Genomic DNA, 115343 nt, shown 5'->3' on the forward strand with positions numbered 1-115343 from the left:
GTGTTGGTATCTACAACATCGCCTGCTATAACAATACTGGCCGTAATATCGCCATCTAAATCATCGGTGGCCGTGGCACCTTGTTCGGTGTAAATAGCGCCGACATTTAAATCGATAGTCGAAGCTCCGTTTATGGTAATTACTGGTGCTGTGGTGTCATCTTCAACAGTTGTTAGATTAACGTCATCAATAGCAACATCTGCCCTCCAAGTATCTCCGGTTAACCTATTAAATCTTAATTGCACACTCTGTCCAACATAACTATTCAAATCAATATTAACTAATAACCATAAATCTCCTTGATTCACAGTTTGGCTCCAAAGACTTACCCATGAAGCTCCATCATCAACACTTATTTCTAAATCAATACTTCCCATATCAGCAACCCCAAACATGTGGTATTGAAAACTGAAACTAGCTGCACTAGCACTTGATAGATCAAAGCAAGGTGAATTTATAATCGCTCTCTTACTCGGGTATCCTGTATTATTCCCTGACGCTTCAACATAGATGTAACTGCTTCCCTCATTTGCGGCAGATGGCCCTGTATTGTTAGAAGGAGTATTATTTGAGATTACCAACCAATCTAAATCATCACCTGAAGCCTGTGACCATAATCCAATTGAACCTTCAAATCCTTCGGCATAAGGAAATGTATCAATCCCACCTGAACATCCGCTCGAAGGCACCACAACATTTACTGTTCTTGTAACCTCTGTGGCTGAATTACCTGCTGCATCATTTACGTTATAAGTCACCACATAGCTTCCAATAACATTGGTGTCAACGGTATCTCCTCCTACAATAATGTTTGCAGAAATATCACCATCAACATTATCCAAGGCTGTTGCCCCCAAATCAGTATAAGTAGCGCCTTGATTCACATCAACATTGGTTCCTCCATTCAAAGTAATAACAGGTGCTGTTGTATCAGGACCCGCAGCTTCGATTACAACTGTATAATCTTCAACCTCACCGTACTGAAAAGTTTGACAAGACGTTGGGATTGCATTGTATTGCATAGATACTCTCATTCTAGTAGAATTCTCTACTGCTGAAGTTGGCACTGTAAAATTTCCAGTAACTGATGTTGCATTTGTAGGAGCTTGTGAAAACACTTGTTCACCTGAATCATCAAAATCTCCATCTTTGTTAAAGTCAATCCAAACGGAATAAGCCTCAGTATATACTGAACCTGTCCAGGTTGGCGTAATAGTTATTGCATATTGTGAGCTTTTAGTTAAGGTCGTTTGAATTCCTGTGAAATCTGAATAAAACTGACCTGCAGAACTATTATCAATGGTGTTAAGTTGTACTCTACTTATATACTCATCATTAACATTAGTACTTGCTGAACTACAATAATTTACTTGAACATCTAGGGTTGTAAAATTAATTGAAGCTGAATAAGCAGAACTACTTGTTCCACAATTTGATCGTACTTGAACTTCATAATCGGTTAGCGTTGCAAGCCCTGTAAGAGTTGATGTTGGTGCTGTTAACCCTAAAACATCTGTCCAGTTTGTATCACCAATAATACGGTATCTTAAATCGTAAGTTGCAGAAGGAATATTATCCCAAGAAATAGTCGCTTCTGTAGTGGATATATTGCTGCTATTTACATTTACAGGTACTGATAATGCACAAGGTGTTTGAATACTAATAACTTTAAAGTCATCAAAAGTGAATCCATCAAAAGTTGTGGTTAAATCATCTTCTCTGTTAGAAGCATCCGTTTTTAATCTAAATCGGAACTGCACATTACTTTGCCCAAATAGGAAACTGTTTTCAGAAGGATTAATATAAATTTCTTCCATCACCCATTTATCCATGGTGTCACCATCATAAACAATGTCACCATTAGTTGATTGATGTGTTCTAAACGCTGTTGTATTTTTATTTAAATGATAATTGGTAGTAGAGGTAGAAGTTGGCTTATTGTAATTTCCACATAATGCATCCCAAGTACTTCCGCCGTTAGTACTAGCTTCTAACTGCACGAGATCATAATTTCTCTCTAAATCCCACTTCGCATAAAATTGAATCAAAGCTTGCGATGTACCCGAAAAATCTAATGCTGTATTTAATGTAATCGTACTACTTAAATTGTTGCTATATGCTCCCGATGGCGAATCTGTTATAGCGCTAGAACCAGAATAAGCATCGGTTGTGACACCCCAACTACCTGAAGTGGCCCAATTTGATGTTCCAGTAACATCAGGATTGTCCTCAAAAAGTAAACTCGATTGATAGTATTTAATATAGTTTGCTTGATAAAGCACAAAATCATTATTACTTAAAGTCACTTGAAATTCAATTTCATCATTTGGTTGAATTCCCGCATCTAAGGTGTATGGAATACTCAAGTTTCTTTGTTCAAGTTTAGTCCAACCCGATTGTACGGTTGGTGATGTTATTGAAGTGATGTTTGAAGAAACCGGCGTAACAGTTAAGGTGATATCATCATAGGTTTTGCCTAAATATTCCACCCCAAAAGAAAGATTTCCAGAAGTTGATGTGATGGCACTCGAATTTAAATCATGAAGTTTAGCGAATTTTCCAGAGTATAAAACTGAAAGGAAATTCATTCTCATAGCTCTTACTGCAATTGGAGTAATTAAGGAAGGAGTAGGCCAAAAATCATCTCCATTTTCAGGGGCAAACGCTAAAACATCTTTACCAGAACCAGCATTTGTTTGGCCTCCAGAGGAAACTGATGGTCCACCAAGCATCCAGTCATTAGCATCACCATTTGCCTCATAAAGTGTATTAGGGGCAGAACCGTATATATAACGATTGTACTGGGTTAAATCATGACAAATTTTAGCATATTCGTCTTCTCTTCCAGAATCTGTGGCAGAAACACTACCGTTATACGAAGAGGTAACTATGGAGTTTAATCCACCATGATGGTTAACAGCCACTTTAATATCGTGATTCAACACAAAATCTTGAAGAATTTGAGTTTCTGGCTCCGAACCTGCAGAGGGTCCTCTGTATGTGTTACTGCTAGTTGTTGGAGACGATCCAGAATTATCCCATCCCCAATAATAATTGAAGTTTCTATTTAAATCAACACCTCTTACGTTGTTGGAGGTAGCAGTAGTTCCATTATCAGCAACGCCGGGTCTCAAGTTTTTACGTTGTAAACCTCCACCTCCTGGTGCGATGACTTCGTTCCAAAGTAAACCGTCAGGATTCACAATTGGTATAAAATAAAGTTCTTGATTATCTACAACATTCTTTATAAACGGATCGCTATTATAATTTTCTAAAATATACCACATAAAGTACATCACATTCATAAGACTATTTACTTCTCTGGCATGGGTCATACCTGTAATTAAGGTTTCAGGCTCCGAGCTTTCATCAATATCAGGATTATCTGAAATCCTAACATAATAAACTGTTTGTCCAGACCAAGTGGTTCCTCCCGTTGAGTTACCATGAGTTGTTTGTCCGGTTGGAGAAGCGTCAGATTTTACAGATATTAAATTTGGATATAAGCTGCGCATCAAATCTAACTGTGCCAAAGTTTCGCTGACTGTTAAACAGCCTCCCATACTTCCCAATTGAAAATTTGAAGGTACAGGCCAATTAATTTCACTACATTCATCGTGCTGCGTCGGATTACCAACTAACACGTTCTGTAAACTTAAACTCTTTTGATAATTGCCTGTCTTTCCTTTTTGTTTTGTTTGGGTTTTAAGACTGCTTAAAGTCGATTTTGCTTTAGGCAACTCTATAGCATTTCTTTGGCTGTAATAGGTCGTTAAATCATCAATTAATACTGTGTATTGAACACCACTTTTTCGCAATTCCTGTAATTCAACAGAACCTAGTTCTAGCTCTAAATTATTCTCGATAAATCTCGGTCCACAGGTTAAATCTATACCTGCTTGTTTAATTTTTTTGATAACTGTTTGAGAAGGGTTTGAAATTGAGATTCTTTTTGGTGATAAATTTTGTTGTGAAAATACAAACGTAAAACTTAACAATACAAGGAGAGTGAAAATGTTCTTTTTCATGAAAACAGGTTGGTTAAATATTAAATATGAGTGTTGAATTTAATTGAAAATATTTTAATAGTTAAATAATTTTTTATTGATTCTTAGATAGTTATACATTTTACGGGTTTGCCATAATAGACTTGAAGAAAACGCTTACACTTAGTATTAGTCTTACATGAAAAAGCACGTTTCTATTTAGTATATTTGAACCTCTAAATTAACCTGTTATAAAGAATGAATTCAATTTTAAAAGTCAATAATCTCAACATAGCTTTTGGAATTAATGAAGTCATTCATAATATCTCTTATCACTTAAATAAAAACGAAATTTTAGGAATAGTTGGAGAGTCTGGTTCTGGGAAATCGGTTTCATCTTTAGCCATTTTGGGTTTATTACCCAAAAAGATTTCTAAAATAACGAATGGCTCTATTCTTTATAACGGAGACGATTTAACACAATTAAATTCAAAAGCATTTCAAAAAATTAGAGGTCTTAAAATTGCCATGATTTTTCAGGAGCCTATGAGTTCACTCAATCCGTCGATGGCTTGTGGGGATCAAGTTGAAGAAATATTGTTGCAACATTCAAATTTATCAAAAAAACAAGTTAAGGAAGAAACATTAACGCTATTCGAAAAAGTAAAACTACCACAACCAGAACGTGTTTTTAATGCCTATCCTCATGAAATTTCAGGTGGACAAAAACAACGGGTTATGATTGCCATGGCCATTGCTTGTAAACCAGATATTTTAATTGCAGATGAACCCACCACGGCTTTAGATGTTACTGTGCAAAAAGATATTATAACCCTTCTAAAAGACCTGCAAGCCCAAACAAAAATGAGTATTATTTTCATAACACACGATTTGGCCCTAATTTCAGAAATTGCACATCGTGTTCTTGTTATGTATAAAGGCGAAATTGTAGAACAAGGTGAAGTAGAAACGATTTTTAAGAACCCAGAGCACAACTATACTAAGGCTTTAATAAATTCTCGACCAACATTAAAAACACGATTAAAAATTTTACCAACCATTCAAGATTTTTTAAATGATAGTATTTCAGATGAAATTATAACTCCTGCAGAACGTCAAAAACATCATAAAAAACTGTACAGCAAACCGCCTTTGTTGGAAGTTATTAATGTTGAAAAAGAATACCTTACAAAGTCAGGTTGGTTTACAAAACCTCAACATTTTAAAGCTGTAAATAATGTGAGTTTTAAATTGTACGAAGGCGAAACATTAGGTTTAGTTGGAGAATCCGGTTGCGGGAAATCGACCCTAGGAAATGCGATTTTACAATTAGATAAAGCCACTACAGGTTCTATTTTATATAAAGGTACAGATATAACTAAACTTTCAAAAAAAGAAACGAGAGTGCTTAGAAAGGAGATTCAGATTATTTTTCAAGACCCTTATTCGTCACTAAATCCTAGAATACCTGTTGGTGAAGCGATTTTGGAACCCATGAAAGTTCATAACCTTTTCAATTCTGATGTTGAAAGAAAAGCTCAAGTTATTGAAATATTGAATAAGGTAGGATTATCTGAAGACTATTATAACCGATACCCGCATGAGTTTTCTGGAGGACAGCGTCAACGTATAGGCATTGCAAGAACTATTGCGTTGCAACCTAAATTGATAGTTTGTGATGAATCGGTTTCTGCTCTAGATATTTCAGTTCAAGCTCAAGTATTAAACTTGCTTAATACACTGAAAATTGATTTTGGATTTACCTATATCTTCATTTCACACGACTTGGCAGTAGTAAAATATATGTCTGACCAATTACTTGTTATGAATCAAGGTAAAATAGAAGAATTAGGAGACGCCGATATTATTTATAGCGATCCGGAAAAAGAGTATACAAAAAAATTAATTCATGCTATTCCCAAAGGATTATAGCATGAATAACTTCTTTGTAAGATAAACCAAGCTCTTCAAGAATTTTAAATTTTCTTTTAAAGTTTCTTTGAATTTGCTTTCGTTATCAGTAGGTAGTTCAGGTAGATTTGTTGCAATATTCATAGGTTGTTAAGATTAAGGTAGATTTGGGGCAATCTATAATTATTTGGTTTCTTTGGGGACTGCTAATATAACACACATTTTCAATTTGTTCGTTTAAAAACATATAAAATCGACAAAATGCATAATTATTTAACATTTTGTAGATTTTTCTTTCGATAAATGTGCTTTTTGAACTTAAACTTGCATCTCTGGAATATCTCCTTCAACAATTAAATTTCCTGCCGTAGCCTTTTTTATTTCATCCACAGAAACACCTGGTGCGCGTTCCAAAAGTTTGAAACCATTGTTTGTAACTTCAACAACTGCTAAATTGGTGACTATGCGTTTTACACAGCCTACACCAGTTAATGGCAGTGTGCACTTTTTAAGTAATTTAGATTCACCGCGCTTATTGGTGTGCATCATTGCTACTATTATATTTTCGGCACTGGCCACCAAATCCATAGCACCACCCATACCTTTAACCATTTTACCAGGTATTTTCCAATTCGCTATATCTCCGTTTTCTGCAACTTCCATAGCACCTAAAATAGTGAGGTCAACATGCTTTCCACGTATCATAGAAAAACTCATTGCCGAATCAAAAAAACTGGCTCCAGGTAAAGTCGTTATCGTCTGTTTACCAGCATTAATAACATCAGCATCTTCTTCCCCTTCAAAAGGAAATGGGCCCATACCTAATACGCCGTTTTCACTTTGAAATTCAACCTCAATATCTTCTCTAACATAATTAGCTACCAATGTAGGGATGCCAATGCCTAGATTTACATAATACCCATCTTGTACTTCTTTTGCTATTCGTTTAGCTATACCGTTTTTGTCTAACATTTTTATTGATATAAAGTTGAACTTTTAACTTATTTTTGGTCTCACAGTTCGTTGCTCAATGCGCTTTTCATATACTTCACCCTGAAAAATACGTTGAACAAATATTCCTGGAATATGAATTTGATTAGGGTCCAAAGTACCTAGTGGAACCAATTCTTCAACCTCAGCTACCGTTATTTTTGCAGCCCCACACATATTAGGATTGAAATTTCTTGCCGTTCCTTTAAAAATTAGATTACCTGCCGCATCACCTTTCCAAGCTTTTACAAATGCGAAATCTGCTTTAAACGCATGTTCTAAAACATACATTTTCCCATCAAACTCTCGTGTTTCTTTACCTTCAGCTACTTCAGTGCCATACCCGGCAGGTGTATATATTGCTGGAAACCCAGATTGGGCAGCCCTACAGCGTTCTGCCAAGGTGCCTTGTGGTATTAACTCGACATCCAATTCACCTGAAAGCATTTGGCGTTCAAACTCTTCATTTTCCCCAACGTAAGATGAAATCATTTTTTTGATTTGCTTTTTTTGAAGCAATAGTCCCAATCCGAAATCGTCTACCCCAGCGTTGTTAGAGATACAAGTTAAACCGCTTACCCCTAATTTTACTAATTCAGCTATTGCATTTTCAGGAATTCCGCTAAGGCCGAAACCCCCAAACATAAAAGTCATGTTGTTGGAAACTCCATTTAAAGCTTCTTGAACGTTGGCTACTTTCTTATTAATCATTATTATTCAGTTTTTACTGTATAAATTTACGAATAATTGAATGATAAGTCTAAATTTCTGATAAATAAAAAACCGCTCTTTTCAGAACGGTTTTAATCAATTTAATGAATTCTTAAATATTTTATCCGAAGTCTAAATCTTCAGGTGTTTCTTCATCTGAATCTTCTTCAGTTGTATCTGAATTATGGTTCGCACAATCTACATTTATCGTTAAATTTTCTGGTGCTTGAAATTCTTCTTTGGAGATATTTAAATCCTCATCAGCATAACAATTTTTCATATAAATACCCCATATAGGTAACGCCATCGCAGCTCCTTGACCATAAGTAATGGTTTTAAAATGTGCTGCTCGATCTTCAGCTCCTACCCAAACTCCTGTAACTAAATTGGGTACCATGCCCATAAACCAACCATCACTTTGGTTTTGTGTAGTTCCTGTTTTTCCTGCTATAGGATTTGTAAGTTCGTATGGATATCCTGTGATCACCTCTTTATATTCGGTTACATTTTTAGCCCAACTGTGTCTTAATCTAGCTCCAGAACCAACCTGCGTTACGCCTTCCATTAGCTTAACCGCCACATAGGCAGTTTCTTCACTCAAAACATCACGCGTTTCAGGTTTGAATTGATATAAAATGGTTCCGTTTTTATCTTCAATGCTAGTTACCATAACAGGTTTTGTATAAACTCCTTGATTTGCAAATGCTGAATAAGCACCTACCATTTCGTATACGCTAATATCTGGCGTTCCAAGTGCAATTGATGGCACCGGAAGCATTTCAGATTCTATACCCAATTTATTAGCTAAATTAACAACGGTTTGAGGGCCTACTTTATCAATTAATTGCGCTGTTACCGTGTTTACAGAATTTGCCAAGGCATTTTTTAAAGTTCTGGTTCCACCGTAATTGTGTCCAGAATTTTTAGGACACCACTCTTCTGGGTTTCCATATTTATTGGCTTCGATACAATACGGTACATCTGGAAATTCATCGCATGGCGAATAGTGCAATTGATCTATTGCAGCTGTATATACAAATGGTTTAAATGTTGAACCAATTTGCCGCTTACCTTGTTTCACCATATCATATTGAAAATGCCTATAATTTATACCGCCAACCCAAGCTTTTACATGACCGGTTTGTGGATTCATAGACATCATCCCTGTTCTTAAAAATGACTTATAATAACGCATAGAATCAATTGGTTTCATAAGCGTATCTACCTCTGAAGCTTTACCATCTTTCCAAGTAAAAACACTCATTTTTGTTGGCTTTTGAAAAGATTCTATGATTTCCTTATTCGATTTTTTTAAATCGTATTTCATTTTTCTCCAACGTTCAGATTGTTTCATTCCTCTATTAAGCAATGCATCAATTTCTTCTAGCTCTAAATCTAAAAAAGGAGCTGTTGGGTTTCTTTTTGGTGTGTTTTGAACAAAGAATTCTGCTTGTAACCTTGGCATATGTTGTTGAACCGCATCTTCAGCATGCTTTTGCATTCGGGAATCTATCGTGGTATAAATTTTTAAACCATCGTTATATAAATTCCATTTGGTTCCGTCAGGTTTTGGGTTATTCTTAATCCAATCTTTCATGAATCCATCTAAATAACCTCTAAAATAAGTTGCAATACCTTCGCGGTGCGATTCTGGTGAATAATCTAAATCTAACTCCGTTTGTTGCAACGAATCTTTAACTTTTTCTGAAATGTATCCGTATTTTTCCAGCTGATATAATACTACATTTCGTCTATTTTTTACACCAACAGGGTTTCTTCTAGGGTTATATAAAGATGAGTTTTTAAACATCCCTACTAACATTGCAGATTCTTTTAAATCTAACTGTTTAGGTTCTTTATTGAAATAGATTCTGGATGCACTACGAATACCATCGGCATTATTACCAAAATCATAAATGTTGAAATACTGCGCTATAATTTCTTCTTTGGTGTATTGACGTTCTAGACGAATAGCGATAATCCACTCCTTAGCTTTTTGAAGTACACGTTTTACAATGTTTGTTGACCCTTCACCATGAAATAACTGTTTAGCCAATTGCTGAGAGATCGTACTGGCTCCACCACCGCTTCCTAAAGTTATAAATGCTCTTAAAGTCCCTCTGCCATCGATTCCCGAATGCTCATGAAAACGTGCATCTTCAGTAGCTATTAATGCATCAATTAGGTTTTGAGGTAATTCGCTATAGCTTACCGGTGTTCTGTTATCATTAAAATAAAATTTACCTAAAGTTTGACCGTCTGAAGAAATAATTTCAGTAGCTAAATTAGTTCTAGGGTTCTCTAATTGCGTATGGTCTGGCATTTCACCAAACGCGCCCCAAGAAGCTAATAAAAATATTAATAGAACAGCTAATATGCCCCCTATAAATACCATCCAAAACCAACGGATGTATTTTGAAAAATCTTGTACTCCTTTTGTCTCTTTTTTTGTTTTTGCCATGTCGTTCTAATTAAAAAACACTTCGATTTCTCTCGGTGTGACAAGTTTTATTTTGTGATAGGATTTTCAATTCTAAAGCCAACATCTGTTACTCCTTCTAGCTCTACTACCCCATTTACCTTACCGTTTTCTCTCATGGCATGCTGTATGTTAACAATATATTCTCCTGCTTCTGAAAAAACAACCTTTTCCTTGTACCACAGTTTATTTTCTTTAATATCCATGTAACCTTCGCCTAAAAGCTTGCCACTAGGTTCTGCCATTTTATATTCTAAAGTGTCTTTTATTGTTTTTCCGTGCGGAAATACCATTTCAACAATTAAAAATAAGTTGTTGTATTTATAGGCATTGGTATTTCTAAGATTAACAAAAAGATTATACGCCTTAGTTGAGTCTGGTGGATTTATTTTGAAACTTACTATAGAATCTTTATGCCACGCATTAGGAACAGATTTATAATTATCATAAACACTGTTAGAATCGCATGACACCACGATAAAAGAAAACATTAATAAAAATAACAAGAATCTATTTTGCAGCATTTTTACTGTTTTGTGGTTTTCTTTTATTGTTTTTTCTAGGTTTTTGTTGGTTAGGCTTATTATTGGATGGCGCCTGGTCTTTTGGACCTGTTTTCTTTCTCCCTTGATTACCTTTCCTTCTATTATTTCTACGTTTTTTATTGCCTTTTGGACCATCAAAACGTGTTAAACTATCTTGACCTACAACGTTTTCAAATTCGGTTTTAGTGTCTTCCACCACATCTGACGCGTATTCTTCGAGGCTAGCTACTTTTTTCTTTTGTTTATTTAATTCAATAATTTCATTGGCCTGCTCGGTAGTAATTTTGTGCCAATTCATCCATTCACCTTCATAGGCATACCACATATGTCCTTTAAAAATATCTGTTTTTTGGCAAACCGCAGTTCCTTTTTCTGTGTAAAGTTTGGTGTCTGTTTTTGGAAAGTCTTTCAGGGCATCTAAATACGTGTCTAACTCGTAATTTAAACAACATTTTAGTTTACCACATTGTCCTGCTAGTTTTTGAGGATTTAGTGATAATTGCTGATAACGAGCAGCCGATGTGCTTACCGACCTAAAATCTGTTAACCATGTAGAACAACATAATTCTCGACCACAAGAACCAATACCACCAAGTCTTGCAGCTTCTTGACGAAACCCAACTTGTTTCATTTCAATACGTGTTCTAAATTCTCGAGCAAAAACTTTAATTAATTCACGAAAGTCTACGCGCTCTTCGGCCGTATAATAAAACGTAGCTTTACTAGCATCACCTTGAAATTCGATATCAGAAATTTTCATTTGAAGTTTCAAATCGATTGCAAACTGACGTGCTCGAACCTTCATAGGCTCTTCTTTATCGCGTGCTGCTGACCAAATATCGATATCTTTCTGACTTGCTTTTCGGTAAATTTTTAAGGCTTCTTCAACATTTTCTGGAATGTTTTTACGCTTCATTTGTACGCGCACCAATTCCCCAGTAAGGGTTACCATTCCAATATCATGACCCGCTTTAGCTTGTGTTGCCACAATATCGCCAATACTTAAAGTTAAATTCTCTGTGTTGTGGTAGTACTCTTTTCTACCGTTTTTATAACGAACCTCAACCCAATTAAATGGTTTTTCGCCATTTGGAAGAGACATGTTTGCTAACCAATCAAAAACGGTTAACTTATTGCAACTATCTGTACCACAAGTACCATTATTTTTGCAGCCTTTAGGTGAGCCGTCTTTAGTTGAGCAACTTGCGCAAGCCATATTTTTATATATTGATTCCGATTAGAATTAAAAATCTATCGGAAGATGGTTCATAATTATTTTGAATCTTGCCTTTACCGTAAAGACTTGATAATGAAAATTTAAGAAATGATTTTTGAAATGAATTTTCTTAAAAATCTGGTTCTTGGACGTAAATATAAGATTATTCTAAGAGACTATAAAGCAAAGCATTTTTTAATTAAACTCAACTTCATAATTAAGCTTATTTGAGGTTGTTTTTAGCTGCTTTTTAGACTTAAAGATATTAGAAAACAGGAGTTTACTCCATCCTATTTTTTTGCTAAATTCGTTAAAACTCTCTTCTTTCCAATTAAAGCCTTCTTTCCAGAAACTTGTTGGCGACACATAGCAAAATGTGTAATCGAATATAAAACTGGCTTCGTTATTGTTACTTAATTTAGATATTGAATTTGGTGCTAACAACGTAATATTATTAGTTTTACAATTAGCTGTAATTACTTTTATGATTCTAGTATAATCTTCTTCTAAACTAGAAATATCAAAATCATTATACTCCGTATTACCAATTTTTTGAATAGGACGTATTTGGAGGATATCGAAGCTTTTGCCATCAAAATGATTAAAAAATTCTTCTAATTCGTGAAAATTATCTTTATTGAATGTATAGTTAATTCGAACTTTAAAATTATAAAATTGTTTTAGCTTTTTGAATGCATTGAAAGCGGCATGAAACTTTTCGTAATCTGCTTTTCCCATGAAATTCTCGTAACTTTCTTTGGTTACTCCATGAAGCGAAATGGTAAACTCATTTAAACCTGCTTTTAAAAGGGCTTCTATTTTTTCTTCGGTTAGTAAATTTGCATTTGTAGTCAGGGAGATATATGGCACATTATACTTTTTACCTAATGCAATTAATTCTGGTAGTTTTTTATAAAGGGTTGGCTCTGTACCACAACCGACTTGAAGTTTTAATGCGCGGTTAAAAATGGTTTTAGCTACGCGATCAATTTCTTCTTCGTTAAACTGACCTTTTAATTTTTTTACATACTCTTCATCTGTAAAATAACACATTTTACAACGCAGATTACAAGCCAAAACTGGGTCTAAATTAACCGCTAAATAACGCCTGTTTAATATGTGCAAAAGATATAACCCTAGAAATTTAATCCTGTGGTTTTTTATCTTTCGATTGAGTTGTAAAAGTTTGTATATGTTCATAAATGATTTTACTAAGGTATCAAAATAATTGGCAAAAATATAGCATTGCGCAATGACTAGGTTACCTGTCTTTTGTTTTAGTTTTAAACATCTTTTACCGAAATAATTTTAACAGGACAAGCTTTTGCTGCATTATCGCAAGCTTCAAAAATTAAATGATCGTTAGATTTTAATGTGTAAAAACCTTTTTTTTCTGAGGCATGCAACAATACAGTTTTACCGTCTTTTTTAGACATTTGAAACTGACTTGGTGCCAACTCCACGCAGTAGTTACAGCCAATACACTTATTTCGTTGCAATGTAATAACTACCATTAAGCTTCTACTTTATTTTCAACGATTTTATAGAGTTTATCGGACTGACGAATTCTAAAAGGTAGTTTTATGGTTACTAAATCGCCTTTTAAGCCTTCAGTTAGTTTTTTATCGTTCACTAAAAATTCTTCTATAACAAATTCTTTTGCTCCTGTAGTTGGCCCTGTAATAAGAACGGTATCTCCAACATTAATATTATAGGCTTCAATTTTAAATTCACCTACATGAGCTTTAGGAAAATAGTGTGTGCCTTTACCTATATACACTTTCTTTTGTGTGGCATGAGATCCTGAGCCTTTACTCCACTCTCCTAGTTTCTGTCCTAAATAATAACCACTCCAAAACCCCCGATTGTAAACCGTTTCTAAGGTTTGCATCCAAGTAACAACCTCTTCTTTGCTATAGGTACCTTTCTCTAAACTATCAATAGCTTCACGATAGCATTTTATAACCTTAGCCACATATTCAGGAGCTCTTCCGCGACCTTCAATTTTTAATACTTTTATTCCTGCATCTACAACTTCATCTAAAAAATCGATAGTACATAAATCTTTTGGAGACATGATATACTCATTATCTAGCTCCATTTCAAAACCAGTTTCTTGATCGATAACCGTGTATTTTTTTCTGCAATTTTGCTTACAAGCACCTCTGTTTGCTGAAGAATTTTGGGAATGTAAACTCATATAACACTTGCCAGAAACTGCCATACAAAGGGCGCCATGACCGAATATTTCAATTTCAACCAAACGTCCTGAAGGACCTTTTATTTGTTCCTTTTCTATTTGTTCGGTTATCTTTTTTACTTGACGCAAACTAAGTTCACGGCTTAGTACCATCGTGTCTGCAAACATGGCATAAAACTTAACCGTTTCAATGTTGGTAACGTTTATTTGCGTTGAAATATGGACTTCCATACCAACCTCTCTGGCCGATGCGATTACAGCCTGATCCATGGCTATAACCGCTGTAATATTAGCCTCTTTGGCCTTATTTATTAAGGTTTTTACTATTGATAAATCATGATCGTAGATAATGGTATTTAAGGTTAAATACGTTCGGACATTTTTTGCTTTACATCGGTTCGAAATCTCTTGTAAGTCATCTAACGTAAAATTTATTGATGCTCTCGCGCGCATGTTTAATTGTTCAACACCAAAATAAACGGAATCGGCACCATTATCTAAAGCGGCTTGAAGTGATTCAAAATTTCCTGCAGGCGCCATTAACTCTATCTTCTGCATAACCTTTACTTATTTTTTGTCGACTTTCAAGTTTTCAAAAATATTCCTCAAGTCTTTTTTATAAGGTAAATAGTCTGCACGCCCTTTTTTAAAGATGTCGTTACTATTGGATTGCCCTTTTCTTAAGGCTTTCTGCTCCTCAAATGGTAAAGCGTGTATTTCTTTACAGTTTGTTGAACAGCAATTATTCATTTTTTCTTTACATGCATCACATTGAATAAATAACAAATGACAAGCATCATTAGCACAATTGGTATGCACATCAAAAGGTTCGCCACATTGATGACATTGTGCAATAACATCATCGCTAATTTTTTCGGCTCTACGTTCATCAAAAACGAAATTCTTCCCTATAAATTTATTGTCTAGATTGTTTTCATTTACCTGTCTTGTGTATTCAATAATTCCGCCTTCTAGCTGAAACACATTTTTAAATCCTTTATGCTTAAAATAAGCGCTCGCTTTTTCGCAACGAATACCGCCAGTGCAATACATTACTAGATTTTTATCTTCTTTATGGTCTTTTAAATCTTCTTCAATAATATCAAGAGATTCTCTAAACGTATCAACATCGGGGGTTACCGCATTCTTAAAATGCCCGATTTCACTTTCGTAATGGTTACGCATATCAACCAATACCGTTTTTTCATCTTCAATAAGTTCATTAAACTTATCCGCATCTACATGAATACCTTTATTAGTCACATCAAAAGTATCATCGTTTAATCCATCGGCAACAATCTTGTGTCGCACTTTAACTTTCAATTTTAAAAACGACATGTTATCCTGCTCTACGGCAATGTTTAATCGAATGCCTTTTAAAAAGCTAATGGTATCAAGGTGTGCTTTAAACTCGTTAAATCGGTCTGCAGGAAGTGATAACTGCCCATTTATACCCTCTTTGGCCACATAAATACGCCCTAAAACATCTAGTTTATCCCAAACTATAAAAAGTTGATCTCTAAATTCTTGTGGATTGGTAATTTTGGCGTACTGGTAAAAAGAAAGAGTTAATCGATCTTTGCCAGCTTTCTCGATTAATTCTGCTCTTTCTTTTGCACTTAATTTATTGTACAGTTGCATGCTATACTAATTTTAAGATTAAAGAATATTTTATAAGGTGCAAAAATACACTTTTAAGAAGATAGGACAATAAAATCCACAAAAAAAGCACTTTAGCTTTACTAAAGTGCTAATAATTAGTTCGAGTTAGTCGAATTTCAAACCATTTAGGATAAATTTCATAGCAAATTTTTTCCTCTTTTTTATATAGATGCAAAATGTTGATAAAGGTTGCGCGATAATATTGTATTGTGAAAAAAGTTATAGTATTTTAGCATACAATTTTTTAGAAAAATATAGAAATGAGCAACGAAAAAGAAGCCAAATTAAAAGCACTAAAACTAACATTAGACAAACTTGATAAAGCCTACGGAAAAGGAACCGTAATGAAAATGAGCGACTCTGCTATTGTAGATGTTGATGCTATTCCGTCGGGTTCTTTAGGTTTAGATATTGCTTTAGGCGTGGGTGGTTACCCTCGAGGACGAGTTATAGAAATTTATGGTCCAGAATCTTCTGGTAAAACCACCTTAACTTTACATGCTATTGCCGAGGCTCAAAAAGCTGGTGGTATTGCTGCATTTATTGATGCAGAACATGCTTTTGATCGTTTTTATGCCGAAAAACTAGGTGTTGATATTGATAATTTGATTATTTCTCAACCAGATAATGGTGAGCAAGCCTTAGAAATTACCGATAATTTAATTCGTTCTGGTGCTATTGATATTGTGGTTATCGATTCTGTTGCAGCATTAACACCTAAAAGTGAAATTGAAGGTGAAATGGGCGACTCTAAAATGGGACTTCACGCACGTTTAATGTCTCAAGCCTTAAGAAAACTTACCGCCTCTATAAGTAAAACCAATTGTACCGTAATATTTATTAACCAATTACGAGAAAAAATTGGGGTAATGTTTGGTAATCCAGAAACGACAACAGGTGGTAATGCGTTAAAATTTTATGCTTCTGTTCGATTAGATATTCGTCGTTCAACTCAAATTAAAGAAACCGACGGTAACGTTGCTGGAAATAAAACCAGAGTGAAAGTGGTGAAAAACAAAGTTGCACCACCTTTTAAAATGGCTGAATTTGATATTATGTATGGCGAAGGCGTATCAAAAGTTGGTGAAATATTAGACTTAGCTGTAGAACATGAAATTGTAAAGAAAAGTGGCTCATGGTTTAGTTACGACGAAACCAAACTGGGTCAAGGTAGAGATGCCGTAAAAGCTTTAATAAAGGACAATCCAGAACTTATGGACGAGCTCGAAGCCAAGGTTAGACAAGCTGTCTCAGAAAAATAATTTAAAATCCCGTTAATTCGGGATTTTTTTATTTCTAGATTCTTGGTCATGCTGTTTACCCTCTCCTTTCTAGTCTATAATTAATTGGAAACAGTTTTTCAATCGCAAATATCTTCTTATTTTTTTATAATGTCGCGCAACCTTTTCATATCAATTGCATCTAAATAGTGCAAACATGTATGAAACCCCAATTTATTATTTGTTATGAAAAAATTATTAGTTCTTTGTTTAACTGTTATTTTTAGTGCATCTTGTGATTTAAACGATGACGACGGTACAAGTTATAGTTTTGAAATTTTACCTGTTGAAAGTGTAGACATTCCTGAAGAATTCGAATTAGGCGAAATCTACCCCATTACGGTATCTTATTTCAGGCCTTCAACATGCCATGCCTTTAAAGAATTTTATTATTTAAAAGAAAATAATGAAAGAACAGTTGCTCCAATAACTTATGTTTTTGATAGTAATGACTGTGAAAACCTTGAAGAGAGCTTAGTTGAATCGACTTTTAACTTTCATGTTACAAGTAATGGCTCTTACATTTTTAAGTTTTGGCAGGGTGAAGATGACAACGGAGAAACACAATATTTAACCATTGAAGTTCCCGTAGTTGAGTAAAAATTAATTAATACATGTTTAAAAATTGAGTTTAAAGCAACTCATAGAAAATTGTAAAATTAATGATACTAAAGCACAAGGTGAATTATATAAACTCTTTTCGAGTAAATTATTCGCTATTTGCTTAAAGTATTCGCGAAACTATGCCGAAGCCGAAGATAATTTGCAAGACGCATTTTTAACGATTTTCGATAAAATTGAACAGTATAAAAGTAAAGGTTCTTTTGAAGGTTGGATTAAACGCATTACAGTAAATACCGTTTTACAGCGTTACCGAAACGAAAAAGTTTTTGATATAATTAATGAAAATACAGCTGAGAATGTTGAGTTAGATGTTGAAGAAGATACCGTTTCTATCGACTATCTATTAAAAATTATTCAAGAATTACCAGACAGATACCGATTGGTTTTTAACCTTTATGTACTTGATGGTTATTCGCATAAAGACATAGCAGAAATGCTAGAAATAAATATAGGAACCTCAAAATCTAATTTAGCCAGAGCGCGATTAATTTTGAAACAAACTATAGAAGATTATAAAACAACACAACGTTCGCAGACATTATAAATGAGTGATAAAAAACATATAGACAGAATTTTTCAAGAAGGCTTTAAAGACTTTGAAGCTGTACCTAGCGATGCTGTATGGAAAAATATTGAAGCTAAACTTAATGAAAAAAAGAAAAAGCGACGCGTTGTACCTATTTGGTGGCAATATGCTGGTATTGCAGCTGCATTGCTTATTTTATTAACCATTGGTGGGATTTATTTTAATAATACTGAAGAAGGCTCAACCAATCCTATAGTTGAAACAGAAAATACAATTCCTGAAAACACGATTTTGGGTAATGAAAATATAAACGATACTTCTGAAACCAATCAAGTGGTTTTAGAAAACTCGAAAGAAGAAGAATCAAATAAGACTTCAAACCTAAATGCCGAAGCACCTTTAATAACAGATCAAATTGATGCTTCAAATGAAACTATTGTTGCAGAAACAAATACTTCAACAATAAAAAATCAAAGTAAATCCAAATTGGTTTCTTCTGATAAAACAAGGCTTAAAAACAATCTGAATAATCAGAATACTGATCCTGTAGCAAACGCTTCCGAAGACAAAATTGAGCAAATCAGTCTTCCAAATAAAGGTGATGAGAAGACTTCCGTAGCGAATTTATCAGAAACTGTAAAAGTTGAAAATGTAACAGAAACACTTTTGGTTGACAAAGAAAAAGCTGAAGCTATACTTAATGATGCTTTAAAAGACGATACAAAAATTGTTGATGCTAGTTCTGAAATTGAAAATAACGTAACAGTCGATGAAAATTCAGAAAACAACAAAGTATCTATCGAAGAAGCTATAAATAATACTAAAGATATTATTGACGAAGAAAGTAATAATCAAAAAAACAAATGGACTGTTTCACCAAACGCAGCGCCTGTTTATTTTAATACGCTTGGAGAAGGCTCATCTATAGACCCACAGTTTAATAACAATTCTAAATCTGGTGAGATTAATATGAGTTATGGAATAGCGGCAAGTTATGCTTTAAATAAAAAACTAAAAATACGCTCTGGTATTAATAGAGTGAACTTAGGCTATAATACTAATGATGTGATTGTATTTCAATCTACCGGTTCAAGATCAAGTAGTAGTGCATTGCAAAATGTTTCTGGAGCTAATAGAAATAGTGACGACGTTTCTTTTATAAGTTCTGAAACATTAAGTAGTTCAAATGCCACCGAATCTATTGCTTCGAGTAATGCGTCAATTAATCAAGCGTTAGGATACATTGAAATTCCTTTAGAAATTCAATACACACTCTCTGATAAGAAGTTTGGTGTAAACGTAATTGGTGGTTTTAGTTCGTTGTTTTTAAATGACAATGAAATTTATTCGCAAGAAGAAAACGGTACTAGAACTTACCTTGGTGAGGCTAGTAACATTAATAAAACAAGTTATAGTGCGAATTTCGGGTTAGGTCTAAACTATAAAGTTTCTAAACGATTCGATTTGAATTTAGAACCTATTTTCAAATATCAATTTAATACGTTTAATAATACTTCTGGTAATTTTTCACCATACTTTATTGGTGTTTATACCGGATTTGCTATAAAGTTCTAGGTTTTTGGTTAGATCTAGATATGAGTTTTATTTAAGCTCGAAACTCATATCAAAAAAGAAGCTGCTCGTCCCCTCGAGCAGTTTTTTTTATGGGTTAAATTGTTGAAGCTGATTTAAAATAATAGTTCTAGCATTTTCATTCAGCGTTTTTGTATTTTCAATAGTTAAGCCTTCAGTAGATAAAAATTTATGAACTTTAACGCGCATTTTTCCCGGACCACCGCTAAAAAACGTGTACGAAAAACGTTTTTTGTTATCTGCAAAAGTTATTGGTACAATAGGAATTTGATGATTTATAGCCAATCTAAAAGCACCATCTTTAAATTCATCGAGTATGATATGTTCTTCTGGTACACCACCTTCAGGAAAAATGCAAATACTTAGTCCAGATTTTAAGCGTCGTTGTGCTCTTAAAAAAACCGCTTGCCTACTTTTAGCAGAGTTTCTGTCCACCAAAATACAAGTACGTTTATAGAAAAACCCGAATAGCGGTATTTTTGCTAATTCTGCCTTACCAACAAACACAAATGGGTTTTTTACAGAAACCAGCATTAACATAATATCTACCATAGATGTATGGTTCGCAATAAACATATAGCTTTTATCTTGCTCTGGTATTTGCTCTCGTTTAATACTATAAACAAAACCCATCCCAATTAAAATAAACTTTGCCCAAAATCTAGCCAATTTAAAAAAGAAAGGATACCACGATTCTTTTGAAATAGAAATTAAAAGAATTGGAAAAAGCACTAGAATCGGTAAGGTTACAAGAATATAAAACCAAATACGAAAAAGTAACCAAAAAATGTATTTAAATAAAATCATGAGCCTCAAAAATACATAATTGTATTGAGCTATTTTATTAAATCGTTTACCTTTGCTTTTTTCGTTTAACTTTTAAAGAGATACCTGTTTTTACGGGTAAAATTATGGCAAGAATACTAACAGGGATACAAAGTACAGGCACACCTCACTTAGGAAACATTTTAGGGGCTATTATGCCAGCTATTAAAATGGCCGAAAAATCTGAAAACGATTCGTATTTATTTATAGCAAATTTGCATACGTTAACTCAAATAAAGGACGCAAAAACCTTACGCGAAAACACCTATTCTACGGCAGCAACTTGGTTAGCTTTTGGCTTAGACATAGAAAAAACGGTGTTTTACAGACAGAGTGATATCCCTCAAGTGACCGAGCTTTCTTGGTATTTAAGCTGTTTCTTCCCGTATCAGCGATTAACCTTAGCGCATAGTTTTAAAGATAAAGCAGATAGATTAGAAGATGTTAACTCTGGGTTATTCACTTATCCGATGCTTATGGCAGCCGATATTTTATTGTATGATGCAGAAATAATTCCTGTTGGAAAAGACCAAGAGCAACATATAGAAATGACCCGCGATGTGGCTTCGCGTTTTCACGCTAAAGTAGGCGAGACTTTTGTTTTGCCTAAAGCTGAGGTTCAAAAAAACACCAAACTTATTCCTGGAACCGATGGTCAAAAAATGAGTAAGAGTAGAGATAACATCATCAATATTTTTTTAGATGATAAAAAACTACGCAAACAAATCATGTCTATTGAAACCGATAGCACGCCTCTTGAGGCTCCAAAAGAATGGTCAACATGCAATTGCTTTGCGATTTACAGCTTATTGGCTAATGCATCTCAAATTGCTGAAATGAAAGCCAATTATGAAAATGGCGGATATGGTTACGGACATGCCAAACAAGCGTTATTTGAATTAATTGTTGAAACTTTTGCTGAATCTAGAGAACGCTACAATTACTACATGAACAACTTAAGTGAAATTGACAAAGCACTCGCTGTTGGTGCTGAAAAAGCAAAATTAGTTGCTGAAAGTGTTTTAAAAAGAGTTCGTGAGAAAGTTGGATACTAATTTCACAAAAAATATTTTTTTAGTTGTTGTACTCGCATTTCTCTCAAACGGTTTTGCGCAAACAAACTTTGCTCCTAATACTAAAATTTATATTAAAGGTAATTCGGCACTAATTGGAAATAATATTCTAAGTACACACGTTAAATATCCGTTTAATGAAAACGCTATAAACGATTTTATTGAATTACAATATATCGATGTTGATGATGATTCAAATACCTTTTCATCCAGTCAAGCTAATTTGAATATTATTGAAAACGATGCAGAAATCGAATACGCAGCATTATACTGGAGCGCTATTTACAAGTACGATAAAGGCTGGAAGGATGTTGTAAATTTTAAAAGGAAAGGGAAACTCTATAAAAAATATGTTTACGAAGGCAGCGAAAATCGCTCTATGAATGTAAACAATATTTTGTTCAAAACCCCTAATGGTGCCTATCATCCTATTGATGGTAAAATAATTTTTGACGATTTTAATAACGAGGAATCTTTTCCAGATACCAAACCCTATGTTTGTTATGCCGATGTAACTTCGATTTTAAAAAATAATACTCAGGTTAATGGGACTTACACGGTTGCCAATATAAAAGCAACTGAAGGTTTTGTGGCAGGCGGTGCCGCAGGTGGTTGGTTACTATATGTAGTATATAAAACAGATGCTTCAACCCCAAAGTATTTTACTTCCTATAATGGTTTTGTTGACGTCTTTAAAAAACCTGTTGATATTCGGTTCTACGATTTTAAATCGCCAGAAGAAGGGAACATAGAAACATCATTATTAATTGGTGCTTTGGAAGGCGACCAAAAATTTAAATCGGATCATTGTTCGTTTTACAATTACCAAAACAATACTTATATCCCTTTGTTTAACAGTCTAAGACCAAAATTCAATTTCTTCAATAGTACAATTTCACTGGATGATACCATTTTTAAAGAACGAAATCCGAATAGCACAAACACATTCGGATTTGATGCTTTAAAATTTAAATTACCAAATGAGAATAATTCTTTAATTTCTCATAATGTATCAGAAGCTACCATACGCTTTAATAGTAAAGCAGACCAATTTTACCTGTTTTTTGTTGCCTTTGAAACTGAAATATCTCCAATTTACATGGATGTTACAGAAAACAAAAATTCTATTTTAATTTTAAATAATAGTAACAACGAAATGGTTGATGAAGATCTTGAGAAAATTAAAAATTTACAATCTATTTCAATTCCATCTGTGGAAAAAGGTTATTATTTAGTGACCAACATTTTTTCAAAAGAGCAAAATGCTAATAATTGGACAGCTTTTTTAAAAAATAAAGGTTACACACCAGAATCTTTTGTGAACCCAGAAAATACCTGGACTTACATTTATCTAAAAACAGACCCTGACCCGTATATTATTTATGAGAAACAGAAAGAACTCTTAAAGCTCAACGATTTTAAAGATATCTGGGTTTTAAAAATTAATATTTAAGTTTTTAAATCACCTCAAACAATTTCCCAGGAAGCGGTCTTATTACGCCTTTCAATTCCATATTTAAAAGTGTTCCTGAAACCTTAAAAATGGGCATCTTGCAGTGTAAAGCAATAATATCGAGCTGTTGTTTTTCGTTATCTTTTAAATAATTATAAATAATTTTCTCGGTAGCATCCAACTCAACAAATAATTGCTTTTGTATTACAGGTTGTTTATTATCTTCCAACTCCCAATTCAACATATAAGGTACGTCTAATGGTGTTGTAAGCATATGTGCTTTCTGGTGTTTTATTAAATTGTTACAACCCATGCTTTGGCTATCTGTAATTCTTCCGGGTACTGCAAACACATCTCTGTTATAGGAATTGGCAATATCTGCGGTAACCAAGCTTCCGCCTTTTTCGGCAGATTCTATAACTATAGTCGCTTCACTTACACCAGCAATAATTCTATTTCGTTTTAAAAAGTTCTGTTTATCAAATTTATCGGTGCTCCAAAAATCAGAGAAAAATCCACCGTTTTTATCCATATCTACCATGTATTTTTTATGCACTTTTGGATAAATTTGGTTTAATCCGTGCGCTAAACAAGCTATCGTTTGTAAATTATGTTTCATGGCCGCTTTATGTGCCGTAATATCTGTTCCGTAAGCAAACCCAGAAACTATTATCGGGTTGTATGGTGTTAATTGCTCAATTAAATCTTCACAAAATGCAATACCATTAGTTGTAATTTTTCTAGTACCTACAATGCTTATGATGTGTTGGTTATTTAAATCAATTTGCCCAGTTTCAAACAATAATATCGGGCTATCAATACAGTGTTTTAATTTTTCAGGATAATCGTTGTCTTTAAAATAAGAAACCTTTATGTTGTTGTCCTTTATGAAAACCATTTCCTTTTCGGCCTCTTTTAAATGATGGGTTTTAAACAAGTCGCTTATAGTAACGCTACCAATGCCATCAATTTTTAATAGATTATTTTTAGTTTCCTTTAAAACCGCTTCGGCAGAACCACAATGTGAAATGAGTCGTTTTGCAGTAATGTCGCCAATATTATGTACATGTTGCAGCGCTAAAGTGTAAAGCAAATCGTTTTCTGTCATGCTATTCAATTGATTTTGAAGCTGCAATAAAAGAATTTTTGCATTGTTAATAAATAGTTAAGCCCAAATTTTATTAGAAAGCACAATTTTTTAACTTTGTTTTCATGCAATTAGAAACCTACATAAGCGATTTACTGTATAGATATGAGTGTGTTACCATTCCTGAGTTTGGATCATTTTTAACGCAACGCGTATCTGCAACTATTGATGATACCTCAAATACTTTTAATGCACCAAAAAAAGTCATCTCTTTTAATGAGCAAATTCAAAAGAATGACGGGTTACTGGCTAACTATATTGCCGATGTAGAAAAAATTCCTTTCGAAATTGCCAACAAAAAAATAGCGAAACGTGTAAAGATTTTAAAATCTTACCTAACACAAGGTGAAACGCTTACTTTTAAAAATATTGGTGAGATTGTTTTTAATAATGAAGGCAAAATTTTATTTGAGCCTACATATCATCTCAATTACCTAACCGATTCTTTTGGTTTATCTCAATTTGTATCGCCAGATGTTAAACGCGAAGTGTACAAAGAAGAAGTAGAAGCCATCGAAAAAGTGGTTCCTATTGCTATTACGCCAGAAAAACGCAAGTCTAAATCATACTTAAAATACGCAGCAGTGGCATTAATTGCATTGACATTGGGTGGTTTTGGTGCTTCAAAATATTATGTCAATCAAATAGAAACTCATAATCAACTAGCACAAGAACAAGCCACACAAGAGTTGGATACTAAAATTCAACAGGCTACTTTTAATTTAAATCCGTTTCCGGCAGTTACCTTAAATGTAACCAAACAAACAGGAAACTACCATATTGTTGCTGGTGCATTTAGGATTGAAGAAAACTGCAATAAACGTGTTAAACAACTAAAAGCAGACGGCTTTAGTGCCAGAAAAATTGGTGCTAACAAATACGGTTTACATCAAGTGGTTTATGCAAGCTACGAGGGCAGACTAGACGCTTTAAAAGCACTACGAGAAATCAAAAAAACACACAACCGCGATGCTTGGTTGTTGGTTAAAAAGTTAGACTAGTTTAATACGCTTTACCCTTTAAATTATTGCATTAATACGTAACTTTGCCGCATCATAAAAATACATTATGAAGGCAAAAACACCCGAACAATCAAAAACAACACTTACAGACTTAGTTTTACCCAGTGAAACCAATCCGTTAAATAACTTATTTGGTGGCGAGCTCTTAGCACGTATGGATCGTGCAGCAAGTATTGCGGCCAGACGCCATTCCAGACGCATTGTTGTTACCGCATCGGTAAACCATGTAGCATTTAATAGAGCTGTGCCTTTAGGAAGTGTTGTAACTGTTGAAGCTAAGGTATCTCGCGCCTTTAATACCTCCATGGAAATTTTTATTGATGTTTGGATTGAAGATCGCGAATCTGGCGAAAAAACCAAGGCCAACGAAGCCATTTATACCTTTGTAGCTGTAGACGAAACTGGACGGCCAGTACAAGTGCCAGAAGTAACTCCCGAAACCAAAATAGAAATTCAACGATTCAATGCTGCTTTACGTCGCAAGCAACTAAGTTTATTGCTCGCTGGCAAAATAAAACCTAACGATGCTACCGAGTTAAAAGCGTTGTTTGATTAAACCTTTTTTAAAATACAAAGTCTTATAGTAAAACCCAAAATCATATTGCTATGAGAACTTTATTTATTTCATTATCAGTTATTTGTATGATATCATTCACATCATGTGCTACGCGAGTTGTTGCAAACCCTAGTTCAGTAACCGTTGTAAAAACAGCACCAAAACATTATAAAACAGTTATAGTAAAAGGTAAACGTTACTATTTTTGGAATGGAAAACATTACAGAAAAACACGAAGAGGTTGTGTTTTTGTAAAAGTATAATTTCATAAGATTCCTGCTAAAGCAGGAATTTTTTATTCAATGAGATCCTGAAACAAGCTCAGGATTAAACTTCGTGTCACATTTTATAAATCCAGCTTGCAGGATTTTCGGTGGTAGTACCTTTTGACAATGTAAAACTTAATATGGTTTCGCCGTTTGTTGGGTTTGTAAATACCTCGCCAATAACCTGTTTGGTTTTTACTTTATCACCCTTTTTCACGTAAACTTCAGATAAATTTCTATACAACGTTAAATAATTTCCGTGCCTAATCATAATAATGGGGTTAACGTTTCTCATCTTCAAAATCTCACTTACCTCACCATCAAAAACCGCTCTGGCTTTGGCTCCTTTTTCGGTAGCAATACGTACACCGTTACTTTTTATAGTCAACGATCTATCAATAGGGTGTGGTTGTGTGCCATAACCTAAGCGCACAAAACCTTTTTCTACCGGCCACGGTAACTTACCTTTATTTGAAATAAAATTTGAAGCCAATACCTTTTCTTCTGCGGTTAAAGCAAACGATTTTGAGCTTGCGCTATTACCTGCTTTGGTATTCGATTTAGCTATGGCCGCTTTTATAATTCTATCTATTTCTCTATCAATTCTATCGGCCTCTCGTTGCTTTTCTTTTATTTGAGCTGCATATCTTGACAAATTCTTTTGAATAGAATTCATTACCGATTGGTGTTGCTGGCGCTCTGACTCTAAGGATTTTTGAACGACTCTATTTTCAGCAATTAACTTCTTTTTTTCTTCCTGTTGCTTTAACAAACTGGTATTTGTGTCTTGTAGCTCTTGCGTTTTAGCCTTTATAATTTCACCTTGCTGCTTTTGGTGGTCTGAGTATTGCTTGATGTATTGCAAACGCTTGTAAGCTTGTTTAAAGTTTTCAGAAGAGAGCAAAAACATGATTCTGCTTTGCTGGTTTTTACTTTTATAAGACTTCACTATCATTGCAGCATAATCTTCCTTAAGCTGCTTTAATTCGTCTCTTAAACTCGTTATTTTGTCTTGATTAGAAGCTATCTCTCGTGTTAACAAATTAGCTTGCTGGTTAGTGACCTTAATTAAGTTTGAAAGCACACTAATTTTATAGTTAAAATCTTCAATTAAAGATAATTCAGATTTTGCCTTCGATTTATTTGCATCACGCAATTCATTAATCTTCTGGATTTCTCTGCGAAGTTCTTGTCGGCGTGTTTCTAGCTCCTTCTGCTTATCATTTTGAGCAAATGATAAACTGGTAGCAAATAAAAATCCGAGTATAAAAACGAGTTTGTATGTAAGCTTCATCACTTTCATTTATAACTCAATTTCTTTAAAACCTGAAGGTATTTTAAACGGGAATCTTAAATTTTCATTTAAAGATACATTTTTCATTTCTAACTCTACAATCATTTCTTCTTGCTCTTCAACCGCAATTACTTTTATAAGTTCTGGTATTATTTGTGCTTCAACATCCTGGTATTTTAAATAATCAATCTGTAAATGTCTAAACTCCTTTGGTTGCGAAATTTGTTGTGATTTCACTTTAAAATTCGACGGACTCAACAAAAAGAAAATTTCGAATAATTCTAACTGTTTTTTGGGTTGTACAACATAGTTTTCAGTATCAGCAGAAGCTTTATATTCGCCATCTTTCAAGTTATAAATGGTTTCACCTATCAATAAATTTTGGACCTTGCCAAAATCTAATTCTGTTCCTAATAAATTGCTTAAATATTTATAATCACCATCAAAGTAGGTGTTGTCTAGCTTATTATAAAAGCTTACTTTTTCTGGAGTAACCATAGCTCTAATTACAGAGAATGGTGCGTTAATCCATAAAGCTTCGTCTTTTTTAGCTCTAAAATTTACGGAATGTGTTTGAGACTTCCCTTTCTGAGTGTACGTAATTTTTAGTTTTGCTTGAAGCGTGCTAAAAGTAGCAGCTTGTTTTGTGTTTGCTTTTATTAATTGTTTGGTAGATAAATTAAAATTAGCCTCACCATTAGTAATGGTTTTTGCAGATTTACAATTTATCAACAACATGGCTAACAAGCCTATAAAAAGTTTTTGGTATGTATGCATTAATTTGGGGATTGTAACTGTTTTGCCTTATCACTAAACGTTTTTGCTTTATCGGTATTGTTTAGCAAAGTATATGCTTTACTTAATTGGTTATAAAAATCGGCTTCCATTTTAGTGTCGTCAATAAGGTAATCTAAACCTGTTTCTAAAACTTCTAAGGCATCTTTAGGTTGGTTTAATTCGTTTAAGGATACACCATTTATCAAGTAAAGTAAGGGTTGAGATGGGTAACTTTCGAGAGCCTTATTACTCTCTACCTTTGCCAAATCAAACTTTTTTAAATCAATATATAACAGTAAGGTGTTTTTTAAAACTTCAAAATTATTAGGCTCTAGTTTTAAGGCTTCTTCAAACTGTTCTAAGGCCTTTTCTTTGTTATTCCTACTTAAATAATATTGCCCTAACTCGATAATGGTTTTACTATTATTGGTATCGCTTACCAAACTTGTAGCTTCAATCAAATCTGCTTCATACTCCGGATTTGCTTTTACAAATTTTACAAAATCTGTAAGTACTTTTAGCTTCGCTTCAGGTTTAATTTGAGTGCTTTTAATAACCACTTTCATAGATTCAATAGCTTTTTCAGCATCATTATCATCTAAATAAAATTTATATAAAGCCAGATGTACTAGTTGTGAATTGGGGTTTATTTTTAATAACTCTTTTGCGGTTTCAAAAGCCTTTTCTGTTTCGTTATTTTCACTGTAGCGCAAAATAAGCGCAAGGTAATTTGACTCTTTATCGGGGTTATTTTCTACGCGTGACTCTAAGTTTTTAATTTGATCTTTCTTACGTCCGGTTGCATCATAAATTCTATTACGTAAAATGTCTCTATTTACCGAAACACCAAACTCCGCATCTAAAGCATCCAGAATCTCCAAAGCCTTGTCGTACTTTTTGGTTTGCACATAAAGCGATGCTAAATCTTCTTTATAATCTGGGTGAAACCTAACCAGTTGCTGCACTGTTTTTATAGCCTTTTCCTGTTCGTTTTGAGAGGTGTAGAATCCATAAAGCTCATCTAAAAACCATTCGTTATCTGGGTCTTTATCAACTGCCTTTTTTAGGGCGTCTTCAGCGGCACCAAAATTTTTAAGCTTATTATAACTTTTACCCAATTCAAAATACAAAACAGGTATCGTTTTATCAAGTTCTATACATTTTAGAAACGCTTCTGCAGCTCTATCATAATTTTCAATGCCTTTTTGCTTTAAGCCCTCGTAAAACAACTCCTGAAACCTGTCTTCATGATCACCTAAATCGTCATCGGGTGTTTTGTTAAAATCTACTTGCGCATAATTTATCTGCGGAAGCAATAAAATTCCGAAGAAAAAAATGACGATGTAGAAATTTCTTTTCATTAATAATAATTTGGGCGCCTGCCTACCGGCAGTCAGGTTACCTAAGGGTCGGGCTATACGCTATATCTTTTTTTAATGCTTCGCTTTGGTCTCTTCAACCAAAAATATTTTGGCTTCGATAGTCTCAAAAAAGCATACCGCTTCTATCCCTAACGCGGGCAGCAAGTTTATATACATTAGTAATAACTTCAAATTGTATTCCAAACTCAAATTTATGAGATTCTTGCTTTTTAGACATTATTCTAAAACAGAATAATCGCCAATACTTATTGCTTTAAATTCGCCGTTATACTTTACATGATTACCAATCATAGCTTGATCTAAATTAGCGTTTTTTATGCTTGTATGGCTTTGTATTAAGCTATTTTTAACGGTTGAGTTTTCAATTAAAGAATCATTACCAACCGAAACAAACGGACCAATAGTTGTGTTTTTAAGCACCACATTTTCACCAATAAAGCAGGGTTCTATAATTTTCGAATTTTCTAATTTCGCCGAATTTGCCACTAATTGCTCCTCACCATCAGCTTTTAAAAACCCTAGCATTCTTTGGTTGGTTTCAATGGTAATGTCTTTATTTCCACAATCCATCCATTCATCAACAGTTCCGGTTTTAAAAACTTTCCCATCGGCCATCATGCGTTTTATTCCATCGTTAATTTGGTACTCGCCACCATTCATAACGTTTTCGTCTAATATTTCTTGTAGTTTTCCTTTTAAAACAGCAACATCTTTAAAATAGTAAATACCAATAACAGCTTGGTCGCTTACAAAAGTTTCCGGTTTTTCAACCAACTCTACAATTTCTTGGTTCGCATTTAACTTAACAACACCATAGGCTTCAGGATTATCTACTTGCTTAGTCCAAATCACGCTATCTGCCGTTGGGTCTAAATCAAACTCCGCTCTTATCAAAGTATCCGCATATGCAATAACTGCTGGCCCTGACAATGACGGTTTAGCGCACATAATAGCATGACCCGTTCCAAGCGGTTTGTCTTGTCTATAAATCGATGCTTTGGCACCTAAACTTTTAGCCAAATCCTCAAGTTTTGAAACCACATCATCATCAAACCACGCTGGGTCGCCTAGTACAAAGGCTATTTCTTCAATTGGTTGTTTTAAAACTTTGGCGATATCTTTAACCAATCGGTGCACAATAGGTTGTCCTGCAACTGGTATTAATGGTTTTGGTACGGTTAAACTGTGTGGTCTAAGGCGAGAACCTCGACCTGCCATTGGTACTATTATTTTCATTTTATAATGTTGATTCGTTTATTTGTTTAATTGTTTTATTTGGTACCTGTGCTACCAAAACCACCTTCACCTCTATCTGTTTCAGATAAAACTTCTACTTCTTCCCATTCCGCTCGTTCGTGTTTTGCGATTACTAATTGAGCAATGCGCTCTCCATTGTTAATGATGAATTCATCGTTTGAAAGATTTACCAAAATCACGCCAACTTCACCTCTATAATCTGCATCAATAGTTCCTGGAGCATTCAGCACCGTAATGCCTTTTTTAGCCGCTAAACCACTTCTCGGACGCACTTGGGCTTCAATGCCTACTGGAAGCTCTATAAATAAGCCTGTGCCCACGATACTGCGTTCTAATGGTTTCAAAACTCTAGGTTCTGAAATGTTTGCTCTTAAATCCATTCCAGCTGAAGCCAAAGTTTCATAATGTGGTAAATCATGATTGGATTTGTTAATGATTTTAATTTTCATGTTATCTTTTTAATAATTCTTTAATCTGTTTTTTTTCAGATAAATACACTAAGCTCAAAAATACAATTAACATCGCAATTCCTACAACATAATTACCTCGATATTGATAAAAAGCTAGTATAGAAAAGACTACTGAAACCAGTAAATACAATCCTATTTTTTTTACGTTATAAGGTATTGGATAGTATTTCCTTCCAAAATAATAAGACAATAACATCATAGAGGCATAAGCTGCTAGGGTTGCTATGGCAGATCCTTTGTAACTTATAATTGGAATTAACCATATATTTAATCCTAAGGTTAATAATGCGCCAAAAACCGATATATAGGCACCAAATTTGGTTCTATCTGTTATTTTATACCAAACCGAAAGATTGTGGTAAATACCCAAACAAAAATTTGCGATAAGAATTATTGGCACAATCCACATGGCTTCCCAATAATCTTCACTTCTTACAATAATTGGTTTTAATATGTCTGCAAAAACAACAACGGCAAGTAATATAATCGACCCAATCGCTACAAAAAACTCCAATATTCTAGCATAATTCTTTTGAGGGTTTTCTGCTTTAGCATGACTAAAGAAAAAAGGTTCTATACCCAAACGATAGGCAGTAGCAAAAAGCGTCATAAACAATGCTAGTTTATAACACGCTGAATACATTCCTATTTCTGTTTTGGCAATATTTTCAGGTAATAAATAATCTAATAGAATTCTATCAAATGTTTCATTAATGGAAAATGCAATACCTGCTATTAACACAGGTGTTGCGTATTTTATCATATTTTTCCATAAGCCATTGTCGAATTTATATTTGATTTTCGCATAAAATGGAAACATTAACAATAGTGTCATTCCACTCGCTATTAAATTGGCTATGAAAATGTAATTAATTTCAAAGTTTGGAATATATATACTTTCAAAAAGCGCATTATTGGACGCTAAGCCCTTTAATGCTAATAAAAAGAATAAGTTTAAACCAATGTTTACAACGACATTGAAGATTTTAATAACTGCATAACGCATGGGTTTTTCGTTTGCTCTTAACCACGCAAAGGGTATAATAACTAAGGCATCGAACAATAAAATCCATATGACTAGTTTAATATATTTGACATCGATAGTGATTAAGTTTGAAATCTGATTTTTGAATAAGAACCCGAGCACAAAAAAACCAATTGAAGTAAGTAGTAATGAAATTGCCGCTGTACTGGTTACGCTGTTTTTATCGTCTTCTTTGTTAAAAAACCTGAAAAAAGCAGTTTCCATACCGTAGGCCAGAATTACATTGAATAGCACGAAATAGGAGAAAATTACAGAAACTTCGCCGTACTCGGCAACGGAAGAAAGGACACCTTCGGTTGTGTAAAGTGGCACCAATAAAAAACTTAACATTCTAGGAAGCACCGTTGCTAAACCATAGATGAATGTTTGTTTAAATAAGGACTTGAGTGCGCTCAAAAAAGTTATGTGTTTATCCGGTTAAAAATAAGGCTTTTATAACAAAAAAACCTAACTCGCTAAAGTTAGGTTTATCTATTTATTTGTTAAGATTACTACTGTAACCAGAATGTATTAATTATTCAAAGCTTCAGCACCACCAACAATCTCTAAGATTTCATTGGTAATAGCGGCCTGACGTGCTTTGTTATACGTTAATTTCAATTGATCTCTTAACTCTGTTGCGTTATCAGTTGCTTTGTGCATTGCAGTCATACGCGCACCGTGCTCAGAAGCAAAAGAATCTCTAATGCCTTTATACAATTGCGTTTTTAAAGACTTAGGAATTAATTCTTCAACAATTTCTAATTTTGAAGGCTCAAAAATGTAATCTGCATTGGCGTTTACAGCACCTTCAACAGGAACAATAGGCAAAAATTGTTCAGTCATTACAATTTGAGTAGCTGCGTTTTTAAATTTGTTGTAAACAATTTCAATTTTATCAAAATCACCAGCAACAAACTTTTCCATTAAAAGTTCTGCAATTGCAGCAACATTATCGAACGTTAAATCGTCAAAAATTTCACTTTTATTAGCTATAACTTTATTGGTTTTCTTAAATGCATCATTTGCCTTTTTTCCAATAGCTAAATACGAAACCTCTTGGTTTGCATACGTTTCTGCTGTTAATCTATTAACCTCTTTAATGATGTTAGAATTAAAAGCACCTGCCAAACCTCTATTCGAAGTAATTGGAACAATAAGTACTTTCTTTAATTCGCGTTGTTCAGAAAATGCACTTCCAGAATCTGCATCTAAAGTAGCACTTAAACTTTGTAAAAGCTCAGTTAACTTGTCTGCATAAGGTCGCATTGCAGTAATCGCATCTTGTGCCTTCTTTAACTTTGCAGCCGATACCATTTTCATTGCACTGGTAATCTGCATGGTTGAAGATACCGATGTTATTCTGTTACGTATTTCTTTTAAGTTTGCCATTCTTTACTTTATAAAGACTCTTCGACTACGCTAAGAGTGACATTAAATTTTATAATTAAGCTCTATATTTACCTGATAAATCTTTTGCCACAGCTGTTAATGTATCTGTAACCTCATCAGTTAATTTACCTGCTTTTAAAGTATCTAAAATACCTCTGTGTTTCGCGTTTAAGAATTCAATGAAATCTCTTTCGAATTCTTTTACTTTATTTACAGGAACGTCTCTTAATAAGTTTTTAGATCCAGCATAAATTATAGCAACTTGATCTTCAACAGTAAACGGATCGTTTTGAGCTTGCTTTAAGATTTCAACGTTACGTTTACCTTTTTCAATTACATTTAAAGTAACGGCATCTAAATCTGAACCAAACTTCGCGAAAGCTTCTAACTCACGGAATTGTGCTTGATCTAGTTTTAATGTACCTGCTACTTTTTTCATAGACTTAATCTGTGCATTACCACCAACACGCGATACCGAAATACCTACGTTAATTGCTGGACGTACACCAGAGTTAAATAAATCTCCATCTAAGAAAATTTGTCCGTCTGTAATAGAAATTACGTTTGTTGGAATATAAGCAGAAACGTCTCCCGCCTGTGTTTCAATAATTGGTAAAGCCGTTAACGAACCTCCACCTTTCACTAATGGTTTTAGTGAATCTGGTAAATCGTTCATTTCTTTTGCAATATCATCATCATTAATCACTTTTGCAGAACGCTCTAATAATCTCGAGTGTAAGTAGAAAACGTCACCCGGATACGCCTCACGTCCTGGTGGACGACGTAATAATAATGATACCTCACGGTAAGCTACGGCTTGTTTAGATAAATCATCATAGATAATTAAAGCTGGACGACCAGTATCTCTAAAATACTCACCAATTGCAGCACCCGCCATAGGAGCGTATACTTGCATTGGAGCAGGATCGGATGCATTTGCAGCTACAATAGTAGTATAAGCAAGAGCACCTCTTTCTTCTAAGACTTTAGCAATGTTTGCTACTGTAGATGCCTTTTGGCCTATAGCAACATATATACAGAATACAGGCTCGCCTGCATCATAAAATTCTTTTTGATTTAAGATGGTATCAATACAAACTGTTGTTTTACCAGTTTGACGGTCACCAATAACCAACTCACGTTGACCACGACCAACAGGAATCATTGCATCAATAGACTTGATACCGGTTTGTAAAGGTTCTGTAACGGGCTCACGGAAAATAACACCAGGCGCTTTACGCTCTAAAGGCATTTCGTAAGTTTTACCAGAAATTGGTCCTTTACCATCAATTGGGTTACCTAAAGTATCAACAACACGACCAACTATACCTTCACCAACATTAATAGAAGCAATACGTCCTGTACGTTTTACAGTTGACCCTTCACTTACACCTACTGAAGCACCTAGTAATACAATACCAACGTTATCTTCTTCAAGATTCAGTACAATACCTTCTAGTCCGCCTTGAAATTCAACTAACTCACCATATTGTGCGTTAGATAATCCGTATGCACGAACAATACCATCTCCTACAGTTAATACAGTTCCTACTTCATCTAATGAAGCGCTTGCTTCAAAACCTGAAAGTTGTTTTTTTAAGATTGCTGATATTTCAGCTGGTTTTACTTCTGCCATCTTATTATTTATTTAGACCTATAAGGTCTTAGTTTAATGTAAATTCTTGTTTTAAATTATTTAATTGATTTGCAACACTTGCGTTATATTGCATATCTCCAATACGTAAAATGAAACCACCTAAAATGCTTTCATCTATAATATTTTCTACTTCAACATCTTTTCCCGTAAGTTCTTTAGCTTTAGCTAATACCTTCTTTTTTAAATCTGCTGTTAACTCTACTGCCGTGGTTACTGTAGCTAACTGAATTCCTTTAGACTCATCATATAATGCATTGTATTTTAAAGCTACATTGCTTAATAAATCAATTCTATTATTTGCAACCAAAGTATCTATTAAGCTAAGTGTTGATTTATTAGCATTTTTAAACACCTCTAAAAGTGTAGATTTTTTGACTGAAGAAGGAATTACAGGACTTTGAAGTGCTTCGCTTAAATCTTTACTTTGCGCTAAAGTATCAGCAATTAGCTTCATATCCTTATTTACAACCTCGGCTGTTTTAGAATCTATAGCTAAACTTAATAATGCTTTTGCGTAACGTATTGCTGCTCTTGCTCCCGCCATTATAACTTAGTTTAATGATTTTTCACCTAACATAGTTTCAACCAATTTTAATTGCTTGTCTTTGTTAGATAATTCAGTACGTACTACTTTTTCAGCAATTTCAACTGATAAATTAGCTACTTGAGATTTTAATTCTGCAATAGCTGCTTTCTTTTCAGATTCTATACTTGCTTGTGCTTGAGCAATAAGTTTTGCAGCGCTTTCACTAGCTTCAGTTTTAGCGTCTTCAATCATCTTATTTTTCATGTCGCGTGCTTCTTTAAGCATTTCTTCGCGCTCTGCTCTTGCCTCTTTTAATAGCTTTTGGTTATCTGCTTGCAAATTCTCCATTTCTAATTTTGCTTTTTCAGCAGAATCTAATGCATTTTGAATGCCTTCTTCGCGCTTCTCAACAGCATCAAGAATAGGTTTCCAAGCAAATTTTCTTAAAAGTAAAACTAATCCAATGAACAATACTAATTGCCAAAAGAATAACCCTATTGAAAACTCATTAATTAACTTCTCCATTTATATCTATGATTTTAATACATAATAAATTTAAAAAACAGCTTTAACCAACCGTTAAAGCTGTTTTTGCTTTTTTAAGCTGCAAATAAAGCAGCAAATCCAATACCTTCAATAAGTGCAGCTGCGATAAGCATTGCTGTTTGGATTTTTCCAGAAGCTTCTGGTTGACGTGCAATAGCTTCCATTGCTTGTCCACCGATTCTACCAATACCTAATCCAGCACCGATAACAATTAAACCAGCTCCTACAAAATTTAAACCTGTCATAATATATATATTAAAAATTAAACATTCTTTTTTTAGTGGTCGTCATGGTGTTCTTCAACAGCCGACCCGAAATATAAAGCAGATAACATGGTAAAGATATATGCTTGTAATGCGGCTACTAAAAGTTCAAGTAATGATAAAGCGAATGCTAAACCAAATGACAATGAACTTCCTAACCAGTTTTTAAATATGAACATTAAACCAATAATACTCATTAACACAATGTGTCCTGCAGTAATATTTGCATACAAACGAATCATTAAAGAGAATGGTTTAATTATAGTTCCTAGCAACTCAATTGGTGCTAAAATTATTTTCATTGGAACAGGTACACCTGGCATCCAGAAAATGTGCCCCCAGTAATTCTTATTAGCAGTAAAAGTAGTTAGGAAATAAGTTATTAAAGCCAATGCCAATGTAACTGCTATGTTATTCGTAACATTTACTCCTAGTGGTGTAAGACCTAATAAGTTTATAATCCATACAAAAAAGAACACCGTTAGTAAATATGGCATGTATTTTTTATATTTTTTTACGCCAATGTTTGGAATAGCAATATCGTCTCTAATGTACAAGATTATTGGTTCTAAAAATCTACCCATACCTTTAGGTAAACTTCCTGTTTTATATTTTTTAGCCATTCTGCTAAACATGAAAAACATTAATAAACCAACTAAAAATATGGTGAACACGTTTTTAGTTATAGAGAAGTCTAAAGGTTTTTCGTTTGTAGCGTGATGGTGCTCGTCTAAATTAATAGTTCCAGACGCATCAGTTTTATATATTTTTCCGTGAAAAGATTTATAATAATTACCATCCACTTCGGCAACACTTTCACCATGGTGTAATTTTGAAGATGAAAACACTTTTAATCCGTTATCCCATAAAATAACCGGCAAAGGAAATCCGATATATTTATGCTCGCCACTTTCAGTTGTATAAGAAGTTAAACTAAAATCATGCGAATCAAGTAAGTGATGATTAATGTATTCTTTTATTTCAGTTTTTATATCACTTTCTCCTTCTTTAGGTTCTTCTTTTGCGAATACAGACGCTGAAACAAAAAAGAAGAATAGACAAATAGTTTTTAAAGAAATAATATTTTGCATATCACTTATAATAAATAGTGGCTTAAAAATCGGTGCAAAGGTATGTTTTTATCTGAAAAGCAAAAAAGAAAATTTAATAATATTTACTTCGTTCAATTTTAAGGCTTTAAATTGTCTAATCGATTGAGAAATTTGGACAGAATAACACTTTCTGTAATCAAGCAAATAACGTAAGGAATAAAAAAAGTTAAGAACTCTAATCGGGTTAAAACTCCATCAGCTTTATACTGCGGGAAAAAAAGAAAAAAAAAGAATACAAACTTCAGCATACTTGCTGCCATAAAGATAAAACCTAGTTGATCCTTTAGTTTATTACGCAACGCGAAAAGAAGAATTATTACGCCACAAGCTAGAATCACGTTAACCACATAAGAATAAATTAATTGGTTAACGGTAATCGATTCAATAAACAAATTATTAAGAAGCAGGTGTGCAACAAATGCGATTAAAGCAACAAAAACCACAATGAAGCAGTTTGAAATAAGTTTTTTAATAGTCAAGGATTTAGTTTCTTTATTTGTTTAAGTACAGCATACAAAGAAATGGCAACACCAAACAGTGTGCAAACAATTAAAAAAACTTTACCAGAATTTCCGAATTTAACATCTAGCCATTTACCTAATATTACAAAAAGATATATAGTGATGCCCATTTGAATAGCAATTCCAGATAAAGCAGCTATTTGTTTAAGCTGTTTTTTCTGGTTCTCCTTTTCGTTGTTGGATTGCTGCTTGTCCGCCATTATTCATTTCTTTTACAGTACCTTTCATAACGCAGGTAACGTTAAAGGTTGCACCTGGCTCTACAGCTAATTTGCTGGCAACAACCTCACCTTCAATATGTGCAGAAGCTTTTAGTGTTAATGTGCCAGACAATGCCAGTTTACCAGAAAATTTACCTTCAAAATACGCATCGGTACCATTTAATGTGCCTTTAATTAGTCCGGATTTACCAACAACTACTTTTCCTGAAGTTTTTATGTTTCCTTCAATAGTACCGTCTATTCTTAAATCGCCTTGGCTACCAAAGTCTCCAACCAATTTAGTGCCTTGAGCAATTATGTTTTGGTTTGATGTGCCTTCAGTCATTTGTTTTTCCTTTTTGTTTTCTGAGAACATGATTTTGTTAAGTTTAATTATTATCGATATTCAAATACGCATCCAAATTTTTATGAATTTGAATGATTTGATAATTTGTAGATGATACTACAAAATAGGGGGCTTTTATTTTCTTTTGATCTTTTTCAGTTAATAACTGATTAAAGGTTTTTGCTACTTGTGCCGTTTTTAACCCGTGAACTAATACAAACTTGGTTACTGGATCGTAAACATCTACAGATGAGTTCAAATTATAATACTTCACGTTTTTTAAAACTTCGTCTAAAGTTACTTTAAAATTAGCTATTTGTTCTTGCTGCGCCGTATTAAACCGGAATACCACCTTATAATTGTCGGGAATACTATCGGTATCTTGAACAAATTCTTTGTTTTCTAATTTAGGTAAAACATTAGTCTCAATATGTTGTGCTTGTTTGCCTTCCGGTGTATTGGCGTAAGTAACAGCCAAATAATTAATCGCTTTTTGGTAAGCTTCATAACCGTGTAAACGTCCAGATGCAGTTGCTTTAAGTAATTCGAATTTAGACACCATAGGTTCGCCATCAAAAGTTTTTATATATTCTTCACTTTTTGAAATTACATCTGCATATTCTTGATTTTCATGCTGAATATATAAGGCTTCGTACAAACTTTCAGGGCTATTTTCATCCCGTTCGGTAACCAATTCTGGATTCTTTAAAATAGTGGCATATCTTGAATCCGGGTATTTTTCAATAATCTCTTCTTTAGCAATCGAAGCTTCATCTTGTTCACCTAATAATTCATATATTTTATACAAGTTATATTTTGAAGGTAATACGAGTCTTTCTTCAGGATTACTATCTAAAAGATTCTGTAATTTATCTTTTGCAAGTTCGTATTCTTTAAACTTCTCTTTGTAAATTAATCCTAGTTGATAATATGCGTAATTGCGTGTTTTTGAAATACTATCAATTTCTTTTTCTTCGGAAGGTATTTTTGAAATGTAAAACTGCGGATCAAAGCGTTCTTCTTCTGAGGCCGTATCCAGCACACTTGTAAGAGTATTGTTATTACTAGTATTTGAAGCGCCTTGACTAGACCATCTCCAATTATCTTCTAAGGGTCTATCTCCCCAAAATTTTACAAATTCATTTTTCCCATAAGCCACAGTTGTTGGATTATAAAAATAAAAATTATTGGATTGTGGGGCAGAATTAAAACTGTTTGGTCTAGACCCAATGGTATTTACCGTTGCTAAACCTGTATTTCTCTCGGCAGCTTCTTCTTTTTCTTTCTCTGCTTCGGCTTTCGCTTTTAAATCGCTTACAAAAGTTTCAAAATAGGTTAACTTTTCGTCTTCCGATAAGTTTACTAAATTTAAAATGCTGTCGTTTACCTTCGCAATGGCTTCGTAATAAATAACATCTTCTAAATTATCGCGCTTACGCTTTATTATTCTGTATGGTTTTGAGTTGAGCACTAAATTACTCATAGTACTATCATAATACTCGCCAGCATCAGCATAAACAGAAGCATCAAAATACATGTCGCCTAACGTTTCATAGTTTTTTGCTTTCAGTAATTTGTCTCGACTATCTGTTCTTAACGATTTATTGTAATACGCCACCGCCAAAGAATCTGAACCATTTTTTAAATGATAAGTTGCCGTGTGGTGATATATTTTGTCTAAAAATGGACGATTTTCCCTGTTTTCTTCGAGTTCAGCTAATAATTCGTTCATTTCTAACTTATTACCGTTTTCAAAATCGAAGTTCTTAACTTTTTCTAGATAAGCCGATATCATATAGATTCTCGGTGTTTTTCTATTGAGTTCTATCACCTTATTGAAGGCAATGTTTGCGCTATCTTTATAACCCAGCTGGTTGTATAACTGGCCTTGAATGAATCGATATCGACCGCGTTCATCGTTACTTTTCGTAGCATTTGAAGCGATTTCTAGTTGTGTGATTGCGGTATCAATTATTTTGACGTTTAAATACGCCTGAGCTAGTATTGAAGAGGCGTCTGCCAAATCTTGGCCTTCTAAATCTTCTTGTTTAAAAAGTCGTTTTAAATTTTTTATAGCCAGCTCGTTGTTATCTAATCTAATATTGGTTTTTTCGCGCCATACTTTGGCTTGATTTATTTTATCGCTAGCTGGATATTTGTATAGTATGTAGTTGAAAGCTTCAAGTGCTGGTACAAAGCGCTGATCGAAATACCTGGCTTTTCCTAACAGCAAATAGGCTTCATCCATTTGCGGATTTTTCTCCTTACCATCAATATTCATGCTATGCTTCTGAATGGCTTTTACTGCTTTTTCTTCAGCTTTAGAAAAGTTTTCGTTTTTAGATTGACCAGGAAGCACAACATCTTCAAAAATCTGCATGCGTTCAATGGGTAATATTTCCCAGTAATTGTCAAAATAAGCCTCGTTAAGTGAAGTTTTTCCTTGCTCTAAAGCATTGTAACCATTAAATAACGCATTATATTCGGCGGTAACAGCATGAAAATTTCGATTTATAAATTTATCCTTTTTCCTAGAACAACTTAATGCAACTATGGCTAAGAAAAGAACGAGTAGTATGGTTTTATTGGGTGTTTTCAATGCTTGTTTTTTTTAGACTAAATAACTGTAAACTGCCGTTATTATTATATAGAATGGTAAAAATAAGCATCTTTTTCTATTTACCTAAAAAATGTAATGACTTTTAAATAAAAGGATTAGTTCGCAAAATGAGCTTCAAGTTCTTTTAAAGTAGCCGCACTGGTTTCTAAATCTTTCACAACCTCACCTTTATCTAAAACCACAATGCGCTCGCACACATCGGTTACATGCATTAAATCATGACTAGAAATTAAAACGGTAACACCCTGTTTTTGGGCTAATTCCTTAACAATACTTTTTAATCTTATTTGTGTTGTAGGGTCTAAGTTCGCGAAGGGTTCGTCTAGAATAATGACTTCGGGGTTACCAATTAATGCGGCAACAATACCAGCCTTTTTTTGATTTCCTTTACTTAAATCGCGCAAATACTTTTTTTGCCCGATGATTTCGCCATGAAAAAAGTCTTCAAACTTTGCTACAAGAGAATCTACATCGGCCTTATTTTGTCCGCGTAATTCTCCAATAAAATAAAAATATTCTTCTGGAGTTAAATACCCAATTAAAAAGCTCTCATCAATAAATGCCGATGTAAAAGGTTTCCAATCTTCACTTTTATCCACTTGTACGCCATTATTTTTTATGAATCCCGTAGTTGGCTGAATCAAATCTAAAAGCAAACTGAAATAGGTCGTTTTTCCTGCGCCATTATTACCAACCAAACCAAAACTTTGCCCTTTAGGAATATCTAAAGAATCAATTTTCAAAACTTGATTACCGCTGTATTTTTTAGTTAAGTTAGAAGTTGTTATCATAATAATTTCATTTAATTGTTTTGATTGAATGCATCAATCATTTTATATTTTGAATCTAAATATTTCTGAGTAATGAATTTCATTAGTTTTTGATGCAATACAATGCCAATAATTCCTAAAATCATTAAAACTAAGCAAGCTATTTCGAAGCCTACTAAAAAATAGCATGCAGCAAATAAACCCATTGGTAAGAGCAAGAGCGGAATACCAATTAGCCATTGTACAGCGCCAGTTCCTTGATAATTAAAGGCCGCCTTTTGACTTAAATCTATTTTTTTTCTGTTGAAAGAACCACCATATAAAATAACATGTGTATTTACCCCCACGTTATAAATGGCCGCCGCAAAATGTGCTAATAATATTTTCCACCCGAAAAACACGTAAGGAATGCCTAAAACAAACAATATCAAGACGCTAACTGCCATCAACGTGAATTTAGATTTCAAATACTGCTCGTATTTAATGTTTTGACTCATGAGTAGTTTGTAATAACCACTGTCCCAAGCTGGAATAAACTGCCCGAAATTAATAAGGAAGATGCCTGTTGAAAACACGCCAATAAACACAAAAAACCAAGGTAGATTTTGATAGGTTGGTTGCGGATAGAAAAACAAACCATACAATAAGCCAATAGCCAACATCCATACTGAAGATTTTGTGCGTTTGTTTCGCCAAATCAACTTTAAATCAAGCTGCATAAAAGGTGCGATATCTCCAAAGTTTTTTGTCCATTCTAAATTTGAAGCATTAACTTCTTTGATTTTTGTTTTTAAACCAGAATCTAAAAACAGTTTTTGCCTTAAAATTTTAAAGTTGAACAAATAACATAATACCAAAAGCATTATTGGGGCAGTAATTAGAAGTGGTTGATTATATAAAGTGTCAAAGGCGTTTCCAATTATTTTATTAAATGATATAATATTAAAATGATTGAGTGCATAGAAACCTCCTGCGATAACAATTATAGGCAGAAAAGACAGTTCCTTTTCTGAAGAAAAACTTTCTATTATGAAGTTTAAAAAATTAATAATTAAAACCACGACGACTAAAGCTAACATCCAGATAAGTACGTTTACCAAGGGGTAATCATGATAGATTAAAGTGATGCCGAACGGCACAATGGCAAATAGAGGCAGAAAATTAAAAAATGAAAATGCCGATTTACCCAAAACATAGTTAACCACCTTACTTCTTTTAAGAGGAAGTGTTAATAATGGTTTTACCGACATGACTGGTAATTTTTGGAAGAAAAAACGAAAAACCAAATCAAACAAAATCCAATAGAACAGTAAACTATTCACAATGATTAGAGGATCTTGCTCTGGATACATTTTTTTAAGTCCGGGAAATAATAACACCCCCATTCCTAAAAACATCGCTATAAAATAAAGGCTTAAAAAACCCATGAATATTTTAATACCTAAACTTTTTCCAAAACTTGCTGATCTAAAAAAAGATTTCCATTCTAGCATTAAAAATCGTTTAATCATATCTTGATGGTTTAAGTTTTACAATAAGTAAGTACTGTTCAGTTACGTATTGTTACATTTTTTTTACAATTTTAAGAAATTAATGTAATTTCTCACGAAATTTAGGGTTAATTAACGCCCTCATGTTTTTCATGTAACTTTCTAATTCGGCCAGTTTTTTTACCGTTTCTTTGGTTCCTGCTTCAGTTAATCGATAATATTTACGAATTCTTTTGCCAATTTTTACAATTTCAACTTCCACTAAGTCCTGGTCTTCAAGCTTATGAAGTGCAGGATACAAGGCGCCTTCCGTAAGTTTAAGCTCTCCGTTTGTGATTTCAAATACTCTTTGAGTAATTTCATAGCCATACATCTTGTCATGCTCGTTTAAAAGCTTCAAAAGAATTGTAACTATGCTACCCTTATACAAATTTGAATTTTTCATACAACTTCAAATATAATACATAATTTATTTATGCATTTGAAAATTATATATAGTTTTTTATCGAAAAAACTTACCGTTTATTTAATGGCTTCACTATTTTTGCCTAAAACTAATTCTATATGTCATCATTCTATAAACTTTCAGTAAAAAACATAACAAGAGAAACAGCCAAAGCGATAAGTATTTCTTTTAATCTTCCTGAAAATCTTAAACATACATTTCAATTTAAAGCAGGACAATATATTACCCTCAAAACAGAAATTGAGGGGAATGAAGTGCGTCGTGATTATTCACTTTGTGTATCTCCAAAAAGTGGCGAATTAAAAGTTGCTGTAAAAGAAGTTAAGGATGGCACATTTTCAGCATTTGCAAATAATACTTTAAAAGTGGGCGACACTATTGAGGTTGCTCCGCCTAAAGGACGTTTCATTTTTGAACCAAACGATTCTAAGACTAAAAATATCGCGCTTTTTGCTGCTGGTAGTGGCATTACACCTATACTAAGCATAATTAAGTGCGCTCTAGAAGAAGAAATACATAGCAAAGTTATTCTAGTTTACGGTAATAAAACCACCGACGACACTATGTTTTTAAACGAATTGTTAGAACTTCAACACGAATATAAAGAGCGATTTTCTATTCAGTTTGTTTTTAGTCAGCAAGATGAAGACGATTCCATTTTTGGACGTATTGAAAAAAGTACGGTTAACTATGTCATGAAAAATAAACACAAGCATATTGAAGTTGATGCCTACTATTTATGCGGACCAGAAGCCATGATTCATACGGTTAAAAATGTTTTAACTGACCATGGAATAGACAAAGACCGCATTCATTTTGAACTGTTTAAAGCTGCTAAAACAGCTGATGTAAAAGAAGAAAAAGTTGCCTCTGGCACCACTAGCATTACCATAACTGTTGATGAAGATACTACCACTTTTGAGATGTCTCAAAAACAAACCATTCTTGAAGCAGCTCTTGATGAAGATTTAGATGCACCGTATTCTTGTCAAGGCGGTATTTGTAGTAGTTGTTTAGCCAGAATTACAGAAGGTGAAGCCACTATGCGACAAAATAATATTTTAACGGAAAGTGAAGTTGCCGAAGGGTTAATTCTTACCTGTCAAGCACACCCAACAACACCCACAATTGTTGTAGATTATGATGATGTTTAACTTTAAACCGTAACTGTTAGATTATAGATTTAATTTTTTGAACTACCTGTTTAGGGCTAATTGTACCAGCCACATTCTTGTAAGCTTCGGGGTATTTATTTCCAAATACAGAAGTTGGAATTAACGGAAACTTTTCTCTATCAGGAAGTAAGGCATAATCCGAAGGTTGATTAAAAGGCATAAAGCCAGCATACGGATGGGTAACACCCCAAATAGTGATTACTTTGACGCCCAACATAGCAGCGATGTGTGCGTTCCCAGAATCCATTGAAAGCATCACATCAACATTAGAAATTACATCCATTTCTTCATCAAGCGATAATTTTCCGGCGAGATTTACGGTGTTTTTATTTGTGTTTTCAATTTCATTAAGCACGTCAATTTCTTTAGCTCCTCCACCAAATAATAGCACATGATAATCTTTAGTTAGCTCTTGAATGACTTCTTTCATTAAATGTATGGGGTACATTTTACCTTCATGAGCAGCGAAAGGCGCTATGGCAATAGGTTTTAATTCAGTATTACCCATAAATTTTTTCAACTTATCACTTAGCTCTATCTTTTTGGGGAATTTCGGTTTATTTAAATCAATTTTATAGCCTAATGCTTCGAACACATCTGCATAACGCTGATGTGTTGTTTTAAGTTGTTCAAATAATTTACCGCTGATTAATTGCTTTTTTTCTTTTCTACCTTTATCAATAGAAATGAATCGTTTACACCTAATAAATTTCTTTAAAATTTTACTTCTAAGCACATTGTGTAAATCGGCAATAACATAAAACTGCTTTTTGTTAAGTGTTCTTGCTAGTTTATACAGACCATACACGCCTTTATGTTTTCCCTTTACATCGGCAATGACCACCTCAACACCAATTAAATCCCTAAAAAAGGGTTTAAAAAAAGCGCGAGTTAAAACGGAGATTTTAAGTTCTGGATGTTGCTCTTTAAGTGCGTGTAATACAGGAACCGTCATAGCCACGTCTCCCATTGCTGAAAGGCGAATAACTAGAATGTTTTTTTGTGGATTTGACATCTCAACTATGAGGATGAGATTCCTGCTAAAGCAAGAATTTTATTTCTGCGAACGAAGTACTGGGTTTAGCTCGTCGTCATTATACATTTTCATTTGTTTGTACACCTTCATATATTTATCTCCTTTTTCAATATCGCTTAAAAGCGTATCGATTGCAGTTGATAAATCTACACGTTGTTCTAACAATACTTCTAATTTTTTTTGGCAAGCTACTTTATGTTCTGCGGAAGCGTCATTACGTGTAGCTTCCTCATTCATATGATAAATTTTCAAAGCTAAAATAGATAATCTATCAATGCCCCAAGCAGGACTTTCAGTATTAATAGTTGCATCTTGTTTTGGTGTAATATGACTGTATTTTTCTAAGAAATAACTATCAATATATTCCACCATATCAGTTCTATCTTGGTTTGAAGCATCAATTTGACGCTTTAAAGTTAAGGCGGCTACTGGATCTATTTGTGGGTCTCTAATGATATCTTCATAATGCCACTGAACGGTATCAATCCAACATTTTCTGTACAATAAATGATCAATTAATTGGCTTTCCGGATAGGCATTTTCAAAAGCTTGATCTACGGTGTTTATAATGTGGTATTTTTCAATAACTTCTTGGAAAATTCTATTCGCTTTATCTGTAAACATCTTGTATAAATTTAAAGTACAAAACTACGTAAATTATATAAGAATTTTGAAAGGCCAATAGTTCTATATCATAAAGATTAATTTTCTAAGAGGGTTTCATTAACTTTACTATTCTAAACTTTGTAATCACGCCATGAATATTCATAACCTTTCACTTCAAAATTCCATTTTAAATCAATTTATTTCAGAAATTCGAGATGTCAATATTCAAAAAGATAGCATGCGATTTCGTAGAAATATTGAACGCATAGGGGAAGTATTAGGTTATGAAATGAGTAAAAGCCTCAGCTTTGACCCGAAAGTAGTTGAAACACCATTAGGAAATTGCAAAATTGACTTACCTCAAAAAGATATTGTTTTATGTTCCATTTTAAGAGCTGGCGTTCCATTACATAATGGCTTATTAAATTATTTTGATACTGCAGAAAATGCTTTTATATCAGCATATAGACATCATGAAGAAAACCCTGAAAGTTTCGAAATTATTGTTGAGTATTTAGCTTGCCCTGACTTAGAGAACAAAACGTTGATATTAGCAGACCCGATGTTAGCCACAGGAAAATCGATGCACGCTACTTATGAAGCTTTAAAGCCTTTTGGCACACCCAAAGCAGTTCACTTGGTAAGTATTATTGGATCTCAACAAGGCGTCAATTATGTAAATGAAAATTTTGATGACAATACCCATTTATGGATTGCGGCAATTGATAAACGTCTCAATAAATACGGCTATATTATTCCCGGACTTGGAGATGCGGGCGATTTAGCCTTTGGTAAAAAATTACAGCATTAACAACACAAACGGCACAATAATTAGCACCGCCAAAAAGATTTCTTTAAACCATTTTTCTTGAATAATATCAATGTAATTTGCGATAATAATCGCTAAGGGCGCAAATAAAAATAAAAATTCGCTTCCATCTTTATTAGGTGCAAATATAACTACAAAAAAACCGATTATAGCAGCTATAATAATGGTTTTAAAGGATACACGAAATGCCTTTTTCTTCTTCTTAATATTATTCGAATAAAAAATTGAAGACCAAACCCCAAAAGATAAAAGCACTGTTATAGCTATTAAATATGATATGGAATTATAATTGCTGAAGTCGTAACTTATTTCTGGTGAAAACTTATATATTTCAAAGAACTCATCATACAATATCACGGATAAACTTGCAGTAATAACTAATACGGTTAACACGCCTAAAAAAGGAATGAGCCAATGTCTAATATTATTATCGGAATACAATACAAGTGAAAGTAATATTAGAACAAAAAACAAGATGGCCCAAAAATAAAACAAGGCTGCAATAGAAATCCAAATAGCCGCATCAAATAGCTTTTTCTTTGTATTTGAGGGCGAGCGCAAGCTTATAATTCTTCTTAATCCTAAGAGCACAAATAGGTTAGACCAAATAACATTTGAATTAATAGTTGTTTGAGTTATAAATAGTAAAAAGAGGCTAAATAACAGAATTTCATAATTGTTTTTATTAGTTAGACTGTTCTTGTTTACAATAAAATTGAGTAGTAAGATGGAAGCATAAACAACAATAAGTAGAAAAGCTTGTTTTAATAAAAAATCGAAATTAAAGTCTTGATTTACACCATTAATTCTTGCAATTACAAAAGCCAAAAGCGCAATAAAAAAAACAATAATTAAATATATTGATCTAGATTTATTAAAAAAGCTTGTAATCATTAACTGTTTTTGTATTTTTGCTACGTAAATATACTAACTATTAAATGGTTGGTAACTATTAAATAAATTCAAAATGAAAGATTTCTTTTACGCTATACAAGATTTGTTTGTTGATGTTCTTTTTGCTCCATTGGATGCCTTAAGAGCTTTAGAACTTGAAAACTGGTTTTTAGCCAACGGTATTTCTTGGTTATTTACAATAATCGGTTTCGTAGCAATGGTTTATTGGATGAAGCAATTAAAAAGTTTCAACGATAATAACGAGGAAGATAAAAGTATTTCTTCACACTCGTTTTTATAAATCGAAACCAATATCTTTACGATAATACATCTTATCAAAATGTAGTTTTTCTATACTTTGGTAGGATTTTTTTATGGCTTCTTGATACGTATTTCCATATGAAGTGATAGCCATAACCCGTCCACCTGATGTTACAATTTTTCCATCTTTTACTTGTGCGCCCGCGTGAAATGGAATTGAATCTGTAATCGCATTTATACCTGTTATTTCTTTACCTTTTTCATAGGCTTCAGGATAACCACCAGAAACCGTCATTATGGTTGTTGCTGCACGTTCATCAATTTCAATATTAATTTTATTTAGGGTACCACTTGCCATAGCCTGTAAAATTTCAACAAAATCGTTTTTTAATCTTGGTAAAACTACTTCCGTTTCAGGATCACCCATGCGTACGTTATACTCAATTACTTTTGGGTCATCGCCTACTTTTATTAGACCAATAAAAACAAAACCTACATAAGGCAAGTTGTCTTTTTTGAAACCATTAATTGTTGGTTTGACGATTCGCTCTTCAATTTTGTTTAAAAAATCTGGGGTTGCAAAAGGCACTGGAGAAACAGCTCCCATTCCACCAGTATTTAAACCGGTATCGCCTTCACCAATACGCTTGTAATCTTTCGCTGTTGGTAATATTTTATAATTGTCACCATCAGTTAGTACAAAACAACTTAACTCAATACCATCTAAAAACTCTTCAATAACCACCTTTGTACTCGCATCGCCAAATTTAGCATCTACAAGCATGCTTTTTAATTCAGCTTTAGCTTCATCTAAATCTTTCAAAATCACAACACCTTTACCTGCTGCAAGACCATCTGCTTTTAAAACGTATGGTGGATTTAAAGTTTCTAAAAAATCAAAACCCAAAGCCACGGTTTCTTTTGTAAAACTTTGGTATGCTGCTGTTGGAATGTTATGTCGGAATAAAAATTCTTTCGCAAACTCCTTACTACCTTCTAACTCTGCAGCTTTTTTTTGAGGCCCAATAACCGATACATGTTTTATAGCAGCGTCATTTAAAAAATAATCGTGAACACCTTGCACTAGTGGGTCTTCAGGTCCTACAACAACTAAATCTATATTCTCTTTGAGTACTAATGCTTTAATGGCCGGAAAATCAGTAACTCCTATATTTACATTTGTGGCTACTCCATCAGTACCAGAATTTCCGGGTGCTACAAATAGTTTATCGCATTTAGGACTTTGAGCAATTTTCCATGCAAATGTATGTTCTCTTCCGCCAGAACCTAGTATTAAAATATTCATAGTTTTTTGTTGTTTGCGCAAAAATAAAATTAATGACTCGAATACACGAATATTTTTTATTTACTTTACAAATTATATCCTTTTTACGTGAATTTATTTGATATTTCATTGAAACTAAACGGCTTTCCTATAAAGAAAGCTACTCGCGTATTACAAGACATTCAGAACATAGATGAATCTGATTATTCAGATTACATCACTTCTAAAAAACAAGAGATTCTTAAATATCATTTAAAACATAACTCGTTTTATAAATCGTTTGCAAAACAGGTTGATATTGACAATTGGAAATCGGTTCCAATCATGACAAAAAAAGAATTGCAACAACCATTAAAGTCTCGTCTTTCAAAAGGGTTTAATGAAAATAATACGTACATCAATAAAACTTCGGGGTCATCTGGCGATCCTTTTATTTTTGCGAAAGATAAATTTTGTCATGCCTTAACCTGGGCTGTAATTCAAAATAGATTTGGCTGGTTTCAACTGAATTTTAATAATTCGAAACAGGCTCGTTTTTACGGAATTCCTTTAGATAAAAAGGGGTATTACAAAGAACGTTTTAAAGATAAATTAAGTGGAAGGTATCGTTTTTCGGTATTTGATTTGAGCGATGACGCTTTTGAAAAACATCTTGAAACATTTAAATCTAAGCCATTTGATTATATCAATGGGTATACTAGTTCCATTGTGCAATTTGCCAAATTTCTAAAGCGAAAAGACATCGTTTTAAAAACTATATGTTCTACATTAAAAGCTGGTGTGGTCACTTCCGAAATGCTATTTGATGTTGATAAAACCCTTTTGGAAACACAGTTAGGAGTGCCTATAATTAACGAATATGGGGCATCAGAATTAGATTTAATTGCCTTTGAAAATCCAAGTGGAAAATGGCAGGTTAATAGCGAAACCTTATATGTTGAAATTCTTGATGATAACAACCATATTTTACCTTATGGTGAAGAAGGGCGGATTGTAATCACTTCACTTTACAACAAAGCGCATCCATTCATTCGGTATGATATTGGCGATATTGGCATTCTTTCAAAAGCAAGTACAAAAAAAATACCTATTCTTGAAAAACTAACAGGGCGCACAAACGATATCGCCATATTACCAAGTGGTAAAAAAGCTGCAGGTTTAACTTTTTATTACATTACAAAAAGTATTATTGAAGAAGATGGCAATGTCAAAGAATTTGTAATCGAGCAATTAAAGCCAAATGAGTTTAAAGTTCTTTATGTGAGTTCTGAAACTCTTTCGGAAGAAAAAATGAAAACTATAATTTCTGAAATGGAAAATTACCTTGAAAAAGGGCTTTTAATTACTTTTGAAAAACAAGATCGACTCGTTCGATCAAAAAGCGGTAAATTGAAACAGTTTACCTCCTATTTAAACCAAAACACATGAATATAACTATAGTTGCAGGTGCAAGACCAAACTTCATGAAAATTGCTCCCATCATTGAAGCTATTCAAAATAAAAAGGAAGAAGGTTTTAACTTAAATTATAGGTTAGTACACACGGGGCAGCATTACGATAAAAATTTAAGCGGCACCTTTTTTGAGGAGTTAAACATTCCGTTACCTGATAGTAATTTAGATGTGAAAAGTGGCACTCAAGCTGAACAAACTGCGGCCATAATGATTGGTTTTGAAAAAGAATTAAAACAAAATCCATGCGATTTAGTGATGGTAGTTGGCGATGTTACTTCAACTATGGCGTGTACTATTGTAGCGAAAAAAGCGCATGTAAAAGTGGCTCATGTTGAAGCCGGAATCCGTTCTGGAGATATGCGTATGCCTGAAGAAATAAATAGAATTGTTACCGATAGTTTAACTGATTATTTTTTCACAACTTCTAATTATGCCAATGATAATTTGGTAAGATTAGGAGTTTCAAAATCGAACATCTTTTTTGTTGGCAATGTTATGATAGACACGCTACTGAAAAACGAAAAAAGATTACAAAAACCAGAGCTTTGGGAACAGTTATACTTGTCTTCAAAAAAATATTTGGTTATGACACTTCACAGACCAAGTAATGTTGATGAAGAAAAGCGGCTTAAAACACTAATAACTCAAATAGTTACATTGGGAGAAGCATTTCCTATAATTTTTCCGGTACATCCAAGAACGCAAAAACTATTAAGTAACCTTAATTTGAATTTTAAAAACCTGCATTATGTGAATCCTTTGGGTTATTTAGAGTTTAATTATTTAGTAAAACATGCCTTTGCGGTAATTACAGATTCTGGAGGTATTACAGAAGAAACCACCGTAATGAATGTACCTTGTATGACCCTTCGCGACAATACAGAGCGTCCTGAAACTTGTGATATTGGCACCAATATTTTAGTGGGAAATGATCCTGAAAAAATTGAAAAAGCCTTCAAAATTTTGTTCTCAGGAACATGGAAACAAGGCGAAATTCCTGAATTATGGGATGGTCATGCCGCCAAAAGAATTGTTCATCATTTAGCATCTATGTCAAGTTAATATGAAAGACATTCTGATTATAACGAATTACTTTCCACCTGAAACTGGAGCAGCATCCAACCGTATTTATCATCTAGCCGAAGGACTTCAAAAACACAATTTTGTAGTAACCGTAGTTACACCATTACCCAACTATCCTAAAGGCGAAGTGTTTAAAGCCTATAGAGGGCAATTTAAACACACTTCAACCGAAAATGACATAACTATCCATAGGCTTTGGCTTTATGCTAGTAATTCAAAGAATAAGCTGTTACGCCTATTTGCTATGTTATCGTATAGTTTCAGCCTCATTTGGTTTTTTATGTGGAATAAAATTCCTAAGAAAGTCATCATTCAATCGCCACCGTTATTGGTTGCATTTACGTCCGTGTTTTTTCTTAGATCAAAGAAACGTAAAGTCATACTGAATGTAAGCGATTTATGGCCACTTGCTGGATTAGAACTCGGAGCTTTTAAGAAGAATTTTAGTTACAAACTCTTAGAAAAAATAGAGCGTTTTAACTATAAACACGCCGATTTAATTCTGGGTCAAAGCCAAGAAATTTTAAGTCACGTAAACTCCATTTTCCCTAAAAAAGAAACTTTCTTGTATAGAAATTATCCCGATTTTGATGCCGCATTACCTAACCTACAGACTGATTCTTCTATGAAACTAAAAATGGTTTATGCAGGATTGTTAGGCGTTGCTCAAGGAATTTTAAAACTTTGCCAGGAGCTAGACTATACTAAAGTACAATTTCATATTTATGGAGCAGGGGCAGAACAAATTGCGATACAGGAGCTTATTAAAAAACATCCAGAATTAGATATTATTTATCATGGCGAAATTTCAAGGACTGCATTGCACCAAGAACTAATCAATTATGATTTTACCATAATTCCTTTATTAAACCGGATTTATGGCTCTGTGCCCTCTAAAATATTTGAATATGCCCGATTAGGTATTCCTATGCTATATTTTGGAGGTGGTGAAGGCGAATACCTTATCAATAAGCATGAATTAGGTTGGGTTGCAGAATCAAGCAATTATAAGGATTTAAATACTGTAATTTCCAAAATAGAGCTTTCTAAGCTAGAGTTAACAAATAGAAAAAAGATTCAACTAACAGCTTTAGAGAATTTTGATTTCAATAATCAATTAATTCAACTTGTTGAGGTTATTTAATAGGCCTTTTCCTCGCCTTTTAAAGCATTAGTAAAAGTTTGGATCATTATCTTAATATCTAGAAGCAAAGACCAGTTTTCAATATAAAATATATCATACTTCACGCGATTAATAATGTCTTTATCGGTTTCAACTTCTCCTCTAAAGCCACTTATTTGCGCTAATCCAGTAATTCCTGGTTTCACAAAATGACGCACCATAAACTTATCCACTCTTTGGGCGTACATATTGGTGTGACTTACCATATGAGGTCTTGGGCCAACAACCGACATGTCCCCAAACAGCACATTAAAAAACTGTGGTAATTCATCAATACTAGTTTTTCTAATAAATGCCCCTATTTTAGTAATTCTTTGATCACCTTTAGTGGCTTGGTGTAAGTGCGCATTTTTATTGGGTGTCATCGATCGAAACTTATAACAATCAAATTCTTTATAATTAAACCCATTTCTCGATTGCTTAAAAAATACAGGGCCTTTCGATTCCATTCTAATAAGAATTGCCAATATTGGAGTTAACCATGACAATACAAAAACAATAATAAAAAGCGACAATAAAATATCAAATAACCTTTTAACGAATTTATTTACGGGTTCTTGCAATGGAATGGATCGTAAGGATAAAATTGGGATGTAATCGTAATATTCGTATTTAAGTTTCTTGGAGTAAATATCTTTATTGTCTGGTATAAATTTGAGTTCACGTAAATTATTGTCAGCAAAATCTATGAGCTTATTTATTTGTTTGTTGGATAATTCTGAAACTGAAAAATAGATTTCATCAATATTATTGTCAATGATATAATCGAAACAATTTTCTAAAGAGAAATTTTCATCTTTAACACTAAACTTAGCTTGTAATTTATACCCAAAATCTAATCGCGTATTAAATGTTTTTATTAATTGTCTAGCCTTATCATTACCTCCTATTACAATAACATTTCTGGTATTTCCTTGTAAAACTGTTCTGTATTTTTTTAATAAAAAAGTTGTAAGTAGTTTAAAAACTGAAATAAGAAAGAAGGTGAATATTAAATAATTCCCAAGAGCTAATCTACTTATTATAGGTTGTTTAAAAAACCCAATAAATGCATAAACAAGAATTGAAAAAATAATTATTTGCCGAAACAATAATGGAATAATTTGAATAATTCTTGTGTGTCTTTGCACTTCATAAAAATGATTTTTCACAGATATAATTATCCACATTAAAGAAATATAGAGCAGAAATAAATAAACATTATTCTTTAGGTTTATATCATAGTTAAAAACTGTTACATTTATAATAACTAAATCAATTAACCCGAATAACGGTTTTATTAAACCAGAATAACGTCCCTTTTTATAATTCACTTATTTCTTTATATGTTTCTTAAAATCTTTATGTGCACTCTTATATAACTCCTCTTTTGATAAGGATTTAAAATAATTGTATGTTAATTTCATTCCTTCTGCTCTACTAATCTTTGGTTCCCAATTTAGTATTTTTTTTGCTAAAGTAATATCTGGTTGTCGCTGTAATGGGTCATCTTGTGGTAATTCTTTATAAACAATTTTTTGTTTTGTCCCAGTAAGTTTTATCACCTCTTCTGCAAATTCTTTAATCGTTATTTCATGAGGATTACCTATATTTACCGGGTCGGAATAATTGCTTAATAACAATCGGTATATACCTTCTATTTGATCGTCAACATAGCAAAATGATCGTGTTTGAGAACCATCTCCAAAAACTGTTAAATCTTCTCCTCTTAGTGCTTGACCAATAAATGCAGGAATAACTCTGCCGTCATTAAGCCTCATTCTGGGGCCGTAAGTATTAAATATTCGCGCAATTCGAGTTTCTATACCATGAAATCTATGATAGGCCATTGTAATTGATTCTTGAAACCGCTTGGCTTCATCATAAACTCCACGTGGACCAATAGCATTCACATTGCCATAATAATCTTCTGATTGTGGATGTACTAAAGGGTCTCCATAAACTTCGGAAGTAGAAGCTATTAACATGCGAGCATTCTTAGCTTTAGCCAACCCCAAAAGATTATGAGTACCCAACGCACCAACTTTTAATGTTTGAATTGGTATTTTTAAATAGTCTATAGGGCTTGCAGGTGACGCAAAATGTAAAATATAATGTAGTTTGCCTCGAAGCTCAATAAAGTTTGTCACATCATGCGCTACAAATTCAAAATGCTCTAAACCCATTAAATGTTCAATGTTTTTTTTATCACCAGTGATAAAATTATCCATTGCAACTACATGGTAACCTTCTTTTATAAATCTATCGCAAAGATGTGAACCCAAAAACCCTGCGGCGCCTGTGATTAAAACTTTTTTTTTCATTTAAAGATTTAAGCTTTTAAACGTTTTTATAAAGATGGATTAAGCAGATTATTCATAACAATGAACTAATTCAATTATAATATCGTTATATAATTTTTAATATTAGCCAATGGATATAATCAAAGGTTGTAATTTGTGCAAATATTAACTTAAGTACATTTTTTTTAACGTTTCTTCGAACTTAAGACTATTATTCGAATTATTAATAATTGAATTTAATTTTTTATTAGAACCTTTCAAAATCTTAATTTCATTCTTTCTAACAAATTCTGGATTAATCATTACCTTGATATTATAGCCGGCTATTTCTTCCATCAAGCTTATAATTTTTTTAATATTTATGGCGTGTCCACTACAAACATTAACTATTTCAGATTTAGAGTTGGATTGCATAAGTTTGGTATAACAGTTAACAACGAAATCTACATTGTTAAACTCTCTATATACGTCTATATTTCCTAATTCTATTATTTGTTTATTCTCTTTAAAATGAGAAACTATCTTTGGTACCAAAAAATTACTTTCTTGACCAATCCCAGTATAATTAAATGGTCTCATGATTATGATATCTTGCTTCTCAAAATAAGTCTTGGCCATATTCTCCATTACCAATTTACTATTACCATAATGATTTACAGGTTGCGGACACATATCTTCATTTAGCTCGCCTTCAATATTCCCATAAACAGCAGCACTGCTTGCAAGTAGTATTTTTTTAGGCTTGTATTGAAGTTTTTGGACAGCATCTAATAGATTTAATGTCCCGAATATATTTACATTATATATTTGTTGTTGATTTTTTGATGCTACAAAAGAGATTGCAGCTAAATGAATTATAAAATCAGGTTTGATATTATTTAAAACTTCGAATAAAGAATTTACGTTTAAAATATCACAAGAAAAATGTTTTTCTTTTTTGGGCCCGCTTAATACAGAGCCATAAACATCATATCCTAAACTTTTTAGATAACTTTCTAAATGTTTACCAGTAAATCCTTCAATTCCTGTTATGAAAACTTTTTCTTTAGAAAGTTCCTCCATTTTGATTTCTTTCAATATCTTTTTTAACCATCATATCACATAATTCTTTGAGTGTTGTTTTTGGTTTCCAATTTAATTTTTCATTTGCTTTTGAAGCATCACCAATTAATAAATCAACCTCAGCTGGACGATAGAATTTCGGGTTAACCTTTATCAGTTCTTTTCCTGTTTTATCATCAAAGCCTATTTCATTTTCTTCTTTTCCTTTCCATGAAATATCAATGTCAATTGCTTGAAAAGCTAAAGAAACAAAATCTCGCACTGTTTGGGTTTGATTTGTAGCTAATACAAAAGTTCCTGGTTCATCTATTTGAAGCATCTGATACATTCCAACTACATACTCTTTGGCAAAACCCCAATCTCTTTTTGCATCCATATTACCAAGTTCTAATAGTGATTGTTTTCCTAAATGAATTTTTGCTACTGCATCAGTAATTTTTCTAGTCACAAACTCCTTTCCTCTAAGAGGGGATTCATGATTAAATAAAATACCACTTGTGGCAAATAGATTATAAGATTCTTGATAATTTAAAGTTGCCCAATGCGCAAATACTTTTGCTACGCCATAAGGACTTCTTGGGTGAAAAGGCGTTTCTTCATTTTGAGGAATCGCATGAACTTTACCAAACATTTCAGAAGTGGAGGCTTGATAAAATTTTATTTTTGGATTAATCGTTCTAATGGCTTCCAATAAGTTCATCGCCCCAACACCAGTTATTTGAGCTGTAGCAATTGGTTGCGTAAATGATACGCCTACAAAACTTTGTGCTGCTAAATTATAAATTTCATCTGGTTCGATTTCTGAGATAATTCTATACGCACTAGACAAATCAATTAAATCATATTCCAATAAAGTTAAATTAGGGTTTTTATCAACTCCTAATTCTTCTATTCGCCAAAAATTAGTGGAACTTGTTCTTCTATATGTTCCATAAACTTTATACCCTTTTTCCAATAAAAGTTCAGCTAAATATGCTGCATCTTGACCTGTAATTCCTGTTATTATTGCTTTTTTCATTTTATTGGTTTTCTTTCCAATTGTTATACAATGTTTCTACTGTTTCTTTAAATTCATTTTCAAATCGCTCAATACTAAATCGATCTGTATTTTTTCTAATGGTTTTTTTGTCAAATAAAGCCTCATTCATTTCAAAATAATCAATTGCTTCTAAAAGAGAATTTACGTTTTGTTTGTTAAAAAACACACCTGTTACTTCGTCCGAAATCTTGTTTTTACTTGGAAAGACCCCATTAATGGTTTCAAGAGCTCCTCCCTTGCCAAATGCAATAACCGGAATGCCACAGGCTTGAGCTTCAATTGGCGCTATACCAAAATCTTCTTCAGCTGCAAAGATAAATGCTCTTGATTGTTTTATCAACTTTTGCATCTCATCTTTTTCAACATACCCCATTAATTCTATGTTTGGCTTCGCTAATTTTTTTATTTTTTTAAAATCTGGTCCATCTCCAACAACAATTAATTTTTTTCCTGATTTCGAAAACGTTTCAACAATCAAATCAATTTTTTTGTAAGGAACCATTCTTGAACAAGTTATGTAATAGTCCTTTGTTTCATCTGTGAGTGTAAAAGAATTCGTGTCAACTGGAGGGTATATAACAATAGCTTCTTTATTATATATTTTTTTTACTCTCTTAGCTACGTATTTAGAAATCGCAATATAATGATTTGGTCTATTGGCAGTTGAATAATCCCATTGCCTTAATTTAAACAAGAAATACCTAGCAAAAAAACCTTTTATTCCTCGATCTAATTTTGCTTCTTTGATATATTGTGAATACAAATCCCAGGCATACCTTACCGGTGAATAGACATAAGAAATGTGTAATTGATCTGGTCTTGTTAAAACACCCTTTGCAACAGAAGATGAAGATGAAACTATTAATTCGTATTCTGAAAAATCTAATTGTTCAATGGCAAGTGGAAATAAAGGGAGGTAACTTCTATATTTTTTTTTTCCAAAGGGTAATTTTTGAATAAACGAATTTTTTGTTTGTTTTCCTTTTAAAATTATATCTCTGTTTTTTTGCGATAAATCATCTATCAAAGAAAAGTGATCGAAATCATCCCAAATGTTGTTAAAACTTTCAACACATCGTTCTGCACCTCCATATACAGTATACCAATCATGCACTAAAGCTTTTTTCATATTAATTCTTTTATTATCGATTCTAATTCAGTGGTTGCTGTATCCCAACTAAATCGTTTTGAGTTTTCTAGCCCTAATTTTTTAAGTTGCTCTATTTTATCTTTATTATTAATTACTTCTTCTATTTTATTTCTCATACTTTCCACAGAATGAGGGTCAAAATATTCAACTGATTCTTCATAGACTTCAGGCAAAGACGTAGCATTAGATACGATACAAGCGCTCCCACAGGCTTGAGCTTCTAGAGGCGGAATGCCAAAGCCTTCAAAAACTGACGCATAAATAAATATCTCAGCGGTATTATAAGCATCAATTAGCTCTTCATCTGTTAAATACCCTGTAAATATAATATTCTCATTAAGTTGTTTATCATCTATACCAATATTAGAGAATGTTTTGTTTTTCGCGCCTACAATTTTAAGTTTATAATCTGAATCTATACCGTTAAAAGCTTCTATAATTCGTTTTAAGTTTTTTCGCGGGTCTATAGAAGAAACCGTTAATATAATCTTTTCTTTTTTTAATCCTTTATTCACAAATTGTAATGAGGGTGCCGGATAGATAACATCAATTTTATTTTCAGAAATTTTATAGGTTTCAATGATGTCAGACTTTACATAATTACTATCTGTAACTATTCGTCTGGAGTTCTTAATGCTTTTAGGAATTAATAGATTGTATGATTTTTGAAATGCAAAAGAGAACCATTCCGGATGATGTTTAAAAGCCAAGTCGTAAAGAAATATTAATTTATTCTTATAAAATACTGGGCCTATTCCAACAAAATTAATAAGCAATGGATTCCCGTTTTTTTTCAGATAAAGCGGTAAATCTATTTGTTCCCACAACTGTCCTTTACGTTTTCCAGTAAAAACTATATTAAAGTCTCCGTCCAAATGATTAAGGATTTCATCATTAGGCGCAACGAATATAACTTTTTTATTGCCTATTTGATTTTGAATCCTATTACAAATTTCAAAAGCAACGCGCTGTACTCCGGTTAGCCTTTGCGTCAAAAATCTTGCGTTAATTACTATCATTTATTTTAAAGGCGGTTTTAAACAACATTAAAGAATTAAAAAAGGAATAAAAAATGACACCATCAGATCTTGATAAAACATTTTCTGTTAAGAAAACTATTAAAACACTTAGAATGAAAAACAAAAACAAACTGTCTTTCCATGTTATAGCAAAATAAATTGAGGCAAAAATAGAAAATATAAAAGAAATCACACCTAATATTCCAGCAGAGGCAAAAAAGAATAAAAATTGATTATGGGTATTAAAATCCCTCCAAAAATAAACTTTTGCTCCAATTGTATTATGAAAACATGAATTTAATTCTTTTTGAAGGTCTCCAATTCCAACCCCTAAAAATACATTTTTTTTAATGACTTCAATCGAGCAATAATATATACCATATCTAACATTTGTTGAGTTAAAATTATAAATGTCGTTGCCGCTGGTTGGTAGTTCCAGTTTTGTATTTAATACCTCATCTACTTTTAATTTAAATCCAGGAATAGCTTTATACCCTAAAGAAAAAACAAGGATTAAGCTAATAAGTAAACCAGTAATAATTTTTAAGTTTATTTGACCCTTTTTATATAATATAAATGAGGCTATTGATGCTAATATTAATCCAATTAGAGGTCCTCGTGCTGAAATTATAAATAACCATGTTATTAAAATTATACTAAAAAAGACCGATAATGATTTCAAAACCGCGGATTTTCGTTTTAAAATATTTTTAAATAGCACCGCAATTGTAAAAATAATCCAAATCCCTTGATAAGTAGTATGTGTATCGGTTATTTCGGTTACGAACTTTCTAAATCGTCTAAGCTTTATTTGATTTATGGCGTTTTCATTTAAATTATTTGAGTTTAATAAATTCAAATTTTTAAGTTCTAACTGTGAAGGTTCAGAAAAAATAATCTCATTGAAATATAAACAATAAACACATTGGTATAATACCAACGCAACGACTGAAACAGCAAATATATTAAGACTCCAATCAATTAATTTTAGCGTGATAAGGTGTCTGTTAAAATAAAAAACGAATGGTAATACAAAAAAAGCCATCATTTGAATCAGCCTTTGAATTCCTTTATTAATATCTTCAGTATAAGAGAGACTCAACATTAAAATTAAAAAAGGAAGTATTGTAATAAGTAATGTTTTATTGAAATTACCCGTGTTATCTGAAGTTTTAAAAACATGAATTATAGTTAATACCGCCAATGTTATTAGTAAAATACTTCTAAAAACATAGGGAAGTATGGGAAAAGCACTTAATAATAGCACCAACAAAGAAAATTTATCATAATTCTTTAGTAAAAGGAGTCTATTAATCATTTTCAAAATCTTTTTTTATAAAAAGCAGAGGAAATAAAACCAAAAAGGGTATACCATGAGTTAAAACGATAAAAATTGCAGTTATCGACAATGAAATGCAAAATATACTTAAATTTCTGTACGGACGTGCTTTTTCGTAAATAAAAAGAATCATCAATAATATACCAATTATTCCAATTGAAAACAGCATTAACAGGTAATAATTATCTAATATAGCGGCAAATCCTTCACCTCTAACAGCTGCTCCTGACTTACCCACTGCGCCTCCATAAAATATATTATAAGGAACATTAATGTCATTAATCCAATGATTTATTCTATAATAAACAGATTTAACAGATAGCAATTTGAGTTGCGCAACATATATTACAACCAATACAATGAACGGAATACTATACTTTAGAATCAAATATATTTTTACGAAGTTCTTTTTTTGAAAAGCAAATTTGATGATTATATATAAAAGAATCACTAAATATGCATTTCTAGTAAAGCATAAAAAGGTTAATGCAAGAGCGAAATATTTCTTCACTTTATACTTCTCGTCCATATCCATTAATACGAATGTCAACAAACTAAAATAAGCTAGAGATCCGGCTTCTCCCACTATACCAGGAGTTCTCCAAAATTTAGTCCCCGCAAAATTAGTTATTTTGAATTTGTAATCTGGATCCATATCCCAAATAAACCTTCCCGTTAAGGTTTCCATATATTTCTCTGGCCCAAGAATATAGGTTAGCGCAACAAAAAAGAGATTCACAATAATTAAATAAAAAAGGAATTTCAACATAAAATTCCATTGTTTTCTAGTGAGGTAAATTTGGTTGTAAATAAAAATTAAAACAAATAACATATAGACATCTCTGAATCCGAGATATCCTTCTTTTAAAGAGTCGACATTGAAAAAAAGAAAAATTGAAGTGGCTCCTAAATAAAGAAAAAACAATAAGTCGAGTGGGGTTATAGCCACCCTTTTAATAGCCTTTATTGAAAAAATACCTAAAATTAAAAAAAATGACAAAGGGTGCAATATCGTCTTTAATTCCCAATGCCCAAACATTTTAAAGAAGTTAAAGGTAGCTATACCTTGAGTTGCAATAATTTGAATAATTATGCCATAAAACAAAATGTTATTTAACTTAATTTTCATTTTTACATTTCAATTACTCTATGAAATTCTTTCATCTTATGATTTACAGAAAACCTGTTTTTAGTGTCAGTACTTATCTGCACAGAATCATATTTTGTGTTAATTATTTTTTCGAATTTTTCTTGAAAATCTAACTTTTCGAAAGAAAATATTTCCCCATTAATACCTGGTTTGATTATTTCATTTATCCCGCCAAGGCAATTATTTGCTAAAACTGGCGTGCCACAAACTAATGATTCTAAAACAACATTTGGAAATCCTTCAAAACGCGAACTTAGTATAAATAAATCTGCTGCTTTCATGAAAGTATATGGATTATCAACTGCGCCCTTAAAACAAATCTTATTTGTTAGGTTGTATTTATTTAAGAGTGCTATTAAGTTCTCTTTTTCTTCACCATCACCCAAAATAGTCAATTTATATGCTATGTTTTTTAGTTTTGCCAATTCTTCGATAAGCAGATCAAACCCTTTCTGGTAAGTTAAACGTCCTGCAACTAGAATATTGAAATTATCTTGCGCTTTTTCATGTGTATGCGGTTTTTCCAATAATTTTTTTTCAATATGTAATACATCAACAGGATTGTTAATTTTGATAAGTTTAGTTTGAGGAATGTGAAAATTTAAATTTAAATCATTCAACATATCATCTGACTGCACTATAACACTGTCATAATTCACATAACACTTCTTGTATAGAAACTTAATAACAAAATACTTCTCAAACAAACTTGGCAAATTCGATTCTCTAGCAATAAATTTAATGTGTTTTGGAAACAATGGAATAAAAGGAGAAAGTAATGCATTTATTTGTCCAGAGCCAAAAAAAAGAATATCAGGCTGTTCTTTTTTACTTAACTGAATTAGTTTAAATATTACAAGAGGAAACGATATTTTAATTCTCGTTTTTATTCCTAAAAAATGGATGCTAATATCTTTTTTTAAATCTTTCAAAAAAGCATTCGAACCACTTTCTTTCAGAATTACCAAACTAGGGCTATATTTTTCTCTATCAATATTGTTTAATAAAATAGATATAACACGCTCACCGCCACCGCCTCCTAAATTTGGCATTACAAAAAATATTTTTTTCTTTTTCAATTTATTGGTTTCCAATTTTTTTCAATTCATTAGTTTCTTTGATTTTTAAAAGGCCAAAGGAATATGAACAATATAAAGATAAAACTATAAAAGTAGATAGTGCAATACCGGAAGTTTTCATAAACAAAACATTTACGAAAATGTAATTTAAAACATAATTGAGAACAACACCAATGAGCATTATTAAGAACAAACTATTTAAATAATCATTTTTATAGTATATTCTGTACATCATATCCCAAATTATATATATTGGAAGTATAAGTATATATACATTTACAACTTGAATTAAATCATTAAACTGATTGTTTGTAATATCAATAAATTTATTTACAAGGCTTAATTCTATAAATTGAACAACAATATATAAACCCAGCATTATCGGGGCAATAATGTAAAAGAGCCATTTTAATGTTTTATAAAATATTTTTAAATCACTTTTAATGGAATAGGAATATTGAAGCCTATGATAAAATACCGATTTAAAATCTAATGCTTGCCTTACCATTAAAGGCACTAAACTCCCATAAATTAGAACTGTAGTATAACCGCCCTCTAAATTATAAGAAAAGGACTTGTCTGTTACGTCAATAATATAGACGGCAGAAATTAGACTAAAAGATTTTATGATTTGTGAAAGTCTTTTTTTATTAAAAACAAATTTTAATTTAATTTTTTCTGCAATAAATAACCTAGACCGAACTTTACTCTTTAAAAATAGAATTAAAATAATTTCACTTACCAACATAGATAAGGATGCTATAATTGAATTTTTAAAATTAAAGCCATAATAAGATAAAAAAAGCACTACTGATATAATAAGTGGGAAAAAGAAAAAATACCATCCTATGGCCTTATATTGCTGTTTTATTCTTAATACTAGTATTATAAATGAATTTAGATTGAAAAAGAATGCCCATATTAAAAGTATAATTACATTACTTAAGACATCATCTTGATAAAAAAAACAAACCGCAATAATTGAAAGTAATGAACACGTTGCGGCTATGGTGAGAAACTGTAGTCCTAAATTTTGAAGAGACTCTAGCTTATTCCCTTCAATTTTATCTTTCAATTCACCCATAAAAAGCAGCTCAAAAACTACTGGAATTGAAAGTATTATACCTGTTAAGGATAAAGCTAAATAGTAAGAGTCTAATGCTTTAGTAAAACCAAATAAGAATAATAAAATTAGGCTCTTTCCAAACCCTACTCCTTTTGAAAGAACCTTGAATAAAATTTCAATTTTAAATAAAGATTTGTAATCCATCTAATCTTCTATCCATCTGCTTAAATAATAATCTTTACTATACTCTAATATTTTCGCAATATCCTTTTCCATATTCATAGATCTCAATTTTGCCAACGCAATTCGATGATTACTTTTTCCAGCAATTTTTACTAGACCTTTCAATTCAAAATATATTTGAGAAAATTTCACCATAGTGTCTCTCCCGGAACAAAACCAAAAATCGGATAAACCATTTATGTTTTCAGGAAAACCATTTACCTCTTTACTATGCTTTTCTTTATTATTAAATAGTTTCGTTTCATCAAGCATATTTCCATTTTTATCATAATAATTATACCAATCACCACAATAAAATTTTGATTTATCTAAGTCTTGAAACAATATGTCTTTAAATAAGGACATGTCAAATCGAGTGTTAAAGATAAAATCATACTTAATTCCGGTTTCCTTTTCATACTGTTCTACTAGTTTTGTAGACTCATAAAAACTATACCATCTAGAATAAACATTATTTATCCTTTGTAATTCATTAACACCCTTAACTGATTTTCTATACTTATGCTTGAGGCGTTCAATTAAGTTTGGTTTTTTAAACGTTTTTATGGGTTCTACTTTGTGCTTTTTTGGTTTATAAATAGCCACTAAATCGTCAATGGAATCAGATTCCCAAGTATGAAAAAAACAATCAACATCATTTAAATCTAAAATATGCTTTTTAAATAAATCAGATTCTTTACTAAATGTTACAGGTAAACCTCCTTCTTTAAAGTTTAGTCCTGCAGATAAACCGTGTAAACAAAAAGCTATTTTCATTTTATTAACTTTAGATAAAGATTTAGGTCTTCAGGAGTCCCTATACCATGCATTAATTTATAGTCTATATTGAAAATTCCTATTTTTTTGTTCTCTGCTATCGCATAATTATAGGTCGGACAGGTATAAAATTCGTTATTCACTCTTTCATTCTCTATAATCATATCGATACTTGCATTGACAAAATCGCTTCCTTTAGTAAATAGGTAAATTCCAACTGTAGCATACTCAGATATAGCTTCCTTTTCTTTAACCTCTGTTACCAATCCATTATCGTTAATTTTTGCAAATGACCATTTAGGGTTTCGCTCTTCGTCCTCAAATGTTAGAATTGACCCATCTAAAGATTTATCCATGCAGTCATTAATAAAATTCTCAATATTTATATCAACAATTTGATCTGAATTCGCAATTAGCAATGGTTGATCATTATTAATATATTTTCTTGCGTACAACACAGTACAAGCTGTTCCTTCTGTTAATTTTGAAATAGAAATAAATTTAGCATTATACTTTTCCTCTAATTCTTTAACCAGCTCTTTTTCTTTATTTATATGATCTTCTCTTGCGATTAAAATAAATCTACAATCGGGCAGTTTTAAATTTTTAATCACCCTTTCAATCATTGGAATTCCATTTACATCAATAAATGGTTTTGGCTTTTTATATCCAGCTTTAGAGAATCTACTTCCCTCTCCAGCCATTGGTATTACAATATTAATCATTTGGTTTTCCTAAGTATTTATCGTTATTAGCTCCAGGTAGTTTCGCTACTGTAGTTGTTGTATCTTCTAATGCTTCAAAATCTGTTGAGTGGTTAGGCGGTATTACAAGAACATCTCCTTTTTCATATACCTCTCCATTCATTTTTACTTTGCCAGAAACTATAACTGTTATTTCTGTTGCAATTTTGTGATAATGTAGCTCTTCGTAATCTCCTTTTGAATAAGACTTAACAGCTATTTCAACGTCATTTGTTTTATAAAGCGATGGTTCAAAATTACCAACAAACCATCCTAATTTTAGCTTATTTAAATTGCTTTTAATAATTCCCATTTTCAAATTCATTAATTTTTTTAGGAGAATAAAAACTGTGGTATTGTTCAGGTTTTATTTCAAAAGTTGTTATTTTCTTGTTTTTTAAAATCATTTGGTTTATCGCAGGGGCGATGTAATAATTGCCATTAACATTCGAATCTTTTTTAATGGAATCCATAGCAGCCTTTACAAACTCTTTTCCATCCTTAAAATAATAAAAGCCTGCAATCGCGTATTTACTTATGGGTCTTTTTTCTGCAGTCTCAATCACGTTTTTATTGTCGTCAAAACGAACATATGACCATCTTGGGTGTACCGCATTAAATGTAATAAGCCCGCCATCATAATCGTTTTCTCTAAAATGATTAATGGCTTCATTAAAATTACAATCTAGTATCTGATCTCCATTACAAATTATTAATTCTCCGTCATCTATGTGCTCAATGCCCAATAAGACGCTGCACAAAGCCCCTTTTGTGTCTCCACTTATTTTTACAACTTCACAATCTTTTGAAATTAACTTAAGAATATTGTTTAAATGAAATTTTTTGCAATCCTCAGAATTTACCAAAAAAACAAATTCAAGCTTGTCATCAATAGTATTTAAATTATCAACTACCATTTCAATCATTGGCTTTCCTTTAATCTCTATAAGAGACTTAGAAAAAGGAGAGTTTTTTTCATCAAAAAAAGAACTCTTTCCTGCAATTGGAACTAATATTTTCATAATTCTGCTTCGTATTGATTAATATGTTTAAGAATATTTATGTAATTTACATCTTCAACCGTTTCAACTTCCATTACAAAGGCCCCACTTGCTTTGGCCGCCATAATTCCATGATCATTATCTTCAACAATCATACATTCTTTAGGTGTTAACCCCATTCTCTTTATGGCCTTATTATACATTTCTGGATCTGGTTTACCTCTGTTAACATCTTGATTGGAAATGTAGAAATCCATATAATCGATTAAAGATGCCTTATCAAGCATAGTTTGGACTGAATTTCGCACAGAATTAGAACAGACTGCTAGCTTATAATCCAAATTTTTTAGTCTAGAAAGTGCATATTCGTGATAAAATTTTGGTTTACATTTATGATTAACAATTTCAAGAGTATATTGTTGTTTCATTTGATTAATAAAAGTATGCAACTCTTTAGGAAGACCTCGTTCTAATGAAAGCATCTCGAGTTTTTTCTTTGTTGGCAAGCCATCAAAAGTTACCAAATGGTCATATCTTGAAATTTGCATGCCAAATAATTCAAGTGCTTGATTAAGCGCTTCATAATGCCAATCTTTAGCATCTATTAAAACGCCATCCATATCAAATATTACGGCTTTAATTTTATTCATGAAAAAAAGTTTTGGCTGTTTCGGGATAGTCTGTACAAATCATTACGTTACTAAAATTTCCAGATTTACTGTAATCTTTATAATTATTCCACTCTTTTAAGTAATCTCGTTTATGAAGGTCTGGAGAAACAATGCAGACAGATTTATTATTATTTATATGATGTGCGATAGTATCTTTTGTAATCCAGTGTTCATGAAATTCATCAATCCAAACGCCTTTAGCCTTCTCATAATACGAAGGTTTTGGTTCATACTCACTTTGTCTTGTATAAACGTTAAAACCCTTGTTTAAATAATTTAATCCATCTGGAATAGACATGTCAAAAACAAAGTAATTACTAACCTCATGCTTGTTCAATAATTCTTTTAATTTAGATTGCAATCCGTCCGACTTTATATTTAGGGCCAAAGGTAAGGTTTTGTCTATAGATTTATATATTTCTAAAAATAAATTAACGCTTATACAATCTTTGTTAGGTATATCATGAGATATTACAAGTTCACCATTAAAATCTCTAATATCAGTTTCCGTTCCAAACCCTAAATTAAAGGATCTTTCAAAGGCAATTATGGCATTTTTTTCTGATTCTTCTTTCCAATATCCACGGTGTGAAATTATCTTCATTTTTGAGGTGTATAACTTAATAATTTTATTCTTAAATAATTTCTATGTTAGCTTTAACTAATTCTAAAACTTGCTAAACGTAGCGCAGCATTTAAAATAACCAATGAATTAGAAAAGTAAAAAAAATACTTGGTATTCCCCAAATATAAAATCTTCTTGCAAATATAATGTTTCCCTAATTTAAATAATTCTTGACATTTCTTAAATTGGAAACGGTACTATACTTTTTAAAAACACCGAGCTAAACTTTTAATTGATTATCATTTTAACACAATAAAGCTTCTTTTAAACTGTCGCGCCAATGATGGATCTCAATGCCCAATTCTTTTTTAATCTTACTTTTATCTAAAACACTAAAAGACGGCCTTTTTGCCGGCGAATAATATTCTTCTTGCTTAATTGGTATCAATTTTATTTCGGTATGGCTTTCTTCAAAAATAGCTTTAGCGAAATCGTACCAACTAGCTATTCCTTCGTTACTATAATGATAAATACCGTAAGATTTTTTGTCAGAAATGATTAGCTTTATTAATACATTAGCCAAATCAGCAGCATATGTTGGAGATCCTACCTGATTGCAAACAACCTTTATCTCGTTATTTTTGGCGGCTAATTTAAGCATTGTTTTCATGAAATTGTTTCCGAATTTTGAGTACAACCATGAAGTTCTAATCACAAAATATTTTTCCAATAATTCAGAAATAGCAATTTCTCCTTTTAGTTTACTTTTTCCGTAAACATTCAATGGGTTTGGTTTATCGCTTTCGTTATAAAACGACGATTTATTACCATCGAAAACAAAATCTGTTGACAAATGAATTAGCACTACATCCTGTTTTTTGCATGCTTTAGCTAAATTTATTGGCCCTAATTCGTTTATCTTTCGAGCTAAATCGGGCTCAGATTCAGCTAAATCTACATTAGTGTATGCAGCACTATTTAAACAGTAGTCAAATTTATGTGAATCAAAAAACGAATTGACATGATTACTATTTGTAATATCTAAATCTTCTTTTGAAACAAAAATAAATTCTAATCCTAAATCATTTACTTCGTATAATTCTTTAATGGTTTTTCCTAATTGACCATTGGCACCCGTAACTAAAACTTTTTTTATCATCTGAATAGGTTTTCAAATGTTTCTAAGGTTTTGTCTTTTTCAGACACGATTATTTTTTCTTCAGGAAAATTCCAGTCAATATTTAACGTTTTATCATTGAAAATGATTCCAGATTCTGAATTCTTATCATAAAAATTATCACATTTATATGAAAAAATGGTGTTGTCTTCTAATACTATAAATCCGTGCGCAAAGCCTCTAGGAACATAAAGTTGAACTTTATTCAAACCATCCAATGTTATTGAAAAATGTTTTCCGAATGTTAGCGAATCTTTTCTTAAATCTACACATACATCCAAAACTCTCCCTTTTATAACTTGAACAAGTTTTGCTTGTGCAGCCTCTCCTTCTTGAAAATGAAGACCTCTAAGGACTCCTTTTGACGATTTTGATAAGTTGTCTTGAACAAAATGCGTTTTAATTCCTGTTTCTTTTGAAAAGACTTGCTCATTAAAGGTTTCTAAAAAGTAACCTCTGTCATCTTTGAAAACTTTAGGCATAATTACAAAGCAGCCTTTTAAATATGTTTCTTCAACTTTCATTTTATATTAGACTATTTGTTGAAGATAATCTCCATAACCACTTTTAAGCAACGGTAGAGCTAATTTTAATAATTGAGCTTTATTTATATAACCCATTTTATAAGCCACCTCCTCAATACAACCAATTTTTTGGCCTTGACGTTCCTCAATAACTTGAACGAACTGAGAAGCCTGCATTAATGAAGTGAACGTGCCTGTATCTAACCAAGCCGTTCCTTTATCTAAAATTTGAACATTTAGCTCGCCTTTATTTAAATACACCTTATTAACATCTGTGATTTCTAACTCACCACGTTTACTTGGTTTTATTGATTTAGCTATATCAACTACAGAGTTGTCGTAAAAATATATTCCAGGAACCGCAAAATTAGATTTTGGTTTTTCAGGTTTTTCTTCAATTGAAATGGCTTTACTGTTTTCGTCAAATTCGACCACACCATAGCGTTGCGGATCTTGAACATGATAAGCAAAAATAACACCGCCAATAGGGTCTATATTGTTTTGTAAAGTAACGTCTAAACCAGAACCGTAGAAAATATTATCTCCTAAAATTAAAGCCACACTATCATTTTCAATGAAACTTTCTCCAATAATAAATGCTTCTGCCAAACCTTTAGGCTCTTCTTGAACCGCATATTCAAATTTACATCCATAATCATATCCATCTCCTAAAAGGGCTTTAAAGTTGATTAAATCTTTTGAAGTTGATATAATTAGTATTTCTCTAATACCTGCAGATAAAAGAGTCGTTAGAGGATAATAAATCATGGGCTTATCGTAAACAGGCATAAGTTGTTTACTTACTACTTTTGTAAGTGGATACAATCTCGTTCCTGAGCCTCCAGCTAATATGATTCCTTTCATTATCCTTGATATTTATTTATATACCAATCTATGGTTTTTTTGATGCCTGTTTCAAAATTTTCCTGAGCCTGCCAGCCTAAATCTTTTTCTATTTTAGAAGCATCTATAGCATACCTAAAATCATGACCTGGTCTATCTTTTACAAAGGTAATTTGTTCTTTATAGGATTGTTTTTTAGGTAAGACTTTATCTAATATTTCGCATATGGCTTTTGCAATATATAAATTATTACGCTCGTTTTTACCTCCAATATTATAGGTTTCTCCTGTAACACCCTTATTGAACGCTAAATCTATTCCCTTACAATGATCTAAAACATATAACCAATCTCGGATATTTTTCCCATCACCATAAATTGGGATATTCTCACCTTTTAATGCTTTTCTAATAATAGTTGGAATTAATTTTTCGTCATGCTGTTTGGGTCCATAATTGTTCGAGCAATTCGTAGTAACAACATTCAAACCATACGTATGAAAATAGCTTCTTGCAATAAAATCTGACGATGCTTTTGAAGCACTGTAAGGGCTATTTGGTGCGTATGGGGTTTGTTCTGTAAACAGTCCTTCATCACCAAGGGTGCCATAAACCTCATCTGTTGAAATGTGTAGAAATCTGGATTTTTTATGCTCCTGTTTAACCATATGCGGTGATTCCATCCAATGGTTTTTTGCAACATCTAGTAAATTAAAAGTACCTAGAACATTTGTGTTTATAAATTCGTTAGGTGATTTTATTGAATTATCAACATGCGACTCTGCAGCGAAATGAATAACTCCAGTAAAATTATACTTTATAAATAAACTTTCAATCAAATCTCTATCACAAATATCCCCTTTTATAAACGTATAATTTTTATGATGTTTTATTTCTTCTAAATTAGAAAGCTCACCTGCATAGGTGAGCTTATCAATATTTACGATTTTAACAAGTGGGTGCTGCTCAAGAAAATAAACAATATAATTTGAGCCAATAAAACCAGCACCACCTGTTACTAGAATAGTCATTGTTATGCTTTTAACTTCTTATCTTCTTGAGATAAGTATTGTCCTAAACCTATTAACAAAAAGCCAATAAAAGTTATAGTAAATAACACTATTGGTAACACAAATTTCTTTTTGTCGGTCCATTCAGAAATATCATAACCGGCATCCGGAAAATCAGCAATAACGTTAACAATATTACTTTGAATTACAACGTCTTCTTGAATTTGTCTACGTTGTCTATCTATCACTGAAATCTTGTTAATTAATTCAGATTCATCGACAAGTAAAGAGGTTTGATCTTCACTGTTAGCCATAAAAAAATTCGTTCCAGAACCAACAACAGCTTCTTTTTTAGATTCGCGATCTCTAATATTCAAATATATATCCATTAAAGAATCAATTTTCTTCTGTTCGGCTATTAACGATAATTCCTGTGCCTCAAAATTCTTTAAGGTTACGTTTTTTAAATTTATTAAATAATCATTATCTGTTATTGCTTGAATGAATTTCCCTTTAAGTTTTCCAAAAATAAAGCGATCGGTTGATTCTACTCCAATTTTATGGCGATTAAAGCTATAGTAATCTATAGAACTCGTGAATGTATCATAGGTATACTCCTCTCTTGCAATAGAATCTAATCCTTCTTTAAACTCAACAAACATCTGCATTTTTTCATTCTCATCTATATCTGGTTCTATATAAAACCCTTTTAGTTTAGCTGCATCGGAAACTGGTATATTTAATTTTCTAGCCAATTCTAATGAGTCTTTATCTTTTTTGGCTAATTGATGAAGATATTTCATGTTTTCATATACCTGATGAGAAGAACTAAAATTAGTTTCTATAAACACATTCGCTCCATATTTATCCTCACTTAAATAATCAATAACAAAACCTAATACAAGTCCTAAAACGATTGCTAAAGCGTACCATTTTAATCGTTGAAAAACATGGATTAAAAACAATAATATAACTCTAAATATACCTTTAAAAATTGATGCTATAAAATCATATAATCGTTGAAACAAATTCCCTATTAGTTTGAACAATTGTCCTAAATCTACTTCTTCAGATTGGGATTTTTCTTGTAAATTTTTACTCATGATATAATTTAATTAAATATTTGTTCTAAAATAGTTCTTGTTATTAAATATGTTGGTTTCACGCCTGAAGTCCCCAAACCTCCTGATGCTAAAGTTGCGCCTGTTTTTAATGGATTATCACTAGCATAATAAGCATATCTTACTTTTACATCTGGTTTTATACTGCCTCGAACTTTTGAAGCCGCTTGGATTGCTTTTTGGTAATGTGCACCTTCCATTTCTAATCCAATCACCTGCCATGTGGAATTATAAAAGAATTTTAATATATCCTTATTTTGTAAAGAGGTTCCTAAAACTGTAATCATTGAACCTTTACATATATTTATGCCATGACCTTCTAAATCTTCCTTTTTTAATTCATTCTCAAAAGGATAATTGTCGGCAGTGCCTTCAAAAATATGAGCTGAAGGTATCATTATATCTCCTTTATCGCCTTCTAAAATACCGGCTTTTCCCATAATGGATATAGACTCTACATTAAGATGGTGTTTTTTTCCTTTTTGTTTATAAGGCTTTAGTAACTCATCTATGGTTTCGTAAGCTTGCTCACCAAAAGCATAATCCATGACTAATATAACAGGTTTATTTTGTTTTATACTAGTCTGAGAAATTTTAATATCCATTTTAGAAATGTCCAATTTAGTCGTATCAAATATTTGAACATCTATATTCGTCCCAGAAGTATCTTCTATATAAATCATGCCTTTTTGCAACGCTTCTTTTGTTACTTTATTGCGCAATAATTTATTTTCATTTTTACTTAAAGATTGATAGACCGTAAAAATGTCTTGTTTATGTGAATTAGGCTTTAGCGCATTAAAAGCGTACAGCGTATTCATAACACTATGCATATTAGCACTTATGATATGAATTGGTCTTTCTAATAAATCATTTTTAAAAAGTGTGTCTTTGATTTCGTCAGCCCAAATTTCCCCATGGATATGATGCCCAATTCGTTCTCTTAAAACAGGGCTAAATGTAATTGTGCGTTTGTTATTATTTATTAATTCTTCTATGGCCAATTTACCCAACCAATAAACTATATGTAATAACCTTTCAGGTTGTGAAGGTTTAGCAAACGCCTTATAAACCGTACTTAACTCATTAAACGTTCTCCCTAAAATATTAGCTGTGTGAGTAATAGCTACCTCTCTTTCTTCTTGAGTAAGCTTCTTTTTAGATAAAACTGCCTTTTCTAATTTAATCCAGTCTCTGGTGGTGGATCCTTGCTCGTCAATTAATACACGTTTACTTATTTTATGCGATTCAATAAAAAGAAAAGTTAAGTGGGTAAGAATATCATAAATTTCAGAACGCCCTCTGGTAATCTCAATATTCATTTGTTCGTTGTCAATCCTATAACAGTTTCGACGGCGTTTCTCTGGAATTATAGGTTTGAAGTGCGATTCTGAATAGCCTTCATCACTTGTTAAGTTAATAAACGTGCATTCTTCTATACCTTGTGGCAATCTATCTATAACATAAATTAAGCCTTCTAGTTCTGCTTTTTCATCTCCAATAGAACCGTAAATTTCTGGTCTTAAAAGTAATAATGCATTTCGTAGTGTTTCACCAGAAATACCCATTGGTTTGTAGAAACCTCTATTAAATAAATGGCGCATAGTAACGTACATTCTTTCAATAGCGTTTGAGCTTTCTTGAGCTCTAGTTCTTTCATGATGCTTTTTACGACTCATAGTTTGGTTTGGTTGTGGCAAATATACTACTATTTTGATTTAATTTAACCGAAGTAAATCGAGGAAAACAATAATGTGATTTTAGTGGTCTAACTTATTTATTTAGGTACCATTGATAAAGTTTTTCAACCCCTTCTTCTATTTCTATTTTATATTGCCAGCCCATGTTATTTATTTTTGATACATCTGTTAGTTTTCTAGGTGTACCATCGGGTTTATCGTGATTAAATACTAACTCGCCTTTATACCCTACAGTATCTTTAATTATTTCAGCAAGTCTTTTAATAGAAATATCTTTTCCTGTGCCAATGTTTATGTGTGTATTAAGTATTTCTCCATTTTTTTCAGAATAAGTGTCTTTAAAATCACAGTTTTCCATTAAAAAAACACATGCCTCACCCATCTCTTCACTCCATAAAAACTCTCTTTTGGGTTTACCTGTCCCCCAAATTTCAACGCTAGTTTCTGTAACCCCAAAAGGTAATAAGTATGTTTTGGCTTCTTTAATAGAATCAACGTTCAGGTCTTTTAACACCTCATCATATTTCGATTCAGATAATAATTTAGCCAAATGAATTTTTCTAATTAATGCAGGTAGCACATGCGATGTTTCTAAATCAAAATTATCGTTAGGACCATAAAGATTAGTTGGCATAACAGAAATGAAATTTGTGCCATATTGTAAATTATAGCTCTCGCACATTTTAATCCCTGCAATTTTTGCAATCGCATAAGGTTCATTGGTATACTCAAGTGGCCCTGTTAACAAACTATTCTCTTTCATAGGCTGAGACGCGTTTTTAGGGTAAATACAGGTGCTCCCTAAAAACAATAATTTTTTAACGTTATTTAAATAACATTGGTGAATAACATTGTTCTGTACCATTAAATTCTCATAAATAAAATCAGCTCTATACTTATTATTGGCAAGTATTCCGCCAACCTTAGCAGCTGCTAGTACAACATATTCAGGTTTTTCCTTTTCAAAAAATTTAATAACATCTTCCTGAATGAGCAAATCTAATTCCTTATGAGTTCTAGTTATTAAATTAGTATATCCTTTACTTTTTAGGTTTTTAAGAATTGTAGATCCCACAAGCCCTTTATGGCCAGCAACATATATTTTTGAATTTTTTTCCATTTCTTAATTAATTTAATATTACCATTTGACTCGAAACAATAATCTTTTAAGACTTTGCATTTAGAATAGATCAACAAAAACGTTCAACAATTTTCCTGTCATTAGACAATCTAGGTAATTTATTCTGCCCACCCAATTTCCCGACAGATTTCATATACTCTTGAAAACCTCCAGTTTTTACTTTTGTAATCTTGAGTGGCTGCAACACTTTACCTTCAATTAGATCGAAATAATAAGAGTTTTGTTTTTGAAGTGACTCGTCTATTTTTTTCGCTAAAGCCGATAGGTTGTCTGGTTCATTTTCAAATTCTATAAACCATTCGTGATATGGCAACCCCTCATTAGGATTAATTTGAGGCGCCACAGTAAATTCTGAAACTCTAATATTTGTATTTGCCGTTGCTTCTTGAATGGCTTGCTCTACCTCTTTACCTATTACGTGCTCACCAAATGCCGAAATAAAATGTTTTATCCGTCCTGATACTATAACACGATATGGTTTTGTTGATGTAAACTCTACAGTATCTCCAATATTATAAGCCCATAAACCTGCATTAGTTGAGATAATCATGACATAATTTACACCAAGCTCAACATCTTTAATGGTGATACGTTTTGGGTTGTCTTCAAAAAATTCATCTGCTTTAATAAACTCGTAAAAAATACCCGAATTTAACTGAAGTAGCATCCCTTTTTCATCCTGTTTATCTTGAAAAGCAAAAAAACCTTCACTTGCAGGATACAATTCTATACTATCTACTTTTCTGCCTATTAGATTTTCAAATTTAGCCCTGTAAGGTTCGTAATTTACACCTCCAAATATAAATAAGTTGAAGTTTTTAAATACATCACCTACTTTTTTTCCTGTTTTCTGTTGAATTTTTTCAAAATACATTTGAACCCAAGAAGGGATTCCAGAAATAACTGTCATGTTTTCGGGTAAAGTTTCTTCAACTATTTTATCAACCTTTGTTTCCCAATCTTCAATACAGTTAGTCTCCCAAGAAGGCAACCTGTTTTTTTGCAAATATTTAGGCACATAATGGGCTACTATACCTGATAAACGCCCTAGCTGAATGCCGTTTTGCTCTTTTAAAATAGGACTTCCTTGTAAAAAAATCATTTTCCCATCTACAAATTTGGCGTTTCCAGTTTCATGAATATACATCAAAATAGCGTTTCTTGCTGCTTCAATATGCGATGGCATACTCTCTTTTGTGATTGGAATATATTTCGATCCTGAGGTTGTACCGGATGTTTTGGCAAAATAAATTGGTTTTCCTTTCCAAAGAATATCTTCTTCACCAGCAACTACTTTTTCAACATAAGGCTTTAAGTCTTCGTAATCTCTTATTGGAACACGTTTTACAAAATCCTCATGATTATTAATACTTACAAAATCATGATCTTTTCCGAATTGTGTTTGTGTAGCCTCAGAAATTAAATCTTGAAATACGCGATTCTGAGTTTCATTTGGATGCGTTGCCCATTTTTGGATCTTTTTATAAATACGTTTTGCAAAAGGTTTTGCCAATGCAGACTTTAATGAAATCATATCTATTTAAAATCTATAAAATTAGTTGGGTTAATGGGATAACCATCATTCCAAAGTTCAAAATGCAAATGTGGTCCTGTTGAAAGTTCGCCAGTATCTCCTGCCGTTGCAATTACTTCTCCTGCTTTAACTAAATCACCTTGACTTTTTGTTAAGGATGCATTATGCTTGTAAACCGAAATTAAACCATAACTATGCTCTAGAATGATTACGTAACCTGTGCTAGCGGTCCATTCTGCAAAAACCACAATGCCATCGGCAGTTGCTTTTATTGGTGTATCTTTTGCTAATACAATATCTACTGCATAGTGCTTTTCTTTTGCATTGTATGGTTCACTTATAGTGCCATTTACAGGCGGAAATAAAACAAAATTAGTGGCTGAGGTTGCCGATTCAAACAAGTTATATTTATCCTCTTTATTTACTTTTTCACGAAGGAGTGAATCCTCGGCAATGGGCGTTAAATCTACTTCGCTAGCTTCTAGTTTTACAGCCTGAACAATTGAGTCTTTATTAAAGTTTATCGCATTTAAATCGCCTGTTAACACTTTTTTAATAGACTCATAATATCGATCGTTCATAGCTATAACACGTTGCAAAGAATCCGTTTTATAACTTAATTCCGTAGCTTTCTTTTTTAGGGCTGTAGAAGAATATCCAGGGATATATTCTCTTAGCGGAGTAAATGCAATAAGCAAGTAAGTTAATGTGATAAAAAAAATAGCAACCAAAGAGCTCATCACAAAGACATTGAGTCGCGTTAATTTAAACGACAAACGTTCTTCAAAAGTATTTTCGTTAAGTATCATCAATCGATACTTATCGAGTAATTTTCGCTTTATCTTTTTGGGTTTCTTTTTCTTGTTTGCCATGTTGAAACAAAAATAAATAGAATTTATTTAATATTATTGGTTTTAACCAAGAGTGTTTTTTATTCTCTTAGGCTATATTCTGATATATAGAATATGCTAAAGTTATGCATAAAACGATTTTATTTAACTTTAATTATTAACTTTGCTTTTTAAAATCATTATTATGAATTTACTTATGATACCCTTAGCTATCGGGCCTTGGCAAATAGCATTAATAGTTGTGGTTGTTTTACTGTTATTTGGAGGTAAAAAAATACCAGAATTGATGCGTGGATTGGGCAGTGGAATTAAAGAATTTAAAGACGCTAGCAAAGAAGAAGAAACTTCAGAAGATAAAAAAGATTAAACTAAATTTCCTGATAGAAAAAAACCAGCTCATTGAGCTGGTTTTCTTTTTATAATGTCTTCTTTATCTATTCAATTTTTGCTGATTTAATTATAGCTTCAAGTTCCAGCATATAATTTCGTTTTTCAACCGATGGTGCAAAGGCAAAACCTTCAATAACTACCCAACGCTTGTTTATTTTATCTTCAATGGCATAATTTATAAAAGGCCCTCCCATAAACGCATTTTTAACATCCCAAATACCTTTAGTTTCTAGGGTTGGTTTATTATCAATAATGGTTTCTCCGTGAAAAGGTGTATACGCATTTTCGGTAATAAGATAGGAGCCTTCCACGGGGCCTTCAATATGTTCTTTACCAATAGAATCTCTAATTTTTATAATTTGATTTACAACACTGTCATTTCTTATAATCGCGTCATATGGCAATTCATATATCATCAAATTATTTGTTCCAGTGGTTATATCTTTTCTAATCCAGAAGAAATTATCTGTTTCTATGGCAATGCGATAAATAGATGCAAACTGAATGGTTAACCCTAGTTTTTCCTTAATGGCAGTAAAACGATGAGGTGATTTAGACATTTGCCTGAGTCTTTCGGCTAATTCTTCATTTCTAAAAGTGTCTATAATTTTGTCTTCATTTGCCTTTAAAACTTCGATAATTTCTTCTTTGGTTTTTCCAAAAACCGTAATTACTTTCTGAGGTTTGGCATATACGTCTTCGGCAATGTTCATACCCGCTTCTTTATTGGTTTCAATTTTTAGAACCGTTCTGTTTTTAGTAACAAAACCAGAAAAAACAGCTGGTGGAATTTGACTAATAGTAAATGTTGGCTCGTCTTGTGGTAAACCGTAAATTGGTTTTGCCAAAACATTTCTTATCGCATCTCCAACACGGCCATCCCATAACTCATTTTCGGCAACAACCGAAACGTTATTGATGGCACCAGAGGCGTCCGGAAGAAATTTTTCGTTACTTGATTTTTTATCTCCACAAGAAGTGAAAAGGGTAACTGTAAATACTAAATAAAGAAGATTTCGCATAATATTTTTTAAATTTTAAAGCGTTTTAACCTTTAGATATTTTAAGTTTCATACCTGGTTTTAATTTACTACCACTAATACCATTCCAATCTTTAATGTTTTGGATAGAAACTCCAGGAAATTTTTGAGAAATACTCCAAAGCGAATCTCCGCTTTGTACAATATAGGTTACTACTTCTCCTGCTATAGGTTTTGGTTTTGTTGTCGATTTTGTAGAAACTGGCTTGTTTACAACTGGCTTTCTTGGATAAATAGTTAATCTTTGACCGATACTTAAATTGTTACTTCTTAGTCCGTTCCATCTTTTAATATCGCTCACTCTAACCGAATACATTCTAGAAATTTTCCCCAAATAATCACCAGATTTTACTCTATAAGTAACTTTATCGTTCGCATTAAAAAACTGCGGTAAAGGCTTTTCCCGTTTATCAAATTCCGCTTTGGCATAAGCATAAATTTGTTCCTCGTTATTTACAAACTCTCCTATCACATCAATTGGTAATCTGAGGGTGTAATTTTCGTCTTTAACAAAAGGAATAATATCTAATTTATATGACGGGTTTAAAAACTGAAGTTTCTCAATGGGCGTTCCGGTAAGTTCTGAAACTTGGTCGAGGGTTATCATCTGTTTAACTCTAACCGTATCTGTTTCAAAATAAGCCAATTCTGGTTTGTATTTCTTAAACCCATGCTCTTCGGCATATTCAAAAATGTACATATGCGCTAAAAAGGCTGGTAAATAACCTGCTGTTTCACGCGGAAGGTTATGCCTAATATTCCAATAATTTTGATAACCTCCAGAACGACGAATCGCTTTTGAAACATTTCCTGGTCCAGAATTGTATGCTGCCAAAGCCAAATCCCAATCGCCAAATATTTTATATAATCGCGCCAAATATTTTGCAGCTGCTTCGGTAGATTTTATAGGGTCGCTTCGCTCATCAACATAACTGCTTACATCTAATCCGTACATTTTACCCGTACTAAACATAAACTGCCAAATACCTGTTGCACCAACTCTAGATTTTGCTCGTGGCTTTAAAGCAGACTCCACAATGGCTAAATATTTTACTTCTAAAGGGATGTCATAAAGATCTAATTCCCTTTCGAACATTGGGAAATAAAAGGCACTTAATGTGATGAGTTTTTGAATGGAGTTACGCCTATTTTTTAAATATCCTTTTATGACACTTTCTAATGAAGGATTGTATTCTACATTAAAGGGTGTTCTAGCATCAAGCTCTTTTAGGCGAGCCTTGAGTACATCGGTTGGTAATTCTGGATAATCAACAGATTTATAATCTAGATTTTGTACCGAATTATAAATGGTATCAAATAAATTATTGCTATAGAGTTCTTCGTACCACTTGTCATCAAGTTGGGCAGCAAACTCGTTATCTTTTAAATTATTTATTGATGTGCTGTCAACCTCTGCTTCAATTACTTTATTAACAACTGGGTTGTCTTGAATTTCAGCGTTTTTTACTGGAACATTTTGGACCAGAATAGTGTCTTTGATTTTATTGCTTGAAGGAATAGAATCTAGGGCTTGCGAAAAGCAAATCCCTGTATTTATGAAGCATACTATTATAAAAAATCGAAAAGCCATAATATCTATTCCGTTAATGAATGATGTTATGGCTAAATTCGTATTTTTAAAGGTAATTTGAAAACTTATTTCAAATTATTCTAGAATGGCTGCAATTCCAGGAAGTGTTTTTCCTTCTAAACTTTCTAACATAGCACCACCTCCGGTACTTACGTAACTTACTTTATCTTCAAAACCAAATTGCTTAACGGCAGCAACAGAATCACCTCCTCCAACTAATGAAAAGGCTCCTTTTTTAGTAGCTTCAGCAATAGAATTTCCAAGTTCAATGGTGCCATTGGCAAATTTTTCCATTTCAAAAACACCTAAAGGACCATTCCATAATATGGTTTTAGATTGCATTACCACATCGTGAAACAAAGCAATAGATTTTGGTCCAGCATCAACACCTTCCCATCCGTCTGGAATTTCATTAATATCTACAGTTTGCGTATTGGCATCGTTACTAAAAGCATCGGCAGCAACCGTATCAACAGGAATATGAACTTGTACATTTTTAGCTTTTGCTTGCTTTAAAATTTCTAAAGCCAAAGGCATTTTATCGTCTTCACAAATAGAATTTCCTATTTTTCCGCCTTGTGCTTTTACAAACGTAAATGCCATACCACCACCAATAATCAAGTGGTCTACTTTATCTAATATATTTTCAATAATAGTGATTTTTGAAGACACTTTAGCACCACCAAGAATAGCTAAAACAGGTTTTTCGCCCGTTTTCATTACTTTATTAATGCTTTCAATTTCTTGAGCTAATAAATTTCCGAAGCACTTTTTGCCTTCAAAAAATTGAGCAACAATAGTTGTAGAGGCATGTGCTCTATGCGCTGTGCCAAAGGCATCGTTTACGTATATATCTCCTAATTTTGATAATTTTTCGGCAAACCCAACATCGCCTGCAGTTTCTTCTTTGTAGAAACGTAAGTTTTCTAATAATAAAATTTGTCCTGGTTCTAAACTAGCAGCGGCAGCTTCAACTTCGTCGCCAATACAATCGTTCACCGTTTTTACTTCAACGCCTAAAATATCTTCCACTTTATTGGCAATATGTTTTAATGAAAACTCATCTTGAAATCCTTTTGGTCGACCTAAATGAGACATTAAAATACAGCTTCCGCCATCTTCTAAAATTTTTATAATAGTAGGTTTGGCAGATACAATTCTTGTAGCATCTGTAACTTCAAATTTTTCATTTAAAGGCACGTTAAAATCTACTCGAATTAATGCTTTTTTATTTTCGAAATTAAAATCGTTAAGCGTTTTCATTTATCTATATGTTTTTGTTTCTTAGTATTTTGAACAACAAATGTAACTAAATATAGAGGGATAAAAAATGACTTTTTTCACGAAAACGATGTAGCTTGAAAGAAATATTTAATTTTCTTGAAAAACGCGATTTTGCGTTAGGGATTGAGGTATTGTTGAAGCTCTCCCGATTTTTTTATCGGGAAGCGACTACCGAAAGCCCGACCCTTGTGGTAACGCCCTAATAATATTTTATATCTCAATTACTGTATTTTTGGTGCTTTGCATCTAATAAAATTGATTTACTTTTGTTTTATGCTTTTTGAAGACATATTAGGTCAAGACCACATAAAAAAACACCTTACGCAAAGTGTAGATAATGGCAGAATACCGCATGCTCAACTATTTGTTGGCAATGAAGGTTCTGGCACTTTACCTTTGGCTTTGGCTTATGCACAATATATTTTATGTGCGAATTCCGGCGGTGAAAATAATACAGGAAATCAAGCTTGTAACTTGAAGTTTCAAAATTTTTCGCACCCAGATTTGCATTTTGCTTTCCCTGTGACTACTAGCGATAAAGTGAAAAGCAAACCGGTTTCTAGTTTTTATCTTGAAGAATGGCGCCAACTTTTAAAAGAACAACCTTATGGTAACTTATTTGATTGGTACAAATTGCTTGGGGTTGATAATAAACAGGGGCAAATTGGGGTTGATGAGGCTTACGAAATTGTAAAATCGCTTTCGCTGAAAGCTTACGAAGGCGGTTATAAAGTGATGCTGATTTGGATGGCAGAAAAAATGAATACGGCCTGCGCCAATAAACTGCTAAAACTAATAGAAGAACCGCCTAATAAAACGATATTTTTGTTAATCGCTGAAGATGAAGAATCGATTATTAGCACGATTAGATCGCGTTGCCAGATTTTACATTTTCCGCCTTTAGCTGAAGATGTGATTAAAAATGCGCTAGTAAAACAGTATAATATTGAAATGGGTGTTGCTACAAAAATTGCACATCAATCTAACGGAAATTATAACAAGGCTTGCGATTTGGTGTATCAAGATTCTGAAGATACCCAGTTTGAAACTTGGTTTGTTTTCTGGATTAGAAGCGCTTTTAAAGCCAAAGGTAATAAAGCAGCAATTCACGATTTAATTTCTTGGAGTGAAGATATTGCTAAAACAGGAAGAGAAACCCAAAAACAATTTCTTAATTTTTGTTTAGATTTTTTTCGTCAGGCATTGCTATTGAATTATAATGCTACCGACTTAGTTTACCTTGAACCACAGACTGAAAAATTTAAACTTGAAAATTTTGCCCCTTTCATCCATGGGAACAATATTATGGATATAAGCAACGAATTGCAAGATGCTATTTACCATATAGAGCGTAACGGGAATTCTAAAATTATATTGACAGATTTGTCGATTAAATTAACACGACTACTTCATAAAAAAGCAGCCTAATGAGTGCTGCTCCTGTAACATGGTTTGTTATTATTAACCCAACTTCGGGCAATGGTTTGAGCCGGAAAAAATGGCCAAACATTAAAGCGCTGTTTAAAAAATATGAATTTAACTTTCAATTTGAATTTACAAAATACCCGAAACACAGTACTGAACTTTTACATCAAGCTTTAATACAAAACATAAAGCATTTTATTTGTGTTGGTGGTGATGGGACTTTACATAATATGGTAAATGCTATTATGACTCAAAATCTCATACCAACAGCAGAGATTAAAGTTGGAGTTATTCCTATTGGAACTGGCAACGATTGGGTGAAAACACATAACATACCAAAAGATTTTGAAAGCTGCATTCAAATTATAAAAAATGGCCAATTGAAGACCCAAGATGTTGGTAAAATTGTAATATGTAACAACTCAAATAAACCCATTTTTTTTATTAATCTAGCCGGTATTGGTTTTGACGGATTTGTTGTAAGTAAAGTTCATAAATTTAAACACCTTGGAGCTATTGCTTATTTATACGGAACTATAATAAGTTTATTTAGGTTTAAGAATTTTAAGGCTAAAGTTGTTTCCAAATCTGAAACGATTTCTGGAGAAACTTTAATGATTCTTATCGGTTTGTGCCAGTATTCTGGTGGAGGTATGCAACTTACAGAAAGTGCAAATCCGTTTGATGGATTATTAGATATTTCGGTCGCTAGGAATTTAAGAAAGTTAGAAATTGTGAGTAATCTTTCTAAATTATTTAATGGAAATATTACCAAACACTACAAAGTGAAAACGTTTAAAACAGAAGTTTTAACTGTTGAAATTGATCAAATAAAGGAGCCATTAATACAAGCTGATGGTGAACTTGTGGGTTCTGGTGGTTTTGAAGCCTTTATTATACCAAAAGCGTTTTCTTTTTACGCGTAAATGATATAATTATACCTCTTGTTTTAAATTTTTAAAAAACAATTTAGAAATTGGAATAAACATTAAACCGCATAACATAATAATTAAAAATGCCTTTTGTAAACCAAACGCGTGCGATAAATAACCGATTAAAGGTGGCCCAATAAACATCCCCACAATAGAGTAAGTGCCAACTATTGAAATAGCCATTCCTGGAGAATATTTTTGAGATTTACCTGCCAACATATAAGTCATAGGGAAAATAGGAGAAACACCTATACCAACCAAACAAAAACCTATTAATGCTGTCCAGAATTGAGGTAACAACACCGCAGATAATATACCTGTGGCTATTAAAATACTACTGAATATGTACATTTTTGACATTCCCAATCTATCCAATAATCTATCTATAAAAAATCTAGAGATCGCCATACAAATCATAAACAATAAATACCCATAAGTAAAGACATCTTCTTTAACGACTTCTTTAAAATAAATTCCGCTCCAATCAAACATACCGCCTTCACATATGGAAGCAAAAAATATAAGCATACCTAAGTATAAAATAAAGGTGTCTGGCTTCCCAAAAATTAGTTTGTTTCCTGTAACAGACTTATCGTTAGTAAGTAAATTCTGATAAATTGCTATAGAGCCTAAAATGGTTATTACTGCTATTATTGAAAAATGTGTTCCCATAGAAACCTCAGCTTTTACCATTAGAGTAGAAAACAATACACCAAAAACACCACCGATGCTCCATAAACCATGAAATGAGCCAATTATCTTTTTATGATATGTCTTTTGAAGTGTTATAGACTGAGCATTCATAGCTACATTTAACACACGCATAAAAATTGAAAATGAAGCTAATAATACCATTAATAAAAGCGTCGTGTTTACATAAGATATGCCTATTAACGATAAGGCAAAAAAGATAAATGCAATTACCAACGGATCTCGACTATCAAATTTAGAAACTAACCAACCTGAAGCAACGGTTCCTATTAAAGCGCTAATGGGCATAACTAATAATATGGTACCTAATTGCGCGTCATTAAGCCCAAAATTATCTTTTATAGTAGGAATTCTCGATGCCCAAGTAGCAAAACACAATCCGGACAAAAAGAAATAGGTGCTTAAGGCAACGCGCTGTAGTTTGTTAGTTTCCATGAATACATTTAAGCTGTAAAAATAATACTATTTTATTCCTTAAAAGACACAAAAAAACTGGCTAATTAGCCAGTTTTTAAATTCTAAAATTTTGTTTTTACTTTTTATAACTAGCGTTTAAAGCATCTGATATCGTCTGTGTTAAATCGCTTGCTTCATTTCCGTACATCACCGTGGCTGCCGCATCACTTGTTCCCAGAATGTAGTCGTAGCCATTAGTTTTTCCGTAGTCTTTTACAAAATCTTTCACATGTACAATCACCGAATCAATTTCTGTTTGAAAAGATTGATTTAATTGCTGTTGTTCCATTTGCATTTGTTGTTGCAACTGTTGTTGTTTTTGTTGTAAACCTAACATCAACTCTTCAGCCTTCTTTCTATTACTTCTCGCCAATCTTTGCGCTTCGGCTTGTCCTTTTTGTGCTTCAGCTTGAAATGCCTGGCTTATACTATCGGCTCTTTTTCCAAAAGCTTCTTGCTTAACTTGAAAATTAGCTTCAACATCTTTTTTCTCTTGGAAATCGTTAATTACTGTTCCGTTATCTATAAAACCAATTTTATTTGGTTTTTGACAAGACGCTAAAACCAACATTGCTAAAGCGACATAAACTACGTTTTTCATTTTTTTATATTTAATAATTAATCTTTGGTATTCAAAATATATAATCCGCACAAATGTAATAAAGTATGGTAAATACAAAACTTAATTTTGACTGAATTTAACTTATAACTAACATTTATTAAGTATTTTTTTAAAATAAGAATTATCTATTAAAAATAAACTCAAATAAAGCGTTCTAAAGCGCTTTTAGAAATCTAGCTAGTATTTATACGTTTTAGTTAAAGAAAAAAGACTAGGCTTTCTAAGAATTGATTTTAGCTGTTTTTGATGACATAAATTAATGAAGAAGCTTCTTTGCTACTTAATGCTGTAAAATTAGACAGCAATCCTACCCATATTCCCTTAATAGGATTCATAGCTCCAGATTTATATTTTTCTGAAAGCATGCTCACATAAAATGAATCAAACCACATGGGTTTAACTTTTACAACCTTAAATTTAAAACTGGAAATTAATTTTGAAACAGAATCTTTATTAAAATGCCAAAGGTGTCGAGGCACATCGTAAGCAGCCCAAAATTCTTTATAAAATTTGGCGTCATAACTTTTATAATTTGGAACCGCAATAATTAAAGTGCCGTTTGGTTTTAAAAGTTTTTTAAAAACTGCCATATGATCTTCTAAGTTTGGTAAATGCTCTAGCACATGCCAAAGTGTAATCACATCAAAACTGGAAGCTTGAAATTTTAAAAGTTGCTCGATTTCAAAAACAGCATTGTTTGTTTTTTTATTGGCAATTTCTCGAGCTTGTACATTAGGTTCTATTCCTGAGACTTGCCATTTGTTTTTTAATGCCGTTTGCAAAAAATCTCCTGTTCCGCATCCAACGTCTAATAGTGTTTTGCTTTCAGATGAAAAAGAATTAATTAAGTTCAATTTCTTTTTAAGGGATAAACTTCTAACCAAATGATATACTTTTTCGAATAGATTTCTTTTGGAATCTGTATGCGAAATATAGTCTTGACTTTTATAATATTCAGATAATTTATCAGAAGATGGTTGTGGTTTGGTTTCAAGAAATCCGTATTCTGAATTCTCAACTAATTCGAATTCCTCTCCTGAAACGGAGTGATCTTTTACTATTAAATGAATATGATTTATGTGTTGTTTTGTCACAAATTTTAAATAGAGGTTAGCTTTTAAAAAAGATATTTACACTAGATTTAAGGTGAAAAAAAATGTGTTCCACGTGGAACGTTTCAAAATTATCTTCCCATATAAACCAATAAAACAGAAATATCGTTAGGAGAAACACCACTAATTCTTGATGCTTGAGAAACAGTTGTAGGTTGTATTTTTTTCAATTTCTCACGCGCTTCATAACTCATCGATTTTATTTGAGAGTAATCAAAGTTAGCTGGAATTTTTACATACTCCAATCTTGATAATTTATCTGCATTATTTTTTTCTTTGGCGATATAACCAGAATATTTTACTTGAATTTCGGTCTGCTCTATTACTTCTCTGTCTAGATTATTTTCTTGAATATAGGCTTCAACACTTTGAACCTTTCTAACATCATCCATTTCAATATTAGGTCTAGAAAACACTTTAAAAAGTTTTCCCGATTGATTAACTGGTGCCGAATTTTTAGATTCTAAAATCGGATTAATCTCTTCTGGTTTTACACTTTGAGTTTCAAAAAAACTTACGAATCTTTCAGCCGCTTCGTGTTTTTCTTCCATGCGCTTCAAACGCTTTTCTGAGGCTAAACCTAACTCATAACCTTTAGGAGTTAGTCTTAAATCTGCATTATCCTGACGAAGCAAAGTTCTGTACTCTGCTCTAGATGTAAACATTCGATAAGGCTCTTCTGTACCTTTCGTAATTAAATCGTCTATTAATACTCCAATATAAGCTTCGTCTCTTTTTAAGGTAAACGCTTCTTTTTCCTGAACTTTTAAACTCGCATTTATTCCAGCCATTAAACCTTGCGACGCGGCTTCTTCGTAACCAGTGGTTCCATTAATCTGACCTGCAAAATACAAGCCCTCTACAAGTTTAGTTTCAAGAGTATGTTTTAATTGAGTAGGTGGAAAATAATCATATTCAATAGCATAACCTGGTCTGAAAAACTTCACATTCTCAAAACCAACTACCGAACGTAAAGCTTTAAACTGAACATCTTCTGGCAACGAAGTTGAAAAACCATTTACATAAACTTCGCATGTATTCCAACCTTCTGGTTCGATAAATAATTGATGTCTATCCTTATCAGCAAAACGATTTATTTTGTCTTCTATAGAAGGACAATATCGAGGACCTAAACTTTTTATCCTACCATTAAACATAGGTGATCTATCAAAACCTTCACGTAATAAATCATGCACTTGTTCACTTGTGTAAGTCATATAACAAGACCGCTGATTTACTAATGGTTTTGTAATATCTAAATAGGAAAATTTCTCAGGATTTTCATCCCCAGGTTGTTCCGTCATTTTTGTAAAATCGAGAGATCTGCCATCAACACGAGGAGGTGTTCCCGTTTTCATTCTTCCCGATTCAAAACCTAATTCAACTAACTGCTCTGTAATTCCAGTTGCTGCTTTTTCCCCAGCTCGTCCTCCACCAAAATTTTTATCACCTATATGAATTAATCCGTTTAAAAAAGTACCGTTAGTTAGTACAACAGATTTTCCTTTTATTTCAACTCCTAAAGATGTTTTAACACCAACCACTTTATGATTCTCAACCAACAACCCCGAAACCATTTCTTGATAGAAATCAAGATTAGGCGTACCTTCTAATAGTAACCTCCAATCTTCAGCAAAACGCATTCTGTCACTCTGAACTCTCGGACTCCACATAGCGGGTCCTTTAGATTTGTTTAGCATTTTAAATTGAATTGCTGAAGTATCAGAAACAATTCCACTGTAACCACCAAGAGCATCAATTTCACGCACAATTTGCCCTTTAGCAATGCCACCCATAGCAGGATTACAAGACATTTGTGCAATGTTTTGTAAATTCATGGTAACTAGCAACGTTTTGCTTCCCATATTTGCAGCAGCAGCAGCAGCTTCACTTCCTGCGTGTCCTGCGCCAACAACTATAACATCATAAAGCTCGTTAAACATAATTCTATAATTCAATTTACATGTTCCACGTGGAACATGTCGCTAATTTAAGTTTGCAAATATACGTTGAAATCTTTAATTATTAATACGTTGCGCCAAGTAGAAGTTTTCTTTGTTACGCATGGTTTTAGCCTCTTCAGCTGTTTTGTCTTTGTAGCCACAATAATGCAATATACCATGAATGATAACCCGGTGTAGCTCATCAATAAATTCAACACCGAAATCTATAGCGTTTTCCTTCACCCGTTCAACAGAAATAAACACATCTCCCTGTATTATTTTTCCTATAGAATAATCAAAACTAATAATATCTGTTAACGTATCATGCTTAAGAAATTCTACATTCAATTTGTGAAGATAGTCATCATCACAAAACACATAATTGACTTCTTCTAATTTAAATCCTTCAGCAGAAATTGTTTCTATTACCCATTTGGTAACTTCCTCTTCTGATTCCAAAATAAAATCAGTCTCGTAATTGAAATTAATCATTAGCGTTTTTAAAATACTCTTGAACTTTCTTTTTATAAACTTGCTGCAAAGGTAAAGCTTGACGATTTAAAATTTCAGTAGTTTGAAAATATTGTTTGGCTTTGGGGATCTGATTGGTAGAAGAACCGTCAAATTGCTTTCTATTTGTTTCTGATTCGCGTTTATTATCTTCTCCTTGTTGAAAGGTTGCATTTTCTAATTTTAATAACTGATGTTTCAATTCCATCATTTTTTGAAGCACTTGATTTGTAAAACCATTATTTAGTAAATCCAATTCAATATCCTCCATTTTACGAACTAGCGCATCCCCATTACCACCTAAACCTTCTTTTTCTATTTTATCCTGTAAAGCCTGTCGCAATTGCTGTTGTTGTTGATAAATTTGAAACAATAGCTCATTTTCTTCTTCACTATTGCCTTCGCCTTCGCCTCCTGATTGTTTTCCATTCTCACCTTTCTCTTTTCCTTTTTCCTTTCCGTCTTTACCAGATTTTCCATCTTTGCCTTTTTCATCTTCCTTTTCCCCTTCTCCCTCTTTTTTACCTTCACCTTCATTAGGCTTTCCCTTCTTGCCTTTTTTCATACCCTCTTCCATCATTTTATTAAGTTCTTCTTGACTCATAATAATGTCCGGTAATTGCATATCCCCATCACCTCCTTTACCAGCCGACATACTCATACTTTCCTGCATGCTATCAAGCATATTACTTAAAAAATCTGCCAAATTATTTGCTGCAGTAACCGTAAATTGTTGATTAGATATACCTTGATACAATTGGCTTTCGGCTAACAAACTCAATGCCTTATCCATGTTATAATACACTTCCGTAATTTCCTTATTAACGTGTTCTGAAAGTTTTGGTTGACGTAAAGACAATGCAAATAAACTATCATCGATGTGTTGAAAATGCTCCCGTAAATTACTCTGCTTTTTTAGGTAACCAGCATACTTATTATGATTAATCTCTATGCTTTTAAAACGCTCCATTAATGCTTCCTGATCAAAAGAAAATAGCACTAAATTGTCAAGTATTTGACGCAGCATATCCATATCTTCTTGTATCTGCTCTCCTCCACTAGCTTGCATCATGCTTTGCATTTGCTGACTCATTTGCTTCATCTTTTGAGCTGCCTTCTTCTGACTCTTTTGGGCATTCTTTGTATTCTGATTTTCTTGAGTATTTTCAGGTTTTTGGTTTTCTTCAGAGTTTTGTTCCTCCTCTTTCTTCTGTAATTCTTCCGAAGCTTTTTGCTGTTCCTTTTTTACTTCATTTTCATCCAACTTATCTCTAGGGATATCTATTGGCTTTTTTAAACTTTCACTTTCTTGCTCTAATTCTTCTAATTGCTTTACAAGGTCTTCAAATTGTTTATTTAAATCATCTTGTTTTTCTTTGGTGTTTTCTTCCTCATTCTCACGCGACAGTTTTTCTTGTTCGTCTGCTAACTTATCTAAATCGTCTCCTAGTTTTTCTAATTTCTTTTCAACGTAAAAGCGCTTCGTAAGTTCTAATAACTGTTCTAAACTTCGCTTCTTATTTTTATTCTGTTTTGCTAAATCGTCGAGTTTTTTTACCAACTCTTCATTATTTATTTTTTCTTGTAACTTCTTAATCTCATCCAAAAGTTTTTCATCCTTCTTTAATTGCTCCTCATTATCTTTTAAACGCTCTTTTAAATCTTCTTTAAACTGATCTTGCTCTGGATTTTCTTTTTGAAACTCCTCCAAATTATCCTTCAATTTTCTATTGAAGTTTTTCATCATTTCATCTTGCTGTTGTTGGCGCTTAAAAAATGATTCTAGCTTCTTTTTATCATTGAAATTTAAACTGGTTTTCTCTTTCTGAGTCTTGGTAAGTTCTTGCAATTGTTTGTCTTGTTCATCAAACTTTTTCAAAGACTTATTTAAATCTTTAATTGTTTCGCTTTGCTCTTCTAACTTTTTCTCGGCTTCTTCACTTTCAGTACGCTTTCTATAACTAAAAACGCTACTATTGGTGCTTTTGTAGTTGTTAACTCTATCATTATCAATAATTTGAAAAAATAATTCATATGAAACCCCAGCTTTTATATCTAATTGATTTGGAAATGCACTAATAAAATCTGCTATATTAGAATTTGATAATGGAATGCCTTCATACTTCTTTTCCTTTGGCTTATCAGAAGGATAATAAACCATTTGCAACTTGCTAAACCCATAATCGTCGCTTACTTGTCCGTAAAAATATAGCGTTTGTAAATCCAAACTATCGCGCTTTACTTTTAGATCAATTTCTGGATATTCATCTTTAATAACATCAATGCTAAAAGATAAATTTTCGTAATCTTTAAGATTTTTATTGCTTGTACTTAAGGTGTAATCAAAATTAGAAAATAGTTGCTTTGTTGCTTCAAAAGTATTTCGATTTTCTGATTTAAAGCCCACAGTATCTTTGGCATAAAGAAACACTTGATCTGTTGATTTAGTTTGAAGTTGCCACCTCACAAAAGTGCCTTCAGGAACAATGGCATTTCCTGTGCTCTTTAAAACCTCATTTTTCTTTTTTGTATAACTAGGGTAATCTAAAACCATGTTGAAGCTTAGTAAAGAAGGGGTTTCAACAACATTTATTGTGTAAGGTTTAGATATGACTTCGTTTGCCAACAACTGAAAGGTTATGGCTTCTTTAGGCTGCGTAAACACATATTCAAACTCACCAGCGCTTTCTTGTTGTAAAAAATAAGTTTCATTATTATAGCTTATTTGAGCACTTTCAGGGATTATTTCGCCTGCTGTTTTCACAATAAGTTTAAAATCTTTATTCTCAATGGCATCTAAATTTTCATTCACCACAAAAAACTGAAATGGAGCCGGTGGTTCGTAAGCTGTTTTGTAATGAACAACACGTTTATAACTATCACTAAACCAATTAAAATTTCCTGTAGCAAAGGTTAGAAGCAATATAATTACCGGAATTGCAGCGTATTTTAAGTACCCTAAATTCTTTTTAAAATTAATAGCGAGTTTAAAAGGGACAGGTTTTAACTCTAAAGACTTCTGCTCTATACTGGCTAAAAGTAATTCGGATTCTGATGGTGTTTGATGTAATTGAAGTACATTTAATAATTTATCGTTCACTTCAGGAAAATGTTGCCCAATTATTTTTGAAGCCGCATGATAATCTATTCCTTTTTGAAGCTTAAATAACTTTGCTAACGGAATGAAAATAAACTTTACAAGCAAGCCAAATTCTACTCCAATAAATAGCCAAAACAGTACCGTTCTAGAGGTTGTCTTTAGCCATAAAACATGCTCAATAAATACGGTAAATAGAAAATATAGCAAACCAATAGCGAAAAATAAAATAGCGCCTTTAAGCAACTCATTAGAGTAATAGCGCCTAATAAATGCTTCTAATTTGGTTTGTATGTGCTCGAAATTACTCAACTTGCCTTATTTAACTTACTAAACTACAATTTTATTTTGTACTTCAATTTACTAACTTTACTAAAACTTCGTTAATACGTCGTTTATCAATAAAATCTAAATGAAAGATTTAAAATACTTAGCCGCTTTTACGATTCCTTTGGTTACTTTTTTTGCTATACATTTCCAAGGGGTGTTTTCATATCTAACGCCTTTTTACGGTTTTATTATAATTCCTATTTTAGAACTGGTATTTCCTATAGACAACAAAAATTTGGGTCCGGAAGAAGTGGAATCCCGAAAAAACAAAATACTATTTGATTGGTTGCTATACCTTAATCTACCTATTGTGTTTGGCTTGTTAATTTTTGCATTAGTGACTGTAACAACGAACTCTTTTGAGAGTTATGAATTTGTTGGATTAATAATTTCAATGGGTATTGTTTTAGGTGTAAACGGAATTAATGTAGCGCACGAACTTGGGCACAGACAAACCACAAACGAGCGTTTTTTAGGCAAAGCCTTATTGTTACCTGCGTTGTACATGCATTTTTATATTGAGCACAATTACGGGCATCATTTACATGCTGCGACTAAAGAAGACCCCGCAACTGCCAGGTATAACCAAAGCGTGTATTCGTATTGGGTAACCTCAATTTTTAGGCAGTACATAAGTGCTTGGAAAATCCAGAAAAAACTTCTCGTAAATAATAACTTAAGTGTCTTGTCTTTTAAAAATGATATGTTATGGTATCTTATTCTTCAGTTATTATATCTTGGTATAATTGCCTTTGCTTTTGGCCTTACAGGGTTCCTTTTTGCATTGTTTTCCGGTATCGTTGGGTTTGTATTGCTTGAAACTGTTAATTATATAGAACATTACGGGTTACTTAGAGCTAAAACTAAATCGGGCAGATACGAGCGTGTAAAAGCCATTCATTCGTGGAATTCAAACCATATAATTGGAAGAATCATTCTGTATGAATTAACCCGCCATAGCGATCATCATTATAAATCTTCTAAAAAGTATCAGATTTTAGAATGCCACGAAGAAAGTCCACAAATGCCTTACGGCTATCCAACCTCGATGGTTTTGTCTTTAGTGCCGCCTTTATGGTTTAAAATCATGAACAAACGTATACCTGAAGGAATGAATTTCTAAAAATTATTAAATCTTCTGGGTTAGAACTTCCCTCTTCTTTCTTAATATTTATCTTTGCAGTCATAATTAACAAAACATGACTAAAAATGTTCGTGTGCGATTTGCACCAAGCCCAACTGGACCACTACATATTGGTGGCGTAAGAACTGCATTGTTCAACTATTTATTTGCTAAAAAAAATAACGGCACTTTTGTGTTAAGGGTTGAAGATACCGACCAAAATCGCTATGTTGAAGGTGCAGAACAATATATAATTGACAGTTTAAATTGGTGCAACATTCCGTTTGATGAAGGCCCAGGAAAGAACGAAAAATTTGGACCCTACAGACAAAGTGAACGCAAACATTTATACAAACAATACGCCGATGAATTGATTGCTTCTGGAAATGCGTATTATGCTTTTGATACTGCCGAAACCCTCGATTTTCATAGAAAAGACCACGAAGCAAAAGGCAAAACCTTTATTTACAATTGGCATAACCGATTAAAATTATCGAATTCTCTTTCGCTTAGCGCGGAAGAAACTCAGACTAAACTAGATGCGGGTGAAGACTATGTGATTCGATTTAAAAGTCCGCAAGACGAAACATTACACCTTACAGATATTATTCGTGGTGACATTAAAATTGATACCAACATTCTAGATGATAAAGTATTGTTTAAAAGTGATGGCATGCCAACGTATCATCTGGCAAATATTGTAGACGACCATTTAATGGAAATCACTCACGTTATTCGTGGTGAAGAATGGTTGCCATCATTAGCATTACATTATCAGTTGTATAAAGCATTTGGATGGGAAACACCTGAATTTGCGCATTTGCCATTAATTTTAAAACCAACAGGAAAAGGTAAATTAAGCAAGCGAGATGGCGATAAATTAGGCTTTCCTGTATTTCCTTTAAAATGGACAGATCCAAAATCAGGCGATATTTCTAGAGGCTATAAAGAAGATGGTTATTTCCCTGAAGCTATGGTTAATTTCTTAGCTTTTTTAGGTTGGAATCCTGGAACCGAACAAGAAATTTTTGATTTAGATGCACTGATAAATGCTTTTGAATTAGAGCGTGTAAACAAATCTGGTGCACGATTTGATCCTGATAAAATCAAATGGTTTAACCATCATTATATGCAAGAGCAATCGAATGATGTTTTAGCCGAATCTTTTAAATCTCAACACAGTGAACTTGCGGAAATTGATGTCAACTACATAGCAATGGCTATTGGTTTAGTAAAAGAACGTGCTACATTTATAAGCGATTATTGGGATTTAACCCATTACTTTTTTGTTGCACCATCTGAATACGACGAGAAAGCTTCGAAAAAAGCGTTTAAGGAGGATACAAAACCATTAATGACTCAACTTATTGAAATGATTGATGGAATTGACGATTTTAGCGTTGTTAACCTTCAAACTAAAATAAAAGGCTGGATAACTTCAAACGACATTGGTTTTGGAAAAGTTATGATGCCTCTTCGTTTAGCATTGGTGGGAGCTCTACAAGGTCCTGATGTGTTTGATATCATGTTTATGATCGGTAAAAATGAAAGTATCAAACGCATTGAAAAGGTGATTAACAAACTGTAATTTTAGGCTCCAAAAAGCGTATTAAATACAAATACTTACCATTTTTCATTCTAAATTACACAGCAAAATCATGAAAAATGTTTTGTTGTTTCATCTGTTAATCGTAATATTGCAATAAACAAATTAAAGAAATCATGGGATTAGCTAAAACAGAAATGTTTACCGACCTACAAAACGAAATTGCTCTATTTGCAAAGGTGTTTGGGCATCCTGCCCGAGTGTCCATTTTACAGCACTTATTTAAAATTAATACTTGTGTCTGTGGAGATTTGGTGGAGGAGATTGGACTAGCACAACCAACTATTTCTCAACATCTCAAAGAACTTAAACACTTGGGTTTAATAAAGGGTAATGTTGAAGGCACAAGCGTTTGCTACTGCATAAATCAAGATAATTGGAAGGCTATGAAAAAAGTTATGACCGAATTTCTGAATCAAGACCTGACTCAAAAACAAGACTGCTGCTAAAAAAATTTTAACATATTAATCGCATAATCGCAATAAACATATAACATTATGAAACTTTCACAAGTAAAATTAATTTTAGAAGAACTGAATAACATTGCTTTTAAATTACCTAACGGAGACTTAGTTCCTAAGCATTTTCACGTTACCGAAGTTGGTAAAATCACTAAACACTTTATTGATTGTGGTGGTACAATTAGAAACGAGGAGGTTGTGAACTTTCAACTTTGGAATGCCAATGATTACGACCATAGATTGCATCCTGAAAAACTATTAAATATTATAAAACTTTCTGAAAACCAACTTAATATTGGTGATTTAGAGGTTGAAGTTGAATATCAAGGAGAAACAATTGGAAAATTTGGACTTGATTTTGATGGGAAAGATTTCCTATTAACCTCAAAACAAACAGATTGTTTAGCTAAAGATAACTGTGGTATTCCTACTGAAAAAGTAAAAGTGAGAATGTCTGATTTGAATGATGAACCATGTTGCACACCAGACGGAAACTGCTGTTAAATTATACTTTAAACAAATAAATAACTCCAACTTAATCAACCATGTATTCGGAAATTGAAAAATTAATCCAAACGTTACAACCTGAAACCATTTCAGAATCGCGTAAAACCATATTACAACCTTTAATAGATTTTGTTCAACAGAAAGCAAACAACAATCAAGAGATAAGAATCAACTTTATTTGTACACACAATTCAAGAAGAAGTCACTTGTCTCAAGTATGGGCGCAAACAATGGCCAATTATTTTAATATTAAACAAGTGTTTTGTTATTCTGGCGGAACAGAAGCCACAGCGCTTTTTCCTATGGCTGCAGAAACCCTAAAAAAATCAGGGTTTCTGATTAAAACCATCTCTGAAGGTAGCAACCCGGTTTACAGTATAAAATATTCTGAAAATGCGCATCCAATTATTGGGTTTTCAAAAAAATTAGATGACGATTTTAATCCTAAATCTGAATTTGCAGCAATTATGACTTGTGATTCTGCCAATGAGGCCTGCCCTTTTGTTCCTGGAGCTGAAAAACGTATACCAATTACTTTTGAAGACCCTAAAGCATTTGATAACACACCGCTTCAAGCAGAAAAATACAATGAGCGTAGTCTTCAAATAGCTACGGAATTATTTTATGTTTTTTCTCAAATTAAATCCTAACAAATGGCAACAAAAAAATTAAGTTTTTTAGACAGAAATTTAACCTTATGGATTTTTGTAGCCATGGCCATTGGTGTTGCATTGGGTTACTTTATACCAACGTTTCCTAACATTATCAATTCATTTAACAGCGGAACCACCAATATTCCTATTGCTATCGGGTTAATTTTAATGATGTATCCGCCCTTAGCAAAAGTTAATTATGCGCTTTTGCCTAAAGTGTTTCGCAATGTTAAAATCTTGTCCATTTCTCTAATATTAAACTGGATAATTGGCCCCGTTTTAATGTTTTTATTAGCCATTACCTTTTTACGTGATTATCCAGAATATATGGTTGGACTCATTTTAATTGGTCTTGCCCGATGTATTGCCATGGTTTTAGTTTGGAATGATTTGGCCGAAGGTAGCAGTGAATATGGCGCAGGACTCGTTGCGCTAAACAGCATTTTTCAAGTTTTTGCTTATAGCTTTTATGCATGGATTTTTATTACTGTTCTGCCTCCATATTTCGGATTTGAAGGCGCAATAGTAGATATTTCCATTGCAACCATAGCAGAAAGTGTTGCTATTTATTTAGGTATTCCGTTCCTTTTAGGGATTTTAAGTCGCGTTATACTCGTGAGATTAAAAGGCGAAGAATGGTATAGCAAAAAATTCATTCCAACTATTTCTCCATTAACCTTAATCGCTTTATTATTTACTATTGTAGTGATGTTTTCACTTAAAGGCGAGTTAATTGTAGAAATCCCTATGGATGTATTAATTATAGCAGTACCGCTACTCATTTATTTTACTCTAATGTTTATTATTGGGTTCTTTTTTACCAAAGCTTCTGGCGCCACCTATGATAAAACCGCTTCTGTAGCATTTACTGCAGCTGGAAACAACTTTGAGTTGGCTATAGCTGTTGCTATTGCAGTTTTCGGATTAAATTCAGGACAAGCTTTTGCGGGTGTTATAGGACCATTAGTGGAAGTCCCAGCATTAATTTTATTAGTAAAAGTCTCGTTTTGGCTACGGAAAAAATATTTTCGCAAACCAGAATTAACCAGTTAGAAAAAAGCTGTAGCGCCTAATACCAACATGGTCTGGTTTCCTTTAAAACGAGCATCGCCACCGGTGGTGTCTAAATTTTCACTCTCTAGTTTGCTCAAAATATTAGTAAACCCATAGATATATTGTGCTTTCAACTTAAAATTGCTAACACCTAATGAGGCACCAATAGCGCCATTAAAATTAAACTGAGAAATATTGGTAATATCTTGAGCGGTTAAATTACTGTAATTGTTTATGTAATACCCTTCTTGGTTTCTATCTTTAAATTCTAGCTTTCCGTTGTATTGCAACATGGGACCAACATCAATAGTAAAATAATGCGGTATCACTTTTACATGCAACAACATAGCAACCTGTGCTGCAAACATTTTATATTCAATAAATTCTTCTTCAGAACTAATTAAAGCAGGTCTGCCTGAAATTTCAATTGTGCTTTCAGAAAGTTGCATGCCAAAACTTACGTTATACCACCTTACAGGAATATCTACGGTGGCGCTTATTCCACCTACGAATCCGTTCGCCTCTTTCGTTTTAAAATTATCAGTAACAATATTAAATTTAGTAAGGCCACCGGTTATTCCAAATCCATTGGTAATTGGGTATTTTCCCTTTTGGGAATAACTTTTTGTAACAAAACATATAGCTAAAGCTACTAATAAGAAAAGTTTATTAATTTTCATTCTGTTTCAGGGTTAAATGCCCAAATATAGCGTAAATTAGTAAACCTATTTGTTAACCATTAAATTATTAGTCATGAACTTCGTTTTACTTCCATTCATTATCTTGGGCTTAGTTATATTAATTTCGTCCTTTTTTATAGTTAAACAACAAACCGCAGCCATAATAGAACGCTTTGGTAGGTTTCAAAGTATCCGTCAATCTGGATTACAATTAAAAATTCCATTAGTAGATAAAGTGGCAGGCAAACTAAGTTTAAAAATTCAGCAATTAGATGTAATAATAGAAACCAAAACGCTTGATGATGTGTTTGTACGCTTAAAAGTTTCGGTACAGTATAAGGTTATAAAATTGAAGGTTTACGATGCCTTTTATAAACTAGACTATCCGCACGAACAAATTACAAGTTATGTATTTGATGTAGTTCGAGCTGAAGTACCTAAAATGAAACTTGATGATGTATTTGTGAAAAAAGATGACATTGCATTAGCTGTAAAAGCCGAATTAAATGATGCGATGTTAGATTACGGTTTTGATATCATTAAAACCTTAGTTACGGATATTGATCCAGATTCTCAGGTGAAACAGGCCATGAACCGAATTAATGCTTCTGAACGTGAAAAAATAGCAGCACAATTTGAAGGAGATGCGGCCCGTATTTTAATAGTTGAAAAAGCAAAAGCTGAAGCGGAAAGTAAGCGTTTACAAGGACAAGGTATTGCAGACCAACGTCGTGAAATTGCACGTGGATTAGAAGAGTCGGTAGAGGTTTTAAACCGTGTTGGTATTAATAGTCAAGAAGCCTCTGCATTAATTGTTGTAACACAACATTATGATACCTTACAATCTCTAGGTGAAGAGACCAATAGCAACCTTATTTTACTTCCTAACGCACCACAAGCAGGAAGCAATATGCTAAACGACATGGTAGCGAGTTTTGCCGCAAGTAACCAAATTGGTGAAGCCATGAAAGCTGCTAAGAAAAAGAAAGAGTAATTAAATTAAAACATAGGCACACCCAAACCTTCAATTGTAAAATTTGAAGGTTTTTTATTTTCTGTTTTTACCATAACTCTGAATTAACTCTTTTAAAGTTTCTCTGTAATCTTCAAGAGATTTCATATCCATCGAACTATTTTCGTTGCCGTGTGGTAATGTACTTCTAGTTTCATCAAGATATTTTAGAAGTTCAGGATAGTCCTGTTCGATTTCTAGAGTTAAGGCAGAAATTTCACTAAGCACGTTTGTTTTTAGCTTTTCCATAATCCTTAAATTACTAATTTTTAAACAAAAACTATCTTAAAGAATTACTAAAATTATTTAAACGGATGGCGTTCCTCCCAGGTTTGTATTGGGTTCATATACTTCACGATACCCTTTAAAAGTGTATTGGCTATAAAGTTATTGGTGTGATTTAAATACACATGCATGGTGTGTGGTTTGGCTCCTATAGAGCTTTTTATTTCCATGGCTGTTCTTGCAAAAACTATGGTTTTAAATCCGTTATCAATTCCAAAAGAAGCCATATTAAAAAGCATGTTTAAGTACATTTGATATTGGTGCTGAAGCGCTTTATTATAACCTAAAAAATAGGTTTCTAAGATTTCATTATTTAAAATCAGCGTGTAAAAACCTACCAATTGATCTTTTGAAAAAACTCCAAAAACTCTAAATTTATCTTTTAAATGCGTTTTTAATTCATAAAAATGATTTGCATTTAACTTGAACGAATTAACCCGAGCATTATCTGATACGTTTTCATATAAATCAAAAATGATATCCTCATGTGCTTTCAGAAAGGATTCATCTAACTCTTTAAAAGTAAGATTCGTGGCTTTTTTTCTAGCGGTTTGGTAACGCCGTTTGTACTTTTTGTTGAAGGCAGAAATATAATCTTCCGTACTTCTCCATGACTTAGGAATATTTAAAATCATATTGGGTTGTACTTGAATCTTATAAAGATTATTGGTTTCAAAGAAGTCTAAACTTTCATGAATGCTGTCAGTCTCAAAATAATCTTTAAACACAATGATGCGTACTTTTTTATTGAATTTCAGTTTAATTTCTTCAATCAAAGCATTCAGTGCTTTTTCTATTTGGTATAAATAATCGGATTGTGAAATGGCATGGTCAATAAAGTAAATTCCGTGCTGCCCAGTATGCATCAAATTCCCAACTACCAAAGCGTTTCCTTTAACTATTTTAGAAATCATTTGTTTAGCAAACTGCTTTAAACCATTGGTATTACTTTTTCTAAAAATATCATCAGCATACATTTGCACACGCTGAATGATAGCAATACCAACTAATTTCTGGTTATTAAAAACACCTACGTAATATGCCGTTATATTTGTTGGAAAAGACTTTTCTAGTCCTTCTAAAAAACTAGATTTTAAAAAAATATCGTTAGTAGGTAGCTTATCCCAAGATTCGGGAAGTTGGCTAACACTATTATATATTTTGAATTGTATCAATAGAAAAATAAAAGACCGAAAATTAAACATCTTCAGTCTTTAAATATGTTAAAACATTACAAAAAGATTATCTCCATGCGCAAATAATCCCTCCCATAAGGCCTAAAGTTACAATCCAATAACCAGCGTTTATAAAAATATATTTTGCGCTTTTACGCTCAAACAACGCATTAGTGCCAAGAATTGGTAAGGCAATAAATACGCCTGTTAATACACCATGAAAAACCCCATGTTTAAAGGTCCTGAAAGCATCCCCATAATCGGCCATAATAGCTTCATAAGATGGTAATGCAACCGATGGGTCTCCTCCAATTAAACTAAACACACCCATTTGATGAATTACAATTCCAGGAAGCGCTGTTGATAATAAAAACGCAAATACGAGTGCTAATCCGAAGATTTTAAGCATATTACCACCTTTTACATCTTCTTCTGTCATGCCTGCGGATTTCATCCAAGCATTGCCAAAAACTTTTGGGTTGTACCAAATAAAACCGACAAATAATGCCGAAACTGCTGCAACAAGCATTGCAACGGGATTTAATAATTCCATAATTATATTAGTTAGTTGTTAGAACTTAAATGTACAAAAAAATTCATAACAGTATAAAACTAGTCTATTTATTCAATTTCAAATAATTGAAAATAAACCAGTTAGTGAACCAACTCATCTTTAATTAATTATGAAATAGCTTGAGCCTCTTCAACCAATAACATGTTTTTATCCTCTAGAGCTTTTTCAATAAAAGCCTCTATAGCTTCATTTTTTTCTAAACCATTTTCTAACAACACACCAAGCGTAATCATGGTAATGATTCGAGTTCCAGATTTTTTAAGCGCAGTGTTAAATAATGGCTCAACATCTTCATAAGTTACATTTTTTGCCAGTTCCTTAATTTCTGCTTTTACCTTTGCTTGCTTGTCTTCAGGCAATCTGTCGTACTTTTTACCATACGATTTAATCTGCTCAATGGCGGGTCGGTTATTTTGATGTGGTTGCTTTTGTTGGTTTTGATTTGAGTTTTGTTTGGGTTTAACCTTGGCCCAAGTATCACGTAAACCAACTGTTTTATTAAATACTAACTTTTCTGCAGATGAGTCATGGTCAACATTAAAATAACCTACACGTTGAAACTGAAATCTATCACCAATTTTAGCATCTTTTAAACTAGGTTCAACATAAGCTTCTACAATTTTTAAAGAATTAGGGTTTAAAAACTCCATAAAATCTTTGTCTTGATAACTGTCTGGTGCTTCATCTAGAAATAAACGATCATACTCTCTCACTTCAGCCTTAATAGCATGTGCTATAGATACCCAATGCAACGTACCTTTTACTTTTTTAGAAGTATCTTCAGAGTAGGTGCAATGAATTTCTGTGATGTTGCCTTCAGCATCTTTTACAACACTTTCGGCTTTTATGATGTACGCATTTTTTAGTCGGACTTCACCTCCAAGTTTCAATCTAAAATATTTATTCCCTGCTTCTTCTTTAAAATCTTCTTTTTCAATATAAAGCTCTCGTGAAAAAGGTACTTTCCTAAAGCCAGCACTTTCATCTTCTTGATTATTTTCAGCATCCATCCATTCCACTTTACCTTCAGGATAATTGGTTATAACCACCTTCACAGGATCTAATACCGCCATAACACGTGGCGCTGTTTTGTTTAAATCTTCGCGAATACAGAACTCTAATAGTGATACATCAATAACATTATCTCGTTTAGCAACACCTACGGTTTCAACAAATTTTCTTAGTGAATACGGTGTATACCCTCTTCGGCGCAAGCCAGAAATTGTTGGCATTCTGGGGTCGTCCCAACCTTTTACAATACCATCTTCTACTAGTTTAAGTAACTTACGCTTACTCATAATGGTATAGCTTAAGTTTAAACGTGCAAATTCTCGCTGTTTTGGTCTTAGTTTACTTGAGTCTACTATTTGGTCTAGAAACCAATCGTAAAGCTCTCTATGAGGCTTAAACTCAAGTGAACATAAAGAATGTGAAACTTGTTCTATATAATCACTTTCACCATGAGTCCAATCATACATGGGGTAAATACACCATTTATCATCGGTTCTGTGATGATGTTTCTTTAAAATACGATACATTATAGGGTCGCGCATCAACATATTAGTGTGCTGCATGTCTATTTTTGCTCGTAAAATATGCTCGCCTTCGTCAAATTCACCGGCTTTCATTCTTTCGAATAAATCTAGGTTTTCCTCAATGCTTCTATTTCTAAAAGGGCCATCGACACCAGGTTGTGTTGGGGTTCCTTTTTGTTCTGCCATTGCTTCGCTAGATTGTGAGTCTACATAGGCCTTTCCTTCCTTTATTAAGTAAACTGCCCAATCATATAACTGTTGAAAATAATCAGATGAATACAGTTCCTTATCCCATTTATATCCTAACCAAGCTACATCTTCCTTGATGGCATCAACATATTCTTGTTCTTCTTTAGCAGGATTGGTATCGTCAAATCGAAGATTTACAGGCGCATTATAGCTTTCGCCCAAACCAAAACTTATACCAATAGCTTTGGTATGCCCAATATGCAAATACCCATTAGGCTCTGGTGGAAAACGAAATCGTAAATCGTTTTTATCCATGCCATTTGCCAAATCTTCTTCTATAATTTGCTCTATAAAATTGAGCGATTTTCTTTCTTCAGACATAAAAAATAAAACTGTTAGGAATTAGCTCAACAAAAACCAACCCATTACACAAAAATATTGTGCAAAATTAGGTAATTTTGATGACTTAAATTGTTTGACAATGGGAATTATTAAAGTTGAAAACATTCGCGTATTCGCTTATCATGGTTGTTTAAAAGAGGAAACCAAAATAGGCAGCGACTATCGTGTAGATTTGGAAGTTAAAGCCGATTTACAAACTTCTGCTGTTACAGATAAACTCAATGATACTGTGGATTACGTGTTTCTGAATAGAATCATAAAAGAAGAAATGAATATAGCCTCGCATCTTCTTGAAACCGTTGCTAAACGTATATTAAATAGAATTTTTAAAGAAGATAAACTTGTAAAAAAAGCCACGGTTTGGGTTAGTAAATTAAATCCGCCAATAGGAGGGGATGTTGAAAAGGTGACCATTAAAATGACCGATAAGCGTAAAAAGTGATTTTAACTATTGAAACATCGCAATTTTTTTTACATTTGCAGCAGATTTTTGCCAGCAGGTGAGAATGCATAATTCAGGAGGTTTTTAAATAACATTCTGAAAAATAAAAGATAATGGCGTCGTGGCCGAGTGGCTAGGCAGAGGTCTGCAAAACCTTGTACAGCGGTTCGAATCCGCTCGACGCCTCTAAAACCTTCAACTTCTGTTGAGGGTTTTTTTATTTTATTTATTGATCACTGAAAATACTTTGAAATAAAAAGGCTTATTCAGGAAGCGCTTCTTTAATTGGATTAATTTTTTCTAACTTCTCCTTATTTTTCTCGTATGTCTCAGGAAAAACACCTTGAATTAATAACAAAACACCAAAACCAAGTATAACTAAAGCAATTACCTTCTTGGTTTTAAAAATTAGACGAGGGGTTAGTTTAGCTTTCAACCTTTTCGCAATGACTATTTTAAACAAATCTGAAACAAAATAGGCCACTAACATAGAGGATATAAAAACAATATCACCATGTTTCGATGTTGTTAAGGAATCGCCAATTACAATAAAACCCAACCAACCAAGCAACACGCCTATATTTATAAAATTGAGTAAAAATCCTTTAATAAAAAGTTTTCCGTAATCTTTTTGGATCTCAACTTTATGGTATTCTTTAACGATTGAACGGAAAGATTTTGATGTTTTCATAAATGAAATAATACCGTAAACTATAAGTAAGGCACCGCCAAATATCAGGAAACTAGGGTCATTTCCTATTTTACCTCTTAACGTATTTGTACTGTAAAAGGCAATTACTATGAAAATGATATCTGCAAGAATAACACCTAAATCGAATATTAAAGCGCTTCTAAACCCTTTGGTTGCGCTCGTTTCTAAAAGCACAAAAAATACAGGGCCAATTGTAAAAGCCAATATTATTCCAAATGGAATTGCTGTTAAAATATCATCAATCATAAAAACGTGAAGCTTTACACAAAGTAAAGAAATATTTTAGAACAATAAGTTTAGTCATAGCAAGAATATAAGCAATATCCTAACAAAAAAAGAGTGTGGATTTTCTCCACACTCTTTTCCTATTTTAAGTTAGTCAATTAATATCTCATTATTTTTTTACTAGTTTTAAAGTACTTGTTCCGGTATCCGTTTGAATTTGAGCAAAATACAAGCCTGAATTTAAGCGAGAACCATCAATTTTAGTTTCAATTGAATTCGGAGCCATAGAGAAAATACTATTTCCTAATACATCAAAAACTTTGATAGAAATTATTTGGCCGTTATCTGATTTAATTGTCCAACTGTTTTGTGTTGGGTTTGGATAAGAACTAAAAGTATTATATCTATTGTCTTTAGTGCTTAACGAAGTGAAAACATCAAAAGTAATATCGTCAAACAAAAATATATCATCGGATGTATTAGTACTTGTCGAGCCTGTTATATCAAAAAATAAGACAACTCTGTTCCATGTTCTACTATTATAAGCGCTAAAATCAAAAAATAGGGTTTGCCAGTTTCCAACGTCGGTATAGTTGGCATCAATTTCTTGTCCTGCTCCATCAACCTCGACTTTAAGTTTAACCGGAACAGCTCTAGGGCCTCTTACTTTTAATGAAAACCCTTTATTATTAGCTGAGAAATCTAAATAATCTAAACTACCAAAGGTAAATTGTGCATTGGAATACAACATGGCATTAATTCCTTCTAATTGAGCTGAAGTTGCACTTGGATTGGTTCCTCCTGTTTCTGGATTTGCAATTTCAGAGAAAGTAGCATTGTCTGCACCAATAAAACCAGATACAGTTTCAAAATCTTTATTCCAAGACGTTATGTAGTTAGGTAAAATTGGATCAGCAATCTTATTGGCTGTAAATTCAATATTATCGACATAAGTCACACTATCACTGTTTCTATCCGAATCACCACAGGTGAAATCTGAAAATATAACAATCTGGTCTATGTTGCTTGATGGTGCATACGAAGATATATCCCATGTTAACAATTCCCATTGGTTTATTAATGTATTGGTTTGTGCAGTCAATTCAAATATTGTCGGGAATCCAAAACCATCATATTCACCAACAAACTTAATACCTATTCTGCCAATTGTAGATTTGTGAACCATCATACTTAATGTTGTTGTTGAGGCATCTAAGGCCCATACACCAACAGTTCCGTGCTGAGTTTCTGCACCTGCATAACATGCGTTACCAGTTAATACATTAAGCTTGAGAACCTTTGTAGTTGCGTTGTTATTAACGCCATTAGGGTTTGGGTTGGTAACTACTTCAATTGCTGGAGTATCACCTTCAAAAACATTCCAATAAGTTATATCACTGCCATTGGTAGCTTCTTCAAACGTAAATGCATAATTTGTGCCTGTTTGAGAAAACCCAAATGCGACACAAAATAGCGAATAAATTAGTATCATTTTTTTCATAATCATTGTTTTAAAAAATTTATTATTTAGGCTAAAATGATTTGGTTTTTTAAATGAAAAGCCACATTAACAAACGCTAATGTGGCTTTATTTAGATTTAAGTAATAAATTATATGCCGTTAGTTCTTTACAAGTTTAATACTGCTTGTACCAGAATCTGAACTAACTTTTGCGAAATAAATTCCAGATTTTAAATTAGATGCATCTATAATTGTTTTATTCGTATTAGGAACTATTGATAATACATTCTTTCCTAATGCATCAAAAACTTGAATAGAATTAATAATAACATTGTTAGATTCAACAGTCCAGCTATCAATTGTTGGATTTGGGTACGTATTATATTGCACAGTGTTAAAATCTGTAGTACTTAAAGAAACACCTTCAACTACAACACTGCCATTAGCTACTTCGTTTGCAGGATTAGCATTGATACCAAAAACTCTAAAACCATATTGAATTATTAACCCAGGAGCTAATTCTGCCCCAGTAACTGTAACAGAAAATGTTCCAGAAGCTGGTAGTGGTATTACATAAGCTCCATTTAATGCATCACTGAATGAAGCATTAGGGTCGAGTGCTTTAATGAAATATTCAGCTGTCCAATTTCCTCCAATAGAATTAGAGACAACATTTGCAGTAAATGTTAAGTCTTGTCCATTAAAACCGGCACCAGGCTCAACAAAAGTTGAAGCTTCCATTATTTTGTTACCTAATGGTCCAGCAGTTACTCCTCCATCACTGGAGTTTGTCCAATAATCTCTATCTCCATTAGAGCCACCTAAAGAATTCGCATAACCGTTATAATTTGGTTGAAGTGTAATATTACTTGCGCCAACAACTGTCTGTAAATCAGGAACAGCCCATCCACTTCCAAAGCAGTAACCACCACCACAGTTAGGGGTACCATCTGCAGGATTATCGAACACGTTCATGAAACCATTCCAAGTAGCTGCCACGTCAACAGTAACTGTGTTTTGTGAAAAACCATAAGAGGTAATCAATAAGGTAAATAATAAAGTAATTTTTTTCATCATAAAATAGTTTTGAATTAATATTTAGTTTTTGTTTTTATAAACTTACCTATAAATAATTGCGAAGTCTAATAAAAAGCCCCTACAAAAATCATACATCTGCAAAAAATAGCTAGTTATTTTAACGAATTCACAAAACACCAGTAAACACAATGTTTTGAAGACTTTTAAGGTTTTTGTAAAACCTGCTAAATATTACGGTGTTGTGGTAATGTTGTGGTTAAAAAGATTAGTGTATATATTTTTTACAACGTAATTACATTGTTATAAATCAGAACAACAGCTTTTTAACCTTACTTGCGAGTTTTTTAGGTAAGAACTTTGGGTTTTCGTCTTTATCCCATAAGCCCCAATAAGCACCAACATCGCCTTCAGTATCTACTTTCCATGATTCATCAAAAGAGGAGAAATAGAACATTTCAATATTATCTTCTCTTGACCATTCTTGTGCATTAATAAAATACTTCATGGCATTTTCATGTGAAGGTTTTGCGCCTAATAAACCTAATCCTTGACTAGGCCATCCTGTTTCAGTAATAATTACTTTCTTGCCGTTACCAGCCTTAACAGCTCTGGCAAACATATCTTTCATGTAAATTAACGAATACTCTATGCTACATCCTTCCCAGTATGGATAACAATTGGCTAAAACTACATCACTTGCTTCGGTAATTCTTGGTCGTTTTGCAAACTCGTAGTAGGCATCCACATAACCCATAGGAACATTAGGAATGGCTTTCTTAACTTGATACATGAAACCTAAAAGCTCATCTTCAGTTAAATCACCTCTATACATCACTTCGTTACCAACTGCAGCGATATCAACAAAACCTTTATTTGCAAGGTTTATTAATCCTTCGACTTCTTTTTTATTTATTTCGGCATCACTGCCTAACCAAGCGCCGACTAACGTTTTTATTCCGAATTCTTTGGCTATTATTGGAATTAATTCATTGCCATCGGTACAAGAAAAAGTACGAACCCATTTGGTATAAGGTTTTATAATTTTCATACGTCTTCTTATCTGCTTCTCAGTTAGTTGGTCGCCAGTTTTTTGTCCTTCTTCGTATGCACTAAAACAGATTCCATGCATGCCACCCTTTAAGACTCTGTGAAATGTGTTTTTTAGTCCTTTTTCAGTTTTACTTTCAAGGTGTCCCCCTGTTAAAGACATTATTTTATCTGCTCTGTATGACATCTTTTTTCGTTTTAAAAACTTATAATTCTCCTCTACGTTTGATTAATTCTTCTTTTATTTCTCTTGCTCTTTCTTCGTTTAAACTATATTTCCACATAATCCAAATAGCAATTGCGGCAGTTGATGCTGGTATTATGATATCCGCTATCCTTAAACGCAACATAGATTCAGCAGTTTGAGATACGGCACCTTCATCAAAACCAACTAAGGTTAAAATAGCACCTCCAAGTACCAATGAAATGGCCTGACCTAATTTTACCATCCACCAATAAATAGCACCAAAAGTGCCTTCTTTTCTAGGCATACCATTTTCTAATTCATCAAGGTCGCAAACATCTGCCGTCATACTCATCATTAATGTAAATAAACCTCCCAAACCAAAGGCCATAAAGGGAATTGGTAAAAACATCAACCACGGGCCTCCTAGACTCACATCTATACTAAACCACGACATACCAATACTATCCAGAAAAGGGTTTATTGCTTCAAAAATCGAACCTACAAAACTATTTACACCTTGCCCTATTGATGATTGGTTGAACGTTGCATTTAACTCATTATCAAATCCCCACCATTTTAAACAATAACCTATAATAGAAATCACTGTAGAAATAATAAAGGCACGTCGCTTTCCCCATTTGTCTGATATCCGAGAAATAATAGGTATCACCGCAAAGGCCGTTACTAAAGCGGTAAATGAGGCAAACCAAGCAGGCCATGTTCCGGCATTACCATAGTCCCCGTTATAAATGTAGAAAACAATAATAAAAAAGCTAAACGAAGCCACCATTTGAAAACCATTAAATACTAAAAATGTAGCGCCACATAATTTCATAAATGGCTTGTTTTGAAACACATCTTTAATACCTTGAAATAAATCTTTAAAACTGGATGATAAGGTTCTTAAACTTATTTTTTTTCTGTTCTCCATTTTACCGGCATCTATACCTTTGCAAAATAAGGCAGGTAAAATTCCAAGAACAGCACATCCTATACCTACCAAAATAGACAATTTACGTACACCCGTACCTTGTAATTTTTCGTTTGTAACTTTTAGCAAATCATCACCAGATAAACCTAATTCGCCAATAGCCATTAAAGTTTCATCGCTTATAGGGAAAACTGTTGGATCTGCAATTACTACCCAGAACCAAGGTACAAGCATCCAAGCAATTTGGCCTACTGTGTTGGCAAAAGCCATTAAACGCGTTCGTTCGTTATAGTCTGAAGTCATTTCATATCCTAATCCAACTAAGGGAGTAGCATACATGGTATTTCCAACTAGAAACAATAAAGACATTAATAAAAAATACCAGAAATTGAACATGACTGAATTGTCTTCACTCATTTGAAATAAAAGCGCAAACAATATTCCACTTAAAATAGCACCAACGAAAATATACGGTCTGCGGCGTCCCCATCTAGACTTCGTATTATCAGAAATAAAGCCCATGATAGGATCGGTAAGGGCATCGAATATTCTTGGTAATCCTCCTAATAAACCTGCTAAAAATGGATCCATTCCAAAAGCAGTTACCAAAAAGAACATGAATACAGCTAAAGCTCCGGGTAATAAATTTAGTACGAGGTGCCCAGATCCGAACGCCATTTTTTGACCAATTGGCACTTTATCTCTTAATGGGGTTACAGTATGATTCATATTATTTTGGTTTAGTTAGTTTAGTAATAGCTTATGTTAATTAGGAATTACAATGGTTTGAATTGCCTTTGCATCTATTGCAAAATCTAAGGTGTTTTCATGTAAAGATAAGTTTATTGTTTTTGGAGTTTCTGTTTCATTAAATAATACCACGACTATAGATCCATCAGGGTTTTTTGCAGCAGTAGCCATAAGTGACTCATCAGAGTTGTTATGCATAATTACTTTAGCGCTAGGTCGAATATATTTACTAAAATGAGCCATCGTGTAGTATAAAGGCGTGAAATAAACCTCATCGTTATCTGGGTCTACAATTACAGGCGCAACACACCAGTTTTCAAACCAGTTTGGACCACCTTGTCTGTCTAAAACCATATTCCAATCCACCCATCCATCAACCCAGTTATTCAGACAACCAATAATATCTCTAGCATAGCGATTTACAGGCGCATATTTAGGGTGCAAATATTTTTTTTCGGGTTCTCTCCAATCATAACCCCAATCAGTTGCTTCTTTTTTCCAATACCAAGCATCATCTTTCCAAACTGGTACTTGGGAATCTATACATCCCTCAGTTTCTATTAAGTACTTATCTGGCGCCTTATTGTGTGCGTACTGTAAGGCTTCAGGAAAATAATCATAAGTACTCTCATACCAATGTATGGCTGTTCCATCAAAATATTTTGAAGACGCTTCATCTCTATACATCTCATCAACCCATTCTTTTAAACCTTCTCTATTTTGATCGTAGCCCAAAATAATTTTATCGCCATAGCCATCAGCTTCTAGTTTCGGGCCTAAATGAAACTCCACAAAATCTGTCATTTCTTTTGGTGAAAAATGCATGCTTTCCCAATTATTTCCATTTCCATGTGGTTCGTTTTCAACAGTGAAGCCCCAAATATCAATACCTTCAGATTTATAAGCCTCAATATATTTTGAAAAGAATAGTGCCCAAGTATCGTAATATTCAGGAAGTAATTTACCACCAACCCATTTGTTATTATCTTTCATCCAAGGTGCAGCTGTCCATGGTGAAGCGAATATGTTAAAACCATCTTCTGAAACAGCTAAAGCATCTTTAATCATCGGAATTAAATCATCTTTATCTTCTTCTATTGTGAAGTGTTCCAAATTTTTATCGCCTTCAACAGGTGTATAAGAATAGTTGGATAATGAAAAATCACAAGAATTCATGTGTGTTCTTGTTAATGAGTAACGTGCACCATCTTTTGCGAAATACGCTTTTAGAATAGTGTCTCTATTCTTTTTACTTAGTTTGTTCAGTAAATACGCCGATGACTCGGTGAAGGCTCCACCAAATCCAGAAATGGTTTGTAAAGTTTCTTCAGGTTTAAGGGTTATATTAACCAGACTATCACTTGCTTTAAACTCCGTAATCTTAGTTAAACTATTACCACTTGCCGATGTTTCAAATACTTCAAAATTCATCTTTTCTTCTTTCTTGTTACAGCTTGAAATTAACAATGCAACGATGCATACCCATGCGTAATTAAATATTCTCATTTCTTTATTCTTTTAACTGTGTGTATTTGGCTTTTATAACACTAAAAGTTTCCTTTTTGTTTCTATCTATATCTACGATGCCCCAAAATTCTTCGTTGGGCGATCCGTCGTATGGCACACCGCTACTATTTGGCGCCCAACCACCAATATCTTGTTGGTCTGGATTTCCTGCTTTCCACCAGCCATCGGTAAATGAAAACATGGCAACACCTGAACAAACATCTTTATTTTGAAAAATCTCATCTAAAATATTGGCATTGGCAGCGGCTTGTGCCTTTTCATTAACACCTTTCTCAAAACCATAATCAGAAATGGTCATGTAACTATCTCCTCCTGCTTCCGAAAGATACATAGGCTTAGAACTGATAGCTTTCCATTGCGGAAAAATAGTTCCTGGTTTATCCCATCGGTACACATTCATTCCCCAAACGTCAATGTTAGGGCAGGAGGCAAGCACTTGTTTATCTGGCAACTCGCCATGTGCAGTGGTTACCAAATGATTTTGGTCGTTTTGATGAATACGTTCTGCCGCATTATTTAAAGCTTGATACCAAATGTTCATATCGCCTTCAAACCATTCTGGGTGGTAGTTATACTCATTACCCAATTCCCACATTAAGATAGATGGGTGATTTTTATAGGTGTTGACGTAATCAATAAAAGAGCCGGATTTAATATCAAAAACACCACCTTGATCGTAACCAAATCCTATTATTAATTTAATGCCTGAAGCATCAATTTCATCTAAAACTGCTTTATCATCAATTGGCGCGTACACTCTTATGGTGTTAATACCAGCTTCAAGCATCAATTCTAAATCTTGAGTAAGTGTATCGAAATTTCTTTGAGTACTACCTTTTGGAACTGGATGATAACAAATACCTTTAATGAAGTAAGGCTCATTGTTTACATAAATTATACGTTCTGATTGAGATACAGAAGGAGTGTTTTTCTTCGTCTTACAAGACAAACAGAAACAAATAACTAGACATGTAAAAACAAATTTTGCCATATGTGTTAATTGATTATTCGTGCATTAATAATTTATTTTCATCTGGAACTAAAACATCTTTCATTAAGGCTTTTTTGTCTCCATTATAGGTTTTAGTAATAGAATTTCCATCTCTTTTTAAACCTTTAAAAACACCTTTGTCCACTAAATCCCAAAGTGCATATTTTGCTTTTCCTTCAATAGTAAATAATCCGAAGTAATTTTCAGATCCTTGTGGGTTTTTGGCATCTTTCCAAGATTCGTCAAATGCTTCAAAATAAAAACAAGACATGTTTTCTTTTTGCGTC

The 115343-nt window shown here is 33.0% G+C and carries 109 protein-coding genes and 1 tRNA gene (1 of these 110 cut by a window edge); 28 read left to right on the top strand and 82 right to left on the bottom strand.

Translation table 11 applies throughout. The features are described 5' to 3' along the window. Positions 1 to 4028: M14 family zinc carboxypeptidase (locus BUA46_RS06565; protein WP_143148095.1), on the bottom strand; the 4028-nt coding region annotated here is incomplete at its 3' end. Positions 4029 to 4244: 216 nt separating this feature from the next. Between BUA46_RS06565 and BUA46_RS06570 the strand changes: the two genes are divergently transcribed. After that, on the top strand, positions 4245 to 5918 hold the full coding sequence (locus BUA46_RS06570; RefSeq protein ID WP_019388072.1) for an ABC transporter ATP-binding protein: 1674 nt from the start codon (positions 4245 to 4247) through the stop codon (positions 5916 to 5918). 297 nt (positions 5919 to 6215) lie between these two features. Here BUA46_RS06570 and BUA46_RS06575 read toward each other — a convergent pair whose 3' ends face one another. The 9 genes from BUA46_RS06575 to trhO all read right to left on the bottom strand — a co-directional run bounded on the left by BUA46_RS06575 (position 6216) and on the right by trhO (position 15679). Beyond that, the gene (locus BUA46_RS06575) at positions 6216 to 6869 is read right to left on the bottom strand and encodes a CoA transferase subunit B (RefSeq protein WP_019388070.1); all 654 of its coding nucleotides are present in this window, start codon (positions 6867 to 6869) and stop codon (positions 6216 to 6218) included. Between the two features lie 24 nt (positions 6870 to 6893). Then, complete coding sequence (locus tag BUA46_RS06580; protein ID WP_019388069.1) at positions 6894 to 7598, bottom strand: CoA transferase subunit A; 705 nt, start codon at positions 7596 to 7598, stop codon at positions 6894 to 6896. 121 nt (positions 7599 to 7719) lie between these two features. Continuing rightward, positions 7720 to 10059 carry a penicillin-binding protein 1A gene (locus BUA46_RS06585; RefSeq protein ID WP_019388068.1) on the bottom strand — a complete coding sequence of 780 codons (2340 nt, stop codon included), beginning with the start codon at positions 10057 to 10059 and terminating at the stop codon, positions 7720 to 7722. 47 nt (positions 10060 to 10106) lie between these two features. Next, positions 10107 to 10601, bottom strand: a complete 495-nt coding sequence (locus tag BUA46_RS06590) for a gliding motility lipoprotein GldH (protein ID WP_026010084.1) — start codon at positions 10599 to 10601, stop codon at positions 10107 to 10109. After that, positions 10588 to 11838, bottom strand: coding sequence for a PSP1 domain-containing protein (locus tag BUA46_RS06595; protein ID WP_026010083.1), 1251 nt, complete (start codon positions 11836 to 11838; stop codon positions 10588 to 10590). Before BUA46_RS06595 ends, BUA46_RS06590 begins: the two co-directional genes overlap by 14 nt. Positions 11839 to 12033: 195 nt before the next feature. Beyond that, positions 12034 to 13038 carry a radical SAM protein gene (locus tag BUA46_RS06600; RefSeq protein ID WP_026010082.1) on the bottom strand — a complete coding sequence of 335 codons (1005 nt, stop codon included), beginning with the start codon at positions 13036 to 13038 and terminating at the stop codon, positions 12034 to 12036. 83 nt (positions 13039 to 13121) lie between these two features. Further along, positions 13122 to 13352 (bottom strand): ferredoxin, encoded by a 231-nt coding sequence (locus BUA46_RS06605; protein WP_019388063.1) that lies wholly within the window; start codon positions 13350 to 13352, stop codon positions 13122 to 13124. Then, the gene (locus BUA46_RS06610; RefSeq protein ID WP_019388062.1) at positions 13352 to 14596 is read right to left on the bottom strand and encodes a peptidase U32 family protein; all 1245 of its coding nucleotides are present in this window, start codon (positions 14594 to 14596) and stop codon (positions 13352 to 13354) included. Before BUA46_RS06610 ends, BUA46_RS06605 begins: the two co-directional genes overlap by 1 nt. Positions 14597 to 14605: 9 nt before the next feature. Then, positions 14606 to 15679, bottom strand: a complete 1074-nt coding sequence (gene trhO, locus BUA46_RS06615; protein ID WP_019388061.1) for an oxygen-dependent tRNA uridine(34) hydroxylase TrhO — start codon at positions 15677 to 15679, stop codon at positions 14606 to 14608. A 281-nt stretch (positions 15680 to 15960) separates the two neighbouring features. Here trhO and recA point away from each other — a divergent pair, with 281 nt between their 5' ends. From recA to BUA46_RS06635, 4 genes are all read left to right on the top strand, one after another. Continuing rightward, positions 15961 to 16962 (top strand): recombinase RecA, encoded by a 1002-nt coding sequence (gene recA, locus BUA46_RS06620; RefSeq protein ID WP_019388060.1) that lies wholly within the window; start codon positions 15961 to 15963, stop codon positions 16960 to 16962. Positions 16963 to 17166: 204 nt separating this feature from the next. Beyond that, the gene (locus tag BUA46_RS06625; protein WP_019388059.1) at positions 17167 to 17580 is read left to right on the top strand and encodes a hypothetical protein; all 414 of its coding nucleotides are present in this window, start codon (positions 17167 to 17169) and stop codon (positions 17578 to 17580) included. A gap of 25 nt (positions 17581 to 17605) precedes the next feature. Then, on the top strand, positions 17606 to 18148 hold the full coding sequence (locus BUA46_RS06630) for an RNA polymerase sigma factor (RefSeq protein WP_019388058.1): 543 nt from the start codon (positions 17606 to 17608) through the stop codon (positions 18146 to 18148). After that, the gene (locus tag BUA46_RS06635; protein WP_019388057.1) at positions 18149 to 19705 is read left to right on the top strand and encodes an outer membrane beta-barrel protein; all 1557 of its coding nucleotides are present in this window, start codon (positions 18149 to 18151) and stop codon (positions 19703 to 19705) included. 87 nt (positions 19706 to 19792) lie between these two features. On the opposite strand, the gene BUA46_RS06640 is transcribed toward BUA46_RS06635, so the two are convergent. Beyond that, complete coding sequence (locus BUA46_RS06640; RefSeq protein WP_019388056.1) at positions 19793 to 20530, bottom strand: lysophospholipid acyltransferase family protein; 738 nt, start codon at positions 20528 to 20530, stop codon at positions 19793 to 19795. Between the two features lie 104 nt (positions 20531 to 20634). On the opposite strand from BUA46_RS06640, the gene trpS reads away from it, so the two are divergent. After that, entirely contained in the window at positions 20635 to 21603 is a 969-nt protein-coding gene (gene trpS / locus BUA46_RS06645) for a tryptophan--tRNA ligase (protein ID WP_019388055.1), read from the top strand. Beyond that, positions 21584 to 23074 carry a hypothetical protein gene (locus tag BUA46_RS06650; protein ID WP_237714669.1) on the top strand — a complete coding sequence of 497 codons (1491 nt, stop codon included), beginning with the start codon at positions 21584 to 21586 and terminating at the stop codon, positions 23072 to 23074. Before trpS ends, BUA46_RS06650 begins: the two co-directional genes overlap by 20 nt. Positions 23075 to 23078: 4 nt before the next feature. Here BUA46_RS06650 and dprA read toward each other — a convergent pair whose 3' ends face one another. Continuing rightward, positions 23079 to 24182: a DNA-processing protein DprA gene (dprA, locus tag BUA46_RS06655; protein WP_019388053.1), complete on the bottom strand. Its 1104-nt coding sequence runs from the start codon at positions 24180 to 24182 to the stop codon at positions 23079 to 23081. Between the two features lie 104 nt (positions 24183 to 24286). On the opposite strand from dprA, the gene BUA46_RS06660 reads away from it, so the two are divergent. From BUA46_RS06660 to BUA46_RS15045, 3 genes are all read left to right on the top strand, one after another. Further along, positions 24287 to 25222 (top strand): HU domain-containing protein, encoded by a 936-nt coding sequence (locus BUA46_RS06660; protein WP_019388052.1) that lies wholly within the window; start codon positions 24287 to 24289, stop codon positions 25220 to 25222. Between the two features lie 67 nt (positions 25223 to 25289). Continuing rightward, positions 25290 to 25799: an acyl-CoA thioesterase gene (locus BUA46_RS06665; RefSeq protein ID WP_019388051.1), complete on the top strand. Its 510-nt coding sequence runs from the start codon at positions 25290 to 25292 to the stop codon at positions 25797 to 25799. 50 nt (positions 25800 to 25849) lie between these two features. Next, positions 25850 to 26062: a DUF6515 family protein gene (locus BUA46_RS15045; protein WP_035106412.1), complete on the top strand. Its 213-nt coding sequence runs from the start codon at positions 25850 to 25852 to the stop codon at positions 26060 to 26062. Positions 26063 to 26138: 76 nt separating this feature from the next. On the opposite strand, the gene BUA46_RS06670 is transcribed toward BUA46_RS15045, so the two are convergent. The 19 genes from BUA46_RS06670 to BUA46_RS06760 form a co-directional block, all read right to left on the bottom strand. After that, positions 26139 to 27368: a murein hydrolase activator EnvC family protein gene (locus BUA46_RS06670; RefSeq protein ID WP_019388049.1), complete on the bottom strand. Its 1230-nt coding sequence runs from the start codon at positions 27366 to 27368 to the stop codon at positions 26139 to 26141. Further along, on the bottom strand, positions 27369 to 28136 hold the full coding sequence (gene lolB1, locus BUA46_RS06675) for a lipoprotein insertase outer membrane protein LolB1 (protein ID WP_019388048.1): 768 nt from the start codon (positions 28134 to 28136) through the stop codon (positions 27369 to 27371). It abuts the gene before it with no gap. Next, the gene (locus BUA46_RS06680; RefSeq protein ID WP_019388047.1) at positions 28136 to 29497 is read right to left on the bottom strand and encodes a tetratricopeptide repeat protein; all 1362 of its coding nucleotides are present in this window, start codon (positions 29495 to 29497) and stop codon (positions 28136 to 28138) included. The genes lolB1 and BUA46_RS06680 overlap by 1 nt, the downstream gene beginning before the upstream one ends. Before the next feature lie 237 nt (positions 29498 to 29734). After that, complete coding sequence (locus tag BUA46_RS06685) at positions 29735 to 30754, bottom strand: sugar phosphate nucleotidyltransferase (RefSeq protein WP_019388045.1); 1020 nt, start codon at positions 30752 to 30754, stop codon at positions 29735 to 29737. 35 nt (positions 30755 to 30789) lie between these two features. Beyond that, positions 30790 to 31224 carry a dUTP diphosphatase gene (gene dut, locus BUA46_RS06690; protein WP_019388044.1) on the bottom strand — a complete coding sequence of 145 codons (435 nt, stop codon included), beginning with the start codon at positions 31222 to 31224 and terminating at the stop codon, positions 30790 to 30792. A gap of 1 nt (position 31225) precedes the next feature. Beyond that, positions 31226 to 32686: an oligosaccharide flippase family protein gene (locus tag BUA46_RS06695; protein ID WP_026010080.1), complete on the bottom strand. Its 1461-nt coding sequence runs from the start codon at positions 32684 to 32686 to the stop codon at positions 31226 to 31228. A 114-nt stretch (positions 32687 to 32800) separates the two neighbouring features. Beyond that, positions 32801 to 33661: an ATP synthase F1 subunit gamma gene (atpG, locus tag BUA46_RS06700; RefSeq protein WP_019388042.1), complete on the bottom strand. Its 861-nt coding sequence runs from the start codon at positions 33659 to 33661 to the stop codon at positions 32801 to 32803. Positions 33662 to 33716: 55 nt separating this feature from the next. Continuing rightward, the gene (gene atpA / locus BUA46_RS06705; RefSeq protein WP_019388041.1) at positions 33717 to 35297 is read right to left on the bottom strand and encodes a F0F1 ATP synthase subunit alpha; all 1581 of its coding nucleotides are present in this window, start codon (positions 35295 to 35297) and stop codon (positions 33717 to 33719) included. A gap of 28 nt (positions 35298 to 35325) precedes the next feature. After that, entirely contained in the window at positions 35326 to 35862 is a 537-nt protein-coding gene (gene atpH, locus BUA46_RS06710) for an ATP synthase F1 subunit delta (protein ID WP_019388040.1), read from the bottom strand. Positions 35863 to 35868: 6 nt separating this feature from the next. Further along, entirely contained in the window at positions 35869 to 36369 is a 501-nt protein-coding gene (locus tag BUA46_RS06715; RefSeq protein WP_019388039.1) for a F0F1 ATP synthase subunit B, read from the bottom strand. A 74-nt stretch (positions 36370 to 36443) separates the two neighbouring features. Next, positions 36444 to 36635: an ATP synthase F0 subunit C gene (gene atpE, locus BUA46_RS06720; protein WP_019388038.1), complete on the bottom strand. Its 192-nt coding sequence runs from the start codon at positions 36633 to 36635 to the stop codon at positions 36444 to 36446. A gap of 32 nt (positions 36636 to 36667) precedes the next feature. Next, a complete protein-coding gene (atpB, locus tag BUA46_RS06725) occupies positions 36668 to 37744 on the bottom strand; it encodes a F0F1 ATP synthase subunit A (protein ID WP_019388037.1) in 1077 nt (358 codons plus the stop codon). A gap of 98 nt (positions 37745 to 37842) precedes the next feature. Continuing rightward, the gene (locus tag BUA46_RS15325; RefSeq protein WP_019388036.1) at positions 37843 to 38244 is read right to left on the bottom strand and encodes a DUF6168 family protein; all 402 of its coding nucleotides are present in this window, start codon (positions 38242 to 38244) and stop codon (positions 37843 to 37845) included. Beyond that, on the bottom strand, positions 38241 to 38486 hold the full coding sequence (locus BUA46_RS06735; RefSeq protein WP_072794738.1) for an AtpZ/AtpI family protein: 246 nt from the start codon (positions 38484 to 38486) through the stop codon (positions 38241 to 38243). Before BUA46_RS06735 ends, BUA46_RS15325 begins: the two co-directional genes overlap by 4 nt. Next, complete coding sequence (locus tag BUA46_RS06740; RefSeq protein WP_019388034.1) at positions 38431 to 38862, bottom strand: bactofilin family protein; 432 nt, start codon at positions 38860 to 38862, stop codon at positions 38431 to 38433. The genes BUA46_RS06735 and BUA46_RS06740 overlap by 56 nt, the downstream gene beginning before the upstream one ends. Before the next feature lie 13 nt (positions 38863 to 38875). Continuing rightward, a complete protein-coding gene (gene porW, locus BUA46_RS06745) occupies positions 38876 to 41431 on the bottom strand; it encodes a type IX secretion system periplasmic lipoprotein PorW/SprE (protein WP_019388033.1) in 2556 nt (851 codons plus the stop codon). Between the two features lie 116 nt (positions 41432 to 41547). Further along, positions 41548 to 42243, bottom strand: coding sequence for an ABC transporter ATP-binding protein (locus BUA46_RS06750; protein WP_019388032.1), 696 nt, complete (start codon positions 42241 to 42243; stop codon positions 41548 to 41550). Between the two features lie 11 nt (positions 42244 to 42254). Next, a complete protein-coding gene (locus BUA46_RS06755; protein ID WP_019388031.1) occupies positions 42255 to 43733 on the bottom strand; it encodes a DUF5687 family protein in 1479 nt (492 codons plus the stop codon). 79 nt (positions 43734 to 43812) lie between these two features. Then, entirely contained in the window at positions 43813 to 44157 is a 345-nt protein-coding gene (locus tag BUA46_RS06760; RefSeq protein ID WP_019388030.1) for a PadR family transcriptional regulator, read from the bottom strand. Between the two features lie 119 nt (positions 44158 to 44276). Here BUA46_RS06760 and BUA46_RS06765 point away from each other — a divergent pair, with 119 nt between their 5' ends. Further along, positions 44277 to 45332, top strand: a complete 1056-nt coding sequence (locus BUA46_RS06765) for a ferredoxin--NADP reductase (protein WP_019388029.1) — start codon at positions 44277 to 44279, stop codon at positions 45330 to 45332. Positions 45333 to 45348: 16 nt separating this feature from the next. Here BUA46_RS06765 and BUA46_RS06770 read toward each other — a convergent pair whose 3' ends face one another. Together BUA46_RS06770 and BUA46_RS06775 are read right to left on the bottom strand one after the other, a co-directional pair. Then, the gene (locus BUA46_RS06770; RefSeq protein WP_019388028.1) at positions 45349 to 46368 is read right to left on the bottom strand and encodes a glycosyltransferase family 9 protein; all 1020 of its coding nucleotides are present in this window, start codon (positions 46366 to 46368) and stop codon (positions 45349 to 45351) included. 39 nt (positions 46369 to 46407) lie between these two features. Next, positions 46408 to 47013 carry a DUF4254 domain-containing protein gene (locus BUA46_RS06775; protein WP_019388027.1) on the bottom strand — a complete coding sequence of 202 codons (606 nt, stop codon included), beginning with the start codon at positions 47011 to 47013 and terminating at the stop codon, positions 46408 to 46410. A gap of 133 nt (positions 47014 to 47146) precedes the next feature. On the opposite strand from BUA46_RS06775, the gene upp reads away from it, so the two are divergent. Beyond that, positions 47147 to 47806, top strand: a complete 660-nt coding sequence (gene upp, locus BUA46_RS06780) for a uracil phosphoribosyltransferase (RefSeq protein ID WP_019388026.1) — start codon at positions 47147 to 47149, stop codon at positions 47804 to 47806. Here upp and BUA46_RS06785 read toward each other — a convergent pair. Next, on the bottom strand, positions 47795 to 48718 hold the full coding sequence (locus tag BUA46_RS06785; RefSeq protein ID WP_019388025.1) for a DUF6427 family protein: 924 nt from the start codon (positions 48716 to 48718) through the stop codon (positions 47795 to 47797). The two genes, upp and BUA46_RS06785, sit on opposite strands and share 12 nt — an antisense overlap. A 73-nt stretch (positions 48719 to 48791) precedes the next feature. Between BUA46_RS06785 and BUA46_RS06790 the strand changes: the two genes are divergently transcribed. Beyond that, positions 48792 to 49019 (top strand): DUF6341 family protein, encoded by a 228-nt coding sequence (locus BUA46_RS06790; protein WP_019388024.1) that lies wholly within the window; start codon positions 48792 to 48794, stop codon positions 49017 to 49019. Here BUA46_RS06790 and purD read toward each other — a convergent pair. Next, entirely contained in the window at positions 49014 to 50285 is a 1272-nt protein-coding gene (gene purD / locus BUA46_RS06795) for a phosphoribosylamine--glycine ligase (RefSeq protein WP_019388023.1), read from the bottom strand. The two genes, BUA46_RS06790 and purD, sit on opposite strands and share 6 nt — an antisense overlap. 87 nt (positions 50286 to 50372) lie before the next feature. Between purD and BUA46_RS06800 the strand changes: the two genes are divergently transcribed. From BUA46_RS06800 to BUA46_RS06810, 3 genes are read left to right on the top strand one after another with little or no spacing between them, the layout of a single operon-like run. Then, complete coding sequence (locus tag BUA46_RS06800; protein ID WP_019388022.1) at positions 50373 to 51692, top strand: phenylacetate--CoA ligase family protein; 1320 nt, start codon at positions 50373 to 50375, stop codon at positions 51690 to 51692. Then, positions 51689 to 52780, top strand: coding sequence for a non-hydrolyzing UDP-N-acetylglucosamine 2-epimerase (gene wecB, locus BUA46_RS06805; RefSeq protein WP_019388021.1), 1092 nt, complete (start codon positions 51689 to 51691; stop codon positions 52778 to 52780). Before BUA46_RS06800 ends, wecB begins: the two co-directional genes overlap by 4 nt. A 1-nt stretch (position 52781) precedes the next feature. Further along, entirely contained in the window at positions 52782 to 53945 is a 1164-nt protein-coding gene (locus tag BUA46_RS06810; RefSeq protein WP_019388020.1) for a glycosyltransferase family 4 protein, read from the top strand. On the opposite strand, the gene BUA46_RS06815 is transcribed toward BUA46_RS06810, so the two are convergent. From BUA46_RS06815 to BUA46_RS06935, 25 genes are all read right to left on the bottom strand, one after another. Then, a complete protein-coding gene (locus tag BUA46_RS06815; RefSeq protein WP_019388019.1) occupies positions 53942 to 55297 on the bottom strand; it encodes an undecaprenyl-phosphate glucose phosphotransferase in 1356 nt (451 codons plus the stop codon). The two genes, BUA46_RS06810 and BUA46_RS06815, sit on opposite strands and share 4 nt — an antisense overlap. Continuing rightward, positions 55298 to 56287, bottom strand: coding sequence for a UDP-glucuronic acid decarboxylase family protein (locus BUA46_RS06820; protein WP_019388018.1), 990 nt, complete (start codon positions 56285 to 56287; stop codon positions 55298 to 55300). Positions 56288 to 56431: 144 nt separating this feature from the next. Further along, complete coding sequence (locus tag BUA46_RS06825) at positions 56432 to 57343, bottom strand: GDP-mannose 4,6-dehydratase (protein WP_202801145.1); 912 nt, start codon at positions 57341 to 57343, stop codon at positions 56432 to 56434. Then, positions 57312 to 58346, bottom strand: a complete 1035-nt coding sequence (gene gmd, locus BUA46_RS06830; protein WP_019388016.1) for a GDP-mannose 4,6-dehydratase — start codon at positions 58344 to 58346, stop codon at positions 57312 to 57314. The genes BUA46_RS06825 and gmd overlap by 32 nt, the downstream gene beginning before the upstream one ends. Before the next feature lies 1 nt (position 58347). Further along, positions 58348 to 59496 carry a glycosyltransferase gene (locus tag BUA46_RS06835; RefSeq protein WP_019388015.1) on the bottom strand — a complete coding sequence of 383 codons (1149 nt, stop codon included), beginning with the start codon at positions 59494 to 59496 and terminating at the stop codon, positions 58348 to 58350. Further along, positions 59493 to 60536: a glycosyltransferase family 4 protein gene (locus tag BUA46_RS06840; RefSeq protein WP_019388014.1), complete on the bottom strand. Its 1044-nt coding sequence runs from the start codon at positions 60534 to 60536 to the stop codon at positions 59493 to 59495. Before BUA46_RS06840 ends, BUA46_RS06835 begins: the two co-directional genes overlap by 4 nt. Then, positions 60523 to 61854 carry an O-antigen ligase family protein gene (locus tag BUA46_RS06845; RefSeq protein WP_019388013.1) on the bottom strand — a complete coding sequence of 444 codons (1332 nt, stop codon included), beginning with the start codon at positions 61852 to 61854 and terminating at the stop codon, positions 60523 to 60525. Before BUA46_RS06845 ends, BUA46_RS06840 begins: the two co-directional genes overlap by 14 nt. Further along, a complete protein-coding gene (locus BUA46_RS06850) occupies positions 61847 to 63004 on the bottom strand; it encodes a hypothetical protein (RefSeq protein WP_019388012.1) in 1158 nt (385 codons plus the stop codon). Before BUA46_RS06850 ends, BUA46_RS06845 begins: the two co-directional genes overlap by 8 nt. Before the next feature lie 2 nt (positions 63005 to 63006). Beyond that, a complete protein-coding gene (locus BUA46_RS06855) occupies positions 63007 to 64077 on the bottom strand; it encodes a glycosyltransferase (RefSeq protein ID WP_143148096.1) in 1071 nt (356 codons plus the stop codon). A 28-nt stretch (positions 64078 to 64105) separates the two neighbouring features. Continuing rightward, complete coding sequence (locus BUA46_RS06860) at positions 64106 to 65374, bottom strand: hypothetical protein (RefSeq protein WP_019388010.1); 1269 nt, start codon at positions 65372 to 65374, stop codon at positions 64106 to 64108. Beyond that, on the bottom strand, positions 65375 to 66169 hold the full coding sequence (locus BUA46_RS06865) for a hypothetical protein (protein WP_019388009.1): 795 nt from the start codon (positions 66167 to 66169) through the stop codon (positions 65375 to 65377). Then, complete coding sequence (locus tag BUA46_RS06870; protein WP_237714668.1) at positions 66166 to 66873, bottom strand: glycosyltransferase family 2 protein; 708 nt, start codon at positions 66871 to 66873, stop codon at positions 66166 to 66168. Before BUA46_RS06870 ends, BUA46_RS06865 begins: the two co-directional genes overlap by 4 nt. A gap of 13 nt (positions 66874 to 66886) precedes the next feature. Continuing rightward, a complete protein-coding gene (locus tag BUA46_RS06875; RefSeq protein WP_019388007.1) occupies positions 66887 to 67225 on the bottom strand; it encodes a cupin domain-containing protein in 339 nt (112 codons plus the stop codon). Then, on the bottom strand, positions 67212 to 67934 hold the full coding sequence (locus BUA46_RS06880) for a glycosyltransferase family 2 protein (RefSeq protein WP_019388006.1): 723 nt from the start codon (positions 67932 to 67934) through the stop codon (positions 67212 to 67214). The genes BUA46_RS06875 and BUA46_RS06880 overlap by 14 nt, the downstream gene beginning before the upstream one ends. Then, positions 67931 to 68563, bottom strand: a complete 633-nt coding sequence (locus BUA46_RS06885; RefSeq protein ID WP_019388005.1) for an HAD family hydrolase — start codon at positions 68561 to 68563, stop codon at positions 67931 to 67933. Before BUA46_RS06885 ends, BUA46_RS06880 begins: the two co-directional genes overlap by 4 nt. Further along, entirely contained in the window at positions 68556 to 69188 is a 633-nt protein-coding gene (locus tag BUA46_RS06890) for a PI-PLC domain-containing protein (RefSeq protein ID WP_019388004.1), read from the bottom strand. Before BUA46_RS06890 ends, BUA46_RS06885 begins: the two co-directional genes overlap by 8 nt. A gap of 265 nt (positions 69189 to 69453) precedes the next feature. After that, entirely contained in the window at positions 69454 to 70308 is an 855-nt protein-coding gene (gene rfbD, locus BUA46_RS06895; RefSeq protein ID WP_019388003.1) for a dTDP-4-dehydrorhamnose reductase, read from the bottom strand. Next, the gene (gene rfbC, locus BUA46_RS06900) at positions 70305 to 70850 is read right to left on the bottom strand and encodes a dTDP-4-dehydrorhamnose 3,5-epimerase (RefSeq protein WP_019388002.1); all 546 of its coding nucleotides are present in this window, start codon (positions 70848 to 70850) and stop codon (positions 70305 to 70307) included. Before rfbC ends, rfbD begins: the two co-directional genes overlap by 4 nt. A gap of 6 nt (positions 70851 to 70856) precedes the next feature. Then, complete coding sequence (gene rfbA, locus BUA46_RS06905) at positions 70857 to 71714, bottom strand: glucose-1-phosphate thymidylyltransferase RfbA (protein WP_019388001.1); 858 nt, start codon at positions 71712 to 71714, stop codon at positions 70857 to 70859. Beyond that, entirely contained in the window at positions 71714 to 72721 is a 1008-nt protein-coding gene (gene rfbB / locus BUA46_RS06910) for a dTDP-glucose 4,6-dehydratase (RefSeq protein ID WP_019388000.1), read from the bottom strand. The genes rfbA and rfbB overlap by 1 nt, the downstream gene beginning before the upstream one ends. A gap of 2 nt (positions 72722 to 72723) precedes the next feature. Continuing rightward, positions 72724 to 73803 carry a hypothetical protein gene (locus tag BUA46_RS06915; protein WP_019387999.1) on the bottom strand — a complete coding sequence of 360 codons (1080 nt, stop codon included), beginning with the start codon at positions 73801 to 73803 and terminating at the stop codon, positions 72724 to 72726. 8 nt (positions 73804 to 73811) lie between these two features. After that, positions 73812 to 75500, bottom strand: coding sequence for a DUF6909 family protein (locus BUA46_RS06920; RefSeq protein ID WP_019387998.1), 1689 nt, complete (start codon positions 75498 to 75500; stop codon positions 73812 to 73814). Positions 75501 to 75594: 94 nt separating this feature from the next. Beyond that, positions 75595 to 76641 (bottom strand): GDP-L-fucose synthase family protein, encoded by a 1047-nt coding sequence (locus BUA46_RS06925; protein WP_019387997.1) that lies wholly within the window; start codon positions 76639 to 76641, stop codon positions 75595 to 75597. 70 nt (positions 76642 to 76711) lie between these two features. After that, the gene (locus BUA46_RS06930; RefSeq protein WP_019387996.1) at positions 76712 to 78196 is read right to left on the bottom strand and encodes a GH3 auxin-responsive promoter family protein; all 1485 of its coding nucleotides are present in this window, start codon (positions 78194 to 78196) and stop codon (positions 76712 to 76714) included. A gap of 2 nt (positions 78197 to 78198) precedes the next feature. Further along, positions 78199 to 79068: a M23 family metallopeptidase gene (locus BUA46_RS06935; protein WP_019387995.1), complete on the bottom strand. Its 870-nt coding sequence runs from the start codon at positions 79066 to 79068 to the stop codon at positions 78199 to 78201. Between the two features lie 163 nt (positions 79069 to 79231). Between BUA46_RS06935 and tatA the strand changes: the two genes are divergently transcribed. Further along, positions 79232 to 79414, top strand: coding sequence for a twin-arginine translocase TatA/TatE family subunit (gene tatA / locus BUA46_RS06940; RefSeq protein ID WP_019387994.1), 183 nt, complete (start codon positions 79232 to 79234; stop codon positions 79412 to 79414). Between the two features lie 67 nt (positions 79415 to 79481). Here the strand turns inward: tatA and BUA46_RS06945 are convergent, their stop codons facing one another. The 3 genes from BUA46_RS06945 to BUA46_RS06955 form a co-directional block, all read right to left on the bottom strand. Continuing rightward, positions 79482 to 80459, bottom strand: coding sequence for a DUF4837 family protein (locus BUA46_RS06945; RefSeq protein WP_019387993.1), 978 nt, complete (start codon positions 80457 to 80459; stop codon positions 79482 to 79484). Positions 80460 to 80484: 25 nt separating this feature from the next. Continuing rightward, positions 80485 to 82068: a LysM peptidoglycan-binding domain-containing protein gene (locus BUA46_RS06950; RefSeq protein WP_019387992.1), complete on the bottom strand. Its 1584-nt coding sequence runs from the start codon at positions 82066 to 82068 to the stop codon at positions 80485 to 80487. Between the two features lie 75 nt (positions 82069 to 82143). Next, positions 82144 to 83331 (bottom strand): phosphoglycerate kinase, encoded by a 1188-nt coding sequence (locus BUA46_RS06955; protein ID WP_019387991.1) that lies wholly within the window; start codon positions 83329 to 83331, stop codon positions 82144 to 82146. A 294-nt stretch (positions 83332 to 83625) separates the two neighbouring features. Here BUA46_RS06955 and BUA46_RS06960 point away from each other — a divergent pair, with 294 nt between their 5' ends. Further along, positions 83626 to 84780 (top strand): DNA polymerase III subunit, encoded by a 1155-nt coding sequence (locus BUA46_RS06960; RefSeq protein ID WP_019387990.1) that lies wholly within the window; start codon positions 83626 to 83628, stop codon positions 84778 to 84780. After that, positions 84780 to 85703, top strand: a complete 924-nt coding sequence (locus tag BUA46_RS06965; protein ID WP_019387989.1) for a diacylglycerol/lipid kinase family protein — start codon at positions 84780 to 84782, stop codon at positions 85701 to 85703. Before BUA46_RS06960 ends, BUA46_RS06965 begins: the two co-directional genes overlap by 1 nt. 9 nt (positions 85704 to 85712) lie before the next feature. On the opposite strand, the gene BUA46_RS06970 is transcribed toward BUA46_RS06965, so the two are convergent. The 6 genes from BUA46_RS06970 to BUA46_RS06995 form a co-directional block, all read right to left on the bottom strand. Next, entirely contained in the window at positions 85713 to 86855 is a 1143-nt protein-coding gene (locus BUA46_RS06970; RefSeq protein ID WP_019387988.1) for an MFS transporter, read from the bottom strand. A gap of 97 nt (positions 86856 to 86952) precedes the next feature. Then, positions 86953 to 87477, bottom strand: coding sequence for an OmpH/Skp family outer membrane protein (locus tag BUA46_RS06975; RefSeq protein ID WP_019387987.1), 525 nt, complete (start codon positions 87475 to 87477; stop codon positions 86953 to 86955). 254 nt (positions 87478 to 87731) lie between these two features. Further along, entirely contained in the window at positions 87732 to 88592 is an 861-nt protein-coding gene (locus BUA46_RS06980; protein WP_019387986.1) for a class I SAM-dependent methyltransferase, read from the bottom strand. A gap of 89 nt (positions 88593 to 88681) precedes the next feature. Continuing rightward, entirely contained in the window at positions 88682 to 90553 is a 1872-nt protein-coding gene (mnmG, locus tag BUA46_RS06985; protein ID WP_019387985.1) for a tRNA uridine-5-carboxymethylaminomethyl(34) synthesis enzyme MnmG, read from the bottom strand. Positions 90554 to 90628: 75 nt separating this feature from the next. After that, the gene (gene ybeY, locus BUA46_RS06990; protein ID WP_019387984.1) at positions 90629 to 91045 is read right to left on the bottom strand and encodes an rRNA maturation RNase YbeY; all 417 of its coding nucleotides are present in this window, start codon (positions 91043 to 91045) and stop codon (positions 90629 to 90631) included. Then, positions 91038 to 94472, bottom strand: a complete 3435-nt coding sequence (locus BUA46_RS06995; protein ID WP_019387983.1) for a DUF4175 family protein — start codon at positions 94470 to 94472, stop codon at positions 91038 to 91040. Before BUA46_RS06995 ends, ybeY begins: the two co-directional genes overlap by 8 nt. Before the next feature lie 100 nt (positions 94473 to 94572). Here BUA46_RS06995 and BUA46_RS07000 point away from each other — a divergent pair, with 100 nt between their 5' ends. The 6 genes from BUA46_RS07000 (at position 94573) to arsB (ending at position 99893) form a co-directional block, all read left to right on the top strand. Next, complete coding sequence (locus BUA46_RS07000) at positions 94573 to 95613, top strand: alkane 1-monooxygenase (protein WP_019387982.1); 1041 nt, start codon at positions 94573 to 94575, stop codon at positions 95611 to 95613. Between the two features lie 76 nt (positions 95614 to 95689). Then, complete coding sequence (gene gltX / locus BUA46_RS07005; RefSeq protein ID WP_019387981.1) at positions 95690 to 97201, top strand: glutamate--tRNA ligase; 1512 nt, start codon at positions 95690 to 95692, stop codon at positions 97199 to 97201. A 134-nt stretch (positions 97202 to 97335) separates the two neighbouring features. Continuing rightward, positions 97336 to 97668, top strand: coding sequence for an ArsR/SmtB family transcription factor (locus BUA46_RS07010; protein ID WP_019387980.1), 333 nt, complete (start codon positions 97336 to 97338; stop codon positions 97666 to 97668). 48 nt (positions 97669 to 97716) lie between these two features. Continuing rightward, on the top strand, positions 97717 to 98184 hold the full coding sequence (locus tag BUA46_RS07015) for a DUF6428 family protein (protein WP_019387979.1): 468 nt from the start codon (positions 97717 to 97719) through the stop codon (positions 98182 to 98184). Between the two features lie 41 nt (positions 98185 to 98225). Then, positions 98226 to 98837 carry an arsenate-mycothiol transferase ArsC gene (locus tag BUA46_RS07020; RefSeq protein ID WP_019387978.1) on the top strand — a complete coding sequence of 204 codons (612 nt, stop codon included), beginning with the start codon at positions 98226 to 98228 and terminating at the stop codon, positions 98835 to 98837. 3 nt (positions 98838 to 98840) lie between these two features. Next, positions 98841 to 99893: an ACR3 family arsenite efflux transporter gene (arsB, locus tag BUA46_RS07025; protein WP_019387977.1), complete on the top strand. Its 1053-nt coding sequence runs from the start codon at positions 98841 to 98843 to the stop codon at positions 99891 to 99893. Here arsB and BUA46_RS07030 read toward each other — a convergent pair. Next, on the bottom strand, positions 99890 to 100573 hold the full coding sequence (locus BUA46_RS07030; RefSeq protein ID WP_019387976.1) for a hypothetical protein: 684 nt from the start codon (positions 100571 to 100573) through the stop codon (positions 99890 to 99892). The genes arsB and BUA46_RS07030 overlap by 4 nt on opposite strands. A 73-nt stretch (positions 100574 to 100646) precedes the next feature. On the opposite strand from BUA46_RS07030, the gene BUA46_RS07035 reads away from it, so the two are divergent. Then, positions 100647 to 101567, top strand: a complete 921-nt coding sequence (locus tag BUA46_RS07035) for an SPFH domain-containing protein (RefSeq protein WP_019387975.1) — start codon at positions 100647 to 100649, stop codon at positions 101565 to 101567. Positions 101568 to 101621: 54 nt separating this feature from the next. Here the strand turns inward: BUA46_RS07035 and BUA46_RS07040 are convergent, their stop codons facing one another. From BUA46_RS07040 to BUA46_RS07055, 4 genes are all read right to left on the bottom strand, one after another. After that, on the bottom strand, positions 101622 to 101834 hold the full coding sequence (locus BUA46_RS07040; protein WP_019387974.1) for a hypothetical protein: 213 nt from the start codon (positions 101832 to 101834) through the stop codon (positions 101622 to 101624). Positions 101835 to 101887: 53 nt separating this feature from the next. Continuing rightward, entirely contained in the window at positions 101888 to 103045 is a 1158-nt protein-coding gene (locus BUA46_RS07045) for a GNAT family N-acetyltransferase (protein ID WP_026010072.1), read from the bottom strand. Between the two features lie 67 nt (positions 103046 to 103112). Beyond that, complete coding sequence (locus tag BUA46_RS07050) at positions 103113 to 103598, bottom strand: DUF1761 domain-containing protein (protein ID WP_019387972.1); 486 nt, start codon at positions 103596 to 103598, stop codon at positions 103113 to 103115. Between the two features lie 128 nt (positions 103599 to 103726). Further along, the gene (locus tag BUA46_RS07055) at positions 103727 to 105724 is read right to left on the bottom strand and encodes a glutamine--tRNA ligase/YqeY domain fusion protein (RefSeq protein WP_019387971.1); all 1998 of its coding nucleotides are present in this window, start codon (positions 105722 to 105724) and stop codon (positions 103727 to 103729) included. A gap of 100 nt (positions 105725 to 105824) precedes the next feature. On the opposite strand from BUA46_RS07055, the gene folB reads away from it, so the two are divergent. Together folB and BUA46_RS07065 are read left to right on the top strand one after the other, a co-directional pair. Continuing rightward, the gene (folB, locus tag BUA46_RS07060) at positions 105825 to 106187 is read left to right on the top strand and encodes a dihydroneopterin aldolase (protein ID WP_019387970.1); all 363 of its coding nucleotides are present in this window, start codon (positions 105825 to 105827) and stop codon (positions 106185 to 106187) included. 115 nt (positions 106188 to 106302) lie between these two features. Then, a tRNA-Cys gene (locus BUA46_RS07065) sits at positions 106303 to 106373 on the top strand. A 76-nt stretch (positions 106374 to 106449) separates the two neighbouring features. Here the strand turns inward: BUA46_RS07065 and BUA46_RS07070 are convergent. From BUA46_RS07070 to BUA46_RS07105, 8 genes are all read right to left on the bottom strand, one after another. Next, complete coding sequence (locus tag BUA46_RS07070) at positions 106450 to 107145, bottom strand: LysE family translocator (RefSeq protein ID WP_019387969.1); 696 nt, start codon at positions 107143 to 107145, stop codon at positions 106450 to 106452. A gap of 148 nt (positions 107146 to 107293) precedes the next feature. Continuing rightward, positions 107294 to 108625 (bottom strand): T9SS type A sorting domain-containing protein, encoded by a 1332-nt coding sequence (locus tag BUA46_RS07075; RefSeq protein WP_162129536.1) that lies wholly within the window; start codon positions 108623 to 108625, stop codon positions 107294 to 107296. A 119-nt stretch (positions 108626 to 108744) separates the two neighbouring features. Continuing rightward, positions 108745 to 109662, bottom strand: a complete 918-nt coding sequence (locus tag BUA46_RS07080; RefSeq protein ID WP_081496190.1) for a T9SS type A sorting domain-containing protein — start codon at positions 109660 to 109662, stop codon at positions 108745 to 108747. A 268-nt stretch (positions 109663 to 109930) separates the two neighbouring features. Then, positions 109931 to 110857 (bottom strand): glycoside hydrolase family 17 protein, encoded by a 927-nt coding sequence (locus tag BUA46_RS07085; protein ID WP_019387966.1) that lies wholly within the window; start codon positions 110855 to 110857, stop codon positions 109931 to 109933. 19 nt (positions 110858 to 110876) lie between these two features. Then, positions 110877 to 112517 carry an MFS transporter gene (locus tag BUA46_RS07090; RefSeq protein WP_019387965.1) on the bottom strand — a complete coding sequence of 547 codons (1641 nt, stop codon included), beginning with the start codon at positions 112515 to 112517 and terminating at the stop codon, positions 110877 to 110879. A gap of 36 nt (positions 112518 to 112553) precedes the next feature. Further along, entirely contained in the window at positions 112554 to 113969 is a 1416-nt protein-coding gene (locus tag BUA46_RS07095) for a glycoside hydrolase family 30 protein (RefSeq protein ID WP_019387964.1), read from the bottom strand. A gap of 79 nt (positions 113970 to 114048) precedes the next feature. Continuing rightward, positions 114049 to 115056 carry a glycoside hydrolase family 2 TIM barrel-domain containing protein gene (locus BUA46_RS07100; protein WP_143148097.1) on the bottom strand — a complete coding sequence of 336 codons (1008 nt, stop codon included), beginning with the start codon at positions 115054 to 115056 and terminating at the stop codon, positions 114049 to 114051. A gap of 13 nt (positions 115057 to 115069) precedes the next feature. Next, positions 115070 to 115343: the 3' portion of a glycosyl hydrolase family 17 protein gene (locus BUA46_RS07105; RefSeq protein WP_019387962.1), read on the bottom strand. 950 nt of this gene lie beyond the right edge of the window; only the last 274 of its 1224 coding nucleotides appear in the window; its start codon lies beyond the right edge, outside the window; the stop codon is at positions 115070 to 115072.

Source organism: Algibacter luteus, assembly GCF_900141715.1.
In the GTDB taxonomy this organism is placed as follows: Bacteria; Bacteroidota; Bacteroidia; order Flavobacteriales; family Flavobacteriaceae; genus Arenitalea; species Arenitalea lutea.

Coding starts and splice junctions, on each gene's coding strand:
- atpH (WP_019388040.1), bottom strand. CDS start 35,862: ATGGCGGGAGCAAGAGCAGCAATACGTTACGCAAAAGCATTATTAAGT.
- BUA46_RS06595 (WP_026010083.1), bottom strand. CDS start 11,838: ATGGCTTGCGCAAGTTGCTCAACTAAAGACGGCTCACCTAAAGGCTGC.
- BUA46_RS07040 (WP_019387974.1), bottom strand. CDS start 101,834: ATGGAAAAGCTAAAAACAAACGTGCTTAGTGAAATTTCTGCCTTAACT.
- BUA46_RS07055 (WP_019387971.1), bottom strand. CDS start 105,724: ATGTCTGAAGAAAGAAAATCGCTCAATTTTATAGAGCAAATTATAGAA.
- BUA46_RS06925 (WP_019387997.1), bottom strand. CDS start 76,641: ATGGAAAAAAATTCAAAAATATATGTTGCTGGCCATAAAGGGCTTGTG.
- upp (WP_019388026.1), top strand. CDS start 47,147: ATGAATATTCATAACCTTTCACTTCAAAATTCCATTTTAAATCAATTT.
- BUA46_RS06870 (WP_237714668.1), bottom strand. CDS start 66,873: ATGGCTGGAGAGGGAAGTAGATTCTCTAAAGCTGGATATAAAAAGCCA.
- tatA (WP_019387994.1), top strand. CDS start 79,232: ATGAATTTACTTATGATACCCTTAGCTATCGGGCCTTGGCAAATAGCA.
- BUA46_RS06855 (WP_143148096.1), bottom strand. CDS start 64,077: ATGCCAAATTTAGGAGGCGGTGGCGGTGAGCGTGTTATATCTATTTTA.
- atpB (WP_019388037.1), bottom strand. CDS start 37,744: ATGCAAAATATTATTTCTTTAAAAACTATTTGTCTATTCTTCTTTTTT.
- BUA46_RS06880 (WP_019388006.1), bottom strand. CDS start 67,934: ATGAAAATATTAGTTCCAATTGCAGGAAAGAGTTCTTTTTTTGATGAA.
- BUA46_RS06760 (WP_019388030.1), bottom strand. CDS start 44,157: ATGAAAAATTCAAATTTGTATAAGGGTAGCATAGTTACAATTCTTTTG.
- purD (WP_019388023.1), bottom strand. CDS start 50,285: ATGAATATTTTAATACTAGGTTCTGGCGGAAGAGAACATACATTTGCA.
- BUA46_RS06790 (WP_019388024.1), top strand. CDS start 48,792: ATGAAAGATTTCTTTTACGCTATACAAGATTTGTTTGTTGATGTTCTT.
- BUA46_RS07100 (WP_143148097.1), bottom strand. CDS start 115,056: ATGGCAAAATTTGTTTTTACATGTCTAGTTATTTGTTTCTGTTTGTCT.
- BUA46_RS06955 (WP_019387991.1), bottom strand. CDS start 83,331: ATGAAAACGCTTAACGATTTTAATTTCGAAAATAAAAAAGCATTAATT.
- BUA46_RS06575 (WP_019388070.1), bottom strand. CDS start 6,869: ATGTTAGACAAAAACGGTATAGCTAAACGAATAGCAAAAGAAGTACAA.
- BUA46_RS06775 (WP_019388027.1), bottom strand. CDS start 47,013: ATGTTTACAGATAAAGCGAATAGAATTTTCCAAGAAGTTATTGAAAAA.
- arsB (WP_019387977.1), top strand. CDS start 98,841: ATGGCAACAAAAAAATTAAGTTTTTTAGACAGAAATTTAACCTTATGG.
- mnmG (WP_019387985.1), bottom strand. CDS start 90,553: ATGTTTAACGAGCTTTATGATGTTATAGTTGTTGGCGCAGGACACGCA.
- BUA46_RS06785 (WP_019388025.1), bottom strand. CDS start 48,718: ATGATTACAAGCTTTTTTAATAAATCTAGATCAATATATTTAATTATT.
- BUA46_RS06640 (WP_019388056.1), bottom strand. CDS start 20,530: ATGATTTTATTTAAATACATTTTTTGGTTACTTTTTCGTATTTGGTTT.
- BUA46_RS06635 (WP_019388057.1), top strand. CDS start 18,149: ATGAGTGATAAAAAACATATAGACAGAATTTTTCAAGAAGGCTTTAAA.
- BUA46_RS06890 (WP_019388004.1), bottom strand. CDS start 69,188: ATGAAGATAATTTCACACCGTGGATATTGGAAAGAAGAATCAGAAAAA.
- BUA46_RS06860 (WP_019388010.1), bottom strand. CDS start 65,374: ATGGATTACAAATCTTTATTTAAAATTGAAATTTTATTCAAGGTTCTT.
- BUA46_RS06915 (WP_019387999.1), bottom strand. CDS start 73,803: ATGAGTAAAAATTTACAAGAAAAATCCCAATCTGAAGAAGTAGATTTA.
- BUA46_RS06750 (WP_019388032.1), bottom strand. CDS start 42,243: ATGATAACAACTTCTAACTTAACTAAAAAATACAGCGGTAATCAAGTT.
- gltX (WP_019387981.1), top strand. CDS start 95,690: ATGACTAAAAATGTTCGTGTGCGATTTGCACCAAGCCCAACTGGACCA.
- BUA46_RS06840 (WP_019388014.1), bottom strand. CDS start 60,536: ATGATAGTAATTAACGCAAGATTTTTGACGCAAAGGCTAACCGGAGTA.
- BUA46_RS07035 (WP_019387975.1), top strand. CDS start 100,647: ATGAACTTCGTTTTACTTCCATTCATTATCTTGGGCTTAGTTATATTA.
- BUA46_RS06570 (WP_019388072.1), top strand. CDS start 4,245: ATGAATTCAATTTTAAAAGTCAATAATCTCAACATAGCTTTTGGAATT.
- lolB1 (WP_019388048.1), bottom strand. CDS start 28,136: ATGCATACATACCAAAAACTTTTTATAGGCTTGTTAGCCATGTTGTTG.
- BUA46_RS06950 (WP_019387992.1), bottom strand. CDS start 82,068: ATGGCTTTTCGATTTTTTATAATAGTATGCTTCATAAATACAGGGATT.
- BUA46_RS06715 (WP_019388039.1), bottom strand. CDS start 36,369: ATGGAGAAGTTAATTAATGAGTTTTCAATAGGGTTATTCTTTTGGCAA.
- BUA46_RS07000 (WP_019387982.1), top strand. CDS start 94,573: ATGAAAGATTTAAAATACTTAGCCGCTTTTACGATTCCTTTGGTTACT.
- recA (WP_019388060.1), top strand. CDS start 15,961: ATGAGCAACGAAAAAGAAGCCAAATTAAAAGCACTAAAACTAACATTA.
- rfbC (WP_019388002.1), bottom strand. CDS start 70,850: ATGAAAGTTGAAGAAACATATTTAAAAGGCTGCTTTGTAATTATGCCT.
- BUA46_RS07075 (WP_162129536.1), bottom strand. CDS start 108,625: ATGAAAAAAATGATACTAATTTATTCGCTATTTTGTGTCGCATTTGGG.
- ybeY (WP_019387984.1), bottom strand. CDS start 91,045: ATGATTAATTTCAATTACGAGACTGATTTTATTTTGGAATCAGAAGAG.
- BUA46_RS06970 (WP_019387988.1), bottom strand. CDS start 86,855: ATGGAAACTAACAAACTACAGCGCGTTGCCTTAAGCACCTATTTCTTT.
- rfbA (WP_019388001.1), bottom strand. CDS start 71,714: ATGAAAGGAATCATATTAGCTGGAGGCTCAGGAACGAGATTGTATCCA.
- BUA46_RS06945 (WP_019387993.1), bottom strand. CDS start 80,459: ATGCGAAATCTTCTTTATTTAGTATTTACAGTTACCCTTTTCACTTCT.
- BUA46_RS07010 (WP_019387980.1), top strand. CDS start 97,336: ATGGGATTAGCTAAAACAGAAATGTTTACCGACCTACAAAACGAAATT.
- BUA46_RS06770 (WP_019388028.1), bottom strand. CDS start 46,368: ATGTCAAATCCACAAAAAAACATTCTAGTTATTCGCCTTTCAGCAATG.
- BUA46_RS06885 (WP_019388005.1), bottom strand. CDS start 68,563: ATGAATAAAATTAAAGCCGTAATATTTGATATGGATGGCGTTTTAATA.
- BUA46_RS06665 (WP_019388051.1), top strand. CDS start 25,290: ATGAAGGCAAAAACACCCGAACAATCAAAAACAACACTTACAGACTTA.
- BUA46_RS06585 (WP_019388068.1), bottom strand. CDS start 10,059: ATGGCAAAAACAAAAAAAGAGACAAAAGGAGTACAAGATTTTTCAAAA.
- BUA46_RS07095 (WP_019387964.1), bottom strand. CDS start 113,969: ATGAATTTTGAAGTATTTGAAACATCGGCAAGTGGTAATAGTTTAACT.
- BUA46_RS06610 (WP_019388062.1), bottom strand. CDS start 14,596: ATGCAGAAGATAGAGTTAATGGCGCCTGCAGGAAATTTTGAATCACTT.
- BUA46_RS06975 (WP_019387987.1), bottom strand. CDS start 87,477: ATGAAAAACGTAGTTTATGTCGCTTTAGCAATGTTGGTTTTAGCGTCT.
- BUA46_RS07050 (WP_019387972.1), bottom strand. CDS start 103,598: ATGGAATTATTAAATCCCGTTGCAATGCTTGTTGCAGCAGTTTCGGCA.
- BUA46_RS07090 (WP_019387965.1), bottom strand. CDS start 112,517: ATGAATCATACTGTAACCCCATTAAGAGATAAAGTGCCAATTGGTCAA.
- BUA46_RS06680 (WP_019388047.1), bottom strand. CDS start 29,497: ATGAAAAGAAATTTCTACATCGTCATTTTTTTCTTCGGAATTTTATTG.
- BUA46_RS06590 (WP_026010084.1), bottom strand. CDS start 10,601: ATGCTGCAAAATAGATTCTTGTTATTTTTATTAATGTTTTCTTTTATC.
- BUA46_RS06580 (WP_019388069.1), bottom strand. CDS start 7,598: ATGATTAATAAGAAAGTAGCCAACGTTCAAGAAGCTTTAAATGGAGTT.
- BUA46_RS06865 (WP_019388009.1), bottom strand. CDS start 66,169: ATGAAAATAGCTTTTTGTTTACACGGTTTATCTGCAGGACTAAACTTT.
- BUA46_RS06875 (WP_019388007.1), bottom strand. CDS start 67,225: ATGGGAATTATTAAAAGCAATTTAAATAAGCTAAAATTAGGATGGTTT.
- BUA46_RS06810 (WP_019388020.1), top strand. CDS start 52,782: ATGAAAGACATTCTGATTATAACGAATTACTTTCCACCTGAAACTGGA.
- BUA46_RS06625 (WP_019388059.1), top strand. CDS start 17,167: ATGAAAAAATTATTAGTTCTTTGTTTAACTGTTATTTTTAGTGCATCT.
- BUA46_RS06755 (WP_019388031.1), bottom strand. CDS start 43,733: ATGATTAAACGATTTTTAATGCTAGAATGGAAATCTTTTTTTAGATCA.
- BUA46_RS06600 (WP_026010082.1), bottom strand. CDS start 13,038: ATGAACATATACAAACTTTTACAACTCAATCGAAAGATAAAAAACCAC.
- dprA (WP_019388053.1), bottom strand. CDS start 24,182: ATGACAGAAAACGATTTGCTTTACACTTTAGCGCTGCAACATGTACAT.
- BUA46_RS07085 (WP_019387966.1), bottom strand. CDS start 110,857: ATGTCATACAGAGCAGATAAAATAATGTCTTTAACAGGGGGACACCTT.
- BUA46_RS06740 (WP_019388034.1), bottom strand. CDS start 38,862: ATGTTCTCAGAAAACAAAAAGGAAAAACAAATGACTGAAGGCACATCA.
- BUA46_RS15045 (WP_035106412.1), top strand. CDS start 25,850: ATGAGAACTTTATTTATTTCATTATCAGTTATTTGTATGATATCATTC.
- atpE (WP_019388038.1), bottom strand. CDS start 36,635: ATGACAGGTTTAAATTTTGTAGGAGCTGGTTTAATTGTTATCGGTGCT.
- rfbD (WP_019388003.1), bottom strand. CDS start 70,308: ATGATAAAAAAAGTTTTAGTTACGGGTGCCAATGGTCAATTAGGAAAA.
- BUA46_RS07015 (WP_019387979.1), top strand. CDS start 97,717: ATGAAACTTTCACAAGTAAAATTAATTTTAGAAGAACTGAATAACATT.
- BUA46_RS06850 (WP_019388012.1), bottom strand. CDS start 63,004: ATGAAAATTAAGTTAAATAACATTTTGTTTTATGGCATAATTATTCAA.
- BUA46_RS07080 (WP_081496190.1), bottom strand. CDS start 109,662: ATGATGAAAAAAATTACTTTATTATTTACCTTATTGATTACCTCTTAT.
- BUA46_RS06670 (WP_019388049.1), bottom strand. CDS start 27,368: ATGAAAGTGATGAAGCTTACATACAAACTCGTTTTTATACTCGGATTT.
- wecB (WP_019388021.1), top strand. CDS start 51,689: ATGAATATAACTATAGTTGCAGGTGCAAGACCAAACTTCATGAAAATT.
- BUA46_RS06920 (WP_019387998.1), bottom strand. CDS start 75,500: ATGAGTCGTAAAAAGCATCATGAAAGAACTAGAGCTCAAGAAAGCTCA.
- BUA46_RS06845 (WP_019388013.1), bottom strand. CDS start 61,854: ATGATTAATAGACTCCTTTTACTAAAGAATTATGATAAATTTTCTTTG.
- BUA46_RS06605 (WP_019388063.1), bottom strand. CDS start 13,352: ATGGTAGTTATTACATTGCAACGAAATAAGTGTATTGGCTGTAACTAC.
- BUA46_RS06660 (WP_019388052.1), top strand. CDS start 24,287: ATGCAATTAGAAACCTACATAAGCGATTTACTGTATAGATATGAGTGT.
- BUA46_RS06960 (WP_019387990.1), top strand. CDS start 83,626: ATGCTTTTTGAAGACATATTAGGTCAAGACCACATAAAAAAACACCTT.
- BUA46_RS06765 (WP_019388029.1), top strand. CDS start 44,277: ATGTCATCATTCTATAAACTTTCAGTAAAAAACATAACAAGAGAAACA.
- gmd (WP_019388016.1), bottom strand. CDS start 58,346: ATGAAAAAAGCAATAATAACAGGAATTACAGGTCAAGATGCAGCATAT.
- rfbB (WP_019388000.1), bottom strand. CDS start 72,721: ATGACTATTCTAGTAACAGGTGGTGCTGGTTTTATTGGCTCAAATTAT.
- BUA46_RS07070 (WP_019387969.1), bottom strand. CDS start 107,145: ATGATTGATGATATTTTAACAGCAATTCCATTTGGAATAATATTGGCT.
- BUA46_RS06835 (WP_019388015.1), bottom strand. CDS start 59,496: ATGAAAAAAGCTTTAGTGCATGATTGGTATACTGTATATGGAGGTGCA.
- BUA46_RS07020 (WP_019387978.1), top strand. CDS start 98,226: ATGTATTCGGAAATTGAAAAATTAATCCAAACGTTACAACCTGAAACC.
- atpA (WP_019388041.1), bottom strand. CDS start 35,297: ATGGCAGAAGTAAAACCAGCTGAAATATCAGCAATCTTAAAAAAACAA.
- BUA46_RS06965 (WP_019387989.1), top strand. CDS start 84,780: ATGAGTGCTGCTCCTGTAACATGGTTTGTTATTATTAACCCAACTTCG.
- BUA46_RS06820 (WP_019388018.1), bottom strand. CDS start 56,287: ATGAAAAAAAAAGTTTTAATCACAGGCGCCGCAGGGTTTTTGGGTTCA.
- BUA46_RS06930 (WP_019387996.1), bottom strand. CDS start 78,196: ATGATTTCATTAAAGTCTGCATTGGCAAAACCTTTTGCAAAACGTATT.
- folB (WP_019387970.1), top strand. CDS start 105,825: ATGGGAATTATTAAAGTTGAAAACATTCGCGTATTCGCTTATCATGGT.
- dut (WP_019388044.1), bottom strand. CDS start 31,224: ATGAAAATTAAAATCATTAACAAATCCAATCATGATTTACCACATTAT.
- atpG (WP_019388042.1), bottom strand. CDS start 33,661: ATGGCAAACTTAAAAGAAATACGTAACAGAATAACATCGGTATCTTCA.
- trhO (WP_019388061.1), bottom strand. CDS start 15,679: ATGCAACTGTACAATAAATTAAGTGCAAAAGAAAGAGCAGAATTAATC.
- trpS (WP_019388055.1), top strand. CDS start 20,635: ATGGCAAGAATACTAACAGGGATACAAAGTACAGGCACACCTCACTTA.
- BUA46_RS06685 (WP_019388045.1), bottom strand. CDS start 30,754: ATGAAAATAATAGTACCAATGGCAGGTCGAGGTTCTCGCCTTAGACCA.
- BUA46_RS06735 (WP_072794738.1), bottom strand. CDS start 38,486: ATGGCGGACAAGCAGCAATCCAACAACGAAAAGGAGAACCAGAAAAAA.
- BUA46_RS06935 (WP_019387995.1), bottom strand. CDS start 79,068: ATGGCAAACAAGAAAAAGAAACCCAAAAAGATAAAGCGAAAATTACTC.
- BUA46_RS07030 (WP_019387976.1), bottom strand. CDS start 100,573: ATGAAAATTAATAAACTTTTCTTATTAGTAGCTTTAGCTATATGTTTT.